This is a genomic window from Pseudomonas sp. PAMC 29040 (assembly GCF_003994535.1).
Classification (GTDB): Bacteria; Pseudomonadota; Gammaproteobacteria; order Pseudomonadales; family Pseudomonadaceae; genus Aquipseudomonas; species Aquipseudomonas paraversuta.
Genome location: NZ_RZAA01000009.1, coordinates 170966 through 252188, shown reverse-complemented (window position 1 = coordinate 252188; position 81223 = coordinate 170966). Strand labels below are relative to the sequence as shown.

70 protein-coding genes (1 of these 70 only partly in view) are annotated in these 81223 nt (G+C 59.5%); 25 read left to right on the top strand and 45 right to left on the bottom strand.

Translation table 11 applies throughout. From position 1 onward, the window contains the following. Window positions 1-228: 228 nt before the first annotated feature. The 9 genes from WG29040_RS17735 to WG29040_RS17695 form a co-directional block, all read right to left on the bottom strand. Window positions 229-1725, bottom strand: a complete 1497-nt coding sequence (locus WG29040_RS17735) for an FAD/NAD(P)-binding protein (RefSeq protein WP_003440921.1) — start codon at window positions 1723-1725, stop codon at window positions 229-231. Between the two features lie 652 nt (window positions 1726-2377). Next, window positions 2378-3586 (bottom strand): Na+/H+ antiporter NhaA, encoded by a 1209-nt coding sequence (nhaA, locus tag WG29040_RS17730; RefSeq protein WP_003440923.1) that lies wholly within the window; start codon window positions 3584-3586, stop codon window positions 2378-2380. A gap of 184 nt (window positions 3587-3770) precedes the next feature. Next, window positions 3771-4952 (bottom strand): fumarylacetoacetate hydrolase family protein, encoded by a 1182-nt coding sequence (locus WG29040_RS17725; protein ID WP_127196605.1) that lies wholly within the window; start codon window positions 4950-4952, stop codon window positions 3771-3773. A 190-nt stretch (window positions 4953-5142) separates the two neighbouring features. Beyond that, window positions 5143-6927: an IlvD/Edd family dehydratase gene (locus WG29040_RS17720; RefSeq protein WP_003440929.1), complete on the bottom strand. Its 1785-nt coding sequence runs from the start codon at window positions 6925-6927 to the stop codon at window positions 5143-5145. 16 nt (window positions 6928-6943) lie between these two features. Then, complete coding sequence (locus WG29040_RS17715; protein ID WP_127196604.1) at window positions 6944-7828, bottom strand: NAD(P)-dependent oxidoreductase; 885 nt, start codon at window positions 7826-7828, stop codon at window positions 6944-6946. Further along, on the bottom strand, window positions 7825-9192 hold the full coding sequence (locus tag WG29040_RS17710) for an MFS transporter (protein ID WP_003440931.1): 1368 nt from the start codon (window positions 9190-9192) through the stop codon (window positions 7825-7827). Before WG29040_RS17710 ends, WG29040_RS17715 begins: the two co-directional genes overlap by 4 nt. Before the next feature lie 139 nt (window positions 9193-9331). Next, window positions 9332-10303: a D-erythronate dehydrogenase gene (gene denD / locus WG29040_RS17705; protein ID WP_010655893.1), complete on the bottom strand. Its 972-nt coding sequence runs from the start codon at window positions 10301-10303 to the stop codon at window positions 9332-9334. A gap of 45 nt (window positions 10304-10348) precedes the next feature. Next, complete coding sequence (locus WG29040_RS17700; protein WP_003440933.1) at window positions 10349-11197, bottom strand: ureidoglycolate lyase; 849 nt, start codon at window positions 11195-11197, stop codon at window positions 10349-10351. 113 nt (window positions 11198-11310) lie between these two features. Further along, entirely contained in the window at window positions 11311-12051 is a 741-nt protein-coding gene (locus tag WG29040_RS17695; protein ID WP_003440944.1) for an SDR family oxidoreductase, read from the bottom strand. A 106-nt stretch (window positions 12052-12157) separates the two neighbouring features. Between WG29040_RS17695 and WG29040_RS17690 the strand changes: the two genes are divergently transcribed. Both WG29040_RS17690 and WG29040_RS17685 read left to right on the top strand, forming a co-directional pair. Then, window positions 12158-13114, top strand: coding sequence for a LysR family transcriptional regulator (locus tag WG29040_RS17690; RefSeq protein WP_003440947.1), 957 nt, complete (start codon window positions 12158-12160; stop codon window positions 13112-13114). Between the two features lie 116 nt (window positions 13115-13230). Beyond that, entirely contained in the window at window positions 13231-14511 is a 1281-nt protein-coding gene (locus tag WG29040_RS17685; RefSeq protein ID WP_003440950.1) for an MFS transporter, read from the top strand. Between the two features lie 128 nt (window positions 14512-14639). Here the strand turns inward: WG29040_RS17685 and WG29040_RS17680 are convergent, their stop codons facing one another. The 8 genes from WG29040_RS17680 to WG29040_RS17645 form a co-directional block, all read right to left on the bottom strand. Then, the gene (locus WG29040_RS17680) at window positions 14640-15947 is read right to left on the bottom strand and encodes an MFS transporter (protein ID WP_003440953.1); all 1308 of its coding nucleotides are present in this window, start codon (window positions 15945-15947) and stop codon (window positions 14640-14642) included. A 37-nt stretch (window positions 15948-15984) separates the two neighbouring features. Then, complete coding sequence (gene fucP / locus WG29040_RS17675) at window positions 15985-17211, bottom strand: L-fucose:H+ symporter permease (protein WP_010655890.1); 1227 nt, start codon at window positions 17209-17211, stop codon at window positions 15985-15987. 608 nt (window positions 17212-17819) lie between these two features. Then, a complete protein-coding gene (locus WG29040_RS17670; RefSeq protein WP_127196603.1) occupies window positions 17820-18152 on the bottom strand; it encodes an L-rhamnose mutarotase in 333 nt (110 codons plus the stop codon). Then, window positions 18149-18925, bottom strand: coding sequence for an SDR family oxidoreductase (locus tag WG29040_RS17665; protein WP_003440961.1), 777 nt, complete (start codon window positions 18923-18925; stop codon window positions 18149-18151). The genes WG29040_RS17670 and WG29040_RS17665 overlap by 4 nt, the downstream gene beginning before the upstream one ends. Beyond that, complete coding sequence (locus WG29040_RS17660; RefSeq protein ID WP_003440964.1) at window positions 18922-19785, bottom strand: amidohydrolase; 864 nt, start codon at window positions 19783-19785, stop codon at window positions 18922-18924. The genes WG29040_RS17665 and WG29040_RS17660 overlap by 4 nt, the downstream gene beginning before the upstream one ends. 24 nt (window positions 19786-19809) lie before the next feature. Continuing rightward, window positions 19810-21087, bottom strand: a complete 1278-nt coding sequence (locus WG29040_RS17655) for an L-fuconate dehydratase (RefSeq protein WP_003440967.1) — start codon at window positions 21085-21087, stop codon at window positions 19810-19812. 14 nt (window positions 21088-21101) lie between these two features. Further along, window positions 21102-21950, bottom strand: coding sequence for a fumarylacetoacetate hydrolase family protein (locus tag WG29040_RS17650; protein WP_127196602.1), 849 nt, complete (start codon window positions 21948-21950; stop codon window positions 21102-21104). 108 nt (window positions 21951-22058) lie between these two features. Continuing rightward, on the bottom strand, window positions 22059-22799 hold the full coding sequence (locus tag WG29040_RS17645; RefSeq protein WP_127196601.1) for an SDR family oxidoreductase: 741 nt from the start codon (window positions 22797-22799) through the stop codon (window positions 22059-22061). 238 nt (window positions 22800-23037) lie between these two features. Here WG29040_RS17645 and WG29040_RS17640 point away from each other — a divergent pair, with 238 nt between their 5' ends. Continuing rightward, complete coding sequence (locus WG29040_RS17640; protein WP_127196600.1) at window positions 23038-23799, top strand: FadR/GntR family transcriptional regulator; 762 nt, start codon at window positions 23038-23040, stop codon at window positions 23797-23799. A 9-nt stretch (window positions 23800-23808) separates the two neighbouring features. On the opposite strand, the gene WG29040_RS17635 is transcribed toward WG29040_RS17640, so the two are convergent. The 11 genes from WG29040_RS17635 to WG29040_RS17585 all read right to left on the bottom strand — a co-directional run bounded on the left by WG29040_RS17635 (window position 23809) and on the right by WG29040_RS17585 (window position 36505). After that, window positions 23809-24060 carry a hypothetical protein gene (locus tag WG29040_RS17635; RefSeq protein ID WP_010655885.1) on the bottom strand — a complete coding sequence of 84 codons (252 nt, stop codon included), beginning with the start codon at window positions 24058-24060 and terminating at the stop codon, window positions 23809-23811. Between the two features lie 86 nt (window positions 24061-24146). Next, window positions 24147-25448 (bottom strand): MFS transporter, encoded by a 1302-nt coding sequence (locus tag WG29040_RS17630; protein WP_127196599.1) that lies wholly within the window; start codon window positions 25446-25448, stop codon window positions 24147-24149. Window positions 25449-25495: 47 nt separating this feature from the next. After that, complete coding sequence (gene tcuB, locus WG29040_RS17625) at window positions 25496-26653, bottom strand: tricarballylate utilization 4Fe-4S protein TcuB (RefSeq protein WP_127196598.1); 1158 nt, start codon at window positions 26651-26653, stop codon at window positions 25496-25498. Continuing rightward, on the bottom strand, window positions 26640-28094 hold the full coding sequence (tcuA, locus tag WG29040_RS17620) for an FAD-dependent tricarballylate dehydrogenase TcuA (protein WP_003440983.1): 1455 nt from the start codon (window positions 28092-28094) through the stop codon (window positions 26640-26642). Before tcuA ends, tcuB begins: the two co-directional genes overlap by 14 nt. 142 nt (window positions 28095-28236) lie before the next feature. Then, window positions 28237-29172, bottom strand: coding sequence for a LysR substrate-binding domain-containing protein (locus tag WG29040_RS17615; protein WP_003440985.1), 936 nt, complete (start codon window positions 29170-29172; stop codon window positions 28237-28239). 117 nt (window positions 29173-29289) lie between these two features. After that, a complete protein-coding gene (locus WG29040_RS17610) occupies window positions 29290-30582 on the bottom strand; it encodes a histidine-type phosphatase (RefSeq protein ID WP_003440986.1) in 1293 nt (430 codons plus the stop codon). 150 nt (window positions 30583-30732) lie between these two features. Continuing rightward, window positions 30733-32037 (bottom strand): histidine-type phosphatase, encoded by a 1305-nt coding sequence (locus tag WG29040_RS17605; protein ID WP_127196597.1) that lies wholly within the window; start codon window positions 32035-32037, stop codon window positions 30733-30735. Window positions 32038-32075: 38 nt separating this feature from the next. Next, the gene (locus tag WG29040_RS17600) at window positions 32076-32861 is read right to left on the bottom strand and encodes an oligogalacturonate-specific porin KdgM family protein (protein WP_127196596.1); all 786 of its coding nucleotides are present in this window, start codon (window positions 32859-32861) and stop codon (window positions 32076-32078) included. A 148-nt stretch (window positions 32862-33009) separates the two neighbouring features. Continuing rightward, window positions 33010-34386 carry an MFS transporter gene (locus WG29040_RS17595; RefSeq protein ID WP_003440995.1) on the bottom strand — a complete coding sequence of 459 codons (1377 nt, stop codon included), beginning with the start codon at window positions 34384-34386 and terminating at the stop codon, window positions 33010-33012. A gap of 116 nt (window positions 34387-34502) precedes the next feature. Beyond that, the gene (locus WG29040_RS17590) at window positions 34503-35345 is read right to left on the bottom strand and encodes an inositol monophosphatase (protein ID WP_003440998.1); all 843 of its coding nucleotides are present in this window, start codon (window positions 35343-35345) and stop codon (window positions 34503-34505) included. A 149-nt stretch (window positions 35346-35494) separates the two neighbouring features. Then, window positions 35495-36505 (bottom strand): LacI family DNA-binding transcriptional regulator, encoded by a 1011-nt coding sequence (locus tag WG29040_RS17585; protein ID WP_010655882.1) that lies wholly within the window; start codon window positions 36503-36505, stop codon window positions 35495-35497. A gap of 406 nt (window positions 36506-36911) precedes the next feature. On the opposite strand from WG29040_RS17585, the gene WG29040_RS17580 reads away from it, so the two are divergent. Together WG29040_RS17580 and WG29040_RS17575 are read left to right on the top strand one after the other, a co-directional pair. Next, window positions 36912-38153 carry a glutamine synthetase family protein gene (locus WG29040_RS17580; protein ID WP_177412990.1) on the top strand — a complete coding sequence of 414 codons (1242 nt, stop codon included), beginning with the start codon at window positions 36912-36914 and terminating at the stop codon, window positions 38151-38153. A 99-nt stretch (window positions 38154-38252) separates the two neighbouring features. Then, window positions 38253-39584: an MFS transporter gene (locus tag WG29040_RS17575; RefSeq protein ID WP_127196595.1), complete on the top strand. Its 1332-nt coding sequence runs from the start codon at window positions 38253-38255 to the stop codon at window positions 39582-39584. 130 nt (window positions 39585-39714) lie between these two features. Here WG29040_RS17575 and WG29040_RS17570 read toward each other — a convergent pair whose 3' ends face one another. The 4 genes from WG29040_RS17570 to flgA form a co-directional block, all read right to left on the bottom strand. After that, the gene (locus WG29040_RS17570; protein WP_010655880.1) at window positions 39715-40452 is read right to left on the bottom strand and encodes a flagellar brake protein; all 738 of its coding nucleotides are present in this window, start codon (window positions 40450-40452) and stop codon (window positions 39715-39717) included. Window positions 40453-40543: 91 nt separating this feature from the next. After that, window positions 40544-41011: a flagella synthesis protein FlgN gene (locus WG29040_RS17565; RefSeq protein ID WP_029612370.1), complete on the bottom strand. Its 468-nt coding sequence runs from the start codon at window positions 41009-41011 to the stop codon at window positions 40544-40546. 59 nt (window positions 41012-41070) lie between these two features. Then, window positions 41071-41397, bottom strand: coding sequence for a flagellar biosynthesis anti-sigma factor FlgM (gene flgM, locus WG29040_RS17560; RefSeq protein WP_127196594.1), 327 nt, complete (start codon window positions 41395-41397; stop codon window positions 41071-41073). 151 nt (window positions 41398-41548) lie between these two features. After that, on the bottom strand, window positions 41549-42217 hold the full coding sequence (gene flgA / locus WG29040_RS17555) for a flagellar basal body P-ring formation chaperone FlgA (RefSeq protein WP_232286843.1): 669 nt from the start codon (window positions 42215-42217) through the stop codon (window positions 41549-41551). Window positions 42218-42377: 160 nt separating this feature from the next. Here flgA and WG29040_RS17550 point away from each other — a divergent pair, with 160 nt between their 5' ends. The 6 genes from WG29040_RS17550 to flgE all read left to right on the top strand — a co-directional run bounded on the left by WG29040_RS17550 (window position 42378) and on the right by flgE (window position 47371). Further along, a complete protein-coding gene (locus tag WG29040_RS17550) occupies window positions 42378-43340 on the top strand; it encodes a chemotaxis protein CheV (RefSeq protein ID WP_127196593.1) in 963 nt (320 codons plus the stop codon). A 13-nt stretch (window positions 43341-43353) separates the two neighbouring features. After that, window positions 43354-44181, top strand: a complete 828-nt coding sequence (cheR, locus tag WG29040_RS17545; protein WP_003441051.1) for a protein-glutamate O-methyltransferase CheR — start codon at window positions 43354-43356, stop codon at window positions 44179-44181. A 245-nt stretch (window positions 44182-44426) separates the two neighbouring features. Then, window positions 44427-44834 carry a flagellar basal body rod protein FlgB gene (gene flgB, locus WG29040_RS17540; RefSeq protein WP_003441054.1) on the top strand — a complete coding sequence of 136 codons (408 nt, stop codon included), beginning with the start codon at window positions 44427-44429 and terminating at the stop codon, window positions 44832-44834. A gap of 3 nt (window positions 44835-44837) precedes the next feature. Then, complete coding sequence (flgC, locus tag WG29040_RS17535; protein ID WP_003441056.1) at window positions 44838-45281, top strand: flagellar basal body rod protein FlgC; 444 nt, start codon at window positions 44838-44840, stop codon at window positions 45279-45281. 15 nt (window positions 45282-45296) lie between these two features. Continuing rightward, complete coding sequence (gene flgD / locus WG29040_RS17530) at window positions 45297-46022, top strand: flagellar hook assembly protein FlgD (RefSeq protein ID WP_003441059.1); 726 nt, start codon at window positions 45297-45299, stop codon at window positions 46020-46022. A 20-nt stretch (window positions 46023-46042) separates the two neighbouring features. Beyond that, the gene (gene flgE, locus WG29040_RS17525; RefSeq protein WP_003441061.1) at window positions 46043-47371 is read left to right on the top strand and encodes a flagellar hook protein FlgE; all 1329 of its coding nucleotides are present in this window, start codon (window positions 46043-46045) and stop codon (window positions 47369-47371) included. A 152-nt stretch (window positions 47372-47523) separates the two neighbouring features. Here the strand turns inward: flgE and codA are convergent, their stop codons facing one another. The 5 genes from codA to bglX all read right to left on the bottom strand — a co-directional run bounded on the left by codA (window position 47524) and on the right by bglX (window position 57498). Next, complete coding sequence (gene codA / locus WG29040_RS17520; protein WP_010655876.1) at window positions 47524-48765, bottom strand: cytosine deaminase; 1242 nt, start codon at window positions 48763-48765, stop codon at window positions 47524-47526. Beyond that, window positions 48762-49985: a PucR family transcriptional regulator gene (locus WG29040_RS17515; protein WP_010655875.1), complete on the bottom strand. Its 1224-nt coding sequence runs from the start codon at window positions 49983-49985 to the stop codon at window positions 48762-48764. The genes codA and WG29040_RS17515 overlap by 4 nt, the downstream gene beginning before the upstream one ends. Further along, entirely contained in the window at window positions 49982-51247 is a 1266-nt protein-coding gene (codB, locus tag WG29040_RS17510) for a cytosine permease (RefSeq protein ID WP_003441082.1), read from the bottom strand. The genes WG29040_RS17515 and codB overlap by 4 nt, the downstream gene beginning before the upstream one ends. Window positions 51248-51635: 388 nt before the next feature. Then, entirely contained in the window at window positions 51636-54509 is a 2874-nt protein-coding gene (locus WG29040_RS17505; RefSeq protein ID WP_003441086.1) for a ribonucleoside-diphosphate reductase subunit alpha, read from the bottom strand. 697 nt (window positions 54510-55206) lie between these two features. Further along, a complete protein-coding gene (gene bglX / locus WG29040_RS17500; protein WP_010655873.1) occupies window positions 55207-57498 on the bottom strand; it encodes a beta-glucosidase BglX in 2292 nt (763 codons plus the stop codon). Between the two features lie 265 nt (window positions 57499-57763). Between bglX and WG29040_RS17495 the strand changes: the two genes are divergently transcribed. The 6 genes from WG29040_RS17495 (at window position 57764) to WG29040_RS17470 (ending at window position 62148) form a co-directional block, all read left to right on the top strand. Continuing rightward, window positions 57764-58372, top strand: coding sequence for a LemA family protein (locus tag WG29040_RS17495; RefSeq protein WP_003441093.1), 609 nt, complete (start codon window positions 57764-57766; stop codon window positions 58370-58372). 48 nt (window positions 58373-58420) lie between these two features. Beyond that, complete coding sequence (locus WG29040_RS24660; RefSeq protein ID WP_003441095.1) at window positions 58421-59161, top strand: YgcG family protein; 741 nt, start codon at window positions 58421-58423, stop codon at window positions 59159-59161. Window positions 59162-59189: 28 nt separating this feature from the next. Continuing rightward, window positions 59190-59804 (top strand): TPM domain-containing protein, encoded by a 615-nt coding sequence (locus WG29040_RS17485; protein ID WP_003441098.1) that lies wholly within the window; start codon window positions 59190-59192, stop codon window positions 59802-59804. 107 nt (window positions 59805-59911) lie between these two features. After that, entirely contained in the window at window positions 59912-61129 is a 1218-nt protein-coding gene (locus WG29040_RS17480) for an SAM-dependent methyltransferase (protein WP_003441101.1), read from the top strand. A 116-nt stretch (window positions 61130-61245) separates the two neighbouring features. Beyond that, complete coding sequence (locus tag WG29040_RS17475) at window positions 61246-61827, top strand: DJ-1/PfpI family protein (protein ID WP_003441103.1); 582 nt, start codon at window positions 61246-61248, stop codon at window positions 61825-61827. A 15-nt stretch (window positions 61828-61842) separates the two neighbouring features. Next, window positions 61843-62148, top strand: a complete 306-nt coding sequence (locus WG29040_RS17470; protein ID WP_003441106.1) for a ribbon-helix-helix domain-containing protein — start codon at window positions 61843-61845, stop codon at window positions 62146-62148. A gap of 82 nt (window positions 62149-62230) precedes the next feature. Here WG29040_RS17470 and WG29040_RS17465 read toward each other — a convergent pair whose 3' ends face one another. The 3 genes from WG29040_RS17465 to WG29040_RS17455 all read right to left on the bottom strand — a co-directional run bounded on the left by WG29040_RS17465 (window position 62231) and on the right by WG29040_RS17455 (window position 66367). Then, the gene (locus tag WG29040_RS17465; RefSeq protein WP_127196592.1) at window positions 62231-64777 is read right to left on the bottom strand and encodes a TonB-dependent receptor; all 2547 of its coding nucleotides are present in this window, start codon (window positions 64775-64777) and stop codon (window positions 62231-62233) included. Between the two features lie 115 nt (window positions 64778-64892). Next, a complete protein-coding gene (locus WG29040_RS17460) occupies window positions 64893-65831 on the bottom strand; it encodes a FecR domain-containing protein (RefSeq protein WP_127196591.1) in 939 nt (312 codons plus the stop codon). Continuing rightward, a complete protein-coding gene (locus WG29040_RS17455) occupies window positions 65828-66367 on the bottom strand; it encodes an RNA polymerase sigma factor (RefSeq protein WP_003441114.1) in 540 nt (179 codons plus the stop codon). The genes WG29040_RS17460 and WG29040_RS17455 overlap by 4 nt, the downstream gene beginning before the upstream one ends. Window positions 66368-66541: 174 nt before the next feature. Here WG29040_RS17455 and WG29040_RS17450 point away from each other — a divergent pair, with 174 nt between their 5' ends. Further along, window positions 66542-66874 carry a YegP family protein gene (locus WG29040_RS17450; RefSeq protein ID WP_127196590.1) on the top strand — a complete coding sequence of 111 codons (333 nt, stop codon included), beginning with the start codon at window positions 66542-66544 and terminating at the stop codon, window positions 66872-66874. A gap of 101 nt (window positions 66875-66975) precedes the next feature. Here WG29040_RS17450 and WG29040_RS17445 read toward each other — a convergent pair whose 3' ends face one another. Further along, window positions 66976-67863, bottom strand: a complete 888-nt coding sequence (locus WG29040_RS17445) for a dihydrodipicolinate synthase family protein (RefSeq protein WP_127196589.1) — start codon at window positions 67861-67863, stop codon at window positions 66976-66978. 31 nt (window positions 67864-67894) lie between these two features. Continuing rightward, complete coding sequence (locus WG29040_RS17440) at window positions 67895-68677, bottom strand: aldolase (protein WP_003441123.1); 783 nt, start codon at window positions 68675-68677, stop codon at window positions 67895-67897. Between the two features lie 149 nt (window positions 68678-68826). On the opposite strand from WG29040_RS17440, the gene WG29040_RS17435 reads away from it, so the two are divergent. After that, a complete protein-coding gene (locus tag WG29040_RS17435; protein ID WP_127196588.1) occupies window positions 68827-69369 on the top strand; it encodes a helix-turn-helix domain-containing protein in 543 nt (180 codons plus the stop codon). Window positions 69370-69409: 40 nt separating this feature from the next. On the opposite strand, the gene WG29040_RS17430 is transcribed toward WG29040_RS17435, so the two are convergent. Further along, complete coding sequence (locus tag WG29040_RS17430; RefSeq protein WP_127196587.1) at window positions 69410-70435, bottom strand: DUF4917 family protein; 1026 nt, start codon at window positions 70433-70435, stop codon at window positions 69410-69412. A 150-nt stretch (window positions 70436-70585) separates the two neighbouring features. Between WG29040_RS17430 and yiaY the strand changes: the two genes are divergently transcribed. Beyond that, window positions 70586-71734: an L-threonine dehydrogenase gene (yiaY, locus tag WG29040_RS17425; RefSeq protein ID WP_127196586.1), complete on the top strand. Its 1149-nt coding sequence runs from the start codon at window positions 70586-70588 to the stop codon at window positions 71732-71734. Window positions 71735-71866: 132 nt separating this feature from the next. Here yiaY and WG29040_RS17420 read toward each other — a convergent pair whose 3' ends face one another. After that, entirely contained in the window at window positions 71867-73390 is a 1524-nt protein-coding gene (locus tag WG29040_RS17420; RefSeq protein WP_003441135.1) for a fumarate hydratase, read from the bottom strand. A 319-nt stretch (window positions 73391-73709) separates the two neighbouring features. On the opposite strand from WG29040_RS17420, the gene WG29040_RS17415 reads away from it, so the two are divergent. Next, entirely contained in the window at window positions 73710-74648 is a 939-nt protein-coding gene (locus WG29040_RS17415; protein ID WP_127196585.1) for an iron-sulfur-binding ferredoxin reductase, read from the top strand. Window positions 74649-74791: 143 nt separating this feature from the next. Further along, window positions 74792-76276, top strand: a complete 1485-nt coding sequence (prpD, locus tag WG29040_RS17410; RefSeq protein WP_003441141.1) for a 2-methylcitrate dehydratase — start codon at window positions 74792-74794, stop codon at window positions 76274-76276. A 69-nt stretch (window positions 76277-76345) separates the two neighbouring features. Here the strand turns inward: prpD and WG29040_RS17405 are convergent, their stop codons facing one another. After that, on the bottom strand, window positions 76346-77164 hold the full coding sequence (locus tag WG29040_RS17405; RefSeq protein WP_003441157.1) for a pyruvate, water dikinase regulatory protein: 819 nt from the start codon (window positions 77162-77164) through the stop codon (window positions 76346-76348). Between the two features lie 176 nt (window positions 77165-77340). On the opposite strand from WG29040_RS17405, the gene ppsA reads away from it, so the two are divergent. The 3 genes from ppsA to rraA all read left to right on the top strand — a co-directional run. Beyond that, window positions 77341-79716: a phosphoenolpyruvate synthase gene (ppsA, locus tag WG29040_RS17395; RefSeq protein ID WP_010655860.1), complete on the top strand. Its 2376-nt coding sequence runs from the start codon at window positions 77341-77343 to the stop codon at window positions 79714-79716. A gap of 104 nt (window positions 79717-79820) precedes the next feature. Next, window positions 79821-80810 carry an alpha/beta fold hydrolase gene (locus WG29040_RS17390; RefSeq protein ID WP_127196584.1) on the top strand — a complete coding sequence of 330 codons (990 nt, stop codon included), beginning with the start codon at window positions 79821-79823 and terminating at the stop codon, window positions 80808-80810. Between the two features lie 196 nt (window positions 80811-81006). After that, window positions 81007-81223, top strand: the start of a protein-coding gene (gene rraA, locus WG29040_RS17385) for a ribonuclease E activity regulator RraA (protein WP_003441164.1). It continues 275 nt past the right edge of the window; only the first 217 of its 492 coding nucleotides appear in the window; the start codon lies at window positions 81007-81009; its stop codon lies off the right edge, out of view.

Here is an 81223-nt window from a genome sequence, read left to right as displayed (position 1 = left end):
TCGACTTGGTCGACGACCGACAATTTAAAGGTCAGCGTGTAGTCTCGCTGACTACGCCTTTTACTTGTCTCCATTACGCCCTCCTGAAAATAGATCAGAAGGTGTAAACCTTATTCAGGACGGGACAGACTAGCAAAAAAAGGGCCTGTACAGGCCCTTTTTCAGGTGAATCGGTTTCACTTCATGGGCCATCCTTCGACGACTTGCGCAAACCTGTCTCTTTTGGCTTCAAGCAGCACTCCCGACCTGGGGCAGCCGGCGCATGCTCTCGATAATCCGGTTTGCCATCGGGGTGACCACCACAAGTGCATTCGGGTGCCACAGCCGGGGTCTGGCCGGCGCGCCCAGGAACCAGATGCTCTCGTGCTCACCGAAGCTTTCATGGGCCCCTGCCATGGTCGGCAAGACAGTAATCGGCTGTCTTTGGCTGCGATCGCCGCGCATGTCCAGCTCAATCTTGCCGTCATCGCCCATGACATATCTGGACTGGTGGTAGCCAGTAGCCGAGACAATGGCGTCAAAGCGGTGGTCGCCTGCGGCCCAGTTCACCCGCCATGGGTGAGGGCGACCCTGGGAGTAGCCGATACGGGTTACTTCGCCGCTCTGCACACACAGAACACCGTCCTCCAAGTACTTCAGCAGCTTGCGTGCGTTGGGGAGTGCCAGTGCGGATATGTATCGGTAAAGCAGCTGCTCGAAGGCGGGATGGAAGCAACCCTCGAAATAGAGGTCACCCTTGCTGTGCAGCCGGTTGATGGCATGCATGAAATCAACCACGTATTCCTGCCAGTGACTGGCACCGCTGCCGGCAATTTCCACCTCCTCCCTTAGCCTGTCGACAACGCTTGATGCACGGGAGAACTGCAGGCTCCAGTCCTTGCCCAGGTTCTGGCGAAGCACCCTGGAGAAATAGTTCAGGTATCTATAGCCCATGGCAGGGCTGCAGGTCTGCGCTTCGTGTTGCTCCGGCTTCATTACTGCTGCAATGGCCTCAACGTCGAATGCCGTTTTTGGACTGCGCATGAAGCGGGCGCGCACAGAGGGGAACTCTCCTGACGGCGATAGCATGGTCACTTGATGGCCGTCGCGGCACAGAACGATTGCACTGTCGATGGCCGAGAGCTTGCTACCCATGATGAGCACCCGGGAATTCTCAGGAATCATGGCCAGCATGCTTGCTTCAGGATAGGGGTTCTTGATGAAGCTCGAGTGGTTGAAAAAAGGCCGGGCAACTGCCGGTATGTGTGGCGGCCCAAACCCCGTACAGAACACCACGTCGGTCGCTCTCAGTGAGGGGGCTGGTTTCATCTGCACGTCACAGAACTCAAGCTCGTAATGGCGATGGCCATGAACTTTCAATGCCTTGAACCTGCTGCAAACATACTGAACCCGTACTCCCTGCTCACGGGCAATGGCTGAGTACTGCAGAAACCGGCTGGCCAGATATCGGCCTACCAGAAACCGCGGGACAAAACTTTCGGCTGTAAAGGCGTAGCCCTCGCACCGCAGGTGCTCAAGAAAATCCAGCGGCATGTCGTGCAGCACCGACATGGTGTCGACCGAGGTATTACAGAGAATATCGTTGTCCGTATTTGAGAATGCTGCGCCCGGACCAATTGGCTGCGGATCGATCATGTAGATGCTTCGTGCCACTTGGGCTCTGACCGCAGCAATAAAAGTCGCGACGCCAGCAGCACCGGCGCCGACTATGGCGAGTGTATTCATGCAGAGGCTCTCCGAAAGGAGTAAGAACGTTGTCGCTGGCTACGAGCAGTGGCCAATCACGCAGGCGAAGCAGCATCGATCATTGCCCAATATCCCGGGCAGGGAATGATCTCGAAAATGCCGTGCTGCTCCGTACATTGCTCGTTACACCGCGCAGGTCTCGATGATTGATACGTAAGCCCGTATCAATGATGCGCTTCAGTCGCAGAGCTGCGCTGGCCGACAACTGTTCAATCGCTTTCCTGGTCCTCTCCCTTGCGCCTGCGATATCCGCCACAGTAGCGCCATCCGGGAACTCAAGGTGTGACCCATCGTTTGATCGAGAAAATGGAGTGCGGCAGCTTGGTTTTTAAGTGCTAAAGGTGATTGCTCTTTGCGAGTCATGTTCAATCCTCTCCTGAGTATTTGAAAACTGCGATCCTGCAGTTTTTTGCGAGAGCTACTGCCCAACATCAGCCTGTTCGCGAGGAGCGGGAGTCTAGTAGTCAGCCGGATAATGGCAAGCACCTGCCAAAAACCCCGGACCAGCAGCGTAATGCTCAACCAGTCGCGCACTAAAAAGCCCCGCTCAGGTTCGACCTGGCGGGGCTTTGGCGGGAGTGAGCGGGTTACCCCGCAGGTGCGCCCGTGATCGGACGCACCCCGGCACGGGTCAGGCAGATGCCTTTTGACGGCCGGCCTTCATCAGTACCACGACGCCGAGGATGGCACACAGGATGGAGCCCATCAGCACGCCGACTTTCACTTCATCCACCAGATGCGGGGCCCCCGGGAATGCCAGGGCGCCAATGAACAGGCTCATGGTGAAGCCGATACCGCACAGCAGTGCCACGCCATAGAGCTGGACCCAGTTGCTACCCTCGGGCAGTTTTGCCAGGCCAAAGCGGATGGCCAAGGCGGCCAGGCCGAAGACGCCCAGTTGTTTACCCAGCAACAGACCCAGAGTGACCCCGAGCGGTACCGGGTCCAGCAGGTCACCTGGGGAAATGCCGGCCAGGGATACACCGGCATTGGCAAAGCCAAAGATGGGGACCACGGCGAAAGCGACCCACGGATGCAGCTTTTCTTCGAGGTGGAGCAGAGGGGATTGGTGTTTGTGTTCCGTGTTACCCAGCGGAATGCACAGGGCAAGGATGACCCCGGCCAGTGTCGCGTGGATGCCCGATTGCAGCATGAAGAACCAGAGCAGGGCGCCGGCTATCAGGTAAGGGGCGAGTCGGCGTACACCGCAGCGATTGAGCACCACCAGCACCGCAACCACAGCCACGGAGGCCAGCAACATGCTGATGGACAGTCCGCTGGTGTAGAACAGGGCGATGATCAGTACCGCCCCCAGGTCATCGAGAATCGCCAGCGCCGCCAGAAAGATCTTCAACGAAACGGGAACCCGCTTGCCCAACAGTGACAGTACCCCCAGCGCAAACGCGATATCGGTTGCCGCGGGGATGGCCCAGCCGCCGATAGTTTGCGAGTTGCCCCAGTTGACCGCGATATAGATCAGGGCCGGCAGCAGCATGCCGCCCAGTGCGGCAAACCCCGGAAGCGCACGCTGGCTCCAGCTGGATAACTGGCCCGCGAGCATTTCACGCTTGATCTCAAGGCCCACCAGCAGGAAGAAGATCGCCATCAGGCCATCATTGATCCAGTGCTCGATGGAGAGTCCGGCGAGTTTGATTTGCAGGGTGGAGAAGTAGGCAGCAGCCCAGGGGGAGTTTGCCAGCAGCAGGGCTGCCAGGGCAGAGGCCATCAGGATCAAGCCGCCCGCAGATTCAGCGGCGAAAAAGCGCGTGATAAACGCGAGGGAGGAAGCAGACTTGCGGGTGTTTGCGGCTTTATCCAGACGCGAGGGTTCATGACTCATAGGTGCGGCGACTCCGCGATGGCGGCCCGACCTTCGCTAAATTAACCTGCCCTGCCGCGTTGTTGCGGTGGCACCCAGCGCCGGATATTACACGAAAAGGGTTGCGGCAGGTAACACCCGGGCCGTGATGGCGACGGCCCCGAGTGCATGGCGTGCATGCGCTCGGGGTGGCGACAGTCGTCCTTTACCCCAGCAAGCCCCGGCCCGCCAGATTCTTCATCAGCGCGGCCACGCCGAATGACCATTGTGGCGCCTGGTCGCTGGCGGTCACGCGGTTGTGCAGGGCGCCCAGCTTGCCGCTGGCAATGCTCACCACGTCGCCTTCCTTGTGGGTGAAACCCTGGCCCGGCTGGTCGCGGTCGTCGGTCGGGGCGAACAGGGTGCCGAGGAACAGCACGAATCCGTCCGGATACTGGTGATTTTCATTGAGGGTCTGTTGCGCCAGGTCGGCCGGGTCGCGGCTGATCTGGCCCATGGAGCTTTTGCCATTGAGCACGTAACCGTCTCGCCCTTCGACGCGCAAGGTCACTTCGCAGCGGCGTACATCGTCGAGGCTGAAATGTTCGTCAAACAGGCGAATGAACGGGCCGAGTGCGCAAGAGGCGTTGTTGTCCTTGGCCTTGCTCAGCAGCAATGCGCTGCGCCCTTCGAAGTCACGCAGGTTGACGTCATTACCCAGGGTTGCACCATGAATCTGCCCCCGGCTGTCGACGGCCAGCACCACTTCCGGTTCCGGGTTGTTCCAGCTGGACCCGGGGTGGACACCGATTGCGTTGCCGCTGCCCACGGCGGCCAGAATCGGTGCCTTGGTGAAGATTTCGGCGTCGGGCCCGATACCGACTTCCAGATACTGCGACCACATGTTTTGTTCAATCAATACCTGCTTCAGACGCATGGCCTCGGGCGATCCGGGGCGCAGGTCGCGCAGGTTGTCACCGATCACCTCTTGCACCAGGGCGCGTACCTGCTCGGCCCTCAGGGCATCGCCCCCGGCTTTTTCCTCGATCACCCGTTCGATCATGCTGGCGGCAAAGGTGACCCCTGCGGCCTTGATCACTTGCAGGTCTGCGGGGGCCAGCAGGCAGGGTCTGGCCGGGTCGCGCTGTTCGCCACTGTTGGCCAGCAGATCCTGGATCGTCCCCAGGGAGTGACCGCTGATTTCACGTACTGCCTGTAACGGATTCTGTGTATCCAGCAGCAGGCTCAGGGTCGGGAACTGTGCGCTGCAGTCAATGACTTCACCGTCACGAATCACCACCACCGCCGGACCGCCGCGTACACCCGGCAAGCACACACGCCCGACCAGCGTCGCGCGCTGCCAGTCCTCAGGCAGGGAATTTTCAATGCTCAATTGCAGCGGGTTCATAAGGTCATTCCTTGAATTCATGGTGTAGCCCATAACCCGTTCCACCTCTGTAGGAGCGAGCTTGCTCGCGAGCGCTTACAAGATCAAAAGATCAAAAGATCAAAAGATCAAAAGATCAAAAGATCAAAAGATCGCGAGGCAAGCTCGCTCCTACAGGGTTCAGGGTTCAGGGTTCCAGGGGGTTCATTGTTTAATGGGAGTGGCGCGGCGGGCCGTTTTCCGGGATCACGCGCCAGTACAAGGTGGCCGGCTCCAGGCAGCCGCCGGTAGACAACTGGCCAACCAGTTGGCGATAGAGCTCCTGCCACGGGGTTTGCGACGGCGCCAGTGGCGGCAGCGGTTCCTGGCGACGGGCGTCGAGTTCAACTTCGTCCACCAACAAATTGACGCTGCGGGCATTGAGGTCGACCCGCAGCCGGTCGCCGGTACGCAGCAACGACAAGCCGCCGCCCACCGCCGATTCCGGGGACATGTTGAGAATCGACGGGCTGGCCGAAGTACCGCTCTGGCGACCGTCACCCAGGCATGGCAACGAATCGATGCCGGCCTTGATCAGCGCCGAAGGCGGGGCCATGTTGACCACCTCGCCACTGCCCGGGAAACCCACAGTACCGCAGCCGCGAATCACCAGAATGCAGCGCTCGTCGATGTCCAGCGACGGGTCGTTGATTCGCGCCTGATAGTCCTCCGGCCCCTCGAACACAATGGCCCGGGCTTCGAAGCTGTTGGGTTGCAACGGATCGCTGAGATAGGTGCTGCGAAAGGCTTCGCCCACCACCGACATTTTCATGATCGCGCTGTCGAAGAAGTTGCCGCTGAGCACGATGAAACCGGCGCGATGCATCAGCGGGTCTTCGTACGAACGGATCACGTCGCGGTCGCCGGTGACGGCGTCGGCCACGATCTCGCCCATGCTGCGGCCACTCACCGAACGGCAGTCGCGGTGCAGGCGACCCACCTTGTCCAGTTCATGCATCACCGCCGGCACGCCGCCCGCACGGTGGAAACCTTCGCCCAGGTATTCACCGGCCGGCATGCAGTTCACCAGCAAAGGTACGTCTTCGCCGACCCGCTGCCAGTCTTCCAGCGACAGGTCGATGCCGCTGTGGCGGGCAATCGCAATCAGGTGCGGCGGGCAGTTGGTGGAGGCCCCCAGTGCCGAGGCCACGGCAATGGCGTTCTCGAATGCAGCGTGGGTCATGATGTGCGAGGGGCGAACATCTTCACGCACCAGATCGACGATACGCATGCCGGTGGCATAGGCCATTTGCCCGCGCTCGCGATAAGGCGCCGGAATGCTCGCGCAGCCCGGCAAAGACATGCCCAGGGCTTCGGCCAGGGCGTTCATCGACAGGGCGGTGCCCATGGTGTTGCAGTGGCCGACCGAGGGTGATGACGCCGTGGTCAGGGTCATAAACCCTTCGTAATCGATCTCACCGGCGCTGAGCAGATTGCGCGCATGCCAGAGCACAGTGCCCGAACCGATGCGCTGGCCTTTGTGCCAGCCGTCGAGCATCGGCCCGCCGGACAGCACGATGGACGGCAGGTCGGTGGTCGCCGCCGCCATCAGGCAGGCCGGGGTGGTCTTGTCGCAGCCGGTGGTCAGTACCACACCATCCAGCGGGTAACCGTGCAGCACTTCCACCAGGCCCAGATACGCCAGGTTGCGATCCAGAGCGGCAGTCGGCCGGCGCGACTGCTCGGCAATCGGGTGCACCGGAAACTCCATCGGAATGCCGCCCGCATCGCGGATGCCATCCTTGACCCGTTTGGCCAGTTCGATGTGATGCCGGTTGCAGGGCGTCAGGTCGCTGCCGGTCTGGGCGATCCCGATGATCGGCCGCCCCGATTGCAGTTCGGCGCGGGTCAGGCCCTGGTTCATGTAACGCTCTACGTACAGCGCAGTGAGATCGGCATGGCTGGGATCGTCGAACCACAGCTGACTGCGCAGGCGGCGAGGGGTTGATTCGGTCATGACAGGCTCCAGCAGATTATTCAGGCAATTGATTGTGGCGGCGTAACTGGCGGATCAGCCCGGCGTGGTCGAGTTCACCGTCACCGGCTTCGATCATGGCCTGGAACAGACCATCCACCAGGCTGCCCACCGGCAGGCTCAGGCCCAGCTTTTGGGCCTGGGCGAGGGCAGTGCGGGTGTCCTTGAGTTGCCATTTGGCCGGGCCACCGGGAGTGAAGTCGTTGTCGAGCATGCGCTGGCCGTGCTGGCGCCAGATCGGCGAATCGACAAAGCCTCCCAGCAGCGCTTCGTGAACCTTGACCGGGTCGGCACCGCCGCGTTCGGCCAGCAGCAGGCCTTCGGCGACGGTGGCGATGGTGCTGGCGACAATCAGCTGATTGACCAGTTTTGACAGCTCGCCGGTTCCGGCCGGGCCTACGTGGACCGGACGGCCCATGGCCGCCAGCACTTGGCGCCCCTGTTCAAAGGCCGCCACTTCACCGCCGACCATGATCGCCAGGCTGGCTTCACGCGCCCCGCGCTCACCGCCCGACACCGGCGCGTCGAGGTAGTGCAGCCCCAGGTCAGCACACTGGCGGGCCTGCTCCACGGCGCTGTCCACCGCAATTGAACTCATCACAATGACCAGCGCCCCGGGGGCCAGAACCCGCGCAGCGCCGCCTTCGCCGAACAGCACCTCATCACAGGTCGGGCCATCGCTGAGCATGCAAACCAGCACCTGGGCGCCTTTGGCCGCCAGAGCCGGGGTCGGCAGTACCTCGGCGCCATGGGCAGCCAGTTCCTGGGCCTTGGCCGGCGAGCGGTTCCAGGCCCGTACCGGATATCCGGCCTGCAACAGGTTGCGGGCCATGGGTTTGCCCATGATCCCGGTGCCGATAAACCCTACGGTCGCCAGACTCATGCTTTACCTCCTGCGGCTGCGGGGATGGCGCTGCCAATCTGCGACACCTTGTTGCGCGGCATCAGCACCATGCCCAGACCACCGGCGCCCACCAGTGCGGCGATCACCAGGAAACCCGGGGTATAGCTGCCGGTTACGGTGAACAGGTAGCCGGTCAGATATGGGCCGACAAAACCGCTGAGGTTACCGATGGAGTTGATCAGGCCAATCCCTGCGGCGGCTCCGACCCCGGTCAGCACTTGCCCCGGCACTGCCCAGAACACGTTGATGGCGCTGTACACACCCATGGCCAGCAGGATGAAGCCGATGACGATGATCCACGGCTGGTTGAGCCACAGCGCGACTGCGATGGACACGGCGGCCAGCATGGCGGCACCGCCGGCATGCCAGTGGCGTTCTTGCAGACGGTCCGAACGACGGCTCCACCAGATCATCGCGACGGCGGCGACGGCGTAAGGAATGGCGGTGATCAGACCGTTCTGCATCAGGCCGATCTCCAGCCCGAACGAGCCGCGGAACGATGCCAGCACCGTGGGCATAAAGAAGTTCATCGCGTTGGAGCCCGAGGTGATGCCGAAATACACCAGCGCCAGCAGCCAGACCTGACGGCTGCTCAGTGCCTTGAGGATCATCTGGCCTTTGGTTGGTTGCAGGCCCACCACCAGCGGTTTGTTGCGTTCTTCCTGTTCCAGGGTGCTGATCAGCCAGTTGCGCTGCTTGTCGGTCAGCCAGTGGGCATCGGCCGGGTGGTCAGTGAGGTAGAAATAGCAGACCACACCGAGAATCACCGCGGGTACGGCCTCGACGATGTACATCAGGCGCCAGCCGACGAAGCCCCAGGCATCGCCCAGCTCCATCAGGCCCACCGACAACGGGGCGCCAATGATTTGCGCGATGGGTACGCCCAGGTAAAAAGTGGCGATCATGCGGGCGCGGTAACGGCTCGGGAACCACAGCGACAGCAGATAAATTACCCCCGGGAAGAACCCGGCTTCAGCAATACCCAGCAATACGCGCAGGGAGATGAAGTGCACCGGCGTCTGCAGGAAGCCCATGGCCCCGGCGATGATGCCCCAGGTCACCATGATCCTGGCGATCCAGACCCGGGCGCCGTAGCGGTGCAGCAGAATGTTGCTCGGCACTTCGAACATGAAGTAACCGAGGAAGAAAATCCCGGCGCCCAGGCCATAAATGGTCTGGCTGATACCGATGTCTTCGTTCATCCGCAGGGCGGCGAAACCGACGTTGTTGCGGTCCAGAAAGGCGACCACAAACAGCAGGATCAGAAAGGGGATCATGCGTTTGGTAACGCGTTTGATCGTCTGTTGTTCGATGTCCGAGACATCGGTGAGTGGAGTGGTCATATCGCACGGCCTCAGTTTTTTATTGTTGTGAGTAACGTGAACCTGTTGTGCAGTGTTCTGTAGGAGCGAGCTTGCTCGCGAGCTCTTCAAGATCTGAAGATCGCGAGCAAGCTCGCTCCTACAGGTTATAGGCGAGGTCTCAAACGGCAGTGTCTTCAATATGCGCGCGCACGATGGCGTCGAAATCGGCGTCGGCAGTGAAGCCCAGGGCGCGGGCGCGGGGCGCCTCGACCTTGCTCGGCCAGCTCTCGACGATGCGCTGGATGGTCGCGTCCGGTTCCCAGCGAATCAGTTTGGTCACTTGCTCACCCGCGACCCGTTGCAGCGCCGAGACCATGTCGTGAACGGTGGTGGTCACACCCGGCAGCGGGATGATCCGTTGATTGCCCAGGGTCTCTGGCGACAGGGTCATGCCCAGCAGCATTGACTCGATAATTCGCCGTGGCGAGGTCAGGTAGACCTGGGTGTCCGGGCGTACCGGGCAGACCGCAGGCAGGCCCACCAGCGGCTCGCGGATAATCGAACTGAAGAACGTCGATGCCGCCTTGTTCGGTTTGCCGGGGCGTACTGCAACCGTTGGCAGACGCAGCACGCGGCCATCGACAAAGCCCTTGCGGGCATAGTCGGCCACCAGCAGTTCGCCCACGGCTTTTTGCATGCCGTAGGACGATTGCGGGGTGAGTACCGTGTTGTCGTCGACCACGTCGGGCAGCTCGCCACCGAATACGGCGAAGCCGCTGGCATACACAAAGCGCGGGGCGTTGCCCTGTTTGCGCAGGGTTTCGAGTAACAGCATCAGGCCGTGCAGGTTGACCTGCATGCCCAGGTCGAAGTCGGCCTCGGCAGCCGAACTGACCACCGCTGCCAAATGCCACACCAGGTCCACGCCGTCGGTGACCCGGGCAATCACTTCGGGGTCGGCTACATCGCCGGTCACCAGTTCGATACGCGGGTCGACGGGGAGGTCTTCACCGGCAAAGGTGTCGAACAGCACGATGCGCTCGATCGCGCGGGGGGCCTGGCCTTCAAGCGTCAGGCTATTGAGGTCGAGCAGGCGTTGGGCCAGTTGTTTGCCGATGAAGCCGGTACCGCCAGTGATCAGAATCCGCATGTGTTGCTCCTGTTTCTTATGATTATTTTCAAGGCCTGCTGTGGGTCAGTCAGCCTGTACCGTGCGCTGGCGTTGCTCGCCAAGACCGCTGATGCCCAGGCGTATTTCCTGCCCGGGACGCAGATACACCGGTGCCGGTTTTACTCCCAGGCCCACGCCCGGCGGAGTGCCGGTGGAGATGACATCCCCCGGTTGCAGGGACATGCAGCGGCTCAGGTAAGCAATCAGGGCCGGGATCTGGAACACCATGGTGCGGGTATTGCCGTTCTGGTAGCGCTGTCCGTCGACCTCAAGCCACAGGTCAAGCTGGTGCGGGTCGCTGATTTCGTCGCGGGTGACCAGCCACGGGCCGAGGGGGCCGAAAGTGTCAAAGCCCTTGCCCTTGTCCCAGGTGCCGCCACGTTCCAGTTGCCACTCGCGTTCGGAGACATCGTTGATCACACAAAACCCGGCCACGTGGTCCATGGCATTGTGTTCATCGATATTGCGTCCGCCTTTGCCGATCACTACGCCAAGCTCCACTTCCCAGTCGGTCTTGGTCGAGTCGCGGGGGATCTCGACGTTGTCGTTGGGGCCGCAGATGGCGCTGGTCCATTTACTGAACACCACCGGTTCCGATGGCACATCCAGGCCCGACTCGGCGGCATGATCGGCATAGTTGAGGCCGATGCAGATGAACTTGCCGACCTGGCCGACGCAGGCGCCAATGCGTGGCGAACCGCTGACCAGCGGCAGGCTGCAAGGGTCGATTTTGCCCAGGGCGGCCAGGCTTGCGGCATCCAGTGCCTGGCCGGCTACATCGGCGATGTGTGCCGACAAATCGCGAATCTTGCCTTGGGCATCCAGCAGCCCCGGTTTTTCCTGACCTTTCTCGCCGTAGCGCAGCAGTTTCATAAAAACTCCTTCATCCAATAAGAAAAACGGTGCCTGCAGGAGCGGGCTTGTTCGCGAGCGTTTTCAAGCCAGAGCTCGCGAGCAAGCTCGCTCCTACAGAGGATTTATGCATTTCAGTTACTCATCCCGCCATCAATCACCTGGGTGGTGCCGGTGGTGTAGGCGCTGGCGTCGCTGGCCAGATACAAGGCCAGGCGGGCGACTTCTTCGGCGGTGCCGATGCGGCCCATGGGTTGGCGGTCGACGAATGCCTGATACACCTCGGCTTGCGTACGGCCCTGTTCCAGCGCCTGTTGGGCAATGCGCTGGCGCAAGGACGGCGAGTCCACCGTGCCGGGGCAAATGGCATTGCAACGGATACCCTGGCGCACGTAGTCCGCGGCCACCGATTTGGTCAGGCCGATAACTGCGGCCTTGCTTGCGGTGTAAGCAAAGCGGTTGGGTACGCCTTTTACGCTGGAAGCCACCGAGGCCATGTTGATAATGCTGCCACCGCCCGCCGCCAGCATGCCGGGCAGGAAGGCGCTGATCATGCGGTACATGGCCGTGACATTGAGATCGAAGGAGAACTGCCAGGCCTGTTCGTCGCAGTCCAGCAGTGCGCCGCTATGAACGTAACCGGCGCAGTTGAACAGCACGTCCACCGCTCCGACCTGCTGGCAGACGGCAGCGATGGCCGCAGGTTGCGTCACGTCCAGTTGCAGCACGCGGATCCCGGGAATGTCCTGCAGTGCCTGAATGTGCAGGTCGGTGGCAATGACCTCGGCGCCTGCATCGCGGAACGCGAGCACCGATGCCAGTCCGATTCCCTGAGCCGCAGCGGTGATCACTACGCGTTTATTGGCAAGGTTCATGGGCGGTTTCCATTGTTTTTATTTAGCGCGACCGGTTCACCCTAATATTGCTTCTCGATAATCGCCAATGAGATATTCTTAAGTCTCAATAACCGGAGGTTATCGGATGGCTGATGTCGGATTTAATCAACTGTGCAACTGGCTGCGCTATCGCCATTTGGTGCTTATAGACACCCTGGCGCGCACGCAAAACATGCATGCCACCGCCCATGAAATGAACATCAGCCAGCCCGCGGTGAGCAAGATGCTGCGGGAGATCGAGCACCAGCTGGACTTTGAAGTGTTTGCGCGCTTGCCACGCAGCATGTCGCTGACCGATCTGGGCAGTCATGTGGCTCGGTTTGCCCAGATCGCATTGAATGACACCGGGCAGTTTGTCGGTCAGATCAATCATTTGCGCCAGGGCGGCCATGGCCTGCTGAAAGTCGGCACCATCTACGCCGCCACGGCTTTGGCCGTTCCGGCGGCCATTGTGCGGGTCAAACAAGACTGGCCGCTGCTCACCTTGCAGGTGCTCGAGGGCACCAGCGCCAACATGCTGGCCATGCTCGAACACAAGGAGCTGGACGTGGTGGTGGCCCGCTTTACCCTCGACCGTCATCGTGAACTGTTTGATTTTCAGGCCCTGGCGCCGGAGCCGCTGTGCCTGGTCACGGGCAGCCAGCACCCGCTGGCCGGGGCCAGCGAAGTACCGCTGGCTGATCTGGGCAGTTGGCCGTGGGTGATTTACCCCACGGGCACGCCGATGCGCATGCGGGTGGAGCAGGCCTTTGTCGAAGCGGGCATGCAGACCCCGGAAAACACGGTAGAAACCGTGTCGCTGCAAACGACCATGCAACTGCTGCAAACCACCCCGACGGTGGCGATGCTGGCAGAGTCGATGGTGGAGCCGGAAATCCGCGCCGGGCGCTTGACCCGCCTGGCGCTGCCGTTTCCGCTGGTGCTGGCCGATTACGGGGTCATTACCCGGCGCAACGAAGTAGCGCAATGGTCCGCGAAAGCCTTTATCGATGCACTTTTGAGTGGCCCGGATGCTCTGCGCGGTCCCCCCCAGACGCCTTGATAACTCGAGGTTATTAGTCGATCGAATCATGTGATTGGGCAGTAACCGGGACGCCAACTACAGTGAGCAACGCTCCACCTGTCGGGCAGGAGCGCAACCGCTCACGAGAGGCGTGCATGAAAACAATAAAAACCTACAAAAACCTGACGATCTTTTTCCTGTTCCTGATTGGCGTGGTCAACTACCTGGACCGCAGCGCCTTGTCCATTGCCAACACCACCATCCAGCACGACCTGGCCATCAGCCCCATGCAGATGGGGGTAATGCTCTCGGCCTTTTCCGTGGCCTACGCCTTCTCGCAGTTACCCCTTGGCGCCTTGATCGACAAACTCGGCAGCAAACTGGCGCTGGGTGGATCCCTGGTGGTGTGGTCGGTGGCGCAGGCGGCATTCGGCCTGTTCAGCAGCTACGGGCATCTGGTGGGGCTAAGGGTATTACTGGGGATTGGCGAAGCCCCGGTGTTTCCTTCGGCGGCCAAGGCCTTGTCCGAATGGTTCGACACCCAGGAACGTGGCACGGCCACCGGCTGGGTCTGGTCATCGACCTGCATCGGGCCATGCCTGGCGCCACCGTTGCTGACCGTATTCATGGTTCATCTGGGCTGGCGCGGGATGTTCATCCTCACCGGCGTCATGGGGCTGTTGCTGGCGGTGTGCTGGTTCAAGTTCTACAAAAGCAAGGCCCAGTACATGGCTGAGACGGGCCGCGCCGAGCCGGTGGCGGTGCAACAGAAAAAGGCGCCGAAGGTGGCCTGGACCTCACTGTTCAGAGACCGCAACACCTGGGGTGCGTTTCTCGGATTCATGGGCGTGATCTACATGATCTGGCTCAACCTCACCTGGTTGCCCGGTTACTTTGAGCGCGAACACGGCCTGGACCTGTATCGCACGGCGTGGGTGGTATCCCTGGCCTATCTGTTCGGCGCGCTGGGCACCATCGTGGCCGGCAAGTGCTGCGACCGTCTGGTGGCGCGCGGCATGCGGGTGCTGGCCAGCCGCAAATTGATGGTCATCCTTGGCTTGCTCGGCGGGGCGCTGTTCACCCTGATCGTCGCCTTCACCACCAACGTTGTGGCCTGTGTAGTGCTGCTGTGCCTGACCATGTTCTTCATTAACATCTCCAGCGCCACGGCGTGGATGATCGTCAACACCATCGTGCCCTCGGAGCGGGTGGCGTCGTTCGGCTCGATCCAGAATTTCGGTGGTTATCTGGCGGGCTCCGTGGCGCCGATCCTGACCGGCTTCAGCGTGCAGCAGAGCGGCTCTTTTTCCACGGCGTTCGTGATCAGCGCGGTGGTGGCGGTGTGTTCAGCGTTTGCCTACTTCGCGCTGCTCAAAGAGCCGGGTGTACCCGTAGAACCGCGACTCAAGCCTGATGGCGCACCGGCAGCGGCCTGAAAGCGAACTTCTGCAGGCGCGAGCTTCTTGTCGGAACGAGCTTCTTGTAGGAGCGAGCTTGCTCGCGAGCTCTTCAAGGGCTCGCGAGCAAGCTCGCTCCTACAGGGGGGGCAGGGGGGGGTGGGTTTTTAACCCGGTGACTGCACCGTCTGCGCGCCGTCGGCCTGCTTGCCCGCCCTTGCCGAGCGCATCAACATCAAGGCTCCCAGCAACGCCATAGCGGCCAGGAAGTACATGCCCGCATGGGGGTTGTTGAAGTGTTGCTCAGCCCAGGTCTTGACCGTTGGCGCGAGGAAGCCGCCGAGGTTGCCCAGGGCCCCGATCACCGCAATCCCGCTGGCCGCTGCCGCACCCCCCAGAAAACGGGTTGGCAAGGTCCAGAACAACGGTTGCACCGTGATAAATCCGGCTGCCGCGACACAGAACGCCAGAATTACCAGTGGCAAGCTGCCGCTCAAGGTCGAGCCGACCATGCCCACCGCTGCCAGTGCCAGCATGATTGCCGCGAAGCGGGTTTGCTGGCCTTTGCGGTCGGCATGCCGGGTCACGGCATACAGCATGATCACTGTGGCGATCCACGGGATCGACGTCAGCAGGCCTACCTTCAGGCCAATGCCGGTGCCCAGCAGCTCGGCGATCCGGGTCGGTAGATAAAACAGCACGCCATACACGCTGACCTGAATCGTGAAGTAGATCAGGGTGAAGTACAGCACCTTGGGGTTGATCAGCGCGGCGCGCCACGAAGACGGGCCTTTGTTGGCTTTGAGCTGTTGCTCTTTGTCCAGCTCGTGTTCGATGGCAGCCTTTTCATCGTTGCTCAACCACTTGGCGTCCCGGGGTTTGTCGGTCAGGTAAAAGAACGCAAACACGCCGATGACCGAGGCCGCGAGGCCTTCGGTGAGAAACATCCATTGCCAGCCGGTGAGGCCGAACTGCGCGGACTCCAGCAGCCAGCCCGACACCGGGCCGCCCACCATCAGCGACACCGGCACCCCGAAGTAGTAAATGCCATAGGCCGAACCGCGCTGGTTCTGCGGGAACCAGTAGGTCAGGTACAGCACCACCCCCGGCGACAGGCCGGCTTCGGCCACCCCCAGCAGAAAGCGCAGAATGTAGAAGCTGGTTTCGTCGTGGGCAAACATCATCGCCGCCGACACCAGGCCCCAGGTGACCATGATCCGGCTCAGCCAGATACGCGCGCCGACCTTGTGCAGCATCAGGTTGCTGGGTACTTCAAACACCGCATAGCCGATGAAGAAAATACCCGCGCCCAGCGCAAACGCGGCGTTGCTCAGGCCGGTGTCTGCCTGCAAGGCGTGTTTGGCAAAGCCGATGTTGGAGCGGTCGATGATTGCCATGGCAAACATCAGTGCGACAAAGGGCAGGATGCGCCAGCGGATTTTGCTGAGTGCTTGTTGCAATACGGGGTTGGACATGAAGTGCTCCGTTTGTTTTTTTTATGGAGTACAGCAATCAGATTTTTTTCAGGGCCGCACGGGCATAAGCTGCGACGATCACAAAACAGCCCATCGGCAACAGATAAGCCACGGCAGTGGACGAGTGGTCGGCCACCAGCCCCATCACGTAGGGCAGCAACGCACCGCCGACAATGGCCATGATCATGAACGAGCTGCCGCGCTTGGTATGCGCGCCCAGATTCTTCACGCCCATGGCGAACAGGGTCGGAAACATGATCGACATAAAGAAGAACATCGCCACCAGTGCCACCACCGAGACGCCTTCAAACCCCAGCACCACCACCACGCAGAGTGCGACGTTGATCAGCGCGTAAATCAGCAGCATAAGCTGGGCATTGACCCGGCCCATCAGCCAGGTGCTGAAGAAACGGCCGAACATAAAACTGAGCATGGCCACCGACAGCAAATACGCGGCTTGCTGGCTGCTCATCTGCGCCCAGTGTTCGGTCACGTAGTTGATGAAGAACGCGCCGACGCCGACCTGCGCGCCGACATAGAAGAACTGGGTGATGACCCCGGTGACGAACTCGCGGTGCTGCCACAGGGTTTTGGGGTTGTGCTGCTGAACCTCGGCTTCCTGCTCGCGCAAGTCGGGCAGCGGGGTACGGGCAATCAGCACGGCGACCAGCAGCACCATCGCGGCAATGACCAGATAGGTCATTTGCAGCGATTGCGTGGTGTCGGCGCTGTTGGCGCCGCTGAAGAACAGTGCACCGCCAATCAATGGACCGAAAAACTGCCCCAGGCCATTGAACGATTGCGCCAGATTCAAACGTCGCTCAGCGCCCGCAGGTGAACCCAATACCGTGGCATAGGGGTTGGCGGCGGTTTCCAGGCAGCCCAGGCCGCAGGCAATCACAAACAGGGCGAACAAAAAGAACTGAAAGCTCTGCGCGGCGGCGGCCGGCATGAACAGCAGGGCGCCTGTGGCGTAGAGACACAGACCGAGGAGGATACCCGCCTTGTAGCCGTACTTGTCCATCAGCAAACCGGCGGGCAGGGCGATCAGAAAATACGCCCCGAAGTACGCGCTTTGCAGCAAGCCCGATTGCGCCTTGCTGACGTGCAGGGTTTCCTGAAAGTGCTTGTTCAGCACGTCCAGCAGGCCATAGGACAGGCCCCATAGAAAGAACAGGCAGGTCACCAGAATCAGTGCCCAGCGATAGGACGTAACCCCACGGACAATGGGCGGTGCTGCGACGTTCGAGTGCTTGAATGACATGGCGCATCTCCTTGTTATTGTTGTTAGAGCGTTGTATCTGCCGGCATGAATCACCGAATCACCTGTAGGCGCGAGCTTGTCTCGCGATCTCTTGATCTTGAAAGCTCGCGAGGCAAGCTCGCTCCTACAGGGTTATGTGAGGCTGAAAATCCGGGTCATTGGTGCCTACTTCTCTGTCTGTTGTTTTTAGAGCGGTGAATCTGCCGGCATGAATCACCGAATCATCTGTAGGAGCGAGCTTGTCTCGCGATCTCTTGATCTTGAAAGCTCGCGAGGCAAGCTCGCTCCTACAGGGTTATGTGAGGCTGAAAATCCGGGTCATTGGTGCCTACTTCTCTGTCTGTTGTTTTTAGAGCGGTGTATCTGCCGGCATGAATCACCGAATCACCTGTAGGAGCGAGCTTGTCTCGCGATCTTTTGATCTTGAAAGCTCGCGAGGCAAGCTCGCTCCTACAGGGTTATGTGAGGCTGAGAATCCGGGTCATTGGTGCCTACTTCTCTGTCTGTTGTTTTTAGAGCGGTGTATCTGCCGGCATGAATCATCGAATCATCTGTAGGAGCGAGCTTGTCTCGCGATCTTTTGATCTTGAAAGCTCGCTCCTACAGGGTTATGTGAGGCTGAAGATTCGGGTCATTGGTGCCCACTTCTCTGTCGGTGGTGTCCAGGGCGTAGGTTGCTGAAAGCGCCACATCAGTGCTTCCCATTGCTGCACGTCGGGGTCGCTGGCAGCGGCCTGTGCAAACGCGTCGCTACTGAACTGCGGGCCGGTGTCCATGACCATGAACAGCCGTGTACCCAGGCGCCAGATCTGCATGTCCAGTACGCCATGGCGGTGCAGGTGGGCGCTGATCTGTGGCCAGATCCGTTGATGCAAGCGCTCGTATTCGGCAATCAGCGCCGGGTCGTCGATCAGGTCCAGGGCCAGGCACTGGCGGTTCATGTCAGCGCCCGGTCGAGGTGGGTGTAGCCGCCATCCACCACCAGCCATTGGCCAGTGGTGTGGGAGGCGCGTGGCGACAACAGAAACAGCACGCTGTCGGCGATTTCTTCGCTGGTGGTCATGCGTTGGCCGAAGGGGATCTTTTCGACGATGCTCGCCAGCTTGGCCTCGGAGTCGGCAAAGCTGCTGATCCAGCGCTCGTAGAGCGGGGTCATGACTTCGGCCGGGATCACGGCGTTGACCCGTATGCCATCAGCCAGTAAAGAGGTGGCCCATTCCCGGGTCAGCGACAGTTGCGCACCTTTGGCCGCGGTGTAGCCGCTGGTGCCGCCTTGCCCGGTGAGGGCAGTCTTGGAACTGATATTGACGATGGAACCGCGGGTGGCCCGCAGCGCGTCCACGCACAGGTGGGTCATCAGGTAGTAGTGGATCAGGTTTTTTTCCAGGGATTCGACGAACGCCGAACGCCCGGCTTCAAGCCCCACGCTATCGTTGACCCCGGCGTTATTGACCAGCCCGTCGATGCGCCCGAAACGCTGCAACACGCTGGCGACGGCGGCGCGGCAGGCGTCTTCATCGCGCAATTCAACCTGGATGAACAGACTTTGCGCGCCACGCTGATCCAGTTGCCGCGCCAGTTCATCGGACAGCGGGCTGTGGCCGAAAATCACCGGGATCGCACCTTCGTCAGCCAGGCCCAAAGAGATGGCTGCACCAATGCCCGAGCCACCGCCGGTAACGATAAAAACCTTGTCCTGCAGATAAAGATTCATTGCTTCACTCCTTCAATCCCGTAAATGGCGCAGGCATTGCCACCCCAAACCGCTGCTTGCTGCGGCGCACTCAAACCCTGCAGCGCGCTGTCGACCAGGCTGCAGGTATCGGCGTATTGGCTGGCCAGCAGGCACACCGGCCAGTCCGAGCCAAACATCAGGCGCTCGGGGCCGAACAGCTGCAGTGCGGTGTCCAGATAAGGCGTCAGTTGTGCGCTGTTCCAGTGTTGCCAATGGGCTTCGGTGATCAACCCCGACAGTTTGCAACTGACATGGGGCAGGGCGGCCAAGGGGGCGAGTTGCCGGGCCCAGGTTGGTAAATCGTTGGCCTGTACATCGGGTTTGCCCAAGTGATCGAGCACCATGGCGTGCTGGTCGTGCTGTTGGCACAAAGCGGTTGCAGCGGGTAAATCCGCAGCCTTGATCAGCACTTCATAGACCAGCCCCCGGCGTTGCAAGGTGTTCAACCCCCGGTTAAACGCCGGGTTTTGCATGAAGTCGGCCGGCGCGGGTTCGTCTTGCAACTGATGACGAAAGCCTCGCAAGGCCGGCGCTTGCGCCCAGCGTTCCAGCGACTGTTCAAGGTCGGCGGCGCACAGGTCGACCCAGCCCACCACGGCGTGAATCCACGGGTAGCGTTCAGCCAGTGCCAGTAACTGATCGGTCTCTGTTTCGCAGGCCCGGGCTTGCACGGCAATGCAGCCGTCGAACCCGGCTGCGTCCAGCAACGGGCGCAGATCAGCGGGCTGGAAATCCCGGCGCAAAGCGCTCATGTCACGGCCGATCCAGGGATAGGCCGCGGCGTCATAGCGCCAGAAGTGCTGGTGTGCATCGAGCCGTAGTGAGGGTGAGGACGACATTGTTATTGTGCTCCGTCCGTTGGTTTATCCCCGATAGCGGTACTGTTCGCGGGACGCGGCTTTCATCTGGATCGAGAACCCCGGCGCCTGTGGTGGCATATAGGCCGCGTTGCGAATCACGCACGGGTCTTCAAAGTGCTCGTGCAAGTGATCGACAAATTCCACCACCCGACCTTCATGGGTGCCGGCCAGACACAGGTAATCGATCATCGACAGGTGCTGCACGTACTCGCACAGGCCAACCCCGCCGGCGTGCGGGCACACCGGCAAGTTGTACTTGGCGGCCATCAGCATCACGGCCAGCACTTCGTTGACCCCGCCCAGGCGGCAGGCATCGATCTGCACCACATCAATCGCTTCACGCATGATCAGTTGCTTGAACACGATGCGGTTCTGGCACATCTCGCCGGTGGCCACTTTGACCGGGGCCACACCGAGGCGGATCTTGCGGTGGCCTTCGACGTCGTCCGGGCTGGTGGGCTCCTCGATAAACCAGGGGTTGGCGAACGACAGTTCACGCACCCAGTCGATCGCGGTATCGACTTCCCAGACCTGGTTGGCGTCGATCATCAACTGGCGGTCCGGGCCCAGCACTTCACGGGCAATGCGTACGCGGCGAATGTCGTCCTGCAGGTCGTGACCGACTTTGAGTTTGACGTGGGAGAACCCGGCATCGACCGCTTCCTGGCACAGGCGGCGCAGCTTGTCGTCGGCATAGCCCAGCCACCCGGCCGAGGTGGTGTAGCAGGGGTAGCCGTTGGCTTCGAGCAGTGCCAGGCGCCCGGCTTTGCCGTGGGCGCGTTCGCGCAGCAAGGTCAGGGCTTCGGCGGGAGTGATGCAGTCGGTGATGTAGCGGAAATCAATGCAGCGCACCAATTGCTCGGGGCTCATGTCTGCCACCAGGCGCCATACCGGCTTGCCTTCGGCTTTGGCCCACAGGTCCCAGGCGGCGTTGACCACGGCGCCGGTGGCCAGGTGAATTGCACCCTTGTCGGGGCCGATCCAGCGCAGTTGGCTGTCGCTGGTGACGTGGCGCCAGAAACGCCCCATGTCTTCGGCGATCCATTCCAGCTTCAAGCCCACCAGCAGGCTGGCCAGGGCCTTGATCGAAGCGCAGCAAATTTCGTTGCCGCGGCCGATGGTGAAGGTCAGGCCGTGGCCTTCCAGACCCGGGGTATCGGTTTCGAGAATCACATAGGCGGCGGAGTAGTCCGGGTCCGGGTTCATCGCATCCGAACCGTCCAGGGATTGCGATGTGGGAAAGCGAATATCTTCAACGCGTACGGCGGTAATGGTGGTCATGGCGCAGCTCCCTGTCACTCGGCATTCACGGTGAGTTGGTTTTGTTCCCCAAGGCCGGCGATGCCCAGGCGGATTTGCTGGCCGGCGCGCAGGTACACCGGCTCGGGCTTGATGCCCAGGCCGACCCCGGGCGGGGTGCCGGTGGAAATCACATCACCGGGTTGCAGGCTCATGAACTGGCTGAGGTAGCTGATGATTTTCGGGATCTGGAAAATCATCGTCCGCGTGTTGCCGTTCTGATAGCGCTTGCCGTCGACTTCCAGCCACAGGTCGAGCTGATGCGGATCGGCGATTTCATCCCGGGTGACCAGCCACGGGCCGAGCGGGCCGAAGGTGTCACAGCCTTTGCCTTTGTCCCAGGTGCCGCCCAGCTCCAGCTGAAACTCGCGCTCGGACACGTCGTTGATCACGCAGTAACCGGCTACATGCTCAAGGGCGTCGCTTTCGCTGATATAGCGCCCGCCCTTGCCGATGACCACGCCCAGTTCGACTTCCCAGTCGGTTTTACGGGAATTGCGCGGGATTTCGATATCGTCGTCGGGGCCGACAATGGCGCTGGTCCACTTGCTGAACACCACCGGCTCAGCCGGGATGGCGGCGCCGGTTTCGGCGGCGTGGTCAGCGTAGTTGAGGCCGATGCAAATGAACTTTCCGACCTGGCCGACGCAGGCGCCAATGCGTGGCGAGCCTTGTACCAGCGGCAGGGTCGATGGGTCGATCTCTTGCAGGCGGGCAATGCTTTGCGGGCTGAGGCTGTCGCCTGCGATATCCGGGATTACGGCGGACAAGTCGCGCAATTGACCGTTGTTATCAAGCAGGGCGGGACGTTCCTGGCCTTTGTTACCGATGCGCAGCAGTTTCATGAAAATTCCTTTATCAATTATCAAGTCCCTGTAGGAGCGAGCTTGCTCGCGAGCTTTTTTCAAGATCAACAGCTCGCGAGCAAGCTCGCTCCTACAGGTGTGGAAGGGCTAGTTGCTCCAGCCGCCATCGATGATTTGTGCGGTGCCGGTGGTGAAGCCGCTGGCACTGGAACCCAGATACAGCGCCAACTGGGCGATTTCTTCGGCGCTGCCGATGCGGCCCATGGGCTGGCGTGCAGCGAAGGCGGCGTACACCTCGTCGACGCTGCGGCCTTCGCGCAGGGCCTGTTCGCTGATGCGTTGACGCAGGGAAGGGGAGTCGACAGTGCCGGGGCAGATGGCGTTGCAGCGGATGTTCTGGCTCACAAAGTCAGCCGCCACCGAACGGGTCAGGCCAATCACGGCACCCTTGCTGGCGCAGTAGGCAAAACGGTTGGGCACGCCTTTGACGCTGGATGCCACCGACGCCATGTTGATGATCGAACCGCCGCCGTTACTCAGCATGCCCGGCAGGAAGGCGCGGATCATGCGGTACATGGCGGTGACGTTGAGGTCCAGGGCGAAGCTCCAGTCTTTTTCGCTGCACTGCAGGATATTGCCGCTGTGCACCACACCCGCACAGTTGAACAACACATCCAGCGGGCCAAGCTCACTGGCCAGGCGCTCGATGGCATCGGCATCGGTAACGTCTAAAAGAACAGGGTGCGCGCCTTCTAGGGCGTCGAGGGCGGCGGCATTGATGTCGGCGGCGAAGACTTCAGCGCCAGCGGCGAGGTATGCCTGGACACTGGCCAGGCCAATGCCCTGGGCGGCGGCCGTGATCAGCACGCGTTTGCCGGAAAGATCCATAGATGCTCCGTGTTGCAGTTCATTATTTTTATTTTGGCCCAATGGTCAGGCCATTGTGGGCGTAGCAAATGGCAAAACGACGCAAGTATCGGGATAAGGTTTGCTATGATCGCTTTACGTTATCCGTTCAATGGTCAGGCCATTGGGCCTTTTGTAGCATGCACCTCAAGCATCAACAAGCGTCTTTTTTCCCCAAAAGTGCTCGTCGAACGCTGTCCAGACCAGAGCTTATTTCACGATGCCATTTCAAGTAATTGATAACCAAAGACTTTATCGACAGATCGCCGATCAGTTGCGGGCCTTGATCGACAGCGGAGAATTTCCGCCGGGCAGCCGTTTGCCGGCCGAACGCGAGCTGGCCAAGTTGCTGGGGGTGAGCCGGGCTTCTGTGCGCGAGGCGATGATTGCGCTGGAAGTGATTGGTCTGGTGGATGTGCGTGTGGGTAACGGGGTGCTGGTATGCGAGCCGCCGGTACAAGCGGTATCCAATGAACCGGTGATGGCCCAGGTTACGCGCAACCAGTGGAAAGAACTGGACCCCGAGCTGGGTATCGAGGTGGATTTCAGTGCCGAGATCCCGCCCTTCGCCTTGCTCCAGGCGCGTCGTCTGATCGAACCCGAAGCCGCGGCACTGGCGGCGGTGAATGCCAGCGATGAAGAACTGGCAGGCATCCGCGAAGCGTTCGAGCGCAACGTGCAGGACAACCGCCAGGACTCGCACACCCATCCCGGTGATCGCCTGTTCCATATCCGCATCGCCCAGGCCTCGGACAATCCGGCCTACGCGCTGATGATCCAGCACCTGCTGGGCCATCATTACGGCAGCATGTTCCAGCGCCTGCAAAGTCATTACGGCTCAGGTGACATGCCCCATCGTTCCGAAGATGAGCACCGGCGAGTGCTGCAGGCGCTGGAGCAGCATGACCCGGCCGCTGCGCGTCAGGCGATGGCCGAGCATCTGGATGAAGTGATCCGGATTTTCAGTCGCAGCGCTCAGTAAGCGCCGTGATCACAGCCAGGATTCGCTGATACGCCGGTCCAGCTCTTCCAGATCAGCCATGCCCAGTACCCGGGTGGTGTTCAGGCCGCGCAGATAGCCCCTGAGCTGATTTGCGGTAGAGCGCACGACGTCCACAGGTGCATGTTCGTCGTGCAATGCCTCTTCATACACCACCAGGTATTCAGCTACCCGGTCGCGAAATTCAGGGAGTACTGCTTCACGGATACGGTCGAAAGTTCTGAGCTTTTGATTAGTGTTCAAGTTTCCCCCTGTGGGAGTGTTGTTATTAGATGCGAGCTCAATGTATCTCACGTGAGCGTATCTACACAGGGGGCACGGCTATTTGCTTATGCCGCGTTGAGCACCGGCGCTTTATGCTGACGATAGAGCGCCATCGTTGCGCAGAACCCGCAGAAGGCCGCGAACATCAGCCAGAACGCAGGTGATGCCTTGTCTCCGGTGGTTTGCACCAGGATGGTCGAGATAGCCGGGGTAAAGCCACCGAACAACGCGGTAGCCAGGCTGAAGGCCAGAGAGAACCCCACCACCCGCACGTTTTGCGGCATGACTTCGGTCAGGGCCGCCACCATTGCGCCGTTGTACAGGCCAAAGAAGAACGAGAAGTACAGCAGCACGATGAGCAGCCGTTCAAAGCTCGCGGCTTCGGCCAGCCAGTGCATGGCCGGGTAGGCGGTCAGCATGCACAGCAGGGAAATGCCCAGCAGCAAGGGCCGACGGCCGATCTTGTCGGAGAGCGCACCGCCAATGGGCAACCAGATGAAGTTGCTCAGGCCGACGAACAGGGTCACCACCAGACTGTCGGTGGTGCTCAGGTTGAGCACGGTTCTGCCGAAGGTCGGGGTATAGACCTTGATCAGGTAGAAGGTGGTAGTGGTCATGGAAGCCAGCAGGCCGCCCGCCAGTACGGTCCGCCAGTTATCACGCATGGAGCGGAACACTTCACGGGTACTCGGATGGTGGCGTCGGGCTTTGAAGTCTTCGGTTTCTTCCAGCGAACGGCGAATGACGAAGATGAACGGGATAATCGCGCAGCCGATGAAGAACGGAATGCGCCAGCCCCAGGCGGCAATTTCGGATGCCTCCATATAGGTATTGATCGAGTATCCCAGAGCGGCGGCCAGAATGATCGCCACCTGCTGACTGGCTGATTGCCAGCTGGTGTAGAAACCGGTACGCCCGGGTGTGGCGATTTCAGCCAGATAAACCGAAACACCGCCCATTTCTGCACCCGCAGAAAATCCCTGCAGCAGCCGTCCCAGCAACACCAGAACCGGTGCGGCAATGCCGATGCTGGCGTAGCCCGGCACCAGGGCAATCAGTACCGTGCCCGCGGCCATGATCGACAGCGTTACGATCAACCCTTTACGCCGCCCCACTTTGTCGATGTAGGCACCCAGAATGATGGCGCCCAGCGGGCGCATCAAAAAGCCGGAGCCAAAGACTGCAAAGGTCATCATCAGCGAGGCAAATTCGCTGGTCGCCGGAAAGAAGGTCCTGGAGATATAGGTGGCGTAAAAGCCGAACAGGAAGAAGTCGAACTGTTCGAGGAAGTTACCGCTGGTGACCCGCAAAATGGCGCCCAGCTTGGACCCCTTTTTGCGGCTTGTTTCTGTTGTTGTTTTCATCATGGCTACCGTCTTGCTGGATATTGTTATTGGAATGAGTGCTTCTGGTGTCAGTCGCTTGCCGCGTTAATCGGGTTTGGCTGGCGCTTTTCGATGGCGTATTTGAGCAGTGCTGCGCTGCGGAAGATGCCGTGGGCAAATTTGCTGTACGGCATGGTCAGGAAGAACGCCATGACCAGGCCGAGATGGATCGCCAGAGCCAGCCCCAGGCCGCTGGTTTCACGCAGGGCGAGTAACGCCAGGCCGCTGGCACTGATCAACAGCAGCAGTGCGATAAAGCCGCGGTCCATGGGTTTTTGCTGCTCGTCGCCCTGATCCGGATGACGGCGCAGGTTCAGCCACAACAACCCGGCGGGGCCGATCAGCAGGCCAAGCCCACCGACAATCCCCAGCATCACGGGCAGGCTGAACACGGGATACGGAGCCGACCAGTGCAGGACAAAGTGATAGAGGGTGGCGACGCCGGTCGCTGCGAAGCACAGCAGGAAGCCGTAGAAGGTCAGGTGGTGGAAGCGCCGACGCCACAGGGTGAAAGCGTCGTCGCTATTGTTGCAGCCCTCGCCATGCCCGCCGTCCAGATACTTGAGCCGGGCAACGCTGGACGTCGCTTCAAGGGCCGCTGAGGTTTTAAGCCCCAGGCTGGCACTGGCAGGTGATACATCGCGCCAGAAGCGGCGTACGCCCAGGGTCAGGGCAAGCACTGCAAAGCCGAACACCGGCCCGAACATCAATGCCAGTGTGTTGTGCGGGAAAATTCCGTAGAAATTGCCCCCGGGCATAGCGGTAAAGAGATTGCCCATCACCAGCAACATGAGGCACAGAAATAGCGTCAGACCCGCCGCAGTGGCCAGAGCCAGGGTCAGGCCGTTGCGCTGATACAAAGTGCCCAGGGCCTTGGGCCAGGCGTATTCGGCGTAGGTGTCCAGGCGTACCTTGGCCATGGCCTTGGGTATATTGATTGCGAATTCGTGGGGAGCTGCGTATTGGCAGGCATGCAGGCACGCACCACAGTTGTGGCAAAGATTGGCCAGGTAGTGGATATCGGCCTGGCCAAACTCAAGACGCCGGGTCATGGCCGGAAACACCGCGCAGAAGCCCTCGCAGTAACGGCAGGAGTTACATATCGCCAGCTGGCGCTGGACTTCGGTTTCATCAAGGTTCAATACCGGGATCAATTCGCCGGATGCCTTGGGATCAAACAGTTGCATGTCGAGATTCCGATATCGTGGAGGAAGGGCCATAGCCCACGGAGGCGGCGGCCTGGACGCCGGCAATACGCCCGAACGCAGTACCGATGGCCATGCCGATACCCGCGGTGTAGCCCTTGCCCAGCACGTTGCCGGCCATCATTTCGCCGGCAACGAACAGGTTGGGGCTGGGCTCGCCATTGAAATGCACGGCAGCGGTTTCGTCGGTGGCAAGGCCCAGATAGGTGAAGGTAACGCCCGGTTTGAGCGGATAGGCATAGAACGGTGGTTGCACCAGCGGCCGTGCCCAATGGGTTTTGGCCGGGGTCAGCCCCCGGGTGTGGCAATCGTCCAGCGCGGTGTGGTCGAAGGTGCCGACGTGACAGGCCTGGTTGTAGTCCTCCACGGTTTTCACGAACGCAGCCTGGGGCAGCTGCAACTGGCGGGCCAGATCCTCCAGGGTGTTGGCCCGGGTACCGGGGAAGACCGGCGGCATGAAGCGGCCGATGGCTTGCTGGTCGATGATCGAGTACGCCTGCTGACCCGGTTGACCCGCCACCAGCCGTCCCCAGATGGCATAGCGCTTGGGCCAGAAATCTTCGCCCTCATCGTAGAACCGCTCGCCGTCACGGTTGACGACCACACCCAGGGATACGCAATCGATGCGCGTGCAAATACCGCCGTCATACAGGGGCGCGCGAGCATCAATGGCGACCATGTGCGCCTGGGTCGGATCGCCGATGCCATCAGCACCGTGATCAAGCATGCGCCGCAGCAGGATACCGGTGTTGAACCGTGTGCCACGGATCAGGAAGTTGTCCGAAGGCCATTCCCCCCGTTCATTCTGCCCCCAGGCTTCGCGCAGCCATTCGCGGTTGGACTCAAAGCCGCCAGCTGCCAGTACGCAGGCCCGGGCTTCAATGCGTTGCGCGGCCACGGCCTGGCCATCGACCTCATGGGCGCCAATGTGGGCGGCGATAAATTTGCCGTCCTTGAGCTCAATGTCGGTCACTTGCGTGTTGTAGCGGATCTCGACGCCCAGGCGTTCGGCGCTGCGGAAATAAGCATTGACCAGGGCTTTACCGCCGCCCATGAAAAAGGCGTTGGTCCGCGCCACATGCAGCGCGCCTGATAGCGGCGGTTGAAAATGCACGCCGTGGGAGCGCATCCAGTCGCGGCAGGTGGACGACGCACGAATGGCGATTCGGGCCAGCTTCTCATCGGTGATACCGCCGGTGACCTTCAGCAGGTCTTGCCAGTATTCCTCTTCGGGATAGGCATCGATCAGCACATCCTGAGGAGCATCGTGCATGCAGCGCAGGTTACGCGTGTGTTGTGAATTGCCGCCTCGCCATACTTTGGGCGAGGCTTCAAGCAGCATGACGCTGGCGCCGGCTTCCCGAGCCATCAGTGCGGCACACAGGGCTGCATTGCCGCCACCTATGATGAGTACATCGATCATTATTTCTCCTCGGTTCCCAAGGCAGCCGGAGCAAAGTGCGCCTTGCAAAGGAGGGAGAAGGTAGGTGACAGCGCAAAGCGCCGAAAGACGGGATTCGACGCGGGGTGTTTAGTTTTATTAAAGGGTTGGCCGGTTCGGGTTGCTAGCCGCTGGCGGTTTCAACCAGGGTTGCGCCGGGCCACTGCTGATCGAGCACCAGTTTTTTTGCCACCTCTACCATCACCAGCCGCGTGGCCAGCGCCGCGGGGGACAGTTCGTCATCGGCCAGGGTCGCCAGAAGATTACGCCGGCCCACATGGGGATCAGTGATTTGCACCAGTGAAAGCCCGGACTCGCCTTTAAGCGCCGCTGCCGCGCCGGGTTGAATCGTGGCGGCATGCCCGGCCCGCACGGCGTTCATCAAGATTGCCAGACCGTCGACTTCCATCACGATATTGGGGGTGATCCCCGACCGCTCAAAGGCCGTCATCAAGGTTGAACGCAGCCCGTGTTGCGAACTCGGCATCACCAGCGGCAAGCCCCCCAGATCCGCTATCTGCACGCCATCACCGCGAGGAGCATTGGGTAATTGGGGTGAGGCGATGACAAACAGTTTTTCATCCAGCAGGGGGGTGATGCTCCAGCGCTTCCCGCCTTCGAGCTGAAACAGGATGGCCAGGTCGATCTGGCGGGCATTGAGCTGCGTGGCCAAATGGCCCGACAGCATTTCCACCAGATGCAACTGAATGTCCGGATAGCGCTCACGCATCGCATTGATCAAGGGCAGCGCGAGCACGGTAGCCGTGGTCGGGGCCAGGCCGACGCTGACGTACCCGCTCATACGGCCGCGATGGGCAGCCATCACGGCGTTTTCCGCCTGACGCAGGGTCAGTTGGGCGTGATGTAAAAAGGCAACACCGGCGCTGGTGGGGGTGACGCCGGTGGAGGTGCGATTCAGCAGGCGGGTCGACAGCTCGTTTTCGAGCCTGGAGACTTGCTGGCTCAGGGCCGAAACCCCGACCTCCAGCTCCAGGGCGGCACGTCCAAGACTGCCCAGTTCAACAATCTTTACGAAATAGCGCAGTTGCCTCAACTCCAAACGATACCGCTCCCCTCAAATGCTGATTCAGACGCCGGGAAATGCCTGGCGAGTCGCGCCGCTATTGTGCCCATCCCGGGTTCAACGCAGAAAGCGACTTTTACCCCAGGCCGCCGGTTATTGGAAGCTGTAAGGCGTGAGCGCGGTCGGATCAATGTTCTGATCGACTTTCAGCAGCGCCTCTTTGAGCGGGCACAGCAGGCCGACGCTGGTTTTGCGGCAGTCTTTGGCGCTGGCGAAATCACCCTTGAGCGGTTTTTCGGCGCCGTCCAGCCGGGTCAGGTTGCGGATCTGATCCATCGACTGGGCTTCAAAGGCGATGCGCAAAAAGTACTCGCCGGTTTTGACTTCCCGGTAACGCTCGAACTGCAGGGTGCCCACCGGCGGGATGTTGTTTTCCAGATAGTCACCCAGTTTCCAGCCGAAGCCGAGCATGGTGCGCAGGTACGAGATGTTGGTGTCATGGGCCACCAACAGCATCAGCGGTACATCGGGCGGGGTGCCTGGGGCATCTTTTTTGGCGAAGGAGGTGCCTTGCTTGAGCTCCAGGGAAATCTGGTTCATCAGCTCGGATGCGCCACGGCTGGCGATATAGGGGATGTCATTGAGGAAGTCGTATTTGGCTTTGGTCAGTACCATCAGGCTCGACACTTCGGCCGGGGTGCGGGCATTACCGAAGGCGACCTTGTCCAGCGGCAGGCCCTGGCTGTACTCCAGGCGGAACACTTCGCCCATGTTGGCCCCGGCGCTCAGGCCCTTGATCGAGAAGCGGCCCTTGGCATTTTCTTCGAGCACCCAGGGCTGTTTGCCGTACGGGCAATCAGCACCCGGCAAGCAGGCCACTTCCCGGAGTTTTTCTTCATAGGGTTTGTAGCGTGCCTGGGCGGCTTCGATGCTGCCCCCCAGGGCTTTGAATATGCCGGCCTTGGCTTTGTCCGGGTCGAGTGCGGCAAATGGCATTTCATTGGCCTGGAACAGGGCGTCCTGTTTGCCTGCAACGTAGGTCGGCTGGAAACCGCAACCGGGGAACATGCCGTCGAGCAAGGCCTGGGCCGTGGCTTTGGTGCGTTGCAGGGGGCTGGCATGGACCAGCAGTTGGCTGGCGTCCGGGCAGCCTTTGGGGATCAGCCCGGCAGTGCGCAGCACCTGGCCCCGGTAGCGGCCCATTTCCACGGCGCCGGTGTAGCCGTGACCGGTCAGGTTGCCCAGGGGCACCAGCCAGGTCGGCCATTGGCGTTGGGTGACGCTGGTGAGCAGTTTTTCATTGGACTCGGTAGGCGGGCGGACTCCGTGGCGGCTGACCTGTACCACTTTATCCAGGACGTAGCCGTCACTGGATGGCGTTTGGGCAAAGGCTGGCGGGCTGAGCATGCCGGCCAGCAGCAGGCTGGCATAGAGCGAGGTCTTCATGGGTTTTCCTTTTAGTCTTCCTGGACACAATGGGCGCAGAGTCTAGTCGGCTAATGACTCAAGTACGGTGAATCCTGTAGTCGCTGCCAAAGGTTGCGATAAGGGCCCAAGGACCTTCGTCTCTGTCCGGCCCCATCGCAGCCTGCGGGTTTATGGGTAGCGCGCTGTGGTCATCGCTGTGCGGTCAATGGCTTTGCTCAGGTTGCCGGCAAAACTCTCCAGCGGGCACAGGGTGCCAACCGCGGTTTTCTTGCAGCCGGGCTGTTCGAAGTCCACCTGCAGCGGCGGGTTGTTGCCGGTCAGCGGGGTCAGGTTGCGGATCTGATCCGGTGACTGGGTCACGAAGGTGGTCCTGATGAAGCGTTCGCCACTGTTGGTATCGCGATAGCGTTCAAAAGCCAGGGTGCCGGTGGGCGGGATGTTGCCGGGCTGGTACTCGCCCAGGGCCCAGTGAAAACCGAGCATGGTGCGCAAGTGCGAGAGGTTGGTGTCGTGGGCGACAATCACCAGTAACGGGGCTTTGGGCGGATTGCCCAGCGGGTCGGATTTTTCCAGTGCGGTGCCTTGTTCCAGTGCCAGCAGCAGCTGGTTCATCAACTGCGAACCACCGCGTTTGGCAATGTGCGGCGTGTCATTGACGAAGTCGTACTTGGCGCGGTGCAGTCGGGTCAGGGCCATCACCTGTTTGGCGTTGGCGGCATGGCCGAAGGCGACTTCGGACAAAGGTTTGCCTTCGCTGTATTGCAGGCGAAAGGTTTCGCCCAGGGATGACGCCTTGTCCAGGCCCTTGATCTTCAGACGCCCCTCATCATTCTGTTTAAGCACCCATTCGGCTTCGTAGAACGGGCATGGTTTGCCTTCGATACAGGCTGCGGCCTTGAGCAGGTCCAGGTCCGGTTGCAGTCGGGCCTTCGCCGCCTGCAGGTCACCGCCCAGGGCCTTGAGGATTTCACCTTTGGCGATCACCGGATCGATGCGGGCAAAGTCCATCTTGTCGGTCTGGAACAGCGGGTCGAGTTTTTCCGTGCTGGCCAGGGCCTTTTGTCCGCAGCCGGGGAACATGCCGTCGAGCAATGCGCCAGCGGTGGCGCGGGTACGCTGTTTGGGGCTGGACAAGGTGTACACCGTGGCGGTGTCCGGGCAACCCGCCGGGAGCAACCCGGCCTGACGATAGTGCCCGGCCTGCCAGGCGCCCATCAGGCTGGCTGCCAGATAGCCGTGGCCGGTGAGTTCGCCGTCACGCACCAGCCAGGTGGGCCACTGGCGCCGGGTGGCGTCCACCAGTTTTTGCGTGTCGGTCTGCGGGCGTACGCCGTGGCGGCTGACCTGCACGGCTTTTTCCAGTACGTAGTGGCCGTTGTCCTGGGCGTGGGCAATCTGGGGGGCGCTGATGCTCAGGGCCGCCGTCAGCAGCGGGCCGCTGAGGCGAAAAAGGGCCGAAAGAGAAACGTTCATTCACAGTCTCCTGGAGGGGGTTGCAGGGGGGCGCGCGATCAGAATTTGTATTTAAAGCCCACGCGATAGCGGGCCTGACGCTCGTCGGTGTCTTTGTCGACGTACACGTCGGCCACTTCAAAGTAAGGAATAAACCGGTGGGTCACTTTGTAGTCGATGACGAACTTGTTGCTGTAGTTACGCTTCTTGCCGTCAAACGCTATCTGGTTGCTGTAAATCTCTTTGCGCGCTATGCCGATGGACATCCGGTCGGTTCGGTACTTGCCGCCCAATGACCAGACGTTGTCCCTTTTGCTTTCCTTGCCGTCATCTTTATAGGTGGTGACCTTGTAGTAGTAACCGGGGATCACGGAAAAACTGTTGTTCAACTCGTAGGGGAACTTGAACGCCGGTTTATAGGACTTTTTATCCTTGCCCTGGGAGTAGGTGAACTTGGGTTTGAACTTCAGGCGCTTGGTGAGTTTGTGTGAATACTTGACCTTGCCTTTCAGGGAATCCTTGGTCATGTGTTCAAACGGTTGGCCGGGCTGACCGTTTTCCTTGACTGCGGGGCTGGCAACCATCTGGAAGGAGAACGCCAGGCCATTGTCCAGGGCCTGGGTGATCATCACCTTGTCGGTGTGGTCGCGATCCTTTTCGTTGTACTGATGCTGGTAATCCAGATCCAGTGCGTGGGACGCAGTGGGCATCAGCATGAGCGCGCCTTCCAGTGCGGTGAAGCACAGGGCGGCGATCAGACCGTTGTAGCGACCGGGTTTGCACACGTGTGCATTCTGCGGCGAAAAAAAAGATGTGTTCAGGGCTTCATTCAATGGATAGGTCATCTTGTTTGCTCGTTTATTGTTGTTGTTAGTTCCAAGACACGGCGGTATTGCTCTTGGGAAACACACAACTCCTTGCTGGCCAGTCGCCAACTATGCGGGATGAATGTTGCAGGTATATGTCACTTTTTGTTTCAGGATCAAGAGCGGTCTAAATCTTTGCCGGTTCAGCAAAGGCTGCTGTTTTACCCATAGGCGGTTGTGTGCGCTTTTGGATATACAGGGCAAACAGGGCGGTCATGAGCACCGAGATCAGCGAGGCACTGACCCAGAAGATCGACAGGGTCTGGAATTGATAGACCTTGCTGCCATTGCTCAACACCGTAGTGCCGTGCTCGATCAGTACGCCGGTAAGAATTTCACCTGCTGCAGCGCCGCCATAGCTGGCGATACCGATCATGCCCAGCGCAGCACCGGAAGCGCTTTTGGAGGCAATGTCAGTGGCCATCAGGCCGCCGAGGAAACACAGCAGAGCCCCCATCGACAGACCGAAGAACATCATGGCCGTAGCATCCAGCCAATAGTGGCCGGCCGGAACGAACAGGAATGCGGCCAGCGACGCGGTGTTCATCAAGCCGAAGATCATCGCCAGGGCATTGCGCTTGCCGTTGAAGAAACGGTCCGAAATCAGCCCGCTCAGGCCGGTACCGATAATCCCGAAAACCCCGGTAATGGAGATCAGTGTCGAGGCGCTGAGGGTGTTGTAGGCCTTGGCGTTTTCCAGGAAGAACACGCCCCAGGAAATCACTGCATAGCGCCCGATGTACATCAGGCAAGAGGCCAGGGCGAGCAGCCACAGGGCCGGGTTTTTCAGCAGTTCCAGCTGTTTGCCGAAGATGCTCGGCCCCGTCTTGTCATGGGGTTCAGGGGCTTGTACCGGGGGGAAGCCGCAACTTTGTGGCGAGTCGGCCATAAAAAAGTAAATCAGGGCCAGCCCCGCCAGGCCCATCAGGGTGGCTAGCCAGTAGCCGAACTGCCAGCCCCAGGTCACCACCACAGCGGCCACGGCCACGTAGGTCAAGGCTTCGCCCAGGCTGTGGGCAATCGACCAGAAGCCATAGAAGGTCCCGCGTTCCTTGTCGGTGTACCAGCGCGACAGCGAGACCACGCACGGCCCGACCCCCATGGATTGGGCCCAGCCATTGAGGCCCCAGATCAGGGTCAGAATGATGGTGTTGGTGGTCATGCCCATGCAGGCATTGACGATGGCGCTGAGCAGCAGGCCCAGCATCATGAAGCGGCGCACATTGGAGTGATCGGCCAGAAAGCCGTTGACCAGTTTGCCGATGGCATAGGCGAAGAACAGCGCCGAGCCGATGATGCCCAGTTGGGTGGGGCTCAGAATGTTGTTCGATACCAGTGCCGGCTTGACCACGTTGAACGAGAGGCGACACACGTAGAACAAGGCGTAGCTCAGTGACATGGATATAAAGGTCTGCCAGCGCAAAACCCTGAACCTTTGCATGTCCTGGCTGGGGATACCCTCGCGGGCAGGTGCAGCCTTGAAGGCATTGAGTAGAGATTTCATGGCGCAAGATTTCCTGTTTTTGTTTTTCTAGGGGCCTGCTTGTAAAACCTTTTCTGGATCTGTCCGGTACAGCCTGATTGATCTGACTTGCCGGGTTGAGCCTGCAGCCACAGCAGTCAGCTGTTCAGAGAAGGCCCGATCATACGGGCCAGTGCCGGGTACAGCTGAGGCGCGGCCACCAGTAGCGGGTTGCCTTCGATCAGGCCCCGGTCCTTTAAAAAGTCACTGCATTGACCGCCGGCTTCGCTGACCAGTACCAGACCGGCGAGGCAATCCCAGCTGTTGATATGGGTTTCGTAGTAACCGAGCAGGCGCCCGGCGGCGACGTAGGCGATCATTAATGCACCCGAACCATTACGAATGAACATTCCGCCTTCATCCAGCAGCTGTTTGATGAAGGGCAGAAAGTGTTCCTTGCCCCGTCGATGGGAGGTACCGACCCCGGTTACGCCCAGGGTCAGATCGACAGCCGGGTTGACCACGATGGGGGTCTGGTTGACGTAGGCGCCCAGGCCTTTGCAGGCATGGAACAGTTCGTCGTGGTTGGCGTCGGCCACGGCGCCCAGGCTGGGCACGCCATCCACCAGCAAGCCGATGGACACACACCAGGTGTGCAGGCCGTTGACGAAGCAGCTGGTGCCATCAATCGGGTCGACCACCCAGATGCAGCGTGCCTGCAAATCGCTGCCGCCGGTTTCTTCGCCGAGAAAGCCATCTTCGGGGAAGTGTTGGGCCAATTGCCCCTTGATGAAATCTTCCAGTTCGCGGTCGGCCATGCTGACCACGTCCTGGCCAACACCGTCCTTGTGCGCGACTTCCAGGGTTTCGCGCTGGCGATAGTATTCAAGCCCCAGCTGCGCCGCCTGTACGGCGATGCGCTGGGCTTGCAGATAGCGATGTTCGAGGGCCAGCGGCTGGTTTGGGTCGAGGTCCAGATGAGCAGTGAGGGTTGCCGGCATGCTTTTTTTCCTTGGATTGCACACGTGTGCAATCTGCTGTTTAAAAAAAGTGAATGGACCTTTTTGCCTTGGGGCGGGCAGGGGGCGATTCACTGTTGGGGCTAATACAACACGAAACAAAAATTCAATTCAACATAAAAATAAAACAATTATTCCACCGTGCTGCCGCGACGAACCAGAGACACCGCAATAGAGCCGTGCAGGCCACAGTGCTGAAAATTTTTGCGACGGGCGACAATTGCGGCTACCGCGCTTTTTGCCAGTTCACTGCTGTTCTGGCGCAGGGTGGTGAGGTTGTAGGCCAGGTGCGCAGCCTGGGGAATATCGTCGAAACCTATGACTTGCACGTCGTTCGGCACCGATAACTGCAACTTGTAACGCAGCCCGTCCAGCGCGCCCAAGGCCAGCATGTCGGTGGCACAGAACAGGGCGTCCGGTCGCTCGCGGCCGCTGAACAATTGTTGTACGGCGCCAAGTCCGCCGTCATAGCTGGGCGCTGCATCCAGAACCGCGACCGGGCTCAGGCCCGCTTCGGCGAGCCGGTCGCGAAAGCCTTCCCAGCGTTCGCGGCTACTGAAGTTGTTTTGCCCCTGGCCGATGAAGGCCAGGCGTCTGGCGCCACCGGCGAGCAGGGTGGCGGCTGCCAGGCGGCCGCCGCCGCGGTTGTCGCTGCCGATTACCTCGGCGCCTTCCAGTTCGTGTCCGCGGTTGATCATGGCCACCGGGATCTGGTGTTTCAGGTAATGCTGAACCACCGACAGCGGCGGTGATGCCGAGGTCAGAATCACCCCGGCAATCTGGTAGCTGAGCAGTTCGTGCAGAGACTGTTCGAGTTGCCGCGGGTCATCGGCGTTCATCAACAGTGGCATCAACCCCTGTTTGTTCAGCGCCTCGGTGATCGGACTGAGCAGGCTGGCCCGAAACGGGCTTTCAAAACCTGCGGTGACCACGCCGACGAAATTGCTGTAGCCCTTGTTCATGGTGCGGGCGATCAGATTGACCTGGTAACCCAGGGCCCGGGCCGCAGCCATGACCTTGTCGCGGGTAAGCGGCGACACGCTGGCGCCCGGGGTGAAGGTGCGTGAAACCGCTGAGCGGGAGACTCCGGCATGGCGCGCGACGTCGTGGGCGGTGATCAAGTGAGTGTCGTCTTTAGGCATGCCGGGCACTGCGAAGAAAAATAGAATCGCCACCCTAATGGCTTGTGTTGCCGTTGCATAGGTATCGGCGTTTTTTCGCGCTATCACGCTCTACGTCGTCGCTGCCAAGGAACAAAGACTGCGAGGGCAGATTCAGCGAGCTGAACATCTGAAGGCCTGGGGCCCTTATCGCAGCCCTCGTTCCTCGGCAGCGACTACGAGGGTATTCCAGGAATTGTTCGGCGACTGCTTGAAATCCCGAACGGGTGGTGCGTATTTTGTACGGATTGCCGTTCGCGGCCCGTACCACAACAAGGAAAGTGTCATGACGACCGATGACCAGCGCTCTCTCGCACAGCGATTGACCGGCATTGACGAGATTGAATGTGTGACTGCCGATTTGAACGGCGTTCCCCGGGGCAAGGTAATGACTGCAGCGGGGTTCCTCGAAGGGCGGCGTTTGCAAATGGCCCGGGGGGTGTTGCTGCAATGCATCATGGGCGGTTATCCCGAGGCGCGCTTTTACGGCAGCGATGATGGCGATCTGGCACTGGTGCCTGACCCGGCCCACATCTATCCCTTGCCCTGGAGCCAGCAACCCCGGGCGCTGGCCATTTGCGACGCGGATGAATTCAGCGGTGAAAGCTCGCGTTTGTCGACCCGTGGCCAGTTGAAGGCGGTCATCGCCCGTTATGCCGCTCGCGGCCTGGCGCCGGTGGTGGCGACAGAACTTGAGTTCTTTGTGTTCGCGCCCAACCCCGATCCGACCCAGCCGTTCCGTCCGCCGGTGGGCCTGGACGGTCGTCGCGAAGACGGTTTTTCGGCGTTCAGCATCAGTTCCAATAACGGTCTGCGGCCGTTCTTCAATGAAGTCTATGAGTGCATGGCGGCACTGGGCTTGCCCCGTGACACCTTCATGCACGAAATGGGCGTCAGCCAGTTCGAGATCAACCTGCTGCATGGCGATCCGCTGCTGCTGGCCGACCAGACCTTTTTGTTCAAGCACCTGCTTAAAGAAGTCGCACTCAAACATGGCCTGACCGTGGTGTGCATGGCCAAGCCCCTGGCGCACACGGCCGGCAGCTCGATGCATATTCACCAAAGTGTGGTGGAACTGGGCAGCGGACGTAATGTGTTCAGCGATGAGGCGGGGCAGCCGACCGCGACCTTCCGTCATTTTATCGGCGGACAACAGGCGGGCATGGCCGACTTTACGGCGCTGTTTGCGCCGAACGTCAACTCCTATCAGCGCCTGTGCCACCCTTATGCATCGCCGAACAATGCCTGCTGGTCCCATGACAACCGTGCCGCAGGGTTGCGGATTCCGGCCAGTTCACCGGTCGCCCGGCGGGTCGAAAACCGCTTGCCGGGGGCAGACGCCAACCCCTATCTGGCGATTGCCGCGAGCCTTGCGGCGGGCCTGTACGGGATTGAAAACGAGCTGGAGCCGACGGCTGCGATCCAGGGTGAATTCGAAGTGCCGGATTCTTTGTCCCTGCCATGTACCTTGCATGCCGCCCTTGAGCGTCTCAAACGCAGTCACTTGGCGATTGAACTGTTCGGTAAGGAGTTCATCGAAGGTTACATTGCGTCCAAGACCCTGGAACTCACCAGCTTCTATGATGAAATCACCCCCTGGGAGCGTCGTGTATTGGCGGCTCAGGCTTAATCGTTCAAGCGCCTGCCACTTGGCATGAGCGTTTGACACTGTGGCCGCCGGCTATCGAAGGATTGCCGGCGGCCCGCACACGGAGCTGCACGGAACGCCATGCACCAAATCTGGAAGTCTTTTCGCGCCCTGTATTTTGCTTCGCTGATGATGTTGATCGGCTCGGGGCTTTTGAGCACCTATCTTGCCCTGCGCCTGGCTGCCGACGATGTCGACGGCTTGTGGATCGGCGCATTGATGGCGGCCAACTATTTTGGTCTGGTGCTGGGCGGCAAGATCGGTCACCGGCTGATTGCCCGTGTCGGTCATATCCGGGCCTATGCCACCTGCGCCGGTATCGTCGGGGCAGCAGTACTGTGCCACGGCCTGACGGACTGGTTGCCGATATGGTTGCTGCTGCGGGTGATCGTCGGTCTGGGCATGATGTGCCAGTACATGGTCATCGAAAGCTGGCTCAACGAGCAGGCTGATGCCAAGCAGCGTGGGGTGGTGTTCAGTCTGTACATGATCGCTTCCTACCTGGGTCTGGTACTCGGCCAGCTGGTACTGGTGATTCATCCGGCCCTGGGCCCTGAATTGCTGATGCTGGTGGCGTTGTGTTTTGCCCTGTGCCTGGTGCCCGTGGCCATGACCCGGCGGATTCACCCGGCGCCGCTGCACCCGGCACCGATGGACCCGAAATTTTTTATGAAACGGGTACCGCAGTCATTGATTGCGGTACTGGGCGCCGGCTCGCTGGTCGGCTCCTTTTACGGCCTGGCGCCGCTGTATGCGTCGCAGCAAGGGCTGTCCACCGAACTGGTCGGCCTGTATATGGGCTGCTGCATTTTCGCCGGCCTGCTGGTGCAGTGGCCGCTGGGCTGGCTGTCGGACCGTTATGACCGGCCTTTGCTGATCCGGATCTTTGCCTTGATCCTGGCGGTGGTTTCATTGCCGCTGGCAATCCTGCCTTCAGTGCCGCTGCAAGTGTTGTTTGCAGCAGGTTGCCTGAGTGCGCTGGTGCAGTTCTGTATTTACCCGCTGGCTGTGGCGTTTGCCAACGACCACATTGAAGGCGAGCGCCGGGTTTCGCTGACCGCCATGCTGCTGGTGACCTACGGCATTGGCGCGAGCATCGGCCCTCTGGTGACCGGGGTGCTGATGAAACTGTTTGGCAGCCATATGCTCTACGCGTTTTTCAGCGTTGCGGGGTTACTGCTGGTTTGGCGCATACGGCCGAATGCGGTCACCAACCTGCACCAGGTCGACGATGCGCCTCTGCATCACGTTGCCATGCCTGACAGCATGTCCAGCTCACCGCTGGTGGCAGCGCTTGACCCGCGGGTGGATGAGCAGGTGGTGCAGGATCAGATGGTGGACAACATCGCACCGGAGCCTGAACCTGATCCTGAAACCGGGCATTCAGAACCTGAAACCAGGCCTGAGCCCTGAAGGCAGGAGCAAACTGACTGTAGGAGCGAGCTGACTGTAGGAGCGAGCTTGCTCGCGAGCTTTTGATCTCTCTTTGAAGAGCTCGCGAGCAAGCTCGCTCCTACAGGTTTATTTCTTTTTTACAGGCTTATCAGTAGTCGTCTTTATCGAACTGGCGCGCTTCGCGCTGCAGTTGATAGACAAAACGCTCGACCTGACGCTGCACAGCCCCGCTGATGTTATGAAACCGCAGGCCGGCAAAGGTGACGTTGAGGCGCTCTTCAAAATGCAGGTAGCGCAACTCCACGGCCGTGGTCATGGCGCCGAAGGGCAGGGCGGCACTGAAGCGCTCATACACCTGGCCCAGCTGCATGCTCTCGCCGATATTGCCTTCGAAGCGCAATTTGCAGCCCGTGGCCGATACATCAAGCAGCTTGCCCTTGAGCGGCGCCTTGAGCTTTTCGCCCGCCACTTCGACATTCACCAGATTGGCCAGTTTGAGCGCCGCGCGAAATGCGTTGCGCCGCTGGTGGTACAGCACTTCGCCCGGCAGGGCGGTGCGGTAGCAGCGGTGGTCATGGGCGTCGTCAATGGTCAGGCGGCTGGTGCATTCCCAGGCGATGCGTACGCCTTCATGGAAACCTTCAACCCGAAACGGTACGCCGTCCTGAAGAAAACGCTCGCCGTCACGGGGGATCATTTCGTCCAGGGCCATGGAGTTGCCCTCACGATCCACTTCGACCACATAGCTCTGGAAGCGCTGGCTGCGGTCCTGGAACGTAATAATCAGCGGGTCATGGCTCTCTTGCAGCATGCGCAGGCTGGAGGCCACTTCCAAAGGTGTGGAAAGCACCTTGGGTGGCTGCGGAGCATCTTGGGAATCGAACACGGTTCAGCGGTCTCCGGACAATAAACAGCAACACGCAGGGGGTGGCATTTTGCCATTGTGTTGCGTGTCTAGATAGCGTGACCGTGCAGGTTCAGGCCTGGCTGTAAGCGCGGGGTTTATCCAGCATTGAGGTCGAGCCGCGGGCGTCATACAGCGAAGGCGCTTCGCCGCCGTGCAGGATGCGCAACTGATTGGCGGTGATCGCCTGTTGCGTCTGGATCGATTGGCCGTTTAGCAGGTTGGCTGCCTGGCACCGGGCCAGCAACTGGTTCAGCAGATCGCTCTGTGTCAGCAATTGCTCGCCCACGCTGGAGTGGCTGGCAAGGCTTTCGAGGCCGCGGCGGTTGGTGGTCAAGCCCAGGCTTGCCAGTATCTCGCTGCGTCGGCGGCCATGCTGTTCAAGCAGGATGATCAACGACTGTTTACGCGCCAGAATATTTTCCAGCACCCGCATGTCGCGGCTTTTGAGGGCAATGGACTCGTCCTGCAACAGGCCGAGCAGTTGCTCGGCCGGTGCCAGATCGTCATTGATCAGTTGCAGCAAATTTTCATCGTGGATGTTGTGCATGTCGGGCTCATGGGTGTTAAGCGTCCAAAAGCCTGGCACTGGCCGTGGGCCTAGCGCTCAGCTTCTATATTCAGCAGTTTGCCGGCAACCCGATTGCTGTCGACTTTATAACTGCCATCGGCAATGGCTTGCTTCAATTCGGCAACCCGATTTTTATCGACCACCGGTTGGTCACGCAACGAGTCACTGATTTTCTGCAACTGTTGAGCTTCTTGACTGAGGTGCACAGATTCACCGCTTGGGGCGCTGACACTGGTTTGTTCAGGTTTTTTTGCAGGGGCCGCTTGCGTGGCGCTACCCGCTTCCTGGTTGGCATTGCTGCGGGTACTGCCGTTTAAGGGCGGGGCACTGTTGAGACGGCTAAAGTCGATGACCATGACGAAAAACCTCTGGGTATTTGGACGCTTGCCATGTTTTCGGCCAAATCCGGGAAAACTTTAGGCGCGATTAATCATGGCTGACTGCTTGTCGGTACTGACCTGCGTCAAGGCACAGTGTAGGAAAGTCGCGAAACTGATGCCAACTTTCCTAGAGTGCTACTTCAACCTGGCCCGGTGCGGTAATCCGTGCGCGGATGACGCGCTTGGAGTTCAGGTTTTTAACCCGGATCTGTTCGCTGAGGCCACCATCAGACAGGGCCTCGCCGGGCATCTTGACACTTAATGTGCCGCTACGTGCGCTGATCACCACGTGATCGCCTTTACGCACGGCCGCAGCCTGTTCCAGATGGGTGAGGGTCAGCACCTGATCAGTGACCATGGGCCGCAGCAGCTTTTGCCCCACTGCCAGCTCGGTCGCGGTCAGGTAGCCCTGTTTGATCAGGCTGATATCGCGCTCGCGCAGGGTGACATCGGCGTAGTCGATGACCATGCCGCGCTGCAGGGGGTGGGTCACGGTGACGACATCGCGGAACAGTTTGACCTGTGCCGGAACAAAGATGGTCCAGGGTGAGTGCCCTTCACAGCGTACGCGCACAATGACGCGGCCCATGGGTTGGGCCGGGCTCTCGAGGCTGGCTGTCAATTCCTTGTCACACCAGGCCAGGCGCAGCCGGGGGTCGAGGTTGTTGACCTGGATTTGATAGCGGCCCTCGATCTGACCAGTGGCAAGGTAGTCTTCGACGGTAAATTCAAGAAAGCCCTGGGTCACGCCGATAAGCTGATCAGGCGATGTGAATTCATCGGCGTGGGACGGCATGCCGATAACCGTCAGGCACAAGGCCGCAAGCAGGCTGAAACAGCAGCGCGGCACGTGGCAGGATTTTGTCGTTTTAGCGTTCATGGCAGATAAATAGCAAAGCCCGTGCCGTTTGCCGGGCAATGTGTGTCGTAACTTAAAGTTTTAACAGGAGCTGAGTATGGCCGGGGTGATGGATGCGGTTAACCAGCGCACTCAACTGGTAGGGCAAAACCGCCTTGAACTGTTGTTGTTTCGTCTGGACGGGCCACAGCTGTACGGGATCAACGTGTTCAAAGTCAGGGAAGTGCTGCAATGCCCCAAGCTGACAATGATCCCCAAATCCCATCCAGTGGTATGTGGAGTGGCGAATATTCGCGGGGCGACCATCCCGATTCTCGATCTGGCAATGGCCACCGGGTCGGGTCCCCTGCAAGATCAAAGCAGCCCGTTTGTCATCATCACCGAGTACAACACCAAGACTCAGGGCTTTTTGGTTCGTTCGGTCGAGCGTATCGTCAACATGAACTGGGAAGACATTCATCCGCCACCCAAGGGTGCCGGTCGCGACCATTACTTGACGGCTGTGACGCGACTGGACGAGCAACTGGTGGAAATCATCGATGTGGAAAAGGTTCTGGCTGAAGTTTCGCCTTCGCCGGAAACCATTTCCCAGGGGGTGATAGATGTCGAAACCCAAGCCAGAGCGCTGTCTTTGCGGGTGCTGACGGTCGATGATTCGTCGGTGGCGCGTAAACAGGTTGCCCGTTGCCTGCAAACGGTCGGGGTCGAGGTGATATCGCTGAACGACGGCCGTCAGGCGCTGGACTACCTGCGCAACATGGCGGGTGAGGGCAAGGACCCGGCCGAAGAGCTTCTGATGATGATTTCGGATATCGAGATGCCGGAAATGGACGGCTATACCCTGACCGCCGAGATTCGTAACGATCCACGCATGAAAAATTTGCACATCATTCTGCATACTTCATTGTCCGGTGTATTTAATCAGGCGATGGTCAAGAAAGTCGGTGCCGATGACTTCCTGGCCAAGTTTCGCCCCGATGACCTGGCATCCCGGGTAGTAGACCGGATCAAAGCAGCAGACCATAGCCAGGGTTCATCCCTGGCGGTCAAAACGATTTAAGAGGCGCGATCATTTGTCGACGGCTAATTTGGATTTTCAACAGTTCCGGGTTTTCCTGGAAAAAGCCTGTGGCATTTTGCTGGGTGAGAACAAGCAGTACCTGGTCTCCAGTCGTCTCAACAAGCTGATGGAGCAGCAAGGGATCAAGTCCCTGGGCGAGCTGATTCAGCGCATTCAGAGCCAGCCCCGCAGCGGGTTGCGCGAGCAGGTGGTCGATGCCATGACCACCAACGAAACCCTGTGGTTTCGCGATACCTACCCCTATGAAGTACTGAAGAACAAAGTCCTGCCCGAGCAGATCAAGGCCAGTCCCGGTCAGCGTCTGCGTATCTGGTCGGCGGCGTGCTCTTCGGGGCAGGAACCCTACTCGCTGTCGATGGCGATTGACGAGTTTGAGCGCAGCAATCCGGGACAGTTGAAAGCCGGGGTGCAAATTGTGGCCACCGACCTCTCCAGCTTGATGCTCAATACCTGCAGAACCGGCGAATACGACAACCTGGCGATTGGTCGCGGTCTGTCGCAAGAGCGCTTGCAGCGCTATTTCGACCCCAAAGGGCCCGGGCGCTGGGTGCTCAAAGCGGCAATCAAGAGCCGGGTCGAGTTCCGCTCCTTCAACCTGCTGGACAGCTACGCCGGGTTTGGCAAGTTCGACATCGTGTTTTGTCGCAACGTGCTGATCTATTTTTCGGCTGAAGTGAAGAGAGACATCTTGCTGCGCATTCACAGCACCTTGAAGCCGGGCGGCTACCTGTTTTTGGGGGCCTCCGAAGCGCTTAATGGCTTGCCGGATCATTACCAGATGGTGCAATGCAGCCCGGGGATCATTTACCAGGCCAAGTAAGCAAAACGGGAGCCCTTGTACGGCTCCTTTTTTATGCCTGCCAATCTTTCCCTGCAGGAGCAGGGAGGGGGCGGCAGAAAAACGGCAGTCAGCGGTCAGGCATTGCCGCTTTTATGACATTGCCGCGCCCCATCTCCCTGCAAAGCCCTGAAATATGGGCCTTAGGTAATTGGCACGGGGTTTGCTCAGTTCATGTCATATAAAGCCTGAATTGCGTTCAGGTCAGCCCACAAAGGTTTCCCGACATGAGCATCAGCTTCGATAAAGCGCTCGGTATCCACGAACAGGCCCTGGGCTTCCGCGCACAGCGGGCCGAAGTGCTGGCGAACAATATCGCCAATGCCGATACCCCGAACTACAAGGCTCGGGACCTGGATTTTGCCTCCGTGCTCGCCGCACAAAGTGACAAAAACCAGAACGGCACGTTTGCGTTGAACAAGACCAACGGCCGGCACATCGAAGCCCAGGGCCTGAGCAGTGGCGACGAGTCCCTGCAGTACCGGGTGCCGATGCAACCGTCGATTGACCAGAACACGGTGGATGCACAGCTGGAACAGTCGAACTACGCAGAGAATGCGGTCAACTTTCAGGCCAGCTTCACTTTGCTCAACAGCAAATTCAAAGGGCTGATGTCAGCCCTGCGCGGGGAGTAATTCATGTCTCTAGCCAGTGTTTTCAATATCGCCGGTAGTGGCATGAGCGCGCAGACCACGCGCCTGAACACCGTCGCCAGTAACATCGCCAACGCCGATACCGTGTCGTCGAGCATCGACCAGACTTATCGCGCGCGGCACCCGGTGTTTGCCACCATGTTTCAGGGCGCGCAAAACGGCACCGACGGTTCACTGTTCCAGAACCAGGACGGTGCCGGCAAAGGCGTGCAGGTGCTGGGTGTGGTCGAGGACCAGAGCGAGCTCCAGGCCCGTTACGAGCCCAGCCATCCTTCTGCCGACGCCAAGGGCTACGTGTACTACCCCAACGTCAATGTGGTTGAAGAAATGGCTGACATGATTTCTGCCAGCCGTTCGTTCCAGACCAACGCGGAAATGATGAACACCGCCAAAACCATGATGCAGAAGGTCCTGACCCTCGGTCAGTGATAAGGGACGACGCAAATGAGTGTGACCGATTCCACCAGCGGCCCGACCCTTAATCAGGTACTCGCCAACTCGGCCCGGACCACGACCACCGACACCAGCCTGGGCGGGGCGTCCAAGGCCGTTGCCGGCAGTAGCTCCCTGGGCAAGGATGCATTCCTGCAATTGCTGGTCACCCAGCTGAAAAACCAGAACCCGCTGGACCCGCAGGACAACACGGCGTTCGTTGCCCAGCTGGCGCAGTTCAGCAGCCTGGAGGGCATCACCACTCTGAACGATTCGGTGAATTCCATCACGGGTGGCCTGCAGTCGTCGCAAGCCTTGCAGGCGTCGTCGCTGGTGGGCCGTTCGGTGATAGTGCAAACCGGCGAAGCCTATGTCGACCCCGCCAGCGGCAAGCCGTTTAACGGCACCGTGGTGGTCAAGGATGCCGATTCCAAACCCACCATCACTATTACCGATGCTGACGGTGAGGTGGTCAGGACCATCGACATGGGCACCCAGAAAGCCGGCAATGTCGACTTCACCTGGGACGGCAAGGATGACGACGGCCTGTTGCTGGACAAGGGTAACTACACCTTTACCGCATCCAGTAAAACCGACACGACCACTACCGCGCTCACCACCTACCTGCCAGCCACGGTCAACAGCGTGACCCTGAGCAAGACCGGCGGTGAAATCATGCTCAACCTCGCAGGCCTGGGCAGCATTGGCATATCCAAAGTCCAGACCATTGGCCTCTAAGCCGACCCAAGGAGAGACACATGTCATTCAATATCGGCCTTAGCGGCCTGTATGCGGCCAACAAGCAACTTGACGTTACCGGCAACAACATCGCCAACGTCGCCACCACCGGCTTCAAGGCGTCCCGTGCCGAGTTCGCCGATATCTACTCGGCCAGCAAGCTGGGGATCGGCAGCAAGACGGTCGGCAGCGGCGTCAACCTGGCGGCGGTCTCGCAAAACTTTGGCCAGGGGGCGATCAATAACACCGGCAACCTGCTGGACATGGGCATCTCCGGCAGCGGCTTCTTCGTGCTCAGTGACAATGGCTCCCTGAGCTACACCCGCGCCGGGACCTTCAAGTCCGACAAGGACGGTTACGTGACCAGCACAGACGGCACGTCGCGCTTGCAGGGCTATGGCGTGGATGCCAACGGCAATATCGTCAACGGCACCTTGACCGACCTGCGTATCGATACTTCCAACCTGGCGCCCAAGCCGACCGGCTCGGTGGAGTCCACGATCAACCTGAACTCCAATGCCGACACTATTGATCAGGTCGTGAACAAGTTCGACCCGGGCGAGACCGCCAGCTACAGCAAAAAATTCAACACCACCGTCTACGATACCCAGGGCAACCCGCACCCGATGGATCAGTACATGGTGAAGACCGGTTCCAACACCTGGAAGACCTACACCCTGATCGACGGCCGCAACCCTGATGGCAGCCCGGTCAGCGGCGCCGGCGCCAAAGATCCGGTGGCCTCGACCATGAGTTTCGATTCGACCGGTGCCCTGGTCAGCGTCACGACGCCGAACCCGGTTGCCGGAGGCCCGGACATCATCAGCAGCACTTTGACTGTCGCGGACTGGATGCCTGGCGCAACCGTCAATGGTGCATGGGTGTCCAACGGCGCCAAGGCCAAAGATGACGGCTTTGGCATCAACATGGCCAGTACCACCCAGTACAACACCGACACCTCGCGCAACCCGCCAACCCAGGACGGCTACGCTACCGGCCAGATCAACAACCTGACCATCGATGGTTCGGGTGTGATGTTCGCCAACTTCAGCAACAACCAGAGCCGTGCCATTGGCCAGATCTCGCTGGCCAGCTTCACCAACGAACAAGGCCTGCAGCCGGCGGGCGGTACTGCCTGGAAAGAGACTTTCGCTTCGGGCCTGGCCGGCTACGATGCGCCGAAGGTCGGCAGCCTGGGCGCGATCCAGTCCAACTCGCTGGAAGACTCCAACGTCAACCTGACCAGTGAACTGGTGGACCTGATCAAGGCGCAGAGCAACTACCAGGCCAACGCCAAGACCATCTCGACCCAAAGCACCATCATGCAGACCATTATCCAGATGACCTGATAGCGGGCAGCACGACAAAAAGCCCCGGCACGCCAATGCCGGGGCTTTTTGTTGTTGAAGCTGGGGGCTTGCTACTGATTGTGAGAGCCAGCCTGCTGGCGATTGCAGCGGTGCGGTGTTGCAGCTCTACCGCGTCGTTTGTATCGCTGGCTTCAGGGTCTGTTGAATTCAACCCGTTCCGGTACCCGGGTCATCAGCACCTTGCCGGCACGGATCGAGACCCGGGCCTTGGCCTGGCGGCGTACTGCTTCGTAATCACTGTCAGCGTCCAGTATCACCAGGTTCGCCGGCCGGCCGACGGCGATGCCATAACCCTCGCCAAGGTTGAGGGTGCGGGCACTGTTGTCGGTGACCAGGTCCAGGCAACGTGCCAGGTCTTCGAAGCCCATCATGTGGCAGATGTGCAAACCCGCATCCAGCACCCGCAGAATGTTGCCGTTACCCAGCGGATACCAGGGGTCCTTGATCGAGTCCTGGCCCAGGCACACATTCATCCCGGCGCGGTCCAGTTCGGCCACGCGGGTCACGCCGCGGCGTTTTGGAAAGCTGTCAAAGCGCCCTTGCAAGTGAATGCTTTCGGTCGGGCACGAAACGAAATTGATCCCCGAAGCCTTGAGCAGGCGAAACAGTTTCGAGCAATAGGCATTGTCGTAGGAACCCATGGCCGTGGTATGGCTGGCGGTTACCCGGCTGCCCATACCGCGGACCCGGGCCTCTTCGGCCAGCACTTCAAGAAAGCGCGAGTGCGGGTCGTCGGTTTCGTCGCAGTGCACGTCCACCAGGCAACCGCTGCGCTCAGCCAGGTCCATCAGAAACTTGATCGAGCTGACGCCTTGCTCGCGGGTGTTTTCAAAGTGCGGAATGCCGCCGACCACATCGGCGCCCATCTCCACTGCACGGATCATCAACTCACGGCCGCCGGCGTAGGACTCGATTCCTTCCTGGGGGAAGGCGACGATTTGCAGGTCGATCAGCCCCCGGGCTTCTTCACGGACCTCGATCATCGCCTTGAGGGCAGCCAGCGTCGGGTCGGTGACGTCGACATGGGTACGCACATGCTGAATGCCATGCTCGGCCAGCATGCGGATGGTGGTGTGGGCGCGCTGTTTGGTGTCTTCATGGGTGATGGTTTCCTTGCGCTGCGCCCAGCGTTCGATGCCTTCGAACAGCGTGCCGCTCAGGTTCCACTCGGGCTGGCCCGCCGTGAGGGCGGCATCCAGGTGGATATGCGGTTCCACCAGGGGCGCGATCAGCAATTGGCCTTGAGCGTCGATATCGCCCGCCTGCGCCATCACACTGGCGCACTGCAGGGTTATGGCGCTAATGCGCTCGCCCTCGCAGCTGACCGTATACAGGCCTGGAGTTTTACGTAGCGTGGCATTGATGATGTTCATGCTTGGTCCTGTCGTTGGGCTTCGGTCATGCGCCACACGAGGAGGGCAACCGAAGCATTCATTCTGAAAAGTGGGTCATCGAGCGATTGTCCGCTGTGTTGCTCGATGCGTTGTATCCGTTGGTTGATGGTGTTTCGGTGAATGTTCAAACGCCGGGCCGCCTGCAGGGCATTGCCGTTTTCCTGGAGCAGGGCGTCCAGGGTTTCCAGCAGGCTGTGGGGTTGCTTGCGCCGGGGCTCGATCATGGAACCCAGGGTCTGCTGCACGAATGCCTCGATCACCGAGCGTTCGCCAATGGCCTGCAACAGGCGCAGCACCCCCAGCTCACTGAAATCACAGAAACCGCTGGCCGGGCGCAGATTTTCTGCAACATCCAGGGCCTGGCGCGCTTCGTTCAGCGCCTGATGGTAGTGGCCGCAATCCTCTGCCTTGCTCGCCACCCCCATGAACAGCGCCATGTCACCGATCATGGCATGCAAGTCGCGATACAGGCAGCCCAGTTCGGCGCGAATGGTTTCGCCCTCGTTCAGCAGCAGAATGAACAGATCCCCCTGGACGATGACCGGCAGCGCGCGGGGCAGGGCACGGGCCCAGATATCCAGATGATCCTGTACGGCCTGTCGCGTTTGTTGCAATAACCGTTCTGCGGCATCCGGGGCATGGTTGTCGAACAGCACGCTGACCGCCGACAGCCGCATTGCCACCAGGCGTCGCGGGCCGTCCAGAGGCAGTTTCAAGTGCGCCGCACGCTGGCGGGCAGTGGCCAGGCTCGGATAATCGCCGCTGAGCAACTGCGCCAGAATGTCGTGGCGTGAACGCTTGGTCTGGCCCATTTGTACCAGCGCCGTGCCGATCAGGTGCGTGACAATAACCATCTTCAGCAAGTACGGCTGTTCGATCAGCACCAGACCGTATTCCTCGCACAGTGCTATGACCGAGTCCGGAATACGCTGAATAAAGGCATCTCCGGTCAGGATCACCAGCCCGGCAATGCCGCTGGCATCGCCTTCGTGCACCAGACGCAGCAAGTTGGCCTCGTCCCGGGGATGGTTGATGCCGGTGACGAACACCAGTTCGCCGCCCATGACCCATTGCCTCAGGCCTTCGTTCTCGGCCACGTAGGGCCAGCGCACGTTGCGTTGCAGGTTGCAGGCACCGGCGCGCAGGGTCATTTCTTCCAGGCCGGCCAGCCCCAGAATTTCTGCAACCGTGAGGCTCAAATGTCCTCCTGCACGACGGGCAGCACGGCACGCCGGCGGCTGATTTCCAGCAGCAGGATGTAGCACGCGGCGGATGCGGCAATTCCAACCAGTGGCGCAATCCACGGTGAGCAGTAGGCCAGCAGTGCGCCGAAGGCGTATGCGGTCAGGCCCGGGACGTTGTAGCGCGGCAGTTTCACACTGGCCAGCGTCGGGTATTTGCCGTGATGGCGATACCAGAAGTCGGCCATGATCACGCCTCCGATGGGCGGGATGATCGAGCCCAGCAGCACCAGAAACGGGATCAGCATTTCATACATGCCGCCAATGGCCAGCACCACGCCGACGGCAGCGGCGATCAGGGTCATGGTGCGGCGCCGCTCGCTGCGCACCAGATGGCAGGCTGCCGCCGACACGTTGTAGATGGTCGGGCCCTGAATCGTCCACAGGTTCAGGCACAGCATGACTACCGCGGCGAACGACAGGCCCTGGAGCATCATCACGCTGACGATGTCGGCCTGTTGATAGACCATGGCGCACCATGCGCCGGCCACTATCATCAGGCCATTGCCCAGCAGAAAACTGACCACGCTGGCGATGACGGCAATCCGCCCGGTGCGCGATAGCCGGGTCCAGTTGGTGGCTTGGGTCGCGCCGCTGGCGAACGTGCCGAAGACCATGGTGATGGCGGCCGAGAAGGTCATTGCTTCGTGGGGGATTACCGCTGCCAGGCCCTTGAAGCCGCCGACATGGCGGGTGGCGATGTACATGGACACGATCAACAGGACAAACATCAGCGGCACCGAGACCCGCGACAGCACGTCCAGCCCTCTGTAGCCGATAATCGCGGTGATACTGAAACCCAGCCCGAAAAACACCATCAGCGGCCAGGTGAAGCCTTCAGCCAGGCCGAGCATTTTCACCAGTACGATGGCCACGGTGGCCGTGCCCCAGGCGAACCAGCCCAGCTCGGCAAAACCCAGCAGAAAGTCCGAGAGACGGCTGCCGGCCTCGCCAAAGCAAAAACGCCCCATCAATACCGTATTCAGGCCGCTGCGGGCGGCAATCAGCGCCAGTGCGGCGGCATACAGGGCCAGCAGGCTGTTACCGATGGCCGCAATCCACAGCATGTCGACGAAGTTGAACGCCATGCCCAGTTTGCCGCCGGCGAACATGGTGCCGGTAAAGAACGTGAAGCTGAACAACACCATGGAAATCGATAGCAGCCCCTTGCGTGCAGAACGCGGGGCTTCGCTTAAAGGAAATTCGCCGGGTGCACTCATGTTGTATTTCTCCGCCTCGAATGGGTAGGGCCGTGGTCAGTGGCACCCTGGGGCTAGAGCAATAAGCGGGCCTGTTTCGGGCCAGATGTCAAAACAGAAAAAAGCGGGCAGAGGGCATAGAGATCGGTGTTCAGGTTGAACATATTTGAAGGGGATTGGCGGGCAGAGGTGTGCAGAGTGATTCATTTTGTAGCGCTGATGCACCGTTGTGGGTGCTTATGGCCAATCGCCGGCTCCGACAACGGGCTGGTGACCTCCTTGTGGGAGCCGGCTTGCCAGCGCTGGACGCGGGTGTGTTGCCCATAAAAAAAAACCCCCGTTAAACCCAACTGTTACCAGGGTTTAACGGGGGTTTCGGTCAGGCGGTCAAGCCGTCTGACGGCTCAGCTTATTGGCAAGCTTCGCAATCCGGCTCGTCAATGGCGCAAGCCTTTGGCACCGGTGCAGGACCGGCAGGCGCGGCAACCACGTCTTCGCTGTTGTTGCCGTTGGACACCGCGTTGAGCTTGCCGGTGTTGACGGTGGACTTCTCGGTGCTGGTCGCGGCCAGGGCACGGAGGTAGTAAGTGGTTTTCAGACCACGGTACCAGGCCATGCGGTAGGTCACGTCCAGCTTCTTGCCCGAAGCGCCGGCGATGTACAGGTTGAGCGACTGAGCCTGGTCGATCCACTTCTGACGACGGCTGGCGGCGTCAACGATCCACTTGGTGTCGACTTCGAACGCAGTGGCATACAGCTCTTTAAGCTCTTGCGGGATGCGTTCGATCTGCTGCACGGAACCGTCGTAGTACTTCAGGTCGTTGATCATGACCGAGTCCCACAGGTCGCGGGCCTTGAGGTCGCGAACCAGGTACGGGTTGATCACGGTGAATTCGCCCGAGAGGTTCGATTTCACGTACAGGTTCTGGTAAGTCGGTTCGATCGACTGCGATACGCCAGTGATGTTGGCGATGGTGGCGGTCGGTGCGATGGCCATGATGTTGGAGTTACGGATGCCTCTCTGAACACGGGCGCGAACCGGTGCCCAATCCAGGGATTCGTTCAGGTCAACGTCGATGTACTTCTGGCCGCGCTGTTCGATCAGGATCTGTTGCGAGTCCAGTGGCAGTACGCCTTTGGACCACAGCGAACCCTGGAACGTCTCGTAAGCGCCACGCTCGTCTGCCAGGTCGCAGGACGCCTGGATCGCGTAGTAGCTGACCGCTTCCATCGACTTGTCGGCAAATTCCACGGCCGCTTGCGAGGCGTATGGAATGTGCTGCAGGTACAGCGCGTCCTGGAAGCCCATGATCCCCAGGCCGACCGGACGGTGCTTGAAGTTCGAGTTGCGGGCTTGTGGCACCGAGTAGTAGTTGATGTCGATTACGTTATCGAGCATGCGTACGGCTACATCGATGGTGCGCTTGAGCTTGTCGGTATCGAGCTTGCCGTCCTTGATGTGGTTCGGCAGGTTGATCGAGCCCAGGTTGCAGACCGCGATTTCGTCCTTGTTGGTGTTCAGGGTGATCTCGGTGCACAGGTTCGAGCTGTGGACCACGCCCACGTGCTGCTGCGGGCTGCGCAGGTTGCACGGGTCTTTGAAGGTCAGCCACGGGTGGCCGGTTTCAAACAGCATGGACAGCATCTTGCGCCACAGGTCTTTGGCCTGAATGGTCTTGAACAGCTTGATCTTGCCCGGGTACTGGGACAGGGCTTCGTAGTACTCGTAACGCTCTTCGAAGGCCTTGCCGGTCAGGTCGTGCAGGTCCGGTACTTCGGATGGCGAGAACAGGGTCCACGGGCCGTCATCGAAGACGCGCTTCATGAACAGGTCAGGGATCCAGTTGGCGGTGTTCATGTCGTGGGTACGACGACGGTCATCACCGGTGTTCTTGCGCAGCTCGATGAACTCTTCGATGTCCATGTGCCAGGTTTCCAGGTAGGCACAGACAGCGCCTTTGCGCTTGCCACCCTGGTTAACGGCTACGGCGGTATCGTTCACTACTTTGAGGAACGGGACCACGCCCTGGGATTTGCCGTTGGTGCCCTTGATCCATGAACCCAGTGCACGTACCGGAGTCCAGTCGTTGCCCAGGCCACCGGCGAATTTGGACAGCATGGCGTTGTCGTGGATCGCGTGGTAGATGCCCGACAGGTCGTCCGGAACTGTGGTCAGGTAGCAGCTGGACAGCTGTGGACGCTGGGTGCCGGCGTTGAACAGGGTCGGAGTCGAAGCCATGTAGTCGAAGGACGACAACAGGTTGTAGAACTCGATGGCACGGTCTTCTTTTTGCTTCTCTTCGATTGCCAGGCCCATGGCCACGCGCATGAAGAAGATCTGCGGCAGTTCGAAACGCACGCCATCCTTGTGGATGAAGTAACGGTCGTACAGGGTTTGCAGGCCCAGGTAGGTGAACTGCTGATCGCGCTCGTGGTTGATCGCCTTGCCCAGTTTTTCCAGGTCAAAGGTCGCCAGCACCGGGTTCAGCAAATCGAACTCGATACCTTTGGCGATGTAGGCCGGCAGGGCTTTGGCGTACAGATCGGCCATCTCGTGGTGAGTCGCGCTTTCTGCCACTTCGAGGAAGCTCAAGCCTTCGGCACGCAGGGTGTCCATCAGCAGGCGAGCGGTTACGAAGGAGTAGTTTGGCTCACGCTCTACCAGGGTGCGGGCGGTCATCACCAGGGCGGTGTTGACGTCGCTCAGGGCTACGCCGTCGTAGAGGTTTTTCAGGGTTTCGCGCTGGATCAGGTCGCCGTCAACTTCTGCCAGACCTTCGCAGGCCTCGGTGACGATGGTGTTCAGGCGGCCCATGTCCAGAGGTGCGAACGTGCCGTCAGCGCGGGTGATACGAATCGACGGGTGAGCCTGGACAGTGTCTTCGGCCGGGGCGCGGTTAGCACGCTCCTTGGAGCGGGCATCGCGGTAGATCACGTAGTCGCGAGCCACTTTTTGCTCGCCGGCGCGCATCAGGGCCAGTTCAACCTGGTCCTGGATTTCTTCGATGTGGATGGTGCCACCCGATGGCATGCGACGCTTGAAGGTCGCGGTGACTTGTTCAGTCAGGCGCGCAACAGTGTCGTGAATGCGGGACGAGGCGGCAGCTTTGCCACCCTCAACTGCGAGAAACGCTTTGGTGATGGCGACGGTGATCTTGTCATCGGTGTAAGGAACAACAGTCCCGTTACGTTTGATCACGCGCAATTGGCCTGGCGCGGTCGCAGACAGATCCAGATTTGAATCGGAACCCTGCGAGTTCTCGCGAGTTGTGTCGGTTTGCATGGGGGGGTGTCTCCACATTCTCTATGTTTGTTTGGGCACCTTTTGGGGGCCCACCGTTCCGTCCTGAAGCACTACAACCGACGATCAAGCCGGGTATAACAACTTCGGGACGTACAGAAAGGGGGGTTAAGCCGCTTCCGTGCCGAAGTCCTGGCGTTGCGCGTACCGGCGCAAATCCTGTTCCTGATGGGTGACAGTATTTTTACTGCAACACCCGGGCCGCTTTCCGGCTTTTACGCTGGAAACCGGCTGCCATCCGCATGCGCGGTTTGGACTTTAAAAGCGTGTTTACTCAAACCCGACAGGCGCGAGAAAAGGACTTGAAATTCTCGTCTGAGTTGTGTTGGGTTTTTGGCCTAAAACCCTATATGTGGGGTTGTTTGGCCGAATAGATACAAGATATGCGTTTTGCCGAGTCTCTGCAACGTAGGATCTTGGCTTGAATCACTGCGTGTTTTGTGTATGAAAGCGTAAAAAACCGTGTAGGCCCTATGGGCTCGGCTTCAGACCGTTTGTCACCAAATTTTGCCGGATTAAACGCCCCGGACTGAATTTTGAGGGCGCGAACCCTACCACAAAAAACAGCGCTGTCCGAACGCATTTTCAGACGCGTGCAAAGATAGGAAAGGTCAAGGGGATATTGGTGTTTCAAGACACCGCAAAGGCCTTGGCTGACCTTTGCGGCAGATGCGGGAAATTACAACAATTGGAAGCTGTTTTGCTGCACGTTCTGCGAATCAAGGCCGATCATCACCTCGAACTCACCGGGCTCGGCGACGTATTTCAATTGCGGGTTGTAGAACTTCAGCGCGTTCTCGTCGATGTTGAACTGCACGACTTTCTGCTCTCCGGCCTTGAGCATGATTTTCTGGAAGTCCTTCAACTCCTTGAGCGGCCGGCTCATGGAGGCGGCGACATCATGCAGGTAGAGCTGGACCACGGTTTCGCCATCGCGCTTGCCAGTGTTTTTCACGGTCACGCTGGCGGTCAGTGATGCCCCGGGTTTCAGGGTTTTGGCGGACAGGCTGACGGCCGACAGGCTGAAATCGGTGTAGCTCAGGCCATAGCCAAACGGGTACAGCGGGGTGTTTGCCTCGTCGAAGTACTGCGAGGTGTAGTTGCCCGGCTTGCCCGGGGTAAAGGGCCGGCCAATGCTCAGGTGGCTGTAGTAGGTCGGAATCTGCCCCACAGAGCGCGGGAAGGTGATGGGCAGCTTGCCGGAGGGGTTGTAGTCGCCGAACAGGACATCGGCAATGGCATTGCCGCCTTCAGTACCGCTGAACCAGGTCTCCAGCACGGCATCGGCCTGCTGCTGTTGCAGGTCGATCGACAGCGGCCGGCCATTCATGAGCACCAGCACCAACGGCTTGCCAGTGGCCTTGAGGGCGGTGATCAGGGCGCGCTGGCTGGCTGGCATGTCCAGGCTGGTGCGGCTCGACGACTCGTGGGACATGCCCCGCGACTCGCCCACCACAGCCACCACCACATCGGCCTGCTGCGCCGCCTTGACCGCTTCGTCAATCATCACATGGGCCGGGCGCGGGTCGTTGGTCACTTCCGGGCTGTCGAAGTTCAGGAAGTTCAGATAGTCGACGATTTTCTGGTCGTCGGTGATGTTGGCGCCCCGGGCATAAATCAGCGTGCCCTGCTGGCCGAGTGCGTTGCGCATGCCGTCAAACACGGTGACCGATTGCGCCGGCTGGCCATTGGCCGCCCAGCTGCCCATGATGTCGATCGGTGCCTTGGCCAGCGGGCCCACCAGAGCGATGCGTGCCTGTTTTTTCAGTGGCAGGGTCTGGTCCTGGTTCTTCAGCAGGACCAGACTCTTGCGCGCCACTTCGCGGGCTTCGCGCCGGTGCAGGCGGCTATCGGCGTTGGCATCGGCCGGATCGTCCTGGGCCTTGCCGATCCGCAGGTACGGGTCGGCAAACAGACCCATGTCGTATTTGGCCCCGAGCACTTCGCGCACAGCATTATCCAGATCGCTTTGTGGCACTTCGCCCGACTTCAGCAAGCCCGGCAATTCTTCGCCATAGACCTTGTCGTTCATGCTCATGTCGATGCCGGCCTTGATTGCCAGCTTGGCGGCTTCGCGCCCGTCCTTGGCGACGCCGTGCCTGATCAGCTCGATGATCGCGCCATGGTCGCTGACGGCGACCCCTTTGAAGCCCCAGTCCTTGCGCAGCAGATCCTGCATCAACCACATGTTGGCGGTGGCCGGGATACCATTGATCGAGTTCAGCGCCACCATCACCCCGCCAGCGCCGGCATCAATTGCGGCGCGGTACGGAGGCAAGTAATCCTGGTACATGCGCACCGGGCTCATGTCGACGATGTTGTAGTCCCGGCCGCCTTCCACTGCGCCATACAGGGCGAAGTGCTTGACGCTGGCCATGATGTTGCCGGGCAGGGCGGGTGAAACTCCCTGATAGGCGTGGACCATGACTTTGGCAATGCGCGATACCAGGTAGGTGTCTTCGCCAAAACCTTCCGAGGTGCGCCCCCAGCGCGGGTCGCGGGCAATGTCGACCATCGGCGCGAAGGTCAGGTCAATACCGTCGGCGCTGGCTTCTTTGGCGGCAATCCGGCCGCTCAGGCCGATGGCGTCCATGTCCCAGCTGGAGGCAAGGGCCAGGCTGATAGGGAAAATGGTGCGATGACCGTGAATCACGTCGTAGGCAAAAAACATCGGGATTTTCAGGCGGCTGCGTTGAGCGGCATCCTGCATCGGACGGTTTTCGGCGCGGGTGATCGAGTTGAACGTGCCGCCGATACGGCCTGCAGCGATTTCCTTGCGAATCATCTCGCGGGGCATTTCCGGGCCGATGCTGATCAGGCGCAGTTGGCCGATCTTTTCATCGACCGTCATTTGTTTGAGCAGATCAGCCACAAACACATCTTTGGGCGGGAGCGGTGTCGGCGGGTTCTGGGCTAAAACCGAGTGACTGGCCAGACTAAGGGCCAGGCCCAGCAAATACATATTTCTCATGACATTCTTCTACGCGGCCGCTCTCTTAAAGCGAGGGATGGCCCGCGCTTTTGAAGCGATATTGTTCTGTGGGGGATGTAAGGACTACTTAACTTAAAAATTACCCTATCGTTAAGGTAAGTATTCCCACATGGCAGGCAGTCTTTTAGCTGATTAGCTACCAGCAATCCAGTGTTGCCGGGAGATATTCAGTCACGGTGAGGGAGTTTTTCCACAGGGTATGCGGTCAATAAACTCAATCGGGTTATTTCGGAGCGTCACAAGCATGGAATTACAAAGCGTTAGGTCCTCGGGCTGGAAAGTCATCGCGCTGCTGGCGTTGAGCAGTCTGCTGGCGGGATGCGGGATCAATACCATTCCGACCCTGGACGAGCAGGTCAAGGCGGCCTGGTCGCAAGTGCAGAACCAATACCAGCGGCGTTCCGACTTGATCCCCAACCTGGTGGAAACGGTCAAAGGTGCGGCCAGGCAAGAGCAGGCGACCCTGACCGCGGTGATTGAGGCACGGGCCAAGGCAACGTCGATCCAGGTGGATGCCAGCACCCTGAACAATCCGGAAAAACTCAAACAGTTCCAGGATGCACAGAACCAGCTGACCGGAGCCTTGAGCCGTCTGATGGTGGTGTCCGAGCGCTATCCGGACCTCAAGTCCAATCAAAACTTCCTCTCCTTGCAGTCGCAACTTGAAGGCACGGAAAACCGCATCAGCGTGGCCCGTCGCGACTTCATCCAGGCAGTTGAACGTTACAACACCGAAATCCGCACCTTCCCCGGCCGTTTGTGGCATGCCGTGATGTACAGCGACTTGCCGATTCGCCCGACTTTCGAGGCCACCGCACCGGATGCCGACAAAGCCCCGGAAGTGAAGTTCTAACCACCGCCTGACCCTGCACTTACTGGGGGGCAAGCTGCCGAGGTGCTGATGCGCGTATCAAAACCGGGTTTGGGTCTGTTGCTGTGGCTATTTATAGCCACCGCACAGGCACTCACTTTTCCGACGCTGAGCGGGCGGGTGGTGGATGACGGGCAGATGCTCGACCCCGCCACACGCCAGCAACTGGCGCAGACACTGGAAGCCCACGAAAAAGCCACCGGCGAGCAAGTGGTGGTGGTTACGGTGGCGGATCTGCAAGGCACTCCCATTGAGGATTTCGGCTATCAGTTGGGCCGGGCCTGGGGTATCGGGCAAAAGGATAAAAACAACGGCGCCCTGCTGATCGTCTCGCGTGATGACCGCAAACTGCGGATCGAGGTCGGCTACGGTCTGGAAGGCCGCCTGACCGATGCGCAATCCTCGGTCATCATTAATCAGATCATTACCCCGGCCTTTAAAGCCGGTAACTTCAGCCAGGGCATCAGCGACGGTGTCGCCGCGATCCTGCAAGTGTTGGGTGGCGATCCCGTGCCTGAGCCGGCCTACGCCAGCGGGCAGGGCGATGGCAGTGACTTGATGACCGAGCACCCCGGTGTGGTGTTGCTGCTATTTCTGTTGTTCGTTGTGGTCGTGGCTGTCTGCCAGTTTTACGGCATTTGCAACTCGGGCGGCGGCGGTGGCACCCGCTCCGGCGGGTTCGGTGGCGGGGGCTTCGGTGGCGCAGGCGGTGGCGGCTTTCGGGGTGGCGGCGGCAGTTTTGGCGGCGGCGGAGCTTCCGGCGGCTGGTAATTCACTTATTTAACGGGCATCGACACTCATGGCTTTACTTACCCCACAGCAACAACAGCAGGTCGCAGACGCGGTAACCCGCGCTGAACAGCGTACCGACGCCGAAATTGTCACCGTGCTGGCGCCGCGCGCGGATGATTACAGCTATATCCCCTTGTTATGGGCCAGCCTCATCGCCCTGGTGGTACCCGCTCTGGTGCATTTTTTGATCGGCGGTCTGCAGATTTACGGCTTGCTGATGTTGCAGTGGGCCTGCTTCGTCTTCCTCAGCCTGATCTTTCGTCTGCCGGCCATCACCACCCGCTTGATCCCGCCGCGCATTCGGCATTGGCGCGCGAGCAATCTTGCCCGGCGCCAGTTTCTCGAACAAAAACTGCATCACACCCGGGATCGCACCGGCGTGCTGATTTTTGTCAGCGAAGCCGAGCGCTATGTCGAGATTCTGGTGGACGAAGGGATATCGCAACATCTGGACGACAGCGATTGGGGCAGCATCGTCAGTGATTTCACGCGCCGTGTGGCATTGGGTCATACGGCTGAAGGCTTTATTTCCTGCATCGATGCCTGTGCCGAACTGCTGGAGCGGCATGTGCCGAAAACCCATCCGCGCAATCAATTGCCCAATCGGCTGGTGATGTTGTAATCGCCGCTGGCTGAAATAACCCCGTGCCCCTGGCGGCGAACGCGCCTAAAATAGCCGCCATTGCTTTTCAGATTCCCCCTCCTGCATCCCCCGAGGCACCTTTTTCAATGTCAGTGACTGCTACCACCGCCCCGTCTGTGCCGGATCATCGTGCGCAATTTTTGCACTTGCTGGAAACCGGCCTGGCCCAGAACTCCTTTATCAAACTGGTACTGGCCAAGTATGTCGGGCCAGAGGCCGAGTTGCAGCGGATCATCATCAAGCAAGTCACGGTCAAGGATCAGCCTTGTCTGTCGTTTGTGTACCGTTACAAAACCCGCGATATCACCAAGAACTTCCCCCTTGAAGAGGGCGTGGCCAATATCGCCGGGCTGTTGCCTGAAGCGTTTAAAAACGCGCATTTGCTGACCCTGACCGACGAAGTGCAGCTGGAATACAGCAAAAAGGGCAAAAGCTCGCTGTTCAAAGGTAAAAGCCAGCAGGAGCGTGAACTGCCGTCGGCTGAGCATAATCGTGAGAAAAATCGCTTCCTGGACCTGACCCGGCCGTTTTTGGCGGATCTGGGGGTCACCAACAAGCAGCAAGAACTGATCCCGGCGATGTCGCGCAAGTGGAAGCAGATCAACAAATTCATCGAGGTGTTTTCCCACGCCTTGAGCAACTCGCCGCTCAAGCTCGATCAACCGGTCAAGGTGGTGGATTTCGGTTCGGGCAAGGGTTACCTGACCTTTGCCATTCACGATTACCTGCGTCACAGCCTCAAGGCTGAAGGTGTGGTCACCGGGGTTGAGCTGCGTGAAGACATGGTCACGCTGTGCAACAACGCCGCCCAGCGCCTGGAGCACCCGGGCCTGTCCTTTCAGCATGGTGACGTACGCAGCTTTGCGCCGACCCCGATTGACGTGATGATCGCCCTGCATGCGTGTGACATTGCCACCGACTATGCGATTCATATGGGCATTCGTTCGGGGGCGGCGATCATCATGTGCTCGCCGTGCTGCCATAAGCAGATTCGCCTGCAGATCCAGAGCCCGGCGCTGCTCAAGCCGATGCTGCAATACGGGTTGCATCTTGGCCAGCAGGCCGAAATGGTCACCGACAGCTTGCGTGCACTGTTCCTTGAGGCCTGCGGATATGAAACCAAAGTGTTTGAGTTCATTTCCCTGGAGCACACCAACAAAAACAAAATGATCCTCGCGGTAAAACGCGACGAACCCCTGGACCCGGCGCAGTTGCTGGTGAAAATCCAGGAGCTCAAGGCGTTTTACAACATTCAGGAGCACTGCCTGGAAACCTTGCTGCAGGCGGACGGTTTGTTGAAGTAAGCCTGTAACAAGCCTGAGGGCGGGCACGTAGTACCTGGCTATTACCCGCGTGGGCCCTCAGGGGGTACCTTGGCTACTCTTATCAGTCCAAGGCTTACCCCGGAGGAGAACTCACCATGGCGGCGAAAAAAATTCTGATGCTGGTTGGCGACTACGTTGAAGACTACGAAGTGATGGTGCCGTTTCAGGCGCTGTTGATGGTGGGTCATCAGGTTCACGCAGTGTGCCCCGGCAAAACCTCGGGGCAGACCGTTCGCACGGCGATTCATGACTTCGAGGGCGATCAGACCTACAGCGAGAAGCCGGGTCATCTATTCGCCCTGAATTTCGATTTCGACAAAGTCCGGGCCAGTGACTATGACGCGCTGGTGGTACCAGGTGGCCGAGCTCCGGAATACCTGCGGTTGAACGAAAAGGTTCTGGAACTGGTTCGTGAATTCGATAAGGCCGGTAAGCCAATTGCTGCTGTGTGCCATGGCGCGCAATTGCTGGCGGCTGCCGGAACGCTGCAAGGCCGCGAGTGCAGTGCTTACCCGGCCTGCGCCCCGGAAGTGCGATTGGCCGGCGGTACTTACATTGATATCGACGTGACCAAGGCCCATGTGCAAGGCAACCTGGCGACGGCGCCTGCGTGGCCGGCGCATCCTGCCTGGCTGGCGGCGTTTCTTGGGTTGTTGGGTACGACCATTACCTTGTAAGAAGAGGGTGCGACCATGTGTGAGCTATATGTCAAAGCCGATCCGATTCTTTACGAGTCGCGCTCGCGCTCCTTGCGTATTTGCGGCGTGGTCACCACCTTGCGCCTGGAAAACCAGTTCTGGGACATCCTCAGCGAGATTGCTGAAACCGATGGCATGACCACCAACCAGCTGGTGGCCAAGCTCTACGAAGAGGTGATGGATTATCGGGGCGAAGTGGTCAACTTCGCCTCGTTCCTGCGGGTAAGTTGCAGCCGCTACCTGAGCCAGCGCCGGGTGCAGGCGCCGGAATTGAATTTGGTGGGGCGCAAGCAGGGTTGAGCCACTCTCTTGTAGCCGCTGCCGACAGGCTGCATCCGGTGGCGAAGCTGTCCTGAGGTCGGTGTGCGAGGTATCTGCAGTTTTAGAAGAACCGGGTCACGCTGACTTTGGCGTTACGGCCCTGGCTGTAGGCATTTTCTCCGCTGAGCATCGGGCGATAGCTCTTGTTGAACAGGTTATCCACCGTGAAGTTGACCTCGGTGCCTTTGAGGTAGGGCTGAGTCGGTTTCCAGTTGGCAAACAGGCCCTGTACGTTGTAGCCGTCATTGTCGTAGTGGTCCCAGTAGCGGTCGCCCAGGGCACTGATATCGCTGCTGTAGTAGTTATCGCTCGGCAAGCGGTCAGTCTTGCGCACGAACTCGCCTTTCCAGCCGATTCGGGCATCCCAGGCCGGAATTTTCGTGCCCAGTACGGCCACCCACTTGGGCGGAGGAACATCTCGGGCCCATACGTCGGGGCCCCAGGGATTGGTGTAGGCGCCTTGGTGTTTGCCGGTCATCCATGCGTACGACAGCGATCCGAAGAGGTAAGTGGCCTCGTAGAAGCTTTCGATCTCAAAGCCCTTGATGGTCACGCTGCCAATGTTGCGGTAGTTCGGCATGTTGGGGCCGCAGTCTTGTGTCATGCCGCCTGACGCGGTTTGCGCTGCACAACCCACGCCCGTGGCTTTGAAAATCTCATCGTCGATCTTGTTGCTGAACAGGGTGGTGCGGATCAGTGCGTGGTCGCTGTCGCCAAAGATCTGATCGAACGTGGTGATATTGCCCCCGCGCCAGCCAGTGATGCGCTCCGGTTTGAGGCCGAGGCTGGTGGACGTTCGGCCGCCAATGGCCTGGACTTCGTACTGTTCGTCGATCACCGGGGCGCGCCAGGTTTTGCTGTAGTCGACAAACAGGGCGGTCTGCGGGGTTATTTTCCAGAACGCTGACAGGCGCGGTGACCAGCCGGTGTAGGTTTTGGCGCTGTAGTCATGGCCCAGTTCCAGGTGGTTGTAGTAGGGCGCATCGTTCTCCTGGCCACGATTTCGAACATGGTCATAGCGCATCGACGGCGTCAGAGTGAAATCACCGAGGGTGATGGCGTCCTGGATATAAAAGCTGTTGGTGTCCACCTTGCCGGCGGGCATAAAGCCTGGCTGGTAATGGCCATAGTTGTATTTTTCTACTTCGTAGGTCTTGCCCGGCATCCACATGTTCACATCGCGTTCATGCTTGCGAAACTGCACGCCGGTGGTGACTGCATGGTCCAGGGGGCCGGTGGCAAACAGGCTGATGTTTTCGATCTGGAGCATGTCATCGGTGTAGCCGGTTTCCATCTTGCGCCCGCCGCTGGTGGGCTGGATGAAGGCCTGTTCGCCGCGCTCGTCGGTCTGCTCGGTGTTGGAGTGCGAGTACTTCACTTCCAGATCAAGCAGAGGGTTATCGATGGGCTCGTAGTTGTATTTGGCCGACCAGGTGGTGTCGACGGTCGAACGGGTGGACAGGTAGCGCTGCGAAGCAATGTCGTAACCGTATTTATCGATGTTGGCCTGGCTCGGCGGCGCCGGGTAGCTGACAGCCGAGAACGGGACCCACAAGTGGTTGTTCGATTGCGAGTAGGACATTGCGACGCTGTGCTCGTCGGTCAGGTGCAGGTTGAGCTTGAGCAGTTGCGCATCCAGGTCCTGGGCCGTATTGGGCAGGCGCAAGGGGTTCACCGGGTAGACATTGCCGGGGTTGGGCATGTTATCCGCGAGCTTCATGTCATCGCCGTCGCGTTTGGTGTAGTACACCAGCGCATCGGCGCGGCCATCCTCGGTCCGGCCGTAGGCGGCGCCACTGTAGACCTGTTGATGGTCGTTGCTGCTGTAACCGTACTTGAGCATGGCGCCCAGGTCTTTGCCTTCTTCCAGCAGGTCCGGTGCGTCTTTGGTTTCCATGTGCACGACGCCACCAAAACCGCCATTGCCGGTGCGGAAATCGTGGGGGCCTTTTTCGACTGCAAGGCGTTTGATCAGTTCAGGTTCGATGAAGATCGTGCCTTGCTTGTAGCGCTCAAAACCGCTTTTGGTCGCGCCATCAACGGTCATCTGGACGTCTTCGGCTTCGCCCATGCCCCAGATGTTGATGGTCTGGCCGCCCGGTTTCAGGGAGCCGCCGAGGTTGATGCCCGGCAAGGTGGCCAGCAGGCTGGGAATGTTATTGGCCTGATATCTGTTGATTTCGGTTTGGGTCATGGTCGACTTGCCGACGTTGCTGGAGTCGACTTCGTTGCCGTTGCCCACCACGCTGACAGCGCCCAGCTCCAGGCTGTTGCTGGTGGTGATGCCTTCTTCCCGGGGGCGCACAACATAGGTGCGGTCGACCTGGATCAGACTGAAATCCGTGCCTTTGAGCAACCGGTTGATCGCCTCTTGCGGGCTGAAAGTGCCACTTAGGGCCGGGGCTTGCACATTGCGTAACAAGGCTTCGTCAAACAGCAGCTGGATTTTTGCCTGCTGTGCCACATCACTCAATGAGCTGGCCAGCGATTGCGCCGGCAGTTGCAACTGGATCGATTCGGCATGGGCGTGCAGGCTGACCGCCATACACGCAGCGAGCAATCCAGTACGTGTGCACAAGTGCGAGAAGTGATGTGGTGCGCGAAACATGAAATCCCCCGGTGCGGCAACAAAGGCCAAAAAAGACATGCGTTAGCAGACCGAAGGAAGACGCGGCACAAAGAGAAAACCACATATGCGAATGAAAAATATTCGCATATGTTTTTTAGCGGGGCTCGATACGGATTTTTCCGTTATCCAGCAGGTGATTTTTCACCGGGATCAGCGCGGGTAAAGCCTTGACCAGCGCCAAGGGGTCACTGACATCCAGATTGCCCGAGACCTTGTAGCGGCCAAGCGGGCCGTCTGCCAGCTCGATCACCCCGGGGCGGTATAAGTCCAGCTCGTCCACCAGGCTGGCCAGTTCACGATTGCGAAAGGACAGATGCCCGCTGCGCCAGTCAGCCACTTCACCCGGGCTGAGACTTTGCTCCTCAAGCGAGCCTTTGGCGTAGTCGTAAGTGGCACGCTGTGAGGCGCCCAGCAAGGCGGCCGACTTGCCATCGGGGATAAACGCGACTTGCCCGTGGGCGACACTCACCACCAATTGACGCTGGCTGCGGCGCACATCAAAACCGGTGCCGACGACCCGGACCTGCGCATGGCCGGCGTGTACCACCAGCGGCTGTTCCTTATTGGCGGCCACTTCGATATAGAGCTGGCCCCGATCCAGATAGATGTCCCGCTGACTGGCGCTGAAGTCGATGCGCAAACGGGTGTTGGCATTGACGGTCAAGGTGCTGCCGTCGGGCAGTCTGACGGTTTTTGCGTCCTGACTCTGGGTTGCGATCTGTTGTTGATGCAGCTGTACCGGGGTACCGATATTGAGTGCAAACACGGCGCATAACACTGCTGCGGCCGTTGCCAGGGCAAACACTGAGCGACGGCGCCGGGGCAGGGGCACGGGTTTATTCAACTGCTTGAGTTCGCCGAGATCGGCCCACAGAGACTCAAATTCGGCATATGCCCGGGCATGGGCAGGGACGGCCTTCCAGCTGTTGAATTGCTCGCGGCAATTGCTGTCGGGTTGATTGCGATTACGCGCAAACCAGGTGGCCGCCTGTGCGTCGATGCTCTCGTGAGCGGTCATTTGAAAAGGGGTCATTGTGGCTGCTCCTTGCCGCTGTCCCGTTGTAAATGTCGCTTGCAGTGAAGCAAGGCAAAGGCAATGTGCTTTTCCACCATGCTGACGGAGATCCCCATACGTTCGGCAATCTGCGCCTGACTCAAGCCTTCAAAACGATGCAGCATAAGGGCTTCGCGGCGTCTGGGCGAGAGTTCTGCGAGCACGGCTTTGAGTTGCTCGAGATATTGCAGGCGTTGTGCGCCAGCCATCGGCTCATCCCTCTCGTCGGTCAGGGGCTCGGGTTGACCCGCACTCTGTTCGCTGTGCACCGCTTGGCGTACCTGTTGGCGACGCCAGTGATCGCGTAACAGATTGCGCGCCATCTGGAACAGAAAGGCCCGCGGCTGCTCGACTTTGGCCCGGTCCTGATAACCCAGCCATTGGGTGAATACATCCTGGGTCATGTCAGCTGCATCGCTGGCGTTGTCCGTGCGTTTGCGCAGGAAGTGCAGAATCTGTGTGTAGAACTCGCGCAAGGATTCGGCCACTGGCGGGTCAGGTTTGAAGCGGGACATGAAGATCCTTAAGGATGCAGCGATGCAAACAAGTCGCGAATGGTATCGAGAATTATTGCTATTTGTCTCGCTGGAAATTCATCTTTGCGCTTATTGCTGCGGATAAATGGCTAAATACCCTGTGGCCGCTTTACTGAAGAAGGGAAAAATCCCTACTACAGCAGGAGAGTGGTTATGTCAGGTTGGTACGAGTTGAGCAAAACCAGCAACGGACAGTTCCGTTTTGTCTTGAAGGCGGCAAACGCCGAAACGATTTTGGTCAGTGAGCACTACACCACCCTGGCGGCGGCCAAAGCCGGGATTGCCTCGGTGCAGGCCAATAGCCCCCATGATGAGCGCTATGAGAAGAAGGTCGCCAAAGACGGCAAGCCGTACTTCAACCTCAAGGCGGCGAATCACCAGATCATTGGTACCAGCGAGCAGTACAGCGCCGAGGCGGCGCGGGACAAAGGCATAGCCAGCGTCAAAACCAACGGGCCGACCACGCTGATCAAAGAAAAATTTTGATGACCCCATTGGTCTGAGCCTGCTGGCGAAGGTGTCACTGGGTTTTCAAGGGCAAAGCATCAGTGTCATGTTCGGCAGCAGGCCCGGGTGTTGCGGGAGAGTCAGCGCAGGGTTTTCAAGATTTGCTGCAATTGTGAAACGGCGCTTTCAGACAGTGGAAATACCGGCAGGCGCGGGTCCCCAGCCTCAATGCCGGTAAGGCGCAGGCCTGCCTTGATAGTTGCGGGCAAGCCACCTTTTAGAATGAACTGCAGAAGTGGCAATTGGCGATAGAACAGCTCGCGGGCTGTTTTCAGGTCGTTGGCCAGTACCGCTTCATACAACCCCAGATTGAGTGCCGGAATCAGGTTCGGTGCAGCCGTACACCAACCTTTGGCTCCGGCCGCGAACGCTTCCAGTGCCAGCGGGTTGCAACCGTTATAAAACGGGATCTGCCCCTCGCCCAGCTGTTGCAGGTGATGCATGCGCTGAATGTCGCCGGTGCTTTCCTTGACCATGGTGACGTTTTCAACCGCATTGAAAATGCGCAGGATCAACTCGACCGACATGTCCGTACCGCTGGTGGCCGGGTTGTTGTAGAGCATGATCGGAGTGCTGATGCTGTGGCCAATGGCGCGGTAGTGAGCGAGGATTTCGGCTTCGCTGAGTTTCCAGTAGGCGGCCGGCAAGACCATCACCACATCGGCGCCATATTGCTCGGCAAGGCGCGCGCGCCGCACAGCCTTGGCGGTGGTCAGGTCGGACACACTGACTATGGTCGGTACCCTTTTGGCGACATGGGCCAGGGTGAACTGGCTGACTTGATCCCATTCGGCGTCGCTCAAGTACGCGCCTTCGCCGGTGCTGCCCAGGGGGGCAATGGCGTGAACACCGCTGTCGATCAGTTGGTCGATGGAGCGTCCCAGTGCGCTCAGGTCAATCTGTTCGCCGTCGGCGGTAAACGGGGTGATGGTGTAACCGATGATGCCGTGAATGTTTGAGGTCGACATGAAGTATCTCCGTTTCAACAGGTAGGTGGGCTCAGTTCAGGCAATCGGCATGACGACGCAGGTTTTGCCGGGCGTAGTAATTGAATGCGGCAGCGTGACGTTTAGGACGGCTGATCCAGTCATGGGCTTCGCGACCCAGCGCCGGCTCGACGGGTTTGATAGTGCCGGCCGCCATCGCCAGCAGTTGCAGCTTGGCGGCGCGCTCGATCAGTTGCGCGATCACGCAGGCTTCTTCGATGCTGGCCCCGCTCGACAACTGGCCGTGGTGCGAGAGCAGGATCGCGCGTTTGGCGCCCAGCGCCCGGGTGATGATTTCACCTTCTTCATTACCCACTGGCACCCCCGGCCAACCTTGCAGAAAAGCGCAGTCTTCGTACAGCGGGCAGAGATCCATGTGCGACACCTCAAGCGGTACTTCCAGCATCGACAGTGCGGCTACGTGGGTCGGGTGAGTGTGGATGATGCAGTTCACATCCGGGCGGGCGCGGTAGACCCAGCTGTGAAAGCGGTTGGCCGGGTTCGGCATGCCGTGGCCTTCGAGTACTTCCAGGTCTTCATTGACCAGCAGTAGATTGCCGGCAGTTATTTCGTCGAATCCCAGGCCCAGTTGTTGGGTGTAATAGGTGCCGGGTTGTGGCCCGCGAGCCGTGATTTGCCCGGCCAGACCAGAGTCGTGGCCGTTTTCAAAGAGGATGCGGCAGGTCAGGGCCAGCTTTTGCCGGTCAGTCCACGTATTATCCGCCAGCGTATTTTGCATCTGTACAAGCGCTTGCTTGACCAGCTGCTCTTTCGGGAGTGCTAATGTCTTGGCCATGTCGGTGTCCTTTGCAGTGATTGCCGGATTGCCTGCCCCGTAGCCTGGAAAGTGGCGGGGCAGCACATATGACACTTAAGAGGCTATATGACACAAGGTGTCATTGGCAAGAGAAACCCGCGGCTCCTTTGATGGATTAATTGCTATACATGTCTATCCGCTTGAAATTACTCAGAAAAAAACTGGGCGTTACCCTTGAGGTGTTGGCCGAAAAATCCGGCATGACCAAGAGTTACCTGTCCAAAGTTGAGCGCGGGCTTAATACGCCGTCGATCGCCGCGGCGCTTAAATTGGCCAGGGCGCTGAATGTGAACGTCGAGGAGCTGTTCTCGGAGGACAGCGCACGGCTGGACAACTACAGCCTGGTGAGAAGTGATCAGCGCCAGTTGCTGTCGGGCACCGGGCAGTCACCCGGTTATGCAGTGCTGGCGCATCAGGTCAGCGAGCGCAACCTGTTGCCGTTCATGATGTTCCCCCCTTTCGAATTCGCCGATCCCAGCTTCAAGGAGCATGCGGGCGAAGAGTTTTTGTTCGTGCATGAGGGGGCAGTAGAGGTGGATTTCATGACTGAGCGGGTCATTTTGCAGAAGGGCGATGCCTTGCATTTCAACGCCCAAAAGCCCCACCGTTTACGTTCGGTGGGGCAGGTTCAGGCGCAGTTGCTGGTGGTGGTCAATAGCAGGGATGACTAGGGATGGCGGGCCCTTTTCCCGTTGCGGGAGGGGAGCGGATTCAGACCTCCACCGGCACCGAGTGCCTGGTGTAGCCAAGCGGGTGGGTTTTCGAATTATAGAAGCGTAATGTCAGCTTTTTGTCTGCAAATAGCGCCGCGTAGTGGTGCTTCTGAAAGCGGATAAAGGCTTCGTTGCGCGGGTAAATCGAGATCCACAGGGTTTTCAGCGGCGCCTGGCGCAGGGCATCAATCAGGTGCTGATCCTGCTCTCCCAGGCTGTGACCAAAGATGCACAAGCTGTCTTTGTGGCTCATCAACTGTTCATGGCAAAACGACAGGTAATCCGAGTGACGAATGGATTTACGCTTGTCGTCGCTGTTGCTTTCGCTGACAAACAGCGGCACATCGTCCAGGGCGCTGATCGAGTGATTAATCGCGAAGTTACTTAGCAGCACGGGTGGCGTGGCGTTGATCTTGCGCGCCTTGCCTTCCTGGTTTTTCACCAGGTGCAGGCCGCCGTGCAGGTAAAGCACGCGGGTGGATTTGCTCTTGCCCAGTGCTGCACCCAGTTCGAAGGTAGCCCCGGGGCTGTCGAACAAGTCATTGAACTGTTTTGGCGCCTGCATCACAGCCCAAGGGGTGAGCAGGTCGTAGTTGGAGCAGTACACCGTGGCGTAGCGCGCCAGCTCCTGGTTCCAGCATGCCAGGGTTTCGGGTTGCATCAGGCGCCAGGGGATATGTACGTCCTGGGTGCTGTTGATCAAGGCTTCCTTGATGGCGTAGTAGCGTTTGCGCGGCGAAGCCGAGTTGATGGCCAGGGCCTTGTTGACCTTGCTTGCGGTTTTGAGTACACTTAACACGTGCTCGAAATTGCGCGTACCCAGTGCTTCGAACACGCTGAGTTCGGTCTGGCTGAGGGGTTTTTCGGCGACGCTTTTGGCTTTTTCGAATAGCGAGTCGTAATAAAAGTCATGCCACACGGCCATGCTTGCGCCGTTACCAATCAGCAGTCCGCTGCACGCTGTGCCGGTGCTCAGTGCATTCCAGTCTTCTAGTTCTGCATCAAATTCCTGGAAGGGGGTCATGGCAAATATCGTCTCAAGGCGGGGGCAAAGCAGGACTTTATCACGCTCAAGTGTTGAGCCAGATCAACATTGGTGTACCAAAACAGGTTGAAGCTATGCACATGGATTTATTCAGCGTCGCGGGCTGCACCCCGCCTTAGAGGACTCGCCATGACCAGCACATTTTTTATTCCCGCCGTGAACATAATGGGTAACGGTTGTCTGGATGAAGCGATGAGCGCGATTCGCAATTATGGGTTTCGCAAGGCGCTGATCGTGACTGATGCCGGGCTGGCCAAGGCCGGGGTAGCGACGCTGATCGCAGAAAAGCTGGGCTTGCAGGATATCGATTCGGTGGTTTTCGACGGGGCCAGGCCGAACCCGAGCATTGGCAACGTAGAGGCGGGCCTGAAGGTCCTCAAGCAGCATCAATGCGACTTTATTGTCTCGCTGGGCGGCGGTTCGCCCCACGACTGTGCCAAGGGGATTGCGCTGTGCGCCACCAACGGCGGGCATATTCGTGATTACGAAGGCGTCGATCGGTCGGCCAAACCACAACTGCCGCTGGTTTCGATCAACACCACGGCGGGTACGGCCAGTGAGATGACGCGTTTTTGCATCATTACTGACGAAGAGCGCCACGTGAAAATGGCAATTGTCGACCGCAACGTAACACCGCTGCTGTCGGTCAACGACCCGCAACTGATGGTGGCAATGCCCAAGGGGCTTACGGCTGCGACCGGTATGGACGCGCTGACCCACGCCATTGAAGCCTATGTGTCGACGGCGGCCAACCCGATTACCGATGCCTGTGCAATTAAAGCCATGGAGCTGATCAGTCAGAACTTGCGTCAGGCAGTATCCGACGGCAAGGATCTGACCGCCCGGGAGAACATGGCCTACGCGCAGTTCCTGGCGGGCATGGCGTTCAACAATGCGTCGCTGGGGTTTGTGCACGCCATGGCGCACCAGTTGGGTGGCTTCTATGACTTGCCGCACGGGGTGTGCAACGCGGTACTGCTACCCCATGTGCAAACCTTCAACGCTCATGTATGTGCGGCTCGCCTGACCGACGTGGCCCACGCGCTGGGCGCCGATGTCCGGGGTTTGAGTCCGGAGGAGGGTGCGCAAGCAGCCATTGCGGCGATTCGGACCCTGGCCAAGGATGTTGAAATTCCGGCGGGGCTGCGGGATCTGGGGGCCAAGCTGGATGACATCCCGATTCTGGCAACCAACGCGCTGAAAGACGCCTGTGGTTTTACCAACCCGCGCAAGGCAGATCAGGGGCAGATTGAAGAAATCTTCCGTAATGCGTTTTAACATCCCGCAGGAGCGCGCTTTTTAGCGCAGCAACGAAAAGCTCGCGAGCCAGCTCGCTCCTACAGTGAAGTGGCATAAAAAAACGGCCGGGTGATTAACCCGGCCGTTTTTTTGTGTCTGGCTTAGAAGGGCTTACTGCACTTCAACGGCCAGGCTTTCGCTGATTTTCTTCTGCCAGATTGCCGGGCCGGTGATGTGCACCGACTCGCCTTTACTGTCGACAGCCACGGTAACCGGCATGTCTTTTACGTCGAACTCGTAGATCGCTTCCATGCCCAGTTCGGCAAAGGCGACTACGCGGGATTTCTTGATGGCCTGAGCCACCAGATACGCTGCACCGCCAACCGCCATCAAGTACACGGCTTTGTGGTCCTTGATCGCTTCGATAGCGGTCGGGCCGCGCTCGGATTTGCCGATCATGCCCAGCAGGCCGGTCTGATCCAGGATCTGGCGGGTGAACTTGTCCATCCGCGTGGCTGTGGTCGGACCGGCAGGCCCCACTACTTCGTCGCCTACCGGATCAACCGGGCCCACGTAATAGATGAAGCGACCCTTGAGGTCGACCGGCAAGGTTTCGCCGCGGTTGAGCATTTCGACCATGCGCTTGTGCGCAGCGTCGCGACCGGTGAGCATTTTGCCGTTGAGCAAAACGGTCTCGCCCGGCTTCCAGCTTTGCACGTCTTCCGGGGTCAGGGTGTCCAGGTCTACACGGCGTGCCGATGGACCTGCTTCCCAGACGATTTGCGGGTAGGCGTCCAGCGGTGGTGCCTCGAGTTCGGCCGGGCCGGAACCGTCGAGCACAAAATGCGCATGGCGGGTGGCCGCGCAGTTCGGGATCATGCACACCGGCAAGGAAGCGGCGTGGGTCGGGTAGTCCATGATTTTTACGTCGAGCACGGTGGTCAGGCCGCCAAGGCCCTGGGCGCCGATGCCCAGCTGGTTGACCTTCTCGAACAGCTCAATACGCATCTCTTCGATACGGCTGGACGGGCCGCGCTTGATCAGGTCGTGGATGTCGATGGATTCCATCAACACTTCCTTGGCCATTACCGCTGCTTTTTCAGCCGTGCCGCCGATACCGATGCCGAGCATGCCCGGTGGACACCAGCCTGCACCCATGGTCGGAACGGTCTTGAGTACCCAGTCAACGATCGAGTCGGACGGGTTGAGCATGGCCATTTTCGACTTGTTTTCGGAGCCGCCGCCCTTGGCTGCTACGTCCACTTCCACGGTGTTGCCCGGAACGATGGAGTAGTGGATAACTGCCGGGGTGTTGTCCTTGGTGTTGCGCCGAGCACCGGCCGGGTCGGCCAGGATCGAAGCCCGCAGGACGTTTTCCGGGAGGTTGTAAGCGCGACGCACGCCTTCGTTGATCATGTCGTCCAGGCCCATGGTGGCGCCGGTCCAGCGCACATCCATGCCCACACGCACGAATACGGTGACGATGCCGGTGTCCTGGCAAATCGGGCGGTGGCCGGTGGCACACATGCGCGAGTTGATCAGGATTTGCGCCATCGAGTCACGGGCCGCTGGCGATTCTTCGCGCAGGTAAGCCTCGTGCATGGCCTGGATGAAGTCCACGGGGTGGTAGTAGGAAATGAACTGCAGGGCGTCAGCAACGCTCTGAATCAGGTCGTCTTGCTTGATCACGGTCATGGGTCGCGCTCCTCTATAAGACGGGAACATTCAATAAGGTGTTTGCGACCTGGGTCTATCGGTCTGTCGAAAACATCTTTGCTGGGCATACCGGGCACGGAGGGCCGGTACAAAAAAGGCGCGGCAGTATAACCCGGCGTACGACTTGATACACCTGCGGGGGGTATAAACGAAGGTCGGGGGTATTTGTAGCCGCTGGCGAAGGCTGCGCCGGACCTTGGCTTTTCATATTCGGGGCCGCTGCGCGGCCTGTGGCAGGCAGCGGCTACAGGCTTATCGGATTATCATGCAGCACTGAATCTCTTACAGGACATATGAAGTGCCCGAGTTACACGTCGCTGACCGGCGCTGGTCGGTTCCCCAGGATGCCAATTTGCTCGATAGCCTCAATCAGGCCGGTGTGGCGGTGCCTTACAGCTGCCGTGCCGGCAGTTGCCATGCCTGTCTGGTGCGTTGTGTGCGTGGCGAGCCGGCCGATCTCAAGCCCGAGGCATTGAGTCGCGCCCAGCGCGAACAAGGCTGGCGCCTGGCCTGTCAGTGTCAGGTGGTGGAGGACTTGCAGCTTGAAGCCTTCGATCCGATCCGCGATGGCTTGCCCGCCGAGGTGCTGAGTGTCGACTGGTTGAGCCCGACGGTGCTGCGCTTGCGGTTGTTGCCCGGGCGTTCGCTGCGTTATCGCGCCGGTCAGCATATGGTGTTGTGGACAGCCAGCGGTGTCGCGCGTCCGTATTCGCTAGCCAGCCTGCCGGATGAAGAGCGGTTTCTGGAATTCCACCTCGATTGCGCCCATGCCGGTGAGTTTGTCAGTGCCGCGCGTCAGTTGCGGGTTGGCGATCCGCTGCGGTTGGGGGAGCTGCGTGGCGGCGCCCTGCGTTACGACCCCGACTGGCAGGAGCAGCCGCTCTGGCTGCTGGCGTCCGGCACCGGGCTGGGGCCGTTGTATGGCGTACTGCGCGAGGCGCTGCGTCAGGACCATCAAGGGCCGATCCGTCTGATCCATGTGGCCCGGGATGCCGCTGAACACTACCTTAAGGCTGAACTGCAGGCGCTGGCGGCCGCTGAGCCAAATCTGCAGGTCGAGTGGGTTGAACGTGCCCGGTTAGCGGACTTTCTGGCCGGGCTGAGGGTGGATTCGCGCCAGACCCATGCTTTGGTCTGCGGTCACCCCGACAGTGTCGAGGCCTTCGCCAAGCGTTTGTTTCTGGCGGGGCTGGCGCGCAACCGGCTGCTGGCAGACGCCTTTTTAACCCGCAGCTGAACGCAAGTACGACTTAAGCCCTCTACAGTGGGAGGCTGTCTGACTGTAGAAACCTACTTGAGCGGGCGCTCCAGACCCGCATGATCACGCCGAGCCTGAGGATGGAACACACCTTTTAATTATCCGCACTGGAGCAATTATCAATGAGTGCCAACGTCGACCTCAACAATCGTCCCGACTATGACCGCGTCTTGCAGGACATTGCCGATTACGTCCTGACTTACACCATCACTTCGCCCGAAGCCCTGAACACTGCCCGCCACTGTCTGCTGGACACCTTGGGCTGTGGCTTGCTGGCGTTGCGTTTTCCGGAGTGCACCAAGCACCTGGGGCCGATAGTCGAGGGCACGCTGGTGCCCTTTGGTGCCCGTGTGCCGGGGACTTCGTTGCGGCTGGACCCGGTCAAGGCGGCGTGGGACATCGGCTGCATCGTGCGCTGGCTGGATTACAACGACACCTGGCTGGCGGCGGAGTGGGGTCATCCTTCGGATAATCTGGGGGGCATTCTGGCGGTGGCCGATCACCTGTCGCAAAAGCGGGTGGCCAATGGCGAAGCGCCGCTGAGGGTGAGGGCGGTGCTTGAGGCCATGATTATGGCCCATGAGATTCAGGGGGTGATTGCCCTGGAAAACTCCTTCAACCGTGTAGGACTCGATCACGTGCTGTTGGTGAAAGTCGCTTCGACGGCGGTCTGCGCCAAGCTGATGGGGGCTGACCGCGAGCAGTTGCTGTCGGCATTGTCCCATGCCTTTGTCGATGGCCAGGCGCTGCGCACCTACCGCCATGCACCCAATGCCGGGTCGCGAAAATCCTGGGCGGCCGGGGATGCGTCGAGTCGTGGCGTGCGTCTGGCGGATATCGCGATGCGCGGCGAGATGGGGGTTCCCGGGGTGCTGACGGCGCCGCAGTGGGGTTTTTACGATGTGCTGTTCAGCCATACCAACAAGGATCTGGCGCTCAAGCCTGAAGGCCAGCGTCAGTTCAGCCTGTCCCGGCCCTATGGCACTTATGTGATGGAAAACGTGCTGTTCAAGATCAGTTTTCCGGCCGAATTTCATGCACAAACCGCCTGTGAAGCGGCGGTAACCTTGCATCCTCAGGTCAAGGATCGTCTGCATGAGATCGAAAAAATTGTGATTACAACCCACGAATCAGCGATTCGGATCATTTCCAAGCAGGGCAAATTGGCCAACGCAGCGGATCGGGATCACTGCATTCAATACATGACGGCTGTGCCGCTGGCCTTTGGCAATTTGGTGGCGGAGCAGTACGAGGATGATTTTCACGCGGCGCATCCGATCATCGATCAGTTGCGCGAGAAGATGGTGATTGTTGAGGAGCCGCGTTTTACCCGCGAATACCTGGAGGCCGACAAGCGCTCGATTGCCAACGGGATTCAGGTGTTTTTCAGCGATGGCAGCAGCACCGGGCAAGTGGTGGTGGAGTATCCGGTTGGCCATCGTCGGCGGCGTGCCGAAGGTATTCCGTTGCTGGAAGACAAGTTCAAGGCCAATTTGGCGACGCGCTTTGTGGGCCAGCGTTGCAAGCAGATTTTTGCGCTGTGCAAGGACCAGGCGGCGCTGGAGGCGACACCGGTTCATACATTTGTGGATTTGTTGGTGATGTAAACCCGTTGTAACCCCAGAGCAATGATTGCGGGAGCTGGCTTGCCAGCTCCCGCAGGGTAAGGGCCGGGGTTATTTGAAACGTCGCTCCACGCCTTTTTCGACCAGGATTTTGGCCGAGATTTCTTCCACCGAAAAATGCGTGGAATTGATGTGGGGAATGTTTTCGCGCTGGAACAGTAGCTCGACCTCGCGCACTTCAAACTCGCATTGGGCGTAGCTTGAATAGCGACTGTTGGGTTTGCGCTCGTTGCGAATGGCGGTCAGGCGGTCAGGGTCAATGGTCAGGCCGAAGAGTTTGTGTTTGTGCGCGCTCAAGGCCGCCGGCAACTTGAGGCTTTCCATGTCGTCATCGGTCAGCGGGTAGTTGGCCGCCCGAATGCCGAATTGCATTGCCATATAAAGGCAGGTCGGGGTTTTGCCGCAGCGTGACACGCCCACCAGGATCAGGTCGGCTTTGTCGTACTTGTGGGTGCGGGCGCCATCGTCGTTGTCGAGGGCAAAGTTCACGGCTTCGATTCGCTCCATGTAATTGGAGTTGTGGCCGATGGAGTGGGATTTGCCCACCGAGTACGAGGAATGCTCATCCAGCTCTTGCTCCAGTGGTGCAAGGAAGCTGGAGAAGATGTCGATCATGAAGCCATTGGAGGTGGCGAGGATCTCGCGAATATCCTGATTGACGATAGTGTCGAAGATAATCGGCCGAAGTCCGTCTTTTTCGGCGGCGTTGTCGATTTGTTGTACCATTGCCCGCGCTTTGTCCACGCTGTCTATATAGGGGCGTGTGAACTTGCTGAAGGTCACATTTTCAAATTGTGCCAACAAACTTTGGCCCAGGGTTTCGGCAGTTATGCCGGTGCCATCGGAGATAAAGAAAGCAGATCGTTTCATTTGCGCCTTGGGCCTTAAGCTGGTGACGATTGTTGGATATGATAGGTGCGATTTGTCGCGCTACATGGCCGGCAGTGTCACTTATTTTCCAGGTCCAGGCCACAATCGCTGCGATGCCCCCCAGATGAGCATTCAGCGCCCTGAGCTTTTCCAACACAGTTAGTGGAGAGATCACCTTGGTAGAGTACGTAGTTTCCCTCGATAAGCTCGGCGTCCATGATGTAGAGCATGTGGGGGGCAAGAACGCATCCCTCGGCGAGATGATCAGTAATCTTGCAGGCGCTGGTGTTTCGGTTCCCGGTGGTTTTGCCACCACCTCCCAGGCATATCGTGATTTTCTTGAGCTGAGCGGCTTGAACGATCAGATTCATGCGGCGCTGGACGCGCTGGATGTCGATGACGTGAACGCCCTGGCCCGCACCGGTGCCCAGATCCGTCAATGGATCATGGAAGCCGAGTTCCCGGAAAAGCTCAACGCAGAAATCCGTACCGCTTTCGCAACCTTGTCCCAGGGCAACCCGGACATGGCTGTTGCCGTGCGCTCCTCGGCCACCGCCGAAGATCTGCCGGATGCCTCCTTTGCCGGTCAGCAAGAAACTTTTCTGAACATCCGTGGTGTCGAGAACGTGATCCGTGCGGCCAAAGAGGTATTTGCCTCCTTGTTCAACGATCGTGCGATTTCTTACCGCGTGCACCAGGGTTTTGACCACAAACTGGTCGCCCTGTCGGCAGGTGTGCAGCGCATGGTGCGCTCCGAAACCGGCACCGCGGGTGTGATGTTCACCCTGGACACCGAGTCGGGTTTCCGTGATGTAGTGTTTATCACCGGCGCCTACGGCCTGGGCGAAACCGTTGTGCAGGGCGCGGTCAACCCGGACGAGTTCTACGTCCACAAGCAGACTCTGGAAGCCGGTCGCCCGGCGATTTTGCGCCGCAACCTGGGCAGCAAGGCAATCAAGATGATTTACGGCGAAGAAGCCAGCGCCGGCAAGTCGGTCAAGGTGATCGACGTTGACAAGGCCGACCGTGCCCGCTTCTGCCTGACCGACGCTGAAGTCAGCGAGCTGGCCAAGCAGGCGATGATCATCGAGAAGCACTACAAGTGCCCGATGGACATCGAATGGGCCAAAGACGGTGACGACGGCAAGCTGTACATCGTTCAGGCGCGTCCTGAAACCGTGAAAAGCCGCAGTGCCGGCAATGTCATGGAACGCTATCTGTTGAAAGAAACCGGCACGGTGCTGGTGGAAGGTCGGGCAATCGGTCAGCGTATCGGCGCAGGCAAGGTGCGCATCATCAAGGACGTGTCCGAGATGGACAAAGTCCAGCCGGGCGACGTTCTGGTCTCTGACATGACTGACCCGGACTGGGAACCGGTCATGAAGCGCGCCAGCGCCATCGTCACCAACCGTGGCGGGCGTACCTGTCACGCGGCGATCATCGCGCGAGAGCTGGGGATTCCGGCCGTGGTCGGTTGCGGCAACGCAACCCAGTTGTTGAAAGACGGCCAGGGCGTGACTGTTTCCTGTGCCGAAGGTGACACCGGTTTCATCTTCGAAGGCGAACTGGGCTTCGATATCAAGAAAAACTCGGTTGATGCCATGCCGGAACTGCCGTTCAAAATCATGATGAACGTCGGTAACCCGGATCGCGCGTTTGACTTCGCACAGTTGCCGAACGCCGGTGTGGGTCTGGCCCGTCTGGAATTCATCATCAACCGTATGATCGGTGTGCACCCCAAGGCACTGCTGAACTACGACGGTCTGCCTCAGGAAATCAAGGACAGCGTCGACAAGCGTATCGCTGGCTATGACGACCCGGTCGGTTTCTATGTCGAGAAACTGGTTGAAGGCATCAGTACCCTGGCCGGTGCCTTCACTCCGAAGAAAGTGATAGTGCGTCTGTCGGACTTCAAGTCCAACGAATACGCGAACCTGATCGGCGGCAAGCTGTACGAGCCGGAAGAAGAGAACCCGATGCTGGGCTTCCGCGGTGCTTCGCGTTACATCAGCGAAAACTTCCGTGATTGTTTCGAGCTCGAGTGCCGCGCCCTCAAGCGTGTGCGCAACGAGATGGGCTTCACCAACGTCGAAATCATGGTGCCGTTCGTGCGCACCCTGGGTGAGGCGAGCCAGGTCATCGACCTGCTGGCTGAAAACGGCCTCAAGCGTGGCGAAAACGGCCTGCGCATCATCATGATGTGCGAGTTGCCGTCCAACGCGATTCTGGCTGAAGAGTTCCTTGAGTTCTTCGACGGTTTCTCCATCGGTTCCAACGACCTGACCCAGTTGACCCTGGGGCTGGACCGCGACTCCGGTGTCATCGCACATTTGTTTGACGAGCGTAACCCGGCAGTTAAAAAGCTGCTGTCCAATGCTATCCAGGCCTGCAACAAGGCTGGCAAGTACATCGGTATTTGCGGTCAGGGCCCGTCCGATCATCCGGATCTGGCGCTGTGGTTGATGGAGCAGGGCATTGAAAGTGTGTCCCTGAACCCTGACACCGTGCTGGAAACCTGGTTCTTCCTGGCGGAAGGTCAAGCCCAGGCTTGAGTCGTTGAGAGAAGGGCGGGGCAGCCAATGGGCTGCTCTGCTCTTTATAAGCAGTGGTAGGGCGAGTTCCTCTATGGAGTCGCCCTTTTTTGTGCAAGAGCATTATGCAAAGCAGCAGTCATCTTTTTCCCGTTGCCCTGATTAGCGCTGAGCGTCGGGGTGATCTAAGCGAAGACGTTTATCGCTTGAAACCCGCCAATAGCCCGGACATTTCCGTGGAGCTGGTGGTGACGCGCCTGGGCATGGCTGACGCCAGCGAAGTGTGCGGTGTGCCGGTTATCCTGTTGCACGGCAGCTTTTCCAATCGTCGGTTCTGGTACTCGCCCAAAGGTGTGGGGTTGGGGGCATTTCTGGCCCGGGCCGGCTTTGATGTGTGGTTGCCCGAAATGCGCGGTCATGGTCTTTCGTCACGCAATATCCATTGGGGCAAGAATCGGGTGGCGGATTACGCCCGTTATGATTTGCCGGCCATTGGCGCATTCGTGCGCGAGCAAAGCGGGGATATCCCGCACTGGATCGGTCACTCTCAAGGCGGCATCAGCCTGGCAGCGGCCCTTGGTGGACAGTATCTGGGGGATGAGGACGTGGCCTCGGCGGCATTTTTTGGGTGCCAGATCAACCGCCGTTACTGGTCACTGAAAATTCCGCCGGTGCAGTGGTGCGCTTATCTGCTGTTGAAGCGCTTTGCGCAGCTCTCGGGTTCGCGGCTTAAGCGTGGTCCGGAAGACGAGCCCATCAGCATGGCCCTGGAAACCTTGCGCTGGAATGGTTTCATGGGTGGCTTCAAAGATGCACAAAGAGATTGGTGGGCAGGGCTGGCCGAGGTTCAGGTGCCGGTACTGGCCGTTGCTGCCGCGGGCGATCAGCAAACGCCGGAGTGGGCGTGCCGAAAACTCTACGATCAGTTGGGCTCGCAGCAGCGTACTTTTGTCACGTTGGGGCGCCAGCAGGGTTTCACTTCTGACTTCAGTCACGTAGAAATGCTGGTTAGCCAGGCGGCTCGGCAGGAAGTCTGGCCGTTGGTGCGTAACTGGTTGATGCAGCACTCCGTGCCGGCGGCCGAAGAAGGGCATGCCCGGGTCAGCGGTTTTTAATCCGGGGCGCTGAGTGCTGCAGGTGCTGGCAGGTCGGTGACGCCGCTTGTGATTATGGTCACATTTGGCGTCCTGGCTTGTGCTCTGATCTCGCTGATGGATGCGTAAACATATACAGTCAGCCTGTACCAGAGCGTCTATAAAGTAGTGTTGTCGTATTTCTCCCTGCTGCGCCATCCGAAACAGGAGTTATTCCATGAATCACTACATCACTCCCGATCTGTGTGATGCCTACCCTGAGTCTGTCCAGGTGCTTGAGCCGATGTTCAGCAATTTTGGCGGACGGGACTCCTTTGGTGGTGAGATCGTGACCATCAAGTGCTTCGAGGACAATTCCCGGGTCAAGGAGCAAGCCGAGCTCAATGGCAAGGGCAAAGTCCTGGTTGTTGATGGCGGGGGCTCTCTGCGTCATG

What these genes read in the sequence shown, in the direction of transcription:
- WG29040_RS17735 (WP_003440921.1), bottom strand. Translation starts at nt 1,725, where the DNA reads ATGAATACACTCGCCATAGTCGGCGCCGGTGCTGCTGGCGTCGCGACT.
- nhaA (WP_003440923.1), bottom strand. Translation starts at nt 3,586, where the DNA reads ATGAGTCATGAACCCTCGCGTCTGGATAAAGCCGCAAACACCCGCAAG.
- WG29040_RS17725 (WP_127196605.1), bottom strand. Translation starts at nt 4,952, where the DNA reads ATGAACCCGCTGCAATTGAGCATTGAAAATTCCCTGCCTGAGGACTGG.
- WG29040_RS17720 (WP_003440929.1), bottom strand. Translation starts at nt 6,927, where the DNA reads ATGACCGAATCAACCCCTCGCCGCCTGCGCAGTCAGCTGTGGTTCGAC.
- WG29040_RS17715 (WP_127196604.1), bottom strand. Translation starts at nt 7,828, where the DNA reads ATGAGTCTGGCGACCGTAGGGTTTATCGGCACCGGGATCATGGGCAAA.
- WG29040_RS17710 (WP_003440931.1), bottom strand. Translation starts at nt 9,192, where the DNA reads ATGACCACTCCACTCACCGATGTCTCGGACATCGAACAACAGACGATC.
- denD (WP_010655893.1), bottom strand. Translation starts at nt 10,303, where the DNA reads ATGCGGATTCTGATCACTGGCGGTACCGGCTTCATCGGCAAACAACTG.
- WG29040_RS17700 (WP_003440933.1), bottom strand. Translation starts at nt 11,197, where the DNA reads ATGAAACTGCTGCGCTACGGCGAGAAAGGTCAGGAAAAACCGGGGCTG.
- WG29040_RS17695 (WP_003440944.1), bottom strand. Translation starts at nt 12,051, where the DNA reads ATGAACCTTGCCAATAAACGCGTAGTGATCACCGCTGCGGCTCAGGGA.
- WG29040_RS17690 (WP_003440947.1), top strand. Translation starts at nt 12,158, where the DNA reads ATGGCTGATGTCGGATTTAATCAACTGTGCAACTGGCTGCGCTATCGC.
- WG29040_RS17685 (WP_003440950.1), top strand. Translation starts at nt 13,231, where the DNA reads ATGAAAACAATAAAAACCTACAAAAACCTGACGATCTTTTTCCTGTTC.
- WG29040_RS17680 (WP_003440953.1), bottom strand. Translation starts at nt 15,947, where the DNA reads ATGTCCAACCCCGTATTGCAACAAGCACTCAGCAAAATCCGCTGGCGC.
- fucP (WP_010655890.1), bottom strand. Translation starts at nt 17,211, where the DNA reads ATGTCATTCAAGCACTCGAACGTCGCAGCACCGCCCATTGTCCGTGGG.
- WG29040_RS17670 (WP_127196603.1), bottom strand. Translation starts at nt 18,152, where the DNA reads ATGAACCGCCAGTGCCTGGCCCTGGACCTGATCGACGACCCGGCGCTG.
- WG29040_RS17665 (WP_003440961.1), bottom strand. Translation starts at nt 18,925, where the DNA reads ATGAATCTTTATCTGCAGGACAAGGTTTTTATCGTTACCGGCGGTGGC.
- WG29040_RS17660 (WP_003440964.1), bottom strand. Translation starts at nt 19,785, where the DNA reads ATGTCGTCCTCACCCTCACTACGGCTCGATGCACACCAGCACTTCTGG.
- WG29040_RS17655 (WP_003440967.1), bottom strand. Translation starts at nt 21,087, where the DNA reads ATGACCACCATTACCGCCGTACGCGTTGAAGATATTCGCTTTCCCACA.
- WG29040_RS17650 (WP_127196602.1), bottom strand. Translation starts at nt 21,950, where the DNA reads ATGAAACTGCTGCGCATCGGTAACAAAGGCCAGGAACGTCCCGCCCTG.
- WG29040_RS17645 (WP_127196601.1), bottom strand. Translation starts at nt 22,799, where the DNA reads ATGGATCTTTCCGGCAAACGCGTGCTGATCACGGCCGCCGCCCAGGGC.
- WG29040_RS17640 (WP_127196600.1), top strand. Translation starts at nt 23,038, where the DNA reads ATGCCATTTCAAGTAATTGATAACCAAAGACTTTATCGACAGATCGCC.
- WG29040_RS17630 (WP_127196599.1), bottom strand. Translation starts at nt 25,448, where the DNA reads ATGATGAAAACAACAACAGAAACAAGCCGCAAAAAGGGGTCCAAGCTG.
- tcuB (WP_127196598.1), bottom strand. Translation starts at nt 26,653, where the DNA reads ATGCAACTGTTTGATCCCAAGGCATCCGGCGAATTGATCCCGGTATTG.
- tcuA (WP_003440983.1), bottom strand. Translation starts at nt 28,094, where the DNA reads ATGATCGATGTACTCATCATAGGTGGCGGCAATGCAGCCCTGTGTGCC.
- WG29040_RS17610 (WP_003440986.1), bottom strand. Translation starts at nt 30,582, where the DNA reads ATGAAGACCTCGCTCTATGCCAGCCTGCTGCTGGCCGGCATGCTCAGC.
- WG29040_RS17605 (WP_127196597.1), bottom strand. Translation starts at nt 32,037, where the DNA reads ATGAACGTTTCTCTTTCGGCCCTTTTTCGCCTCAGCGGCCCGCTGCTG.
- WG29040_RS17600 (WP_127196596.1), bottom strand. Translation starts at nt 32,861, where the DNA reads ATGACCTATCCATTGAATGAAGCCCTGAACACATCTTTTTTTTCGCCG.
- WG29040_RS17595 (WP_003440995.1), bottom strand. Translation starts at nt 34,386, where the DNA reads ATGAAATCTCTACTCAATGCCTTCAAGGCTGCACCTGCCCGCGAGGGT.
- WG29040_RS17590 (WP_003440998.1), bottom strand. Translation starts at nt 35,345, where the DNA reads ATGCCGGCAACCCTCACTGCTCATCTGGACCTCGACCCAAACCAGCCG.
- WG29040_RS17585 (WP_010655882.1), bottom strand. Translation starts at nt 36,505, where the DNA reads ATGCCTAAAGACGACACTCACTTGATCACCGCCCACGACGTCGCGCGC.
- WG29040_RS17580 (WP_177412990.1), top strand. Translation starts at nt 36,912, where the DNA reads ATGACTGCAGCGGGGTTCCTCGAAGGGCGGCGTTTGCAAATGGCCCGG.
- WG29040_RS17575 (WP_127196595.1), top strand. Translation starts at nt 38,253, where the DNA reads ATGCACCAAATCTGGAAGTCTTTTCGCGCCCTGTATTTTGCTTCGCTG.
- flgM (WP_127196594.1), bottom strand. Translation starts at nt 41,397, where the DNA reads ATGGTCATCGACTTTAGCCGTCTCAACAGTGCCCCGCCCTTAAACGGC.
- flgA (WP_232286843.1), bottom strand. Translation starts at nt 42,217, where the DNA reads ATGCCGTCCCACGCCGATGAATTCACATCGCCTGATCAGCTTATCGGC.
- WG29040_RS17550 (WP_127196593.1), top strand. Translation starts at nt 42,378, where the DNA reads ATGGCCGGGGTGATGGATGCGGTTAACCAGCGCACTCAACTGGTAGGG.
- flgB (WP_003441054.1), top strand. Translation starts at nt 44,427, where the DNA reads ATGAGCATCAGCTTCGATAAAGCGCTCGGTATCCACGAACAGGCCCTG.
- flgC (WP_003441056.1), top strand. Translation starts at nt 44,838, where the DNA reads ATGTCTCTAGCCAGTGTTTTCAATATCGCCGGTAGTGGCATGAGCGCG.
- flgD (WP_003441059.1), top strand. Translation starts at nt 45,297, where the DNA reads ATGAGTGTGACCGATTCCACCAGCGGCCCGACCCTTAATCAGGTACTC.
- flgE (WP_003441061.1), top strand. Translation starts at nt 46,043, where the DNA reads ATGTCATTCAATATCGGCCTTAGCGGCCTGTATGCGGCCAACAAGCAA.
- codA (WP_010655876.1), bottom strand. Translation starts at nt 48,765, where the DNA reads ATGAACATCATCAATGCCACGCTACGTAAAACTCCAGGCCTGTATACG.
- codB (WP_003441082.1), bottom strand. Translation starts at nt 51,247, where the DNA reads ATGAGTGCACCCGGCGAATTTCCTTTAAGCGAAGCCCCGCGTTCTGCA.
- WG29040_RS17505 (WP_003441086.1), bottom strand. Translation starts at nt 54,509, where the DNA reads ATGCAAACCGACACAACTCGCGAGAACTCGCAGGGTTCCGATTCAAAT.
- bglX (WP_010655873.1), bottom strand. Translation starts at nt 57,498, where the DNA reads ATGAGAAATATGTATTTGCTGGGCCTGGCCCTTAGTCTGGCCAGTCAC.
- WG29040_RS17495 (WP_003441093.1), top strand. Translation starts at nt 57,764, where the DNA reads ATGGAATTACAAAGCGTTAGGTCCTCGGGCTGGAAAGTCATCGCGCTG.
- WG29040_RS24660 (WP_003441095.1), top strand. Translation starts at nt 58,421, where the DNA reads ATGCGCGTATCAAAACCGGGTTTGGGTCTGTTGCTGTGGCTATTTATA.
- WG29040_RS17485 (WP_003441098.1), top strand. Translation starts at nt 59,190, where the DNA reads ATGGCTTTACTTACCCCACAGCAACAACAGCAGGTCGCAGACGCGGTA.
- WG29040_RS17480 (WP_003441101.1), top strand. Translation starts at nt 59,912, where the DNA reads ATGTCAGTGACTGCTACCACCGCCCCGTCTGTGCCGGATCATCGTGCG.
- WG29040_RS17475 (WP_003441103.1), top strand. Translation starts at nt 61,246, where the DNA reads ATGGCGGCGAAAAAAATTCTGATGCTGGTTGGCGACTACGTTGAAGAC.
- WG29040_RS17470 (WP_003441106.1), top strand. Translation starts at nt 61,843, where the DNA reads ATGTGTGAGCTATATGTCAAAGCCGATCCGATTCTTTACGAGTCGCGC.
- WG29040_RS17465 (WP_127196592.1), bottom strand. Translation starts at nt 64,777, where the DNA reads ATGTTTCGCGCACCACATCACTTCTCGCACTTGTGCACACGTACTGGA.
- WG29040_RS17460 (WP_127196591.1), bottom strand. Translation starts at nt 65,831, where the DNA reads ATGACCCCTTTTCAAATGACCGCTCACGAGAGCATCGACGCACAGGCG.
- WG29040_RS17455 (WP_003441114.1), bottom strand. Translation starts at nt 66,367, where the DNA reads ATGTCCCGCTTCAAACCTGACCCGCCAGTGGCCGAATCCTTGCGCGAG.
- WG29040_RS17450 (WP_127196590.1), top strand. Translation starts at nt 66,542, where the DNA reads ATGTCAGGTTGGTACGAGTTGAGCAAAACCAGCAACGGACAGTTCCGT.
- WG29040_RS17445 (WP_127196589.1), bottom strand. Translation starts at nt 67,863, where the DNA reads ATGTCGACCTCAAACATTCACGGCATCATCGGTTACACCATCACCCCG.
- WG29040_RS17440 (WP_003441123.1), bottom strand. Translation starts at nt 68,677, where the DNA reads ATGGCCAAGACATTAGCACTCCCGAAAGAGCAGCTGGTCAAGCAAGCG.
- WG29040_RS17435 (WP_127196588.1), top strand. Translation starts at nt 68,827, where the DNA reads ATGTCTATCCGCTTGAAATTACTCAGAAAAAAACTGGGCGTTACCCTT.
- WG29040_RS17430 (WP_127196587.1), bottom strand. Translation starts at nt 70,435, where the DNA reads ATGACCCCCTTCCAGGAATTTGATGCAGAACTAGAAGACTGGAATGCA.
- yiaY (WP_127196586.1), top strand. Translation starts at nt 70,586, where the DNA reads ATGACCAGCACATTTTTTATTCCCGCCGTGAACATAATGGGTAACGGT.
- WG29040_RS17420 (WP_003441135.1), bottom strand. Translation starts at nt 73,390, where the DNA reads ATGACCGTGATCAAGCAAGACGACCTGATTCAGAGCGTTGCTGACGCC.
- prpD (WP_003441141.1), top strand. Translation starts at nt 74,792, where the DNA reads ATGAGTGCCAACGTCGACCTCAACAATCGTCCCGACTATGACCGCGTC.
- WG29040_RS17405 (WP_003441157.1), bottom strand. Translation starts at nt 77,164, where the DNA reads ATGAAACGATCTGCTTTCTTTATCTCCGATGGCACCGGCATAACTGCC.
- WG29040_RS17390 (WP_127196584.1), top strand. Translation starts at nt 79,821, where the DNA reads ATGCAAAGCAGCAGTCATCTTTTTCCCGTTGCCCTGATTAGCGCTGAG.